Here is a 113,982-nt window from a genome sequence, read left to right on the forward strand (position 1 = left end):
TCTTCGTGGAGCCTTCCGCTTTCACGAGGAATTGAATTCGCGGTCGCCGTCGAACTGCTCAACAAGGGGCTGGTCGACGTCAAGCCGCTGATATCGGCAACCCTGTCGTACCGCGATTCGGCCCGCGCCTTTGCGCTGGCGGCCGATCGTACGCRGGCGATGAAAGTGCTGCTGAACTTCGAGTGAACGCATCCCCTCGCGCCATTCTCGAGCTTCGATCCCATCCGCCAGCACTTTGCGCTCGAGCATCACCTGTTGCGCCCACCGCTCTATCGCAAGCAACTGGCTGCGCGCTTCGACGCCTGGCGTCTTTTCACGGGCCTCACCCAAAATCCGCTTGCCGCCTTCTGAATCGCAACGCCGCCTGCCGATGTTGCGACCATTCACCTTCAACGTGACAAGGCCCTTCACGTCAGTCGAGGGTCGCCCGCGCCAGAAAGGGGGCCAGCTGTTCGCGCGCCATTTCAGGCGTCACCACATCCGCGGGGTCGAGCTTTTCGTAGCTATAGCTCTCCGGGTCATCGTAGATGCGCTCCGCAATGAGCTTCGGCTGCGGGTCGTTGGTGTACGAGAAGATCTGGAACAGATGGTGGTTCATGAGGTAGTAGGCACCGGGATCGGCATCGATGTCGTGGTCCCCGAGGCAGCTGCCGGGCACCACGTGGGTCCAGACGGCCTCCGTGGTGACGCCATAGTCCTCCGCGCCCATGTTCATGGTGCGCGCACCCATGACGTTCTGCCGGGTCTCGAACGCTTCCCTGTAGAACCCTTCGACGGCTACCTTTCCCGATAACACTCGCATCTCCCTGCGATCTCCCACGCGGTACATGGGCTCGTCAATCGTGAGTTCGGGCACGATGATCTGATCCCAATAACCGGCAACCTCCAGCAGAAGGTGACGGAAATAGTTCTTGAGGATTGCCCGGTGCAAGGGCTTCTGTGTCTGCTCCAGAAAGCGTTCGACCTGTCGCGGCCACTCGGTGACGTCGAACTTCGGCGGAATGCGCATGAGGGTGAGCGCGTCGGTTGTATTGAGCGCTGGGCTGCGCCCGGACAGATTTGCGGTTGTCATCTTCTCTACTCCTGGTGAATTCCCGATCGGCGATAGCGGGCTCGCCGCTGCCGAATCAGGAGGTGATTCCGTGTCCAGCCTGGGCTAGAAATTCACGGCGTCTCGCCCTTTCAGGCGAAGCATCTGCCTGGCCTCATCGGGCGTGGCGACATCGAGCGAAAGCGCCTCGATGGCTGTCCTGATGCGGCGGACCTGATCGGCATTGGAGCGAGCGAGACGACCCGGACCGTCCCACAACGAGTCTTCCAGTCCCACGCGCACATGGCCGCCGACAGCAACTCCCAGGGTCGCCATGGGGATCTGATTGCGCCCCGCACCCAGCACCGACCACACGTATGCATCCCCGAACAGGCGCTCAGCCGTTCGGCGCATGTGCATCAGGTCTTCCACGTGCGCGCCGATGCCGCCGCGCAGGCCGAACACGGACTGAATCAGGAGCGGCCCCTTGACGAGACCGCGATCCAGAAAATGCGCAGCGGTGTAGAGGTGGCCGATGTCATAGCACTCGATCTCGAAGCGCGTTCCATTGGCCGAGCATGACCTCAGGATGTATTCGATGTCCCTGAAACTGTTGCGGAAGACGAGATCGTCGCTGTTCTGCAGGTACGGTCGCTCCCAGTCGTGCTTGAACTCCTTGAAGCGATTCAGCATCTCGTAGAGTCCGAAATTCATCGAACCAATGTTGAGCGACGCGACCTCGGGCGCGAACTGGGCCGACCGTCTGACGGGTCACGTGCGTGAAGGTGCACGATGGCCGCGCCCGCGCTGGCTGCATCCAGGGCAGCCTGCGCGATCTCGGCTGCCGTCACTGGCAGGTAGGGCGACATCGAGGGCGTGTGGATCGCGCCCCTGATGGCGCAGGTGACGATGACCTTGCGCGGATCGGACATTGGTTTTCCTCAGTCGCCGTCGATGACGGGGTTCGAGAGCAATCCGACGCCTTCGATCTCCACTTCGCAGACGTCACCTGCCTTCATGAAGATCGGTGGATTTCGAGCTGCGCCGACGCCCGAAGGCGTGCCTGCGATGATGATGTCGCCGGGCTCCAGCGCAAAGGGCTCAGAGCAGACGGCGACGAGGCGTTCGACGTCGAAAATCATGTCGCGCGTATTGGCATCCTGCAGGATCCGACCGTTGAGGCGGGTTTGCAGGCGCAGCCCCACCGCGCCGCGAGGCAGTTCATCGGCAGTGACGAATTCAGGCCCGAAGGACCCAGACCGGTCGAAGTTCTTTCCCATCATCCATTGAGCGGACTTCGTCTGGTAGTCCCGAACGGAGCCGTCGTTGAATATGGAATAGCCAGCCACATGCTCCAGTGCACGCGCCTTGTCGATGTAGCGGCCCGCCTTCCCGATCACTACGACCAGCTCTCCTTCGTAGTCGAACTGGGTAGACACGTGCGGCCGCTCCAGCGGCATGCCATGCCCCACCCATGAACTCGGGTAGCGATGGAAAAGCACAGGGTACTTTGGCGGCTCGAAGCGGCTCTCCGCCACGTGGTCCACGAAATTCAGCCCCACGGCGATAGCCTTCGCGGGCGCGGCAACAGGAGGCAGCCATGCGATCTCCGACGCATGCAATCGGCTGCGCGCGGTCTCTCCGGCGTGCCTGGCTGCTTCCATGCCGGCGGACCCGGCGCGAAGCAGTTGATCCAGCGTGGAAGGCAAACCTTCGGCAGTAAGGTTGACGATCTCCTGATCGATACGCAGGCCGAGTGCAGGTTTGCCGTTGCTGTTGAATGCTAGAAGTCGCATGGTGTGATTCCTGTTGCTAGATCACGGAAAGCAAGCCACCGTCGACCAGAAGCGCGATGCCGCTGACGTAGCTCGACATGTCGGAGCCGAGCCACGCGACCGCATCGGCAATCTCCGATGGCTTGCCGAGGCGCCGCAACGGCGTGCGCTGCCTGAAGCCGTCGGATACGGCGGCAATCGCGGGATTGGTGCGCAGAAGATGCGTGTCGATGATTCCTGGGGCGACTGAATTGACGCGAATGCCTTCAGGTCCCAGCGCGTCGGCAAGGGCCTTTGCCATCAGCACGACACCGCCTTTGCTCGTCGAGTACGCCACGGTCATGCCAGCACCGGCGATCCCGCCCATGCTGGCCATCAGGATGATGCTGCCCGCCCTGCCGCGCGCCTTCATCTGCCGCGCCGCTGCCTGAGCACTGAACAGAACGCCATCGAGATTCACAGCCATCAGCCGGCGGTAGTCTTCTTCGGCTACATCGGCACCGTCCGAACGCAGCGTGATGCCGGCATTGCACACCATCACATCCACTCCGCCGAACTCCGAAGCCGTATCGAGCAGTGCGTCGACCTGCGAACGCTTGCTCACGTCCGTGCGATGAAAACGAACGGCGACGCCAAGCACCTCGATTTCCGAGACGGTCGTGCTGCCGCCTTCATTGGAAGTCTCGGTGATGTCCGAGACGATGACGGCCTTTGCACCATGCTGGGCAGCACCGATCGCGATGGCCCGTCCAATGCCGCTGGCCGCGCCGGTGACGAGGACGACCTTGCCTTCGAGAATGTTGCTCATGTCAATCCTGCCCCTGCATGGCTGGCGGCCAGGCGCCGAGTTGCCGCAGCAAGGAGAAGAGATTCGCTACGCCCCAGTGCTCTGTGATCTTTCCGTTCTGAACGCGCATGGCATCGACGGTTTCGAAGTGGATCTTTCGTCCAGTGGGCGCAATACCGAACATGGCGCCCTGGTGCGTGCCGTGATAGGTCTTGAACGTCGTCACGACGTCACCCTCGACACGCTGCCAATGGATGTCCGCGTGAAAGTCCGGAAACGCGGTGCGCAGCGTCTTGTAGAGGCCCAGGGCGCCAGCCTTGTCCGGCGTGCAATTGGGCTGCGGCGTGTGGTCGAGGAAGTCATCGGCAAAGAGCTCATCGAAGAGCGCGTAGTTGCCACCACCCTGGACCTCTTCGGTATTGCGGCGGATGAGGGCCTTTGCCGCTTCGCCCGCAGCGTTCGTGGTGCTCATGATGTTCTCCGGGAAGGGTCAAGACTCAACCGAACAGCTTGGCTGCCGTCTTTGCAATCAGCTCGCCCTGGTGCCGCGCACCCGCGAGATCGATCTGCGTCGGCTGACGCGATCCATCGCCTCCGGCGACGGTGGTCGCCCCGTAGGGAGCACCTCCGACGATCTCGTCGACGCTCATCTGGCCCTGGTGGCTGTATGGGAGCCCGACGATGGTCATTCCAAAGTGCAGCAGGTTGGTGATGATCGAGAACAGCGTCGTCTCCTGGCCGCCATGCTGCGTGGCAGATGAGCTGAATGCGCCTCCGACCTTGCCGTGGAGAGCACCACGCATCCAAAGCCCACCGGCCTGGTCGAGGAATGCAGCCATCTGCGATGACATGCGACCGAAGCGCGTGCCCGTACCCACGACGATCGCGTCGTAGCTCTCGAGGTCCGCAATCGCCGCGATGGACGCCGTCTGGTCGAGCTTGAAGTGCGCGGCCTTCGCGACCTCCAGGGGCACTGTTTCGGGTACGCGCTTGATGTCCACCTGCGCCCCCACGCTTCGCGCGCCCTCGGCCACCGCTTCGGCCAACTTCTCGATGTGGCCATAGGACGAGTAATACAGGACAAGAACTTTGCTCATGATGATCTCCAGGGTTGCTGGTGCGGCCGAACGCAGCGGCCGCGAGCCGACGTCATTACCGGGGTCCTGTCGTAGCGGACTCCGGCGTGCTGCGATGACATGCCTGAAGACTAGGAGCTCGTCATTTCTCCCGGAAGCCTGTTTGTCTCGATGGCATCCATCGTCGGAGCCGATGGCAGCCGATTTCCCGCGGACCTCGCTAGCCGCAGCTTCCAATGTGGCCGCACGCCGTGCAGAAGTCGCAACCGTCCTTCTGGATCATCGTGGCGTTGCCGCATTCGGGACACGCGGCGCCGAGCATGGGCAGCGGCTGGTCGGCCATGGTCACGGGGGCTTGCAGGATGCCCATCGCCCGCAGCGGATATCCCTCGGCGTCGAGCACGCCCAGCATGGCATAGCGATGGATGATCAGCCGCGCCACATAAGCAACGGTCGAAGGCCAGACCTGCTGACGCTGGCTGCCCGCCGGTAACCCCGGCACAAACGCCATGAAGTGGCCCAGGGGCTCGGCGTAGTTGAGCAGCTTGCGCAGCTTCATGCCGATCCATGCCGGGTCGAGCACGCGCATGTCCAGCGACAGAATTCGCACCAGCCCGTCCAAAGCCCTCGGGTAGTTGCCCGAGAGTCCCAGCGCGCACGGCCGGGCAACCTTGCCGCCCTGCCCGTCCGGCAGCAGGACTTCCTTGAGCATCAAGGTAAAGGTCTCGTCGCTTGCCGGGTTGTGCACGTCCACGGCCCAGGCGAGCGTTCCGTTGGGCCCGGTCTGCGGCTCCTCGCGACTGAACAGCGCGTCGATGACCGGCGTGGCCGCGCCCTCTGCGCCCTTCTCGCCCTCGTCGCCCTGCCAGAGCCCCAACTGCTCGCATCGCCAACGGATCACCGCCGCGGTGGCCGCCACGACGCCAGGAAAACGCCGCATCTCTCCGTTCGGCGGAAACGGCATCTCGAACGAACGCTCTTCCTGCACGGTGGTCAGCACATCGAGCTTCAGGCGCATCCACGTGGCGTCCTTGGCGCGAAGATCCATCGACAGTGTCTTCGCCAGCGCACCCAGGCCACGCGGCTGCTCGGCGCCGTTGATCCACACTTCGAAGGGCGCTTGCTTGCCATCTTCTGGCAGTTCGCCGATGAAGAGAGCGAACTCGCCGTAGGGATGACGAACCATGTACGACCACGCGGCGTTCCCCGCCGGCAGGTCCGGGCGGCCCGGCCAGCGCAGTGACGCGAGCACCGGCTGCGGCATGCGTTCGAGCAGCAACCGTTCGTTCAGCGGGCCGGCATCGATCGTCATGGGTTGCTGCGCACCGGCCGAAGATGGCGTGCTCAGCACGGCGCCCAGCACGGCATTGGGCCGATAGGTGGCCATGCCCTTCAGGCCGGACTTCCAGGCACGCAGATACAGGTCCTTGAAATCCGAATAGGGATAGTCGGCGGGCACATTCACCGTCTTCGAGATGCCCGTGTCCACATGCGGCGCCACGGCCGCGACCATTTCCTCGTGCGCCTGCGCGCTCATTTGCAGCGCAGTCACGAAAGCCTCCGTGAGCGGCGCAGCCTCTCCCTTCAGATGCCGGTACAGCCGCCATGCGTGGTCTTCGACCGCATGCTCTTCAAAGTCGCCTTCGGGCGTGCGCTTGCGGCGCGTGTAGGTCCACGAGAAGGCAGGCTCGATGCCGTTGCTGACGTTGTCCGCGAAGGCGAGGCTGATGGTGCCCGTGGGCGCGATCGAAAGCAGATGCGAGTTGCGCAGGCCCGTCGCACGGATGCGCTCCTTGAGGGACGCGGGCAGCCGCGAGGCGAAGGTGTCGCGCCTGAGATAGAGGTCGGCGTTGAACAGCGGAAAGGCGCCCCTCTCCGCCGCGAGTTCAATCGATGCTCCGTATGCGGCATCGCGCAGGACCTCCGCAATGCGCCGGGCGGCATCGCGCGCCGCGGCGCTGTCGTAGCGCAGGTTCAGCATCACCAACGCATCGCCGAGCCCGGTAAAGCCCAGGCCGATGCGGCGCTTGTTGCGCGCCTCTTCACTCTGGCGCTCCAGGGGCCACACGGAGATGTCCAGCACGTTGTCGAGCATGCGCACCGCCACGGCCGCGAGCCGCGCGAAGGCCCCCTCGTCGAAAACAGCATCCGCTTCGAAAGGATGGCGCACGAACCGTGTCAGGTCGATGGAGCCCAGGCAGCAGCAGCCGTATGGCGGCAGCGGCTGCTCGCCGCAGGGGTTCGTGGCCGCGATGCTCTCGCAGTACGAGAGGTTGTTGTCGCGGTTGATCCTGTCCAGGAACAGAACGCCAGGCTCCGCATGGTCGTAGGTCGATCGCATGATCTGGTCCCACAGCGTGCGCGCCGACACCGACCGATAGACCCACAGGCCGTCTTCGCGCTGGCGTTCACCGCCGCCTTTCCAGCGCGGTCCCGGTGCGGCGCGGTGCACCAGTTCGAAAGGCTTGTCTTCCTGCACCGCATTCATGAACGCATCCGTCAACCCGACCGAGATATTGAAATTGCTCAGGTCGCCCTCGTCCTTGGCATGGATGAATTCCTCGATGTCCGGATGGTCGCAACGCAAGACGCCCATCTGGGCGCCCCGGCGCGAACCCGCGGACTCGACCGTCTCGCATGAACGATCGAAGACGCGCATGTAGGACACCGGCCCGGATGCGCTCGACCGCGTGCTTTCAACCCAGGCGCCGCGCGGGCGAATGCGCGAAAAGTCGTAACCGACGCCCCCGCCACGGCGCATGGTCTCGGCCGCTTCGGTCAGCGCGACGTAGATACCAGGATAGCCTTCGTCGTCGGCCGCAATGGAGTCGCCCACCGGCTGCACGAAGCAATTGATCAGCGTTGCGGACAAGGCCGTGCCGGCCGCCGACTGGATGCGCCCCGCAGGCAGGAAGCCATCTTCCAGAGCACGCAGGAAGCGCGACTCCCATTGCGCGCGCAACTCAGGCTTCTCGGCTTGAGCGACCGCGCGGGCCACGCGCCGACAGACGTCGGCGATGCTGCGCTCGTCGTCCTTGGCGTACTTCTCGAGCAGCACCTCGCGGCTGATCGGCTGCACAGGCAGCGTCTCGCGCGTGGGCGTAGGCGAAGTCTTCAGGGCATCGGTATCCGTCGACATGGCGCACCCTCTCGGATGAAGCACAGGCGTACATGATGCGATGCCAACGGGTCTTTCGTCCAGCCCGGGGCCGGCGCCGCCGTTTTTGCTTCTTGAACCATGTCGCGGTAGGCTCGTGGCTCCCGCGCCCGAAGCGCAGCCGAGCCCATGGAAAAGCACTACCTCGCACCCCTGTTTTCCCCTGCCTCCGTCATCGTCTTTGCCGGAGCACGCGGTGAAACGGGCGGCCCGTCCGTGCCGGTGCTCGTCGAAGCACTGCAGGAGGCCCTGCGCGCGCAGCGCTTTGCCGGCACGCTCCACTTCCTCGACATCCACACAAGTGGAACGCTCGGCGATCTCGCCCAGGCCCGCGCGGATCTCGCCGTCATTGCGCTGCCGCCTCAGGAGATCGCCGCCGCGCTGGAGCTGGCGGGGCGCATCCGCTGCCGGGCCGCGTTGGTGATATCGAACGGCATCGACAACGGGCAAGCCGCGGCCCTCAAGAAGATCGCCCAGCGCGAGGACATGCATCTGCTGGGGCCCAACTCGCTGGGATTCCAGCGCCCGCATCTGCAACTCAACGCCAGCGTCGCGGGGCCGCTGGCCAAGCCGGGCTCGCTGGCGCTGGTGTCGCAGTCAGGCGCGCTCACTGCGTCCATGCTGGATTGGGGGCGCAAGAACATGGTGGGCTTCTCGGCGGTCGTGTCGGTCGGCCCGCACAGCAGTCTCGACATTGCCGAAGTGCTCGACTTCCTGGCGCACGACTCGCAGACGCAGAGCATCATCGTGTACTTCGAAGGCATCAACAACGCGCGCCACTTCATGAGCGCGCTGCGTTCCGCAGCCAACGCCAAGCCGGTGGTCGTACTGAAGGCCGGACGCAAGCCTGCCGGCAACGAAGCCGCGCAAACGCACAGCAGCACCATCGTCGGCAGCGACGATGTGTTCGATGCCGCACTTCGCCGCGCGGGGGCCGTGCGGGTGCGCTCTTTCGTGGAGCTTTTCTCCGCCGCCAAGTGCCTGGCCTCGCGCTACCGGCCCGTGGGACGGCGGCTTGCCATCATCACCAACGGGGGCGGCCCCGGTGTGCTCGCGGCGGATTGGGTCAACGAAATCTCGCTCGACCTCGCCAAGCTGTCGCCCGCGTCGGTCGCTGCACTGGCGCCCCAGTTGCCCGCATTCGCGTCGCTGTCCGACCTGATCGACCTGTCTGAAGACGCCACCCCAGTCAACCTGGAGGCGGCCATCGCGGCGGCCGGCAAGGACCCGGCCGTCGATGGCCTTCTCGCCATCTATTCGCCCAAGATCGGCACCGATGCATCGGCCATGGCGCGCGCRCTCGTCAGCGCGCACCGGTCCATCAGCAAGCCGCTGCTGTCGTGCTGGATGGGCGATGCGTCGGTGGGCGAGGCGCGGGCGATCATCAACGAGGCGGGCATCCCCACCTTTCGCACGCCCGAAGCCGCCGTGGGTGCCTTCGGCAACATCGCGGCTTTCTACCAGAACCAGCAACTGCTGCAGCAGATCCCGCCGCCCTTGTCGACGATGGCCAAGCCGGACATCGAAGGGGCCAGGCTGGTGATCGAAAGCGTGCTGGCGGAGCGGCGCAAGGTGCTGACCGAGATGGAGTCCAAGACCTTGCTCTCGGCCTTTCACATCCCGATCACGAGGACCCTGCTGGCGCGCACAGCGCACGAGGCCATGATGATCGCGACGCAACTCGGCTTTCCGGTAGCCCTCAAGATCGATTCACCCGACATCAGCCACAAGTCCGACGTGGACGGGGTGGCGCTCAACATCATGAACGGCGCCAGCGCGCGGGACACCTACCTCGACATGGTGGAGCGCGTGAGGCGCCTGATGCCCGATGCGCGCATCAACGGCGTGACGGTGCAGAAGATGGCCCGGGCGCGTCGTGGGCGCGAGATTCACGTCGGCCTGGTGACGGACAAGCCTTTCGGCCCGGTGATCGTCTTCGGCGCGGGCGGCACCATGATCGAACTCATCAACGACCGCTCGATGGAGCTGCCGCCGCTCAATACCTTCCTCGCGCGCCAGCTGATTGCGCGCTCGCGGGTGGCGGAAACGCTGGGAGAGTGGCGCGGCGCCAGCGCGGTCGACATGGAGGCGCTCGAGCAACTGCTGTTGCGTGTCTCCGAGATGGTGTGCGAGCTGCCCGAGCTGCGCGAGATGGACATCAATCCGATCATCATCGACGCTTCGGGCGCAGTGGCGGTGGATGCCCGCATCCTGATCGACAGTGCGTCGCGGCCAGCCAGTGGCCGCTCGAACGACTATCACCACCTGTCGATACTCCCCTACCCCGCCAGGCACGAGCGCGAATGGCCGATGCCCGGCGGCGGCATGTACACCGTGCGGCCCATTCACCCCGGCGATGCACAGATGCTGCAGGAACTGGTGCAGCACTTGTCGCCGCAGAGCCGCTACTTCCGCTTCGTGTCGTGGTTCCAGGAACTGCCGGCGACCATGCTGTCGCGCTTCACGCTGATCGACTACGACCGCGAAATGGCGATCGTGGCGGTGTTCTCCGAGCGTTCCACCGATGCGTCGGGCGCCAGCCACGAGACGGAACGCATCGTCGGCGTGTCGCGCTACATCACCAACCCCGACCAGCGAAGCTGCGAATTCTCACTGTTGGTCGCGGATGAATTCAGCGGCAAGGGCATCGGTTCTAGACTGATGGAAAGCATCATCGAAGCGGCGCGCGAGAAGGGCCTCTCGGAAATCGATGGGCTCGTCCTGACAAGCAATTCGGAGATGTTGAAGCTGATGCGAAAACTGGGCTTTTCGGTCAAGCGTTTCGACGAGGATCCCGATTTCCGGCTGGTGACTTTCAACCTCTGAACCGCGCGACGATGTTGCCGTCTCGCAGGAGGTCAAAATCCGCAGATGCAACAAGCCAGATCTATATTGCCTCGATTTCCTCGCATCGCCTCCTTGATGTTGACCGCGACGGCCGCGCTCCTTGCGGGATGYGCCTCCGGGCCGCCCGCTGGGACGTCATCGCCTGCCGTTGCCGCTGGGAGTGCACAACCCACGGCGAAGCCTCGTGCAACAGCAACGCCAGTAGCGCCAACAGCCCCAGCAGTGCCGCCCGCCGACGACGCAGCGTTGCAGCAAAAATTCGCTGCGTGGGTCGCAGACTTCCGCACATCCGCGCGCGCGTCGGGCATCAGCGAAGCAACGCTGCACAGCGCCTTTGATGGTGTTCAATTCCTGCCGCGCGTCATCGAACTCGATCGCGCCCAACCCGAATTCACGCGCTCCGTCTGGGACTACCTGGACAACACCGTGACAGCTCAACGCGTCGCGCTCGGCCAGGACAAGCTGCTTCAAGTGCGCACCGAAGCCGACGCAGCCGCACGCCGCTATGGCGTTCCGCCCAGCATCGTGGTCGCGATCTGGGGCATGGAAAGCAATTTCGGCGGCAACTATGGCAGCACACCCACCATCGACGCATTGGCAACGCTCGGCTTCGAAGGGCGCCGCGAAGATTGGGCAAAACGCGAATTGCTGTCGGCACTGAAGATCCTCGACAACGGCGACATCGTTCGCGAACGCATGATCGGCTCCTGGGCCGGGGCCATGGGCCAGACGCAATTTTTGCCGTCGAACTTCCTGGCCTACGCAGTGGATGCGGATGGCGACGGACGGCGCGACATCTGGGGCAGCATGGCCGACGTCACTGCCTCCACCGCCAATTTCCTGGCCCGTTCAGGTTGGCAAACAGGGCAGCCTTGGGGCGTCGAGGTTCGCTTACCGGAGGGCTTCGAGTACGCCCGCGCGGACATGGCCGTGCGCCAGTCCTCCGCCCAATGGTCGGCCGAAGGAATCAAGAGCATCGACGGCAACGCACTGCCGGATTTCAGCGACGGCTCGATCCTGCTGCCCGCCGGCTCGCGCGGACCGGCCTTCCTGGTCGGACCGAATTTCCGCGCGATTCTTCGCTACAACAACTCCACCAGCTACGCGCTGGCGGTCGGGCTTCTCGCGCAACGGCTGGATGGCGGCCCGGGCGTGCAGGCGGCCTGGCCGCGCGACTTGGGCACTCTTTCGCGCAGCCAGTTGATCGAACTGCAGACTGCGCTCAATCAACTTGGCTTTGCAACGGGCGCACCCGACGGTGTCATGGGGCCGGCCACGCGCGATGGAGTGCGCCGCTACCAGCGCAGCATCGGAATGCCCGCAGACGGTTATCCCAGTGCGCAATTGCTTCAGCGTTTGCAGCAGCCGTAGCCGAAGCCTCCATCAACGAACAAAGGACGCGAGCGGTGGCAGCTTGAACCATGGCAAGGCTGCGTCTACATTGGGCGCGTTTGCACGGCGGTCTTTTTTTCTTCTTTCTTGAAAGTCCAAAGGGATTCCCATGTCCAGGCTACGTGTTCAATGCTTTTCCGTTTCACTCGATGGCTTCGGCGCCGGGCCGAATCAGAATCTCCAAAATCCGCTCGGCGTTCGAGGGCCCGAGTTGATGGAATGGTTCTTTCCCACGCGCGTGTGGCGAAAGATGCAGGGCCTCGAAGGCGGCGAAACCGGCATCGACAACGACATGGCAGAACGAGCCTTCGAAGGCATTGGCGCGTGGATTCTGGGTCGAAACATGTTCGGTCCCGTGAGGGGCCCATGGCCAGACGATCGTTGGAAGGGCTGGTGGGGCGATGAGCCGCCATATCACACGCCAGTCTTCGTGCTGACGCAGTATCCCCGCGCTCCGCTCGCAATGGCTGGCGGCACCGAGTTCCGCTTCGTCACCGAAGGCATCCACGTCGCCTTGGCACAGGCACAAGCCGCTGCGGGTGGGCAAGACATTCGCCTGGGAGGCGGCGTATCGACAGTCAGGCAATACCTTCAGGAAGGACTCATCGACGATCTGCATCTCGCCTTCAGGCCCGTGCTGCTGGGGTCCGGCGAGCATCTCTTTCGCGACATCGACTTGCATGCACTGGGTTATGAATGTGCTGATTCAGTCGCGGGTGAACGCGCAACGCATGTCTTTCTCAAGAAGCGCTGACACACCGCGGAAACTGAATTGCCGAACCTGAAACTTCCAGTCAGGTTGACGCTCTATGATTGACTCACATATTGACTCACATTTGGAAGCGATTAATTAATGACTCAAAGCTACAGCCAGATCCAGAAGCAGATTCAGGCCCTGCAACTCAAGGCCGAGAAACTGCGCGACAAGGAGATCGAGGGAGTGGTGGCGCGCATTCGGGTCGCCATTGAACATTACCGACTGACGCCTGAACAACTGTTCGCCAGACTCCCCGCCGAACAAAAGACTCGCCGGCCGGGCAAATCGGGTGCCCGCGTCGCACGCTATGCCGACGGAACGGGAAACACCTGGGGTGGCATCGGCAAGCGACCTGACTGGCTGCGCGAAGCTCTCGCCGCCGGGCGAGCACTCGAAGAGTTCGCGACCGGCGCCGCGGCAAAGCCCAATGGGCGCGCCAACGGCGTAAAGCCGAAGAAGTCGCGCGTTCTGTACCGCGACGATGCCGGCCACACCTGGAGCGGCATGGGGCCACGTCCGCGCTGGCTGAAAGAAGCACTCGAAGGCGGCAAGACATTGGAAGAAATGTCCGCCTGACCGCCTGATCTTCCGGCCACTCGGTCTTTCGGCCGAGCCCACTCCACCTTCTTGCGGATGGACAGCGGCGGGTTCGCTGTGCTGAACTCGCACACGCCGCAATAGCGCGGAGGCCAGGCGAGGGACCCCGCAATGGATGACGAACAACAACGCGCGACGGCATGGCTGTCGTGCGACCTGGCCGAGTTGGCTGACGAGTTGCGGCTTTACGAGCCGACTCATTCCAGAGCCGAACCTGACTTCGACGTCGTGATCGTCGGCAGCGGGTATGGCGGCGCCATGGCATTGAGCGAGCTTGCGGGCCATGGCATCAATGGAAGGCCCCTGCGCATCGCCATGCTCGAGCGCGGCAAGGAATATCTGGCCGGCGCTTTTCCTTCCCGAATGGCCGACTTGGCGGGCCATGTGCGTTTCAGCAGGGCCGGCACCGGTGCGGTGCATGGAGAGACTCCCGGGCTCTTCGACCTGCGCATAGGCGGCGACGTGAATGTGGTGTTGGCCAACGGGTTGGGGGGCGGCTCCCTGATCAATGCGGGCGTGATGGCCGCGCCGCTGCCGGAGGTCCTGCAGCATCCGCGTTGGCCCGATGGCATCCGTCAAGACGCGGCACTGCTCGCCGCGATGGCCGAAGTCAGCGAGCAACTGGAGTCGACTTCGAGCCAGGCATTTGCTGGTCGCGGTGCCTTGATGAGCCAACTCGGCGGCGGAGTGGCGCACCCGGTCGATGTCACGGTGGCGCAGCATGACGACACCACAAGAGGCATCCGGCACTGCACGGGCTGCCGTGCCTGCGCCACGGGCTGCAACGAACGCGCGAAGTTGTCGCTCGACGTCACATTGATGGCCGACGCCTGTGCGCGGCATCCGGCGCCACTTCGCATCGTGACCGGCGCGACAGTGACCACCTTCGCAAAGCTGGGCGATCACGACTGGAAAATTTCGGTGACGCACACGGACACCGGCTTGCGCCGCCACATTCGCGAACCCTACGCATTGCGCACCCGGTGCCTCATCGTTGCGGCAGGCGCGCTCGGTTCCACCGAGCTGCTCATGCGTTCCCGCAACAACAAGCTCGCGGTATCGGCCGTCCTGGGGGAGCGCTTTTCCACCAACGGGGACAACCTGAGCACCATCTATCGACACGCGGGCGCCACACCTTCGGCGGTCGATCAGGACGGACCGACCATCACGCGGATGATCGATCTGCGCGAAGAGCACAACCGGCTCAAGAAGGACGACAAGCCCGTCGTGATCCAGGACTTGGCGATTCCGGCCGCGCTGCGTCGACTGCTCGAGGAAACCGCCACCACGGTCGCCACCATCCGCTCGCTGACCAAGGCCGACTCGACCCGTTATGCAGGCACGCCGGACGAACCCGACAGCGCCGGCATCGACAAGGATGCGATCGACAACAGCCTGGTGGTTGCCGTCATCGGGCACGACAGCGCGAGCGGGCGCCTCTCGCTCCCTCCCGATGCGGCCGAAGGCACGAAGGGCAACAAGGGCACACCGAAGGGGACTCAAGGCACGCTTGGCGTGGTCTGGCCGGGAGTGCGCAAGGACCCGAGCTTCGAGCACCATCAGGACATCCTCGAACGTCTGGTGCACCAGCAACTGCCGGGCGCGGCGGTTCTGCCGAACCCGGCGTGGCGTCCGCTTCCGGACATGCTGGAGCAGCTTTTCGGCCCGGCTCGCGGACCGGTGTTGACGGTGCATCCGCTCGGAGGCTGCGCGATGGGCGAGTCTTCCGCGACGGGTGTGGTCGACGAACACGGCCGCGTCTTCGAATGCGATGCGAAGGGCGGCGTCCACAAGGGACTGGTCGTGCTGGACGGCTCGATCATGCCGACTTCGCTCGGCATCAATCCATCGTTGACCATTGCGACCTTGGCGCGTCGAGCCATCCGCCATCTGCGCACCGAATGGGGCTTTGTTGCATTGGATGCCGCAGTGGAGCCGCCGAAACCGCCGAAAGCGCCATCGACATGGAATCCGCTGCGGCCGGTGTTTACCTATCCGACCCCGCCGAAGCCGGCGCAGCCGACGTGCATCGAGATGACAGAGCAGATGAAGGGACGCGTGACCATCGACTGCAAGGGAAAGCCGGTGCCGCTGGACATGGAACTGACGCTCTGGTTCGAGCCGGCGGCGATTCCCGATCTCATCGCCGCGCGCTCCAAGCGGCAGATGATCGTCGACCCCACGCGCAGCCGCGTGCGGCTCTTCACGCCTTCGCCGATCCTGCCTGCGGTCATTGAACTGGGTGCGCCGGCCAGGCAAGGCTCTCCAGCCAAAGACATGGTCCTCGAAGCGCCAGTTCAGGGCGAGCTGACCATGATGCGCCACTCGCCGTCGGGCCGGCTCTCCCGCACGCTGTCCGGACTGTGGTCGTGGTTTCGCAATCGCGGATTCCGCGACGCTTCGCAATCGGTGATCGACTGGTTTCGCGGGCGCCCGTCCAAGGGTCGCGCGAGCATCTGGACGCTGGTCAAGTCGGTCTTCAACCTGGCCTCTCGCGCAGCGGACACCCGTTTGCTCGAATATGACCTGCGGCTTCTCGAGCCAGCCCACGTTGCCAAATCGCTTGGCGACGCGAAATGGGAGGACGGACGCGTTCGCGCAGTCAAGCGCCTGACCTACGAGCGTGCCGCGAATCCCGCCAATCAATGGATGTATGCGGATCTGGTCGACTTTCCTCATCGGCATCGCTCGGACGAGCGCAAGCCGATCAGCGTCGATCTGCCCTACTTCGCGAGCGTCAACGTGCCGTTGGCGCGGGTCGTGTCGCAATCCGATCAGGCAAGCGCATTGGTCGACGTCGCATCGCTCTTGCTGTATGTGTCGCGCGTCATGCTGCCGCTGCACGCATGGTCGCTTCGTCTTCCGGATCGGCCGGAGCCGCGTGAAGCCAAGCGGCTGCCGGGCGCCATCGAAGGGTTGCCGCTGCCAGACATCGTGGAGCTTGCCGTCGATCGGCTCAGGGACGACACCCCGGTCCACCTGCGCCTGACGCGCTACGGGCCGGGCGCGAAGCACGGGGCCAACCCCGTGATCCTCATCCACGGCTACAGCGCCAGCGGCACGACCTTCGCCCATCCGCTGCTTCCGGCGGGCGGGCTTGCCGGCGCGCTGTTCCGCGACGGTCGCGATGTGTGGGTGCTCGATCTGCGCAGCAGCGCCGGCATGCCGACGGCACGCGAGCCGTGGTTCTTCGAGCAGATGGGTTGCCAGGACATTCCCCTGGCAGTCGACCATATCTGCCGCTGCACCGGTGCGCAGCGCGTGGACGTCGTCGCGCATTGCATGGGCGCGGCGATGCTGGCGCTGGGCCTCTTCGCGGACAAGCTGGAGTCCGGCGTCGACCGCTTTCCGAAACTGCGCGCGGCGCTGCACCAGCGTCTGGGCTGGCTCGTGCTGTCGCAGGTCGGCCCCGCGCTGGTCATGTCGCCGGCCAACATGGCTCGTGCCTATGTCATGCAGTGGCTGCGACAGTTCGTGAATCTGGGACGCTTCGAGTTCACGCCCGAGAAGCCAGGTACGGCAGACGACATGGCCGACCGCCTGCTCGCGGCCGTGCCCTACCCGCAGGCAGATTTCTTTCGCGAGAACCCGATGTGGCCCCCGGGCGCACGCACCACCTGGGTGGCGGCACGGCACCGCATGGACGCCCTGTATGGCGTGACCTTCAAGCTGGACGGCATGTCGGATGCAGTGCTCGAAGCCATCGACGATTTCTTCGGGCCGATGAACTTGCAGACGGTTGCGCAAGTCATTGCCTTCGCGCGCTACGGCATCGTCACCGACCGCCGCGGCGATGGCGCCTGCATGGTGCCGAGCCGGATCGCGGAGGTCTGGCGGACCAGGGACTCCACACACCGGACGCTGTGCCTGCACAGCACCGAGAACGGGCTCCTGGACATCGCGACACGCGAGAGGATGATCGACCTGCTCAATGACGCGCATTGCGCGGGGCAGTCGATCGAGTTCCGCGACATGGGCCACCAAGACAGCCTGATCGGTCGCCGTGCGCCGGCCGTCTATCGCGCCATCTGCCAATTCTTGTCCAAGGAATCGAGCTATGACGACCAACCCCGCGTTGACCCCTCGGCGGCTGCTGCGCAAGATGCTGGCGCCGAGGTCCTTCGCTGCGCCGCCAATTCTTGAGAGCGACGGCAAGCTCACATTCCGGGCGAGCTTCGACCAGCGCAATGGGGTGCCGACGTCGGCGGTCCTCATGCCGGTAGTGGTGCACCAGGATCAATGGAAGATCCTGAAGGAAGGACAGCCCGTCGACCTGCGCGACATCCGGCGAATCGGCGCCGAAGCGGTCATGGCGGACGTTCTTGCCGACGGCGCAACCGTGACCACGACCCTCTCCTGGCCTTCCGGCACCGATCGTGCCGTGCTCCTGCTGATTCATCCGCAGACGAAGGTCGACGTGGAGATCGCGAGCGATCAGGACTTCGACGAGATCGTCGATCACAAGGAAGCCATTTCGCTCGAAAGCGGCGTCATCACACGCCGGGGATCGGGAGCGGACGTGCCCAACACGCATGCAGCATTCGCCGTCAGCAGCTGCCAGTACCCTGCCGGCATGCTCGACGGCAGCGTGAGAGTGCGCAGCCGCGCACTGGACGATCGCTACATCGGACCCGCAGAGCGCTCGCTGTGGCGGCTGGGCGAGCGCCTGGAGAACGACGAGTCGATCCGCTTCACCGTGCTGACGGGCGATCAGGTGTACGTCGACCGCACGGCAGGCTTGTTCGATCCGAGCAAGCTGCTCGAACGGCTTGCCTTTGCATACGAAGCCTTCATGCTCAACGCCGGGCTGCAGCGCGTACTGCGCGTTGCCGGCGCCGAGATCTTTCCCATGCTCGACGACCACGAGGTCTCGGACAACTGGGAGCCCCGGCCGCGGGGCTTCGGGCACGACGAGATCCAGGACGAGATCAAGCAGAGCCGCCAGGCGTATGTCGCGCGCCAACGGAGCATGTGGCCGAAGTCGACCCACGACGAGTCGCCCAGCAAGGACCAGCTGTGGGTCAGCAGGCAGGTGCATGGCTACGCGTTCTTCTTTGCCGACGCGCGCACGCAGCGAACGGGCCGGACCATCGAAAACCTGAAGGACGCCACCATCCTCGGCACAGGCCAATCCGACAACCTGCACACGTGGATCAAAGGCCAGCGCGCCTCGGACGGACCCAGCTTCGTGGTCTCTTCATCGATCCTGCTGCCGCGCTACCTGTCGATGCAGAAGTGCGGAGTCACGAGCGCATGCCACGCTGTCGCCCTGCAGACGGATTCGTGGGCGGGATACCCCAAGTCGTTGCACGATCTTCTGGCATGCGTGTATGACGCCGAAGCGCATCGGATCGTCTTCCTGTCGGGCGACGAGCATCTGTCTTGCCTCGCCACGATCAAGATCGAACGCCTCGACGTGCCGGGCAAGTGCGTGACCGTTCATTCCATTCACAGCTCGGCGCTGTATGCGCCTTATGCGTTTGCCAATTCAAAGGTGGAAGATTTCGCGTCGCCTGACTGCTTCGAGTTCGAACAGGATGATCAGGATGACCACAGCGGCAAGCGGCGGCGATTCCGGTGCAGCGTCGAAACCTTCTTTCCGCGCACCGGTGACGGCTTCGCAATCGTCAGGCCTTGCCCGACGGGTGCCTCGTCCTGGCGGCTCGATGTGGATTTCGATGGTGCGGACGGGCAGGTGCGGCGGTCGATCCACCTTTGATCGCTCAGTGCGCGACCGATTCGACGGCGCGGCCCATGGCCTGGATTAACTGTACGCCATCGACGGGCTTGTAGAGCACCGTGATCCCGGCTTTTCGCGCATCGGCAATGCGCCGCGGTTCGGTCTCGCCGGTGATCATCAAGCCCGGCGCATCGCAGCCACGGCGCTTCAATGCCTCCCATGCGTCAAGGCCCGATGCGTTGTCGCGCAAGCGAAAGTCGATGAGCAGCACGTCGGGCGAGAAGCCCCCTGCGTGAATCTGCTCGGCTTCCTGTTGATCGCTGGCCGAACGCACTTCCCAGCCGAGCGTGTCCAGCAACGTGCTCAACGATTCCCGAATCTCGGGCTCGTCGTCGATGAAAAGAACCCGTCTGCGAACGCTGGTCGGGTCGAATGCCGAATCGGCCCGAGTGACTTCGGGGCCGACCCGCGCGGGTGACGGTATGCGCGGCAGCGAAATCTCGAAGACCGCGCCCTGGCCCGGCGCACTGTTCATCGTGACGCTGACTCCCAGCAGGTCGGAGATGCGCCGCACGATGGCGAGCCCGAGCCCCAAACCGCGGCTGCGATTGCGTTCCGGATTGCCGCCCTGGTAGAACTCCTCGAAAACATGCGCCTGCGCCTCGAGCGGAATGCCCGGCCCGGTGTCGGACACGCGGATGCAAACTCTTTCCTCGGGCGCGCCGTCCGCGAATGCCTCGATCGATACATGGCCTTCGCGCGTGAACTTGATGGCGTTGCCCACCAGGTTCTGCACGATGCGGCGCAGCAACGCGACATCGGTCCGCACCCAGAGGCCCTTGTGATGCCCGCCGAGGCATCGAAGGTCGAGGCCGGCGGCATTCGCCACCGGCGTGAACGTTTCGCCCGTGTGGGCCAGCAGCTGCATTACGTCGACTTCCTGCGACTCGGCACGCACCGCACCGGCGTCGAGCTTGGAGACTTCAAGCAGGCTGTCGAGCAGCGAACTGCTTTCCGACAGGGCGCGGCGAATGCCCTGCCCTACTTTGTCCAGCATCTCGTCGCCGCTCAGCCGTGCGAGTTCCTGCACTGTCGCCGCGTTGTACGACAGCGCCGTCAAGGGCTGACGCAGGTCGTGGCTGGCCGCGGCAAAAAACCGGGTCTTGGCTTCGCTCGCTTTTTCAGCCCGGTCGCGCTCGCGCCGAAGCGACTCGGACAGCGTGACGAGAGTCACCAGCGTTCGCCCCTCATCGCGCACATAAAAGGTGAGCACCGTGAACAGAAGCAGCAGCAGCGTCGCAATGGCCGTGCCGTCGATGGTGCCGCGCGTCAGCCATGCGATCGACAAGGTGCCCCCGATGATCGCCGCCCATCCGACATAGGTGCGCAAATGCCCGGTCACAGGCGAGATCGCGCCGACCGCGCTGCCGACGAAGATCATCGTCAGGATGTAGTGCAGTTCACTCACGGGTCGCGCAAAGATCATCAACACCACCGAGGCGCGGACTACGGCCAGTCCCACCATGGCGGCGGCCGAGCGCGAGAGCCATTGCGCCGGCGTCACGCGGCCCGGCTGCCCAAGCCACAGCAAATAGATGACCCGCGCCACGTGCGCCGCCGCCATGACGGCGAACCAGATCCATGCATAGACGCCGAGCCCCGCTTGCAGGGCCACCCACGTGACGAAGGCGTCCGCGATGATGAGCGGCCCCAGAAGGCGGCGCAACTGCTGCATCGACAGGCGCGCCTGCTCCGCTTCGACGAGCGGCCTGAGTTCCGCGGCCGGAAGGCCGACGCTCGCGTCAGTGATCACCTGCACCCCTGACGCGAGCCTCGTGCGCCGCTTCTCCTCGCTTGTGTACGCCCACGATCTGAAGAATGGCTCGCACGTGCGTCTTCACCGTGGTGTCCGATATGTCGAGATCCCGCGCGATCTGCTTGTCCGAGGTGCCCCGCATCAGCGCACGAAAGACCTCCGCCTGGCGGGGGGTCAACTCCGGGTAGAGCGCCTCGACATCGATCGGATGCACGACGCCGCTGGGCGGCCCTTCTCCTGCGCGGCCCGGGTGGCGCTGCGGACGGCTGATGCCGCCTCGCAAGGCGACACGCACTGCGTCGAGCAGCGCCGCGGGGTCAGCTCCCTTGGAGACGTAGCCGGCCGCTCCGAGGGCGAGCGCCCGGTCCATGACGACGTCGCGGTCGTCGCCCGAGACGACGATGATGGGCGTATGGCTGTTCGTCTCGCGCAGCGCACGGATGGAGCGCTCGCCGTCGTGCGTGCCGAGCCACCAGTCGAGCAGGACGAGTTCATAGGGAAAGGTTTCGATCAGCCGCTTGGCGCTGTCGAGATCGCGCGCCTTGTCCAGGGACGCGTCCGGCATGATCAATTGAAGCAGAAGCTCGAAGGAGTCGCCGACGAGTTGATGGTCTTCAATCCAGAGCGCGCGCATTTCAGATGTCTCCAGGGCTGCCTGCAACGCCGGCCAAATGTCCCAGAAGCCGCGGCAGCCGGAACGCAGCCTGGGAATCGCGCCAGACTACCACTTTGCAAATGCCGCCGGGGTCCTTCTTTTGGAGGAGCGGGCCCCTTGCGCGGAGAGGTGCGCTTCAGGTGATCAGGTCGTGCGAGCGCGCGAAATCCAGCAGTTCGCCGGGCGTGGAGATGCCGAGCTTCTCGAACAGGCGGGCCTTGAAGGTGCTGACGGTCTTGTGGCTGATGACGAGCGCATCGCCGATTTCGCGGTGGCTCATTCCGCGCGCCAATTGCTGCAGCACGGTGAGTTCGCGGTCGGTCAAGCTCGACAGGGGCAACCCACCGCTTTTCCGGAGCGCCAGGATGGCGGAATGCGGAAATACGCTGTAGCCCTCCATGAGCGATTTGGCGGCGTTGCCTACCATTCGCATGTCCTCGCTCTTGCTGAGGAAGGCGCCGGCACCCGCGCGCAATGCATGCCTTGCCAAAATGCCTTCATGCTGTGCCGTGAGCACCAGGATCTTGATGCCGGGATGCTCGCTCCGGATGTGCCCGATGAGAGCGAGGCCGCTCATTTCCGGGGAGAGGTCCAGATCGAGGATGACCAGATCCGGCATCTTCTCTTGAATCATCGGCAGAGCGGCCGGTCCGGAATGCGGGGTGCCGATGACTTCGAATTCACCATCAGATTCGATCGTCGCCTTGACCGCAAAGCAATCGCGGGATGGGCATCGACCACCACAACTGAGTACATGTCGCTTCCTTGGGCTCGCGCCGTTCAACGGTCGATGACTTGTGCGCCGCAAAATGCTTCGCACTGCCGCCTCCACGTCCTGTGAGGCGCCCTGGATTTTTTCACGACCCGAACTTCGAGATGCGTCTTCGCCGCTATGGAAACTGCCTTATTCCAATCAGAATTTTCTGATTCTCTCGGCCGCCATCAAGGTTTGCCGCGGCGATTCAAGGGCACACCCGGTGCCGTCGGTGCGTCGGCGTCGGCCTTCCCTTGGCCGATATTCACCAGCAGGCCTTGCATGGTCAGCATGCGCAGCGCCTCGACCTGCGTGAACTCCTGGTCCGTTGCGATGAACCGCATCTCGTAGCCGCCCAGGCGAATGGCGTCGCCGTGCGCGAGGACCTGGCTCTCGATCCGAATGTCGTTCACGTACGTACCGTTTCGGCTGCCGAGGTCGGTGATGGTGACGAAGGCCTGTTCCACCGCGATCACCGCATGGTCGCGGCTCGCCTGCGCGGAGTCGATGACCACGTCGTTGGCGAGGCCGCGGCCGATCTTGTTGTCGAGCGGAACGAGCTGCACCTGCCGGCTCTCGCCGGTCGCGGTCATCATGAGGAGCATCGGCATGGCGTCGACCTCAACAGAAGCGGGTTCCGCAGTCAGCAGGAACGAAAGCGAAGGTGTTCATGAGCCCTTGAGAATGTTGCGTCGACCAGACTATCGGCAGCCAAAGCCAATGCTGAAGGCCCGCACCGCGCAGGACGTGCTCCATTTGTGGAACTCGGCCTACGCCGAATCGGCCTGTCCTGGATGATTTTCGCGCAGGCTCGCCTCGTAGTTTCGCCCCATGACGGACGTTCGCAAAGGCCAGGCACCGGGGCAGCTCGAGCGCGAAGAGTTCCACGAGCGCTTCATGGATTCGTACCGTGATCCCGCATTCAACGCCGAAGCCGAGGCGCTGGGGCGCCTTGAAGCCATCGCCTGGAAGGCTTACGCGGAGGGGCGCAAGAGCCCAGTCACCCGCAAGGCGGGCGCTGGATTTGCAGACCCCGAGTACGAGCTTTCAGTCGAATGGCTGGCGGCAAGCGAGCGCATCCAAAAGGCGCAGGCTGAATGGGGCAATCCGGCGACGCCTTCGCGCGTCCTGCTCGTCAACGGCTCGCCGCGAAACGACGGCACCTGTCCCGGTGAGATGTCGAAAACGCATCGACTTCTGCAGTTCGCGCGCGAAGTGCTCGAAGGCCAGCAGATTCACACGGACGTGCTCGACCTGAGCATGCTTACATCCGAGTACGGGCGGAAGATCCACCCCTGCAAAGGCTGCGTGGCGACGGCCATGCCGCTGTGCCACTGGCCTTGCAGCTGCTACCCGAATCATTCGCTGCGGCAGACGGGCGACTGGATGAACGAGATCTTCGAACGCTGGGTTGCGGCGCACGGCGTGATCCTCTTCACGCCGACCCACTGGTATCAGGCCACCAGCGCGCTCAAGCTCATGATCGATCGCCTGGTGTGTGCGGACGGCGGCAATCCCGATCCCACATCCACGCACGGCAAGAAGCCCGAAGAAGCCAAGGAACTGGAGCTCAAGGGATGGAACTACCCCAAGCATCTGAAAGGCCGCGCCTATGGCGTGGTCGTGCATGGGGACGTGGCCGGCATTGAAAGCCTGCGGCGCAATCTCAGTGACTGGCTCGACTGGATGGGCCTGGTCGATGCCGGCGCCGTAGCACGGCTCGATCGGTACGTCGGCTACTACGAACCCTATGCAACCAGCCACCAGGCGCTGGACCGAGACCACGGCTTGCACGAGGAAGTCCGGAACGTCGCGCGTGCAGTGGCTCGCACCGTCGAGCAGCTGCGAACGGGGCAGTTGAAACCCCCAGGTTCGGGGCTCCGGGACCCGCGGCCCAAGTGAAAACAGGGCGGATTTCACGAACCCGCGCGGTAGGCGAATTCACCTTCCAGTTACATGGCGTTACCATCGCCGCATCCTGAACAGAGTTAGTTGCCCCGCGCGTCGTTTGTTCAGCCGATTGGACTGAGCAAGAACTGCGAGCGGACGCTTGAAGAAGAAGAAGAGATCCCTGAGCCGGTGCGGACTGACCGCCACCTTGGCGTTTGCAGCGGCCACGGCCGTCGCCCCATCCGCCGCCGCACATGCAGGCTCCGCAGAAGTGCAATTCGACATCACGCGCTTCCAGGTCGAAGGCAATACGTTGCTTCGGGCTTCGGAAATCGACAGGCGCGTCGTTCCACTCCAGGGCCCGGGCCGCACGTATGGCGACGTGCAACTGGCCGTCGAGGCACTGCAAGACGCCTACCGACAGGCGGGCTACAGCACCGTCGCCGTGGGGTTGCCCGAACAGGAACTGACGGGCGGCGTAGTTCGCATCAAGGTGACCGAAAGCGTGATCGCGTCGGTCACCGTCGTCGGCAACCAGCATTTTGGCGCCGACAACATCCGCGCCAGCATCACGCCGCTGCAAGTGGGGCAGCCGCCGAGGCTGCGCGCGATTTCGGAATCGCTCCAGCTTGCCAACGACAACCCGGCCAAACAGATCGGCGTGACGCTGGCGGAGGGCGCCACGCCCGGCACCATCGATGCGAAGGTTGCCGTCAACGACTACCGCCCGCTTCGCGTGATCGCGACGGTCGACAACACGGGAGTGCCATCGACCGGCACATGGCGCACCGGCATCGCTCTCCAGCACGCCAATCTTTTCGACCGGGACCAGGTCGGAACGCTCGCCTATACCACCTCGCCCGACAAGCCCGAGGGCGTGCGGATGGACCTCTACTCATTGGGCTATCGCATTCCGTTTTACGGAGCGGGCGACAGCCTGGATTTCATCTACGGCAAGTCGAACACCAATTCGCCGGCCGCTTCGCCGACGCTCGGCGGCGTGCTTGGCTTCACCGGCAAGGGCAACGTGTACGGCATGGGCTGGAACCATTTTCTCGGCCGTGACGGTGAAAGCTCCGCCAAGCTGGTGCTCAGCCTGAACCACAAGAACATCGACTCGCGCTGCAACATCGGCGGCGAGGAGATCAGCATCGAAGGGCCAACCCCGCCTATCGCCTCTTGCGTGCCTTATCAGACGACGCCGCTGAGCCTGAGCTATGTCGGCCAGCGCGACGGGATCGACCAGAGCCTGAGCTACACGGCTGGCGTGTGGCGCAACATCCCGACCGGCAGCCGCTACACCAACGTCGACGGGCGGGTCGACCGCTATTCGTATCTCACCTCCGGCAACCGCGACACCATCGACGGCTTCATGGCCGTCAACGGAGCGGTCGCCTTCAACAGGGCATTGGCGGGCGGCTGGCAGATGCGCCTGGCGGCAACGGGGCAGTACACCTCTTCGCCCTTGGTGAGCAGCGAACAGTTTTCGCTGACCGGCGCGACGCTGGTGCGCGGCTTCGAGGAGCGCGCGGTGGTGGCCGACAGCGGCCTCGTCGTCAACGCGGAAATCTACACGCCGGAACTGGCAGGGTGGGCCGGCATCACGGGCCAATGGCGGATGCTCGCGTTTCTCGACGCCGGGCACGGCAGCAACAACCGCGCGGATGGCGTCTCCGTGCCGAGCACGGTCAATGTGTCGAGCGTCGGCATCGGCACGCGCTATGCCTGGACGCGCGACTTCAATTTGCGACTGGACGTGGCTCGCGTGCTCGACCCAGGCACTGCGCCGAACGAGAAGCGCGGCGACTGGCGTGCACAGTTTCTCGCGGTGCTGGCGTACTGAAGACAACAAGTCGACAAGAAGAAAAAGGAAAGATCCCAATGCGCTGCTTCAGACTCCGTCATCTGCCGTTCGTCATCGCCACGCTCTGCGCCGCAACCAGCCCGCCGCTGTGGGCGCAGGTGCAACCCGGCGCGCTGCCGACGGGCTGGAACGTCACCTCCGGCAACGCCACCATCTCGCGAAACGGCACCACGCTCAACATCAACCAGACGAGTTCGCGAGCGCTGGTGAACTTCCAGACCTTCAACGTGGGCTCGGGTGCCGTTGTCGACATTCGCCAGCCGGGCGCGCAATCCGCGCTGCTGGCGCGTACGACCGGCGGCAACGCTTCGCAGATCGACGGGCAGATCAAGGCCAACGGCGCTCTGTGGCTCATCAATCCCGCCGGCATCATGGTGGGCGCAGGTGCGCGCATCGATGTGGGCACCTTCGTCGCCAGCACGCTGGGCGTGAGCGACAGCGACTTTCTCGCAGGCCGGCTCACCTTCAAGAGCGGCGCCATGGCGGGCGAGGTGCGCAATGCGGGCACCATCAACGCGGCCAGGGGCGGCAGCATCTACCTGGTGGCGCCGAGCGTGGTCAACACGGGCGCGCTGAACGCGCCGAATGGCGAAGTGCTGCTGGCCGCCGGGCAAAACGTGCAACTGATGGACACCGGAACGCCCGGCGTTTCCGTCGAGATCACCGGCACTCCGGGAGAGGTGAAGAATCTCGGACGCATCGTTGCCGAAGCGGGACGCATCGGCCTTGCGGCCGGCCTGGTGACCAACAGCGGAGAGATCCATGCCGACAGTGCGGTGAGCGAGGGCGGGCGCGTTTTTCTTCGCGCATCGGGCGACGTGAAAACATCGGCTGCATCGGACATCAGCGCCAACGGCACCACGGGTGGGCGCGTGGAATTGATCGCCGACGGCGCCGCATCGATCGACGGCAGGGTCGCAGCCACGGGCAGCGCAGGCAAGGGAGGCTACATCGACACTTCGGGCCATCGCTCCCTGGACGTCGTCAACGCGCCGGTGGTGGGCCGGGGCGGAGAGTGGCACATCGATCCGTTCAACATCGACATCGTGGAGTCCGGCCCGACGTCAGGCATGGACGGCGCGCTCGTTTCCAACGAGTCCGGCGCGCGGATCAGTGCCGGCACCATCGCGGCGCAGCTCGATCAGGGCGCCAACGTGAGCATCACCACGGGCACGGGAGATCCGAGCGTCGATTTGACGCACGGCGACATCACAGTCTCGGCCGCCATCACGAAGACGGGCAGTGCCTCTTCGGCACTCACGCTCAACGCCAGCAACAACATCACCATCAATGCGCCGATCACCAGCGTCAACAGTGCGCTCGGGCTGAACCTCAACAGCAACTACCAGGCCAACTATCCCGCTGACGATCATGCGGTGAAGCTCAACGCAAACCTGGATCTGCACGGAGGCGTGCTCAACGTGTCGGAAGGCTTGGGCGGCAATGGCAACGGCACGCTCGACATCGGCGCCGGAACGACTTCCCTGGGCATGGTGACGTCCTCGATCAACGCAGCCACTGTCAACGTGCTGCCGAACGCCACCTTGGCGATCTACCGCACCGGGTCCGCGCTGACAGGGAGCTTGAACAACGGCGGCACGGTGGTGGTCGCCTCCCCCGGACCGGCGGCTCTAGACCACGGCGGGGCGCACACGGGCGAGTTCTACGTCGCGCCGGGAGCGGGGCTGTCGATGTCGGGCGGCCAGACTTTCAACCCCGGGTCCGTCTTCACTGGCAGCGGTACTGTGGAGTGGGCCGGCGAGGTCGCGATCGGCACTTCCCTGCTCTTCGTCAGCGGCGGTAATGCGCTCGTATTGCACGACACCGACATATGGGGCCTTGGCTCCAGCATGCTGTCGACGCGGGGCGCAGGCGTGGTGGTCGATGGCCGCGTTGCGCTGCACGGCTCGGCCGCCTGGACCAACGGCGCGAGCGTGGCGGTCGTGGGCAACGGCGCAATTTCATCGTCCGACGAAGGCACGCGCTTTCAGAACGACGGGATCATCACCACTTCCGGGACCGAGACCTATGTCTTGCGCGGCGCCGGAGGGGCGATTTCCAACTTCGTCAACAACGGCAGCCTGGTCAAGACGAGTGCGGTGGATCAGGTCTACACGGGCTTTGGCAGCACCGCAAGCAGCGTGGTGCGCTCGGAGGCCGGTTCGCTCAGCGTGACGAGTGCGCAATTCGATGGGCAAGTCCAGGTCGCGGGCGGCGCGCAAGTCACGCTCGACAACGTAGCGCTGAACAGCCATGCCTCCTTTTTCGGCGCAGGCACGATGGTGTGGCAAAACTACATCACGCTGACGGGCGCCGTGGACGTCGGCGCCGGCGCACCCGAGCTGTCGCTGGGGCCGAACACGGTGATCAATGGGCAGGGCAATGTGCTCACCACGCGCAATCTGGTGCATGCGGACGGGGCGCAGGTCACCTTGCTCGATCAATCGGTCTGGAACAACCTCGGAACCCTGAGCGTCGGTCCGGCAAGCACATCGGCGTTAATCCTGCAGGACGGGGGCAGCTTCAACAACCAGGCCGGCGGGAAGGTGCTCATCAACCAGGGGTTGCTCGATGCGACCTTCGACGAGGCGCACATCAACAATGGCGCCATCGTGCTCCAGGGCGGCGGTACGCTGCGCACGGGCGGCACGGACATCTACAACAACGGCAGCATCAGTGGCAGCGGCACGCTTGCGATGGGCGGCGCCAACGGCGGCACGCTGTTCAACAACGGCATCGTGGCGCCAGGCACGAGTGCCGCGGTCGGCACGCTGTCCGTGCAGGGCAACTATCGTCAGGGCAGCAGCGGCGTGCTCGACGTGAAGCTGGGCGGACTGGGCGCCGGCGAGTTCGACTTGCTCGACGTCGACGGCTCTGCGCGCCTCGGGGGCACGCTGCAGGTCCATGCCCTCGGGACTTTTGCGCCGGCGAACTCGGGGTCTGCGGACTTCGTGGTCGCGCGCGGCGGCAACAATACCGGCGCCTTCGATCAAGTGGTGGCGTCGGCCGTCTCATACCCTGCCGGTGTGGCGACGCTGGCGGTCAGCTATCCCGCACAAGGCACCGCCGCGGCGCGCGTGACGGCGACCGTCGTCCCGTCTTTGAATGCGTGCATCGCCAATCCGTCCGCCGCCGGTTGTGCGAGCGTCCTGCCGTCGTTGCCGACCTGCATCGCAGCACCGGAGACGGTGGGTTGTTCGGCAGTGTTGCCGTCGGTGGCCCTCTGTACGGTAAGTCCCGGATTGGCGGGCTGCCAGGTGGTTCTCCCGCCGACAACACCGACACCGACACCGACACCGACGCCTACGCCTACGCCTACAGAGCCAGCAGCGCCAACAACGACAACGACAGCACCCTCGCCTGACATCTGCACCATCGCGCCGGATTCAGCGCTCTGTCAGGTGCTGGCACCGCCGATCGCATCCGCATCCGCGAAGCCGGCCGTGCAGGCGTCCAATCAAGTCATCAATACGATCAACACAATATTGGCGCCGCCCTCGTCCAGCAGTACGAGCGACAACGGCAAGAGCCCGGACAAGGCCACGACCAAGGCAGCGGACAAGAGCGACACCAAAGAGCTTGCCTCCGCGGACAAGTCCGGCACCAAGAACGAGCCCGTCAAAAAGATGTACTGCAATTAAGGAGCAACGCATGAATCCAAACAGCCTTCTTCGCTTGCCTCTTGCTGCCCTGTTGTTCTCGGCCCACGCTGTGTTCGCTCAGGCAGTCGGTACGGTCACCGACCTGTCGGGCATGCTGGTTTCGAGAGCGTCCGACGGCACGAGCAGGGTGCTTGCCGTGAACTCGCAAGTACGCGAGGGTGACACGCTCTCGACCCAGCGCGACAGCTACGCCCGGGTCGTCTTCAAGGACGACGCCGAAGTGCTGCTGGAGCCCGATTCGATGCTGGTCGTCACCCGCTACACCTACGACGCCGACAAGCCGCAGCAAGACAAGGTCGAACTCGGTCTGGCGCAAGGCGGCGCTCGCACTTCCGCCGGCAAGCTCGCGCGCCGCAGCACCGACGCGACCGTGATCAACACGCCCATGGGAGTGCTCCAGGGGAGCGCCAGCATGGTCGTGTCCCTGACTCCGCCCCGTCCCTGATTGCCGAGAGAGAAAACCCATGAACAAGTTGCTGATCGTCCTGGTGTTCGGATGGCAGTGGGCAGCGGCCTCGGCCCAGGTGGTGCCCCCGTCTGCACCGCGTGCTCCGGGGCTCTACGTGCAAGTCCTTGACGGCCTGATCCATGTCACCAATCCGGCCGGCACGACAAGCTTCGCGGCGGGGCAGTTCGGCTTCACGCCATCTCAGGTGAAGCCCCCGGTCGTCTTGCCAGTCAATCCTGGCATTCGTTTCACGCCTCCGCCTTCTTTCGTTCCGGTGTCAGGAAATCCATCAACCTCGCCCGCAAAGTCCAACACGGTGGATTGCGAAGTGCGATAGCGATAGAGGCAGAGATAGGCGCCTCCCGCGCGCACAATGCGCCAGGAGGCTGAACCCATGAGTCCCATCCTGGTCGGGCTGATCGTGCTTGCCTGCACCTTTTGCGGTGCGCTCGCGGGCATGGTGCTCCACCGGAAGCTGCCAGCGCACCACAAGGCAGAGAACTCCAGAGATGTCATCAAACTGGTCCTGGGCTTGATCGCGACCATCTCCGCGCTCGTCATGAGCCTGCTCATCGCGACGGCGCATTCGGCTTACGTCACGCAAGAGTCAGAAGTGCAGGCGCTCGGAATTCACATCGTCCAGCTCGACCGCGTGTTTGCGGGCTATGGGCCCGGTGCGGCGCAAGCGCGAAACATGTTTCGCGGACTGGTCGCGGCCAGGCTCGAACAGACATGGCCGAATCGTGGAGAAGCCAAGGCGAGTCCCGAAGCCTCCCGCGCCACGCGCGAACAGAACGAGGCGCTCATCGAGCATGTGGTCAACATGCAACCATCGACGGACAGCCAACTCTTTGCAAAGACCCGTGCCCTGCAGCTCCTCACCGAAATAGGCGATGAGCGGCAGCTGCTGCACGAACAGGCCGGCGGCTCCATTTCATGGCCGTTCCTCGTGGTGCTGGTGTTCTGGCTGGTGGTCCTGTTCGTGGGCTTCGGCTTTCTCAGCCGCAGCAACGGGACTGTGCTGGTCGCGCTCTTCGTTGGATCGCTTTCCGTGGCGGGCGCGATTTTCCTGGTGCTGGACATGAACCAACCCTTCAGCGGACTGATGCATATCTCCAATGCGCCGCTTCGCCTTGCGCTGGAGACGATCGGCCGGTAGGCCTCTGATACAGCGGCCCGCAGTCAGTCGCCTTCACAGACCACCCGCGCTTCGTGAACCAGATGGTCGCGCACCAGCGCCAAGCCTTCGTCATCCTCGCTCACGCCGCGCAGCGCCTGCACCATGTCGGCGTAGTCCAGCGCCAGCAGCATGCGGATCCCGTAGCACTGGGATTGGGAGAACTGGCCTTGTGCAGTCAGCGCCTCGAGCTTTCGGGTCGCCTCGTTGGGCGCCAAGAGGTTCACTTCGACAAGCTCGAGCACATGGCTGATCTGCTCGGCGTTCAGGATCTGCGAATCGGACGGCATGAGGGTTCCTTTCGGGGTGTCGCCTCAGTCTCAGCCGCACAACTTAAGCGGCGCTGAAAACGCCTGCGTCATCGCTCAGCGCGCGTGGGCCTCCGCCCATCGCACGATGTCGGCGGCGCCCATGGCGCCCGCCTGCCGGGCAACTTCGCGCCCGCCCTTGAAGAGCGCCAGTGTGGGAATGCTGCGAATCCCGAAGCGCGCGCCCAGGGCCGGCACCGCCTCCGTGTCGACTTTCGCCAGGCGGATGTTCGGCTCCAGCCGCGCGGCCGCCTGCTCGAAGCCAGGGGCCATCTGGCGGCATGGCCCGCACCACGGCGCCCAGAAATCGACGAGCACCGGAATCTCGTTGCGCGCGATGTGGCGGTCGAACGCCGCTTCGTCGAGCGCCGTCGAGCGCCCCTCGAAAAGCGGCCGGTGGCAATTTCCGCAATCGGGCGCGCTGCCGAGTTGTTCGCGCTTGACCCGGTTCGTGGTGTTGCAGTGCGGGCAGACGATGTGCAGCGATTCATTCATGGCAGTTCCTTCGGCATGGCCTCGATCCGGTTGACCTGAGGGCTTCCGCGCCGTTTTGCAAGGTCTGAAGGGTCACTCGATCCGTGGCAGCATGACGCTTCCCCGTTCCGAGAGGAGCAGCACCGCAATGCGAAGTCGAAGCCACCTGAATGCCGCGATCTTCTGCGCCGCTTGCGTGGCCAGTGCGACCGCGTCCGCCCAGCAGCCACCCGATGCCGCCAACGCCCAGCAGCGCTATGAGCGAGCCATCGCCTATTGCAACAACTCGAATTTGCCGCGTCCGGAGCGCGACGCCTGCGTGCGGGATGCCGGAAGGGCCTTCGATCGCGCTCGCGGCGGCGGCCCGGCGCCCAACTCGCCGCCCCCGCAGACGAACGACAACACCATCACTTCACCCGATGGCCGATCGACGATCGTGCTGCCCGCCGGAGGCTCCAAGCCTGTGCAGCAATGAGCCTTGCTACGACGCACGGGTAGCTTTCGGCACGTTTCGGGCAACCATGTCTTCCTCCTTGAGCGCGCCCATGCGCTCGAATATCAGGTCGTGCAGCGCCTGCGCGGCGAGCGAAAGACTGCCTTCTCGCCGTTGCACAAGATGAATCGTGCGACTCAGTCCCCTGGCGGAGATCGGCCGGGTCAACAGCGACTCGCGCTGAAAGTGAAAGAGCGTCAGCGTCGGCACGACACTGATCCCGATGCCTGCTTCGATCAGGCCCGTCACGGTCGCCAGGTGTTCGACTTCGAAGACGGTGTTCAGTCGCAACGGATGAAGCGCTGCGTCGAGCGCCTGGCGCACGCTGCTGTTCCGGGTCATCTGGATGAACGGAAAAGGCGCGAGTTGCCGGGGCAACAGGCGTGCGACCTTGGCCAGGGGATGATCGCTCCGGCACACGAGATGAAACCGGTCGCTGCATAGCCTGGCGCTGCGCAGATCGGCTGCCGGCGCCGAATGCATGCTGCCGGCCGAAAGCGCGAAATCGGCTCGATGATCGCGAACATGTGCAATGCACGCATCCGAAAGTGCATCGTGCAACTCGACGGCGATGCCCGGCCACGCCTGCATGAACTCCGCGAGGATGGCAGGCAACCAGCCGGCCGCGAGCGACGGCAAAGCCGCAACACTCACGCGGCCCTTTTTAAGCGCCACCCGATCGCTCAAGTCGCTGATCAGGTCCTGCATGTCTTCGAGCAATCGCCTTGCCGAGCCCTCGAACTGGCGCCCTTCGGGCGTCAATTGCACGCTGCGGGTGTCGCGGTCGAAAAGCCGCGCGCCGACCGCGTCCTCCAACGTGCGAATGAGCGCGCTGAAGGCCGGCTGCGACAGATGGCAACGCTGAGCGGCCCGTGTGAAATTGCGCTGCTCCGCCAGCGCCGTGAACGCGCGGAGTTGGCGAGTCGATAAATCGGCGGGCCGCATGATTATTTGAAACTCCAATGAACTGATTCGAACTTTCGATTTTGCAGATAACCGGCGTAGCCGTAAATTGCGGGCACCAGAGACAACCGCCCGAACATGAATGCGTCAACTGTTCCATTGCTGATTGGCTGCGCAGCCGGCTTCTCCGGCGACCGCACCGATGCGGCAGGGCCGGTGGTCGACACCTTGATCGCGTCACTCGCGAACGGCCCCGCGGGGCAACGCGCCTTCCTCATCTTCGAAACGCTGGCAGAGCGCACACTGGCGCTCGCGCAATTGCGTCGCCGCGCCGATCCGGACACCGGGTACGAACCCTTGCTCGACGAGATGCTGCGCCCGGTGCTCAAGCGCTGCCTGGACAACGGCATTCGCATCGTCAGCAATTTCGGCGCCGCCAATCCGCGCGCGGCGGCGCGGCACATCGCTCGCATCGCCGTGGAACTCGGCGCGCCCGCGCCGCGCATCGCCGTGGTCGAGGGCGACGATCTTTCGGCGCCGGAACAGCGTGCGCTGTTGCGCGAACAACTTGGCGAAGGCCTCGACAAGCTGCGCATCGTGAGCGCCAACGCCTACATCGGCGCCGAGCCCATCGCAGCCGCACTCGACGCAGGTGCCCAGGTCGTCGTATGCGGACGGGTCGCCGATCCGTCACTCGCCGTCGGTCCTGCGATGTCGCACTTCGGCTGGCGTCCTGACGATTGGGAAAAACTCGGCCGCGCGACCATGGCGGGCCATCTGCTGGAATGCGGCGCGCAAGTCTGCGGCGGCTATTTCGCCGACCCCGGCTTCAAGGAAGTACCCGGGCTCGACAATGTCGGCTTTCCCATTGCAGAGATCCAGCCCGATGGCAGTTGCACCATCGGCAAGTCCGCCGGAACCGGTGGACTGGTGACCGAGGCGACGGTCAAGGAGCAACTGCTCTATGAGGTGCATGACCCGGCGGCCTACCTCACGCCCGACGTCACTGCCGACATCAGCGAAGCCCAGGTCAACGCCGTCGGAGCCAATCGCATCAAGCTGACCGGTGTGCGCGGCCATCCTCGCCCAACGCACTACAAGGTGAATGTCTGCCACGAAGGCGGTTGGCTGGCAGAAGGCGAGATTTCATATGCCGGACCGAGAGCGGAAGCTCGCGCGCGACTGGCGGCCGAAGTGCTGCGAAGCCGCCTGAATCGGCTCACCCTTCGCGTCGACCTGATCGGCGCCCTCAGCATCCTCGCCGACGACGGCGGCCGCATGCTCGAGGCCACGCCCGACCGCGGGGCCCGCGACGTGCGCCTGCGAGTCGCCGCCACGCACGATGAGCGCGCCGAAGCCGAACGCCTGATCCGCGAAGTGACGGCGCTCTACACCTGCGGCCCGGCAGGCGGCGGCGGAGTCCGCGGAACGCTCACGCCACGGCTCAACACGATTTCATGCCTGCTGCCGCGAGAAGCGGTGCCGGCCCGCTTCGAAATGGTGTCGCCATGAGTTCGACCCTGGTTCCCCTCTATCGCGCAGCGCACGGGCGCACCGGCGACAAAGGCGATCGCTCCAACATCAGCGTCATTGCCTGGCATCCGGACTTGTTCCCATTGCTCGTCGAACAGATCACAGCCGACGCAGTCGCCGCGCAGTTTCGCCATCGAGCGCCGAGCCGCGTGCAGCGCTTTGTATTGCCGAAGCTGCACGCCATGAATTTCGTGCTCGACGCAGTGCTCGACGGCGGCGTCAACGATGCCCTGAACCTCGACACACATGGCAAGTCGCTGTCGTTCCTGTTGCTCGACATGCCCATCGAAGTGCCCGAGACGCTTCGGCACCTGCTCGTGAGCAAGACGGACCACTGAATGCCGATCACTGATATTCCTTTTCGAACTCAACTCAACCACCATCCGGAGACAACAAGACATGACCCGCATTCACTCGATCGCACTCGCTGCCGCGATCACTGCCCTTGGCCTCGCGCCTGTGCTGGCGCAGGCCGATGGGTTTCCTGAAAAGAGCATCACCTTCATCGTGCCCTTCGCTGCCGGCACCGCGACCGACCAGATCGCGCGGGCCATCGGCAACGCGGTCGCGGCTGAAACCAAGCAGGCCGTGGTCATCGACAACCGGGCTGGCGCCAACGGCTTCATCGCCGCTCAGAACGTGGCCAAGGCGGCGCCGGACGGCTACACCGTGCTCATCACCACCAACACCACGCACGCAGCCAACGAGCACCTCTTCAAGAAGCTGCCCTATGACCCCGTGAAGGACTTTGCGCCGATCACCGCGCTGGGCAAGGGCGGACAGATCATGGTGGTCAACCCCTCATTCCCTGCGAAGACGGTCGCCGAATTCATCGCGCTTGCGAAGAAGGAACCCGGCAAGTACAGCTTCGGCAGCGGCAGTTCGTCCAGCCGCATGGCGGGCGAACTGCTGCAGCAGATGGCCGACATCAAGCTGCTGCATGTGCCATACAAGAGCAACACGCTGGCGGTGACGGATCTGCTCGGCGGCCAGATCAATATGATGATCACCGACACCGCGACCGGACTGCCGCAGGTCAAGTCCGGCAAGCTGCGCGCGTTGGGCATGTCCAGCAGCAAGCGCTCGCCCCTTGCGCCGGATGTTCCAACCATCGCCGAGGCGGGGGTGAAGGGCTACGAAATGGGCTACTGGTTTGCCGCATACGCGCCGGCGAAGACGCCACCCGCCGTGGTCAAGCGGCTGAACGAACTGCTGGTCAAGGCCGCCCATACCGAAGCCGCGAAGACGGCCTTCTATGAGCCGACCGGCACCGAGGTGTTCACCAGCTCGCCCGAAGAAATGGCGAAGTTCCAGGCGGCCGAATCGAAGAAGTGGGGAAGCATCGTCAAGGCGGCGGGGATCGAGGCTGAGTAAAAGGTAAAGGCGGGAGCGCGGACCGGATTGGCAGCTTGCAGGCGCTAAGCTTTGCCGGATGAACTTTCGATCCGACGCGGTACGCGCGTCTGCCGCGCTGATACTCCTGCTTGCTTTCGGCCTGACCGGCATCGCCGTTTCACCAGCCCGCGCCGAACCGGCCTCCAGCCCCAGCTGGGGCGCGATTGCAGCCATGTCAGGCTGGTACGGCTTCTCCTATAACCATGCATCCCGCGAAGAAGCCGAGCGCACGGCACGCGCCCAATGCGACCGCGCGGCGGGACGTCCGGGCACTTGCGTGGTCCGCGCGTACTTCGATCGGACTTGCGGCGCACTGGCGACCGGCAACTATGGCGAATGGGGCACCGCGCTTGCTCGTACCGCGAGCGATGCCGGCGTGGCGGCCGTCAGGGAGTGCGACAACCACCTTCCCACGGAGCCCTGCAAGCTGGTCGTCAGCGTGTGTTCGCCGCGCTGAGCCAATGAAGGCTCTCAGGTCTTCGACTCACGCAGTAGGCAACTTGTAATCGCGGAACTGCTCGCGCAGCTTCGTCTTGAGAAGCTTGCCGGTGGCAGTGTGCGGGAGTTCATCGACGAACACCACATCGTCTGGCAACCACCATTTGGCAATGCGTCCGGCGAGGAAATCCAGCACTGCTTCCTTGCTGACATCGGCGCCCTGACGCTTGACGATCAGCAGCAGTGGACGCTCCCCCCATTTGGGATGCGCGATGCCGATGATGGCCGCCTCCGCCACCCCCGGGCAACCTACGGCGGCGTTCTCGACGTCGATGGATGAAATCCATTCGCCGCCCGACTTGATCACGTCCTTCGCGCGATCGACCAGTTGCAGGAATCCATCCGGGTCGATGGTTGCAATGTCGCCGGTGCTGAAGAAGCCTTCATCGTCGATCACCACGCCGCCTTCTGCCCTGTAGTAGCCGCTGGCGATCCAGGGCCCGCGCACGCGCAGATGTCCGAAGGCTTGGCCATCCCAGGGCAGCGGCATGCCGGCGTCGTCGACGATCTTCAGGCCGACGCCCCACACGCCTCTTCCCTGCTTGAGCTTGACCTTGACCAGTTCTTCGCCGGAAAGCGCCTGATGCTTTGGCAACAGCTTGCTGATGACGCCGATCGGGCTGGTCTCCGTCATGCCCCAGCCCTGCACGACCTCTGCGCCGAACTGGCCTTCGAAGCGCTCCAGCATTGCGCGCGGCACGGCCGCACCCCCAATACCGACGCGCTTGAGCGACAACCCTGAGATGTCGACATCGGGGTTGGCATCGACGTATTGAAAAAACATGAGCCAGACGGTAGGCACGCCTTGCGAGAAAGTCACCTTCTCGTCGCGCATCAACTCGAAGACGCTTTTGCCATCCAGGAACTGGCCCGGTAGCACGAGCTTGGCGCCGACCAATGCCGCGCCATACGGCGTGCCCCAGCCATTGGCATGGAACATCGGCACGATCAGCATCAAGCTCTCACTGGAGTTGAGGCCGAAAGTGTCCGGCGCGAGTTCCATCAACGCGTGCAGCACCGTCGAGCGATGCGAATACAGCACGCCCTTGGGATTGCCCGTCGTGCCAGAGGTGTAGCAGAGCGACGAAGCCGTGCGCTCGTCGAACTCGGGCCAGTCATAGTCCGTGCTCTGCGCAGCCACCAGTTCATCGAAGCTGCGCAGGTTCGGCAGCGAAGTCTTCGGCAAGTGTTCGCGCCCGCAGAGGGCGATGAAGTGCTTGATGGTCGTGAATCGAGGCGCGAGCTTTTCGACAAGCGGCGCGAAGCAGGCGTCGAAGAAGAGCACTTCATCCTCGGCGTGATTCACGATGTAGTCGATCTGATCCGGAAAAAGCCGCGGATTGACGGTGTGCAAAACGGCGCCAGACCCCGACACGCCGTAGTAAAGCGCCAGGTGACGATCGGAGTTCCAGGCCAGCGTGGCGACCCGGTCCCCCTGCCGGACGCCCAGTTCGCGCAACAAACCAGCGACCTGACACGCCTGATTGCGAATGCCGAGCCAGGTGGTGCGGTGCGTTCCACCCTCGGGTCTGCGAGAAACGATCTCGGTCGAAGGATGAAAGGTGGCCGCGTGCTCCACCAGCGAGGAGATCAGCAAAGGCCGATCCTGCATCAGTCCCAACATGGCGTTGTCTCCTTGCTTGGCGGCTTGTGGCCTGTGGCTTTGTGGCTTTTGGATGGCTTTGTACTATGGAAACGCCGTTCCGCATCTCAGTTGATTCGCCAACTTCGCAAGCCCGCCGAATCGTGAGTCAAGGCTCCACGGGCGCCCATCGCCCCGTTTGCGGACACACACGCAAGCGCTTGCCGCCCCGGCGAACTTGCTCTTCGTCCATTTGCAACGAGGTGGCGGGATCGACGTCGAAGGTCACGCCGAGCATGCGCGCGACGTGCGCATCCTCGATCGGCAGTTCCCAAGTCAGAAACACCTGCGTGCAATCGAGAGACGCGAAATCGACGGGGTCGAAGCTCTCCCCGCCTCGTTGAACGACGCCGTGCGGCTGGCACGTGTCAAAGATGATGGCCGTGCCTCGTCTCAGTGGGATTCGATCGCCGCTGGCGAAGAAATGCACGTCCAGCCCCATGTCCTCGCTCAGGAAGAGATTGCAGAACGCCGCGCTTCCATACTGCTCGCCGTCATGGTGATATCTCGCGCCGCGGCAGGCCATGAGCGCCATGTCCGATTCGGCGAGTGCTTCATGCAGACCCAGCGAGCGCGCCCATTCGGATGTGGACTGCACGGTTCGCCTGAAGTCCGGCCAGCGCGCACGTGCTCTCGCCAGGGACAAGGCTTCGACGTCCCCAGGTTCCAGGCCCAGTCGCAAGACCTCCCTCTCCCAATCCGCCGTGAGCCTTGCCGCAGGGGAAGGTATGTCGACCAGGCCCGAAAGCACAAGGTCGCTGACGCTTCGGCTGCGGATGGCATCGCCGCTCCAGAAATGGGAGGTGAGGACGTCTTGCACCGTTTGCGGTTGACGAGGGTTTCTCATCGGGACCAGTGTAGGGCAGGTGAAAGCGCGGTTCGGCGATTCCGGGGCTGCTCCACCGGAACTGCCGCATCAGCCGCCGCCTTGCGCCTTTGGCTGCATCTGAACGAATTGGCGTCGCCCCATTTAAATGGGGTTTTGTTTCATCAGAAACATTCTTTTTCATGACTGTCTCTTTAATGAATTAAATTCAAAAAATAAAGGCCATGAGGAACTAAAAAATCCGTAGTGAGAGTGCAATAGTTCACATCCGCTACGCGACCACGATTCATAACCGTCTCAAGCGGCTTAGAGACTTTTCCGGATTCTGGAACCTTTTTTCCTCAATTTCATTGGCACCGAGACACTTCTTAAGACGAATAGCGCTCTTGCCATCGCGCGGAACTCGCCCAAAAGACCTCCACCGTGCGTCCAATCTCCCTCTCAACACCGGCCGAGCGCGCAATACGCCCTCGACCGTCGCTCATGGGATCCGGTCTCCCCTCGGGCCACTCGAAGAGCGGCTTCACTACGCGGTGAACAGGCTTTCAGTCGAAAACTGTCGAACGATTCGTCAAGAGAATTAGGAACATTCCCAATTCCCATTGACGCATTTGAGAAAACTCTGATTTTTAAATCGCGATGAATACCTCGAAATAGCGGTGCTATCCTTCGGCCGCCCTGTACAGGCAACAACCTTTTCAAGCCCTTAATTCATCGGAATCAAATGCAAAAGACTAAATTCGTTCAAATCGCCGCCTTGGCCTTCGCTGGCGTTCTGTCGCAGGGCGCTTTTGCCGCCGACGGCACGATCAACTTCACTGGTGAGATCGTCGACGCGCCTTGCTCCATTTCGCCCGTCAGCCAAAACATGACCGTGCCGCTGGGCAACGTCTCGCGCACGGCGCTCGACGGCGCAGTCGGCAAGAAGGCACCGCAGCCTGCCAAGTTCACCATCGACCTCCTGGCCTGCGGCGCCACCGCCAAGGGCGCCACTGTGTCCTTCGAAGGCGTGCCTGACAGCGACGACAACACCGCACTGACCATCGTCAATGCAGGGGCGGTCGGCGCTGCACGAGCCACCGGCGTGGCGGTTGAGCTCGGCGATTCGAACGGCACCAAGATTGCCCTGGGCTCGGAATCGCTGGAATACATCCTCGGCGAAGGCGACAACGCCCTGAAGTTCCAAGCTGTGTACGTGGCAACCCGCCCCGTCGTGACCGTCGGCCCCGCCGATGCCGTTGCGCAGTTCACTGTCAACTACAAGTAAGTCGACAAGCAAGTCCGCGGTTCCCGCGGCACGCGCGGCCGGCTGAGCCCTGCAGGGCTTCAAGCCGCCGCGCACCCGCCTGACGCCTGCGATAGGTCCTGCACCTTCGCACTGCGCAGGCCCCTCGTTTTCCTGAATGTTTCCCGACGGAGCGTCGACACAGACGCGCCGCTGTGCTTTTGCCTGCGTCTCGTGCCTTGTGTCCGACGCGTACGAAGGAATGTGTATGTACGTTAAAAATCGCTGTCAGTGGGCCATCGGCCTGCTGCTGATGCTCGGTCTCCAGTGGTCCGCCAGTGCGGGCGTGATGCTCTCAGGCACGCGTGTCATCCTCGGAGAGAAAAACCGCGAAGCTTCCATTCCAGTCAAGAACACCGGCACGTCCCCGTATGTCGTTCAGGCCTGGATCGACGCCGGAGAGGGCAGGGGCAAGACGCCGCTGCTCGTCACACCACCGCTGTCGCGCCTCGACCCCGGTATGGAAAACATTCTGCGGATCATGCGCGTCGGGGGCTCGCTGCCGGTCGACCGGGAATCGATTTTCTGGCTCAACGTCAAGGAGATCCCGGAGAAGTCGAACGAAGAGAACGTCCTTCAGATTGCCGTGCGCACGCGCATCAAGCTCTTCTATCGGCCATCGAATCTCGCCGGCAAACCTGGCGAGGCACGGACAAAGCTCAAGTGGGCGGTCAGCGCAAACGACAACAAGCAGGGAGCCGTGCTCAAGGTCGCCAACGAGTCGGCCTACCACGTGACCTTCACGAGTCTGAAGGTCAACGACGGCCAGCAGCAGATCAACGCCGACCTCGTGCCGCCTTTCGGCGAAGTCTCGTATCCGCTGAGCGCCGTCGAGGCGCCGGAGTCCCTACGCGTTTCCTACACCACCATCAACGACTACGGAGGCGAAACGCCTGAAGAGCGCGTGCAGGTGCCTGTGGGTGCCACGCCCGTCGCCGTCAAGACCGAGTTGGTCGAAAAGCCGGCAGACGCCGCGAAGCCCTGAGGACGGCCCATGCACGAAAGATCCAGCCCCTCCTCCATCCCGTCCCCGGCACCCTTCCGGCTGACCATTTGCGCGGCGTTGCTTGCCGCAATGGGAACTCCGGGCCATGCGCAACAGCAAGTGGCCGCCTCGACATTCAATCAGGAGTTCCTCGGCATCGGCGGCGATCAGGCGCATGCCGACCTGTCGCTGTTCTCCTTCGGCAACCGCGTCACCGCCGGAACCTACACCGTTGACGTATCGCTCAACGCACGCAGCGCCGGGCAAAGCACGATTCATTTTGTCCAGCAGGACGGCAAGGCCGACGCCGTCCCGTGCCTGACGCGCACCCTTCTGGACGAATGGGGCGTCAACACGGCGGTGTTTCCGGCGCTGGCTGCAGCATCGACGGATGCCTGTGTGGACTTGGGCGCGGTCATTCCCGAATCGACCGTCACCTACGATGCCGGCAAGCAGCGCCTGTACGTGAGCATTCCGCAAGCCGCGCTGAATCGTTCGGCCCGTGGAGCGGTCGACCCCGCAAGATGGGACAAGGGCATCACCGCGGGCATGCTCGACTACCAAGTCAACTTCGCGCGCAACAGCGGCAGCGACTACGGCAGGAACACCCCTGTCTTCAGTGGCAACACTTCGTTCGGGCCCGACGGAGGAAATCGCCTCGAGCGCGACACACTTTTTGCCGGCGTGCGCGCCGGCTTCAATGTCGGCGACTGGCGCTTTCGTCACTTCTCGACTTTCAGCCGCGGCATCGATGGCCGCAGCAATTGGCAAGGCATCAACACCTTCATTCAACGCGACCTTCCGTCCATCCGCGGCCGGGTGCTGGTCGGCGATGGCGCCACGCCGGGGGACTTGTTCGAGAGCACCCAATTCCGGGGCGTGCAGATTTCGTCCGACGACGCGATGCTGCCCGACAGCCTGCAGGGCTATGCGCCAACGATCCGCGGCGTCGCGCAAACCAACGCGCGCGTCACTGTTCGACAGAACGGCTTCATCGTCTACAGCACCTTCGTCGCTCCAGGCCCCTTTGTTCTGGACGACCTCTACCCCACGGCTGCGAGCGGCGACCTCGAGGTGACGGTGACCGAGGCAGATGGTCGAGAGACGCGCTTCGTCCAGGCCTTCTCGGCGGTTCCGACGCTCCTGCGAGAAGGCGCATGGCGCTACTCGGTCACTGGCGGCGAATACCGCAATGGCTACAGCACTGCCTCCTATGGCGGGCAGTCCGATCGAGGGACACCCTTCTTCCTGCAAGGCACGCTGGCGCGCGGCCTCGGAAACGAATACACGCTCTACGGCGGCATGACGCTGTCCACGACGCACGTGTACCAATCCGTGCTGGCCGGGGTCGGCAAGAACATGCGGGGCTTCGGCGCGGTGTCCGTCGACCTTTCGGCGGCGAGCTCGACCGACCGCGATAGCGCGGGCTACAGCGGGCAATCGCTGCGCTTTCTCTATGCCAAGTCGTTCACAGGCTCTGGCACCAACTTCCGCATTGCCGGCTATCGCTATTCGACCAGCGGCTATCGCACCTTCCAGGAAGCCGTGCAGATGCGAGACCCCGTGTGGTCGTCGCCAATCAACAGCCGGCGCAACGAGCTGCGTTTCGACATGTCGCAGCAGATCGCCGACAAGGGTGCCGTCTTCGTGTCGGCTCGACAGCAGTCCTATTGGGGAACGAGCTCAACGGATCGGCTCGTGCAGGTGGGCTATTCGGGCAACTACAAGCAGTTTGGCTACAGCCTCTTCTACAACTATGCAACCAACCTGAACGGACCTGTCTCCCGCCAGATCATGGCGACCTTGAGCATCCCCCTGGACGGCACGCGCGCCAGCGCACAGTACTCGGTCACCAGCGAGCGAGGCGGCCGCGTGAATCATCAAGCCAGCATCTACGGCACCGCATTCGACGACAGCCGACTCAGCTACAACGTGACAGCCGGCCATTCCAATCAGCAAGGCGGCAGCAACAATGGCAGCGCGAGCGCCAGCTATCTCTCGCCCGTGGGGCGTCTGGACGTCGGTCGTTCGCAAGGGAGCGGTTTCGGCCAGACCACCTTGGGTGTGGCCGGCGGCGTTCTGGTGCATGGCGATGGCGCGACGCTCTCGCAGTCTCTCGGAGAGACCATCGCGCTGGTGCAGGCGCCGAAAGCGAACGATGTCGGCTTTGAATCGCAGCGCGGCATCGCGACGGACGGTGCAGGCAACGCGGTGATCCCCAACCTGAGCCCCTACCGCGTCAATCGGGTCGCCATCCTCACCGGCGACCTCGGCGACACCGTGGAGGTGAAGAACGCGGCGATGGAGGTGGTGCCGACGCGTGGCGCCGTCGTGGTGGCGAAGTTCGAGACATCGGTGGGCTACCGCCTGTTGATGACCTTGGTGGGTGAATTCGGCCAGCCTCTGCCGCTCGGTTCGAAGATCGAGAACGAAGCGGGCCAGGAAGTCGGGATCGTCGGACCCGACGGGCAAGCTTTCGTCACCGGTGCCGCCAACTCGGGCCACCTGAAGGTGATCTGGGGCCATGGCGAAAACGACCAGTGCATCGTGCCCTACAGCTTGGCGGACGAAGAGAACCCGCCGCCGATCCGCGAACTTGACGGACAGTGCACCGGGCCCGGCGCCAATGTTGCGTCACGGGAAACCCCACAAGATGCCAATGCAAAGGAATGAAATGAGCAGCACTCGATCTTCAACGACGAAGGGCCTGCGGCGCGGTCGAGCGCGCGCAGCCTTGCTGGCCTTGTGCCTACTGTTCGGCGCGCCCGGCGCCTGGGCGGCATGCACGCGCTTGCCTGGAATCACAGACCGCAATATCGACATGGATATGGGGAACGTCCTTATCTCCCCGACCATCCCGCTGGGCGGCCTCATTGCGTCGCAGCTGTTCTCGATTCCGACCAAGGGGTCAGCGGAAATCACCACCCGCTGCGACACCAACGGCGGCACTGTGAACGGAACCATGGAGCAGGGCACGCCTGACCCGAATTTCCCCAACGTCTATTCAACCAACGTACCGGGCGTGGGCATTCGGCTGTCGCGCAAAATCTCGTCGACCCAGACGGTCTACTATCCGCACACGCTGCGATTCTCGAGCGCCTACCAGTTCTATTTCGAGGTCGGCACGCAGTTCCAAGTGGAACTGATCAAGACGGCTCGGATCACCGGTAATGGCCCGCTCGCCGGCGGCATCTACACCCGCTACTACGGCGACGACGGGCTCTCGGTACTGACCACTCGACTCCTGGGCTTCGGCACCACGATCATCACACCTTCGTGCATCGTGGACGCGGGCTCGCGCAACATCCCGGTGCGGTTTGGCAAGGTGCCGCTCACCAGCTTCAGCGCCAGGGGCTCCCCCGCCGCCAACTACGACCAGAACTTCAACATCACGTTGAACTGCGGCGCTGGCGCGAACATGCGGAACACGGTCTATCTGCGCATGGATGCAACAAAGGACCCGTCGAACGAGCCGGGGGTACTGCAGATCACGCAAGGCGGTACGAACGTTGCCAACGGCGTCGGGATTCAGATCCTTGACAACAACGCCGCCACCCCAGTGACGTTCGGCGACGACGCGCTCGTGGGCCAATCGAAGGATGGCGCCTATGTACTCCCGTACACCGCGCGCTATTTCCAGACGGGCAGCCAGGTGACGCCGGGTCGCGCCGACGGCACCGCGACATTCACGCTCAACTATAAGTAGTCATCCAATGCGCGATTCCTGATCACGCGCGTGCGTGCCATCCAATTCAACCGAATAGATCAGATCGAAATCAATTCGTCATAAAGATCCGAAACGAGAAGAAATGCACAAATAAAACAAGTCTCTCAAGCGATTTCCCCGATGTGCCGGGAATCGAAATATCATTTGCGTGCACTCAATCAATGAGTGCATTATCTGAAACTCTAGTGTTGTATAAAATGCATAAAATTGACAGGGATGAACTCGCAAAATCGTTGATCGCAGGAGGCGCCGCAAAATGCTGTAAGACAGCTTGCCCACCAGCACAAGCAATACCGGCACCGCCGGCTAACTATCCAGGTATCCCGACCATTCCTTATTCAGCGTCCTAAAAAAGCGTAAACGGATCGAAAGGTCCGTTTACTCTTCAGTGAAAACGAAAAAGTTTTGCTTTACTTTGCGACACTGGACCACGCGCACAAAATACAAAATCCAGATTGAACTGATAGGCCGCATTCCATTGGCCGTATGTGGCCGACGGATAGTGGTTTGGTTTTTCGTTGCCAGTTTCTTCAGTCGTCGCACTCGCACCGATGGCGTGATACGCGCTGAAATGGGTCGCGAAATGTTCCAGTTGACGCCAGCGCTTGCGCGCCGCGCAAGCGCTGGCTCCTTGCTGGAAAGTCTGATTGATCGGCGGATTTATTTCGGGAGGCGCCGGCGAGCTGATGAAGCCTGGCCAGACCTGCAAACTGTGGCTGCGGCACTGGCCGACGAGATTGCTCGGCTGAAGGACCAGACTCCGGAGCGTCCCGTCGTCGTTTCGCCATTCCACTACGTCTCTCAATACGCGAACATCTATGTCATAGATCAATTGCAAAAACTTTTGGGCGTTGAATCAATTTCTGTTGTCTCTGGTGTTCCCAGACATATCTATGGGAACGACGATGCGCAAATTCCGGGCATCAAGGTCTTGTACACCTACGGAGATGAAAACCGCAATGGATTAGGCGTGCGTGTTGCACGGGCGCTGAGGCGCAACGGCATTGTTGCCATGTTCACCGACGCGCCGCCATTTGCAATGCACCAATATCCGATGCAGACGGTCGATGTTTCGATATTCAATCGAAATGCGCGCATTCACAATGGCGTGTTTCGGCTTGGCGCATCTCATGATGCCGTACTTTTGGCGTTTTATCTGCGCTTCGACCAAGGGCGATTCAGTGCCAAGCTATTCGAGCCCATCGCGCTCGCCGACGCCGCTGCACCGCAACAACTCGCTCATTGCATCGAAACTGCATTGATCGACAATTATCCGAACTGGCTTCTCGGAGGTCACCCCTCCATGTACGCCTTCTCCCCAGCCAAATAAAGCGAACACGCTGCACGATGCAGACAGCGTTCATATGGATTCGACCCATCTTCCTCATTTTCGCGATATTTCCTGGCGATGGATTTGCTATGCGACATCGACATTCCTTGTGGCCGCAATTGCGTTTTCCTTCTTTCATGAGATCGAACTGAAGCAGGACGTCAAGGGTGAAATCGTTTCTCCCGCGGACTTCAAAATCCAGGGCCTGACCGGGCTCGTCTCTGTGGTCCACGTTCAGGCGAACGAACACGTCGCGCAAGGCACGCCCCTGTTCGTTCTCGAGAAGGATCTCTCACTGTCGAGCGACGGCCGCCAGCGCCCCCTGTTCGATGAACAGGTGCGCGACGAGCAGGTTCGAACGATCGCAATGCAATACAGCCAACGCAAAAGCAACCTGAAGGCGCAGTTGGACGCTTCCCTGCTCACGCAGACCAGCCGGCGGGCAGAAGCTGCGGCACTCGACGATCAACTCGTTCACAACCGCCGGTTGGTGTACCAGTTCGAAAAGAAGGTCACGCGGCTGCAATCCGTCTCCGACTACGTGATGGTCGACCGGATCGAGCAGGCCACGGCGGAGATGCACCAGGCGAAAGCCGTCGTCGCACAGGGCGCGGCGCGGCGCCAGCAGTTGCAGGGCGAGCTGGCCATGCTGCGAAGCACGCAAACCGATGTAGAGACGCAGCTCGCGTCGCTCGACGCGCAGCATGCGCGCGAACTCCAGGACCTGAGCGTGCGCTTCGAAGAGGCGCGGCAGAACATGACAATCTCCGCGCCGAAGGCGGGGGTCGTGTCCTTTTCCAATCTGGTCGCCGGCCAGTCGCTGGAACCGGAAGATGTCGCGTTGGTCATCGACACGGCCGAGAGCGGGCCCTTGCGCGCCGCGCTGCACATTCCATCGCGGCGGCGCGGCTTCGTGCGCGAGGGTCAGACGGTTCGGCTCAAGTTCGACGCGTTCCCCTACGAGCGATTCGGCAGCTACGAAGCCCGGATCGATTCGATTTCGGGGACGACCATGCGGGCCTCCGCTCCGACGGAAGGCACGCCCAACCCGTCGGCGGCGGAAGGCGGCGGCGACTACATGGCATGGGCGACGCTGCGCGGCGACACCTTCGAATTCGAGCGCCAGCAATTCAAGATCCTTTCCGGCATGCGTGCGACGGCCAGCATCGTCGTCGAGCGCAGAACGATCGCAGAGTGGGTTCTCGCTCCCCTGTTTCGCGTGCTGAGGGGCTGACGTGCGCACGATCTATCAGAACGAAGTCGCCGAATGCGGCTATGCGTGCCTGGCCATGGTCCTGTCGCACCTCGGCCGTGCCACTGAAGTGCGCGAGCTGTCGGCTTATCGCCCGATCTCCGCCAACGGCCTGACGCTCATGGATTTGTACGACGTTGCCGTGGATTTCGGCCTGTCGGTGCAGCCGTATCGATTCGACCCCGCGAATTTGTCAGAGCTTTCGCGCGGATCGATCGTCCACTTCGGCGGGGCGCATTTCGTGGTGTTCGAGAAGGTTGTCCGCGGCTACGTGCACCTCATCGATCCGGCCTCCGGTCGCCGGCGCGTGACCAGGGAAACTTTCACGACGAATGTCTCCGGCTACTTGCTCGAGTGCACGGCGACACCGCAGATGCAGCGCATCCGGGCCAAGTCCGGCGTGCCAGCAGCGTTGGCTCGCGTGCGCTCATGCAATCCGCAACTCGGCGCGCAAATCGCAAAGGTGATGTTCGTCGCGCTGGGCGGTCAGTTCGCCATCCTGGCGATGCCCTACCTCGGCAATCTCGTACTCGACCAGGTCGTGGCCACTGACAACCTGAACCTGTTGAACGTGTTGGCCTTAACCTTCGCCAGCATCTTTGTCATTGGCGCGCTGAGCCAGTTCGTCCAGAGCTACCTCGTCGAACTGTTGTACGGTTTGGCGCAGATCAACATGACAGCAGGGTTGCTCGGGCATCTCTTGCGCAATCCCATCCCTTGGTTCGAGAAGCGCAACGTGGGCGATTTGTTCGCCCGGATTAAGGCGCAGGATGAGATCAGCGCGTATGCAACGCGAACTCGCATCTCGCTGTACATCGACTTGGCGGCAGCCGCGCTCGCGCTGGTGCTGATGCTTGTCCAGAGTTGGCAGCTGACGATCGTAGCGCTCCTGATCTTCGCGCTCTACGTGGCCGTCTCCTTCGCGCTCTTCTTGCCCATGCGCGATGCGCACGCGCTCGTGATGGAGAACTCCGCGCGCTGCGATGACGCGCTGTTCGAAACGATCCGCGCGGCGACCCTCATCAAGCTGGCGCAAGGCGAGACACGGCGCACGGCAATTTACATGGCGAAGTACAAGGCATACATCGCGGCGGTCCTGCAAGGCAGCCGGCTGGGGAGCATGCGCGATGGCGTGCTCAAGCTGCTCGACTACGGAGACATGATCGTCATCACTTGGCTGGCGGCGAATTTCATGCTCAGTGGCGTTGTCTCCGTAGGCGTCTTCTATTCGTTCCTGATCTACAAGTCACTGATGTCGGAGCGGCTCGCACGCTCCATCAATGCCGCGTTCGGTTATTTCATGCTGAGCGTGCCGGTCGCGCGGGTGGATGACATCGTCAAGTGCGACCCGGAGCGCTACACGCCATTGAGCGACAGCCGCAAGAGCGTGGAAGTGCGCGAGTTTCAACGCATCGAGATGCGCGATGTGACCTTTCGCTACGGCGTGTCGGACCGCCCTGCGCTCGAGGAGGCGAACATCGACATCCGCAAGGGCGACAAGATCGCCATCACCGGACCATCCGGTAGCGGAAAGTCAACGATCTTCAAGCTGCTTGCGGCCGCGGAGCCGCTCAGCGAAGGGCACATCGCCCTGAATGGCATCGCGTGGCCCAACCTCGCGGTCGACGAGATTCGACGTCACGCGGTTCACATGCGGCAGGGCGACATCATTCTGCACGGTACCATTGCCGACAACGTGTCCTCGTTCGAAGGAAACGCCGACGAGGCGCGCATTCATTCGCTGCTCGAAGATGTCGGCTTGCTCGATGACATCATGCGGTTGCCGATGCGCACGCGCACGATCATCAGCGACACGATGGCAAACGTCTCCGCAGGGCAGCGCCAACGCCTCCTCCTGGCCCGCGCGCTCTACCAGATGCAGCAGCGCGAATTGCTGCTGCTCGATGAGCCGACGTCCAACCTGGACCCGGCCTCGGTGCGGCGCATCGCCGCGCTGCTGCAAAGGCTGGACTGCACCGTGGTCGTCATCACCCATGACATGCACCTGGCATCCGCCTTCGAGACGCGTTACGAACTGGTCGAAGGTCGGCTCGTGCGCGACCGGCGGACAGGAGCGCTGGTATGAAGCTGAGGGTGCTCTTGCTGGCCTTGTCTGCCCAGGCAGTTGGTGCGAACGCTGCCAACCTCATGACGGTGATCGACTCGGCCATCCAGCACGACGCGGATCTTGCCCAGGCTCGCGCAGGCTATGAGGCAGCGCGACAAGCGGTTCCCAAGGCGCGCGCCGCTCTGTTGCCGAAGCTCAGCGCAGGCTGGGGACGCGCCTACAACCGAACCGCCACCGATGGACTTCCGACGGCAGACTATTGGCAGAACGGCTGGACCGTCGGCCTGTCGCAACCCCTGTTCGACTGGACGAGCTGGACCAGCTACAAGCAGGCGGATCTCATCGTGGCGCGTGGCGCGGTCGATCTCGCCGACGCGCACCAGGCAACGATCCTGCGTGCGGCGCGCAACTACTTCGAGGCGCTTTCCGCCGAGGACGAGCTCAAGAGAGCGACGGATTACGCGGCAGCGGTCGCTTCGCATCTCGAGGTGCTTCGCCGCCAGCAGGCCGCAGGCGAAGCCACGGTGATCGATCTGGACGAAGCCGAATCCGTCGGCCAGCAGGCGATCCTGCAGCAGATGGATGCGCAGAACGAACTACGCCTGAAATATCGCGCGGTCGAGCAGGCGACCGGCGTGCCCGTCACGTTCCTGTCGGCTTTGCCGGACACCGCGATACGCCCAACGCTGGAGCCACAGGACGCGGAACGCTGGGTCACACAGGCGCGATCGCAGAACTATGCTGTGCAACGCTAACAGATCCAGCTGCGCATTGCGGAACTCGAAGTGGGCAAGTTGAGATCCGAGCACTATCCGGTGATCGGCCTGACGGCAAACCATACGCCGGCCGGCGCGGCAGCGGGCTATTCGCAGCCCGCGTCGACGACGACAGCGATGCTGACGATCACCGTCCCCCTCTTCAACGGCGGAGAAACGCATGCGCGCCATAAGGAAGCCGTCGCGCTCGAACACAAGGCACAAGCTGAACTCCTGTCGGCGTCCCGGCAAGCGGAAGCTGCCACGCGGGATCACTTCTCGCGCTTCCGAAGGAGCCTCGCACGGACCGACCGGCTGGCGCAACTCGTGGCGACCTCCCACAAGGCGCTCGAATCCACTCGGATCGGGTTCAAGGTGTCCGGCAGGACAAGCGGCGACGTGCTTCGCGCCGTCGAACAACTCTATGCCAACCAACAGAGCCTCATGCGCGCGCGATACGAATCGCTGATGTCGCTGCTGGAGCTCAAGGCCGAAACGGGCACGCTGGACCTCAATGAAGTCGCGCAAGTCGATGCGCTTCTGACGCCCGGTGGGCCTGTTTCGCAATAGTCACAAGGCTCCCGCCAGCGCTGCCGCCAGCGCCATATCAGGCCTTCAGCGTGTTCTTGTGGATCTTGCCGTCTTTCATGATGACGAGAAGGCTGGCGTCGGGATTGGCGAGCAGCGCGATGTTGTCCAGCGGGTTGCCGTCGACCAGCAGCATGTCCGCGTAGGCGCCTTCTTCGAGCACACCGAGCTTGCCCGGGTACGGGTTGCGCGGGCCGGACAGGCCGAGCAATTGCGCATTGACCGAAGTCGCCATGGCGAGGATTTCGCTGGTGGAATACCACTGCGTCAGGTGCGTGAGCATCGTGCCCTGGCGCGTCGCCAGGGCCGGCGCAAACAGCATGTCCGACCCGAATGCCGTCTTGATCTTGTGCTTCTTGGCCAGCTTGTAGGCGCTGTCCGTGCCTGCGAAGACCTGCAGCGCCGCGACTCGGTTGGGGCCGCTCATGGGGCCGGTATCTTCCTCCGAGAGGAAGGGCTGGATGCTCAGCCAGACGCCCTTGTCGGCCATCATCCTGGCCGTGGTCTCGTCCATGAGATGCGCATGCTCGATGCACTGAACGCCTGCGTTGATGGCGCGCTGCACGGTCGTCGGCGCGTAGGCGTGCGCGGCGACGTAGGTGTTCCAGTCGCGCGCGACTTCGACACCCGCGCGCAGTTCGGCCTCGCTCAGCGTGGTCAGATCCAGCGGGCTGCGCGGTGAAGAGACACCGCCGCCAGCAACCAGCTTGACCTGCGATGCACCTTGCGTGAGCTGCTCTCTCACGCGCAGTCGGATCTCGTCGGGGCCGTCGACGATCGCCGCCGCGCCCGTTCTCTCGACGGCGCTCGGCGTACCCGGGCTGCGAGGAAGCTCGCCCAGCGGACGCAGGTCGCCATGGCCTCCGCTGCCGGTGATCATGGCGCCGCAGGGATAGATGCGCGGCCCCACGACCAGGCCTTCGTCGATCGCCTGCTTGAATGCAAAGGCAGGGCCACCGAGGTCGCGCACAGTCGTGAAGCCGCGCATGAGCGTCCGCTCGGCTTCTCCGGCGGCGGCGAGATGGATGTAGCCGATGTTGCCCTGCAGCAGGACAGGCAAGGGCAAGGCCGCAAACAGGGAGTGCCAATGCGCGTCGATCAAGCCCGGCATGAGCACACGGCCGCCTGCGTTGACCACCTGTGCGCCCTCCGGTGCAGCCGGCGTGCCTGGACCGATGCCCTTGATGCGATTGCCCTCGACCAGGAGGTACATGCCGTCACGCACCGAAGCGGACTTGCCGTCGAAGAGCCGCACATTGGTGAACAGCACCGCCCTGGGCGCCGCAGGCGAAGCCGACTGCGCGCCAGCCCGAAACGGAAGGCCCAGCGATGCGATGGAAGCGGCCATTCCGACGACGAAGCCGCGGCGCGACAGGTCGGCGTTGATGCGGTTAGTAAGCGTCTGGATTTCCGGGCGGTGGCAAAGACATACGGCGCGGCGCACCACGGCGTCGTCTGTCAGGGATGCGCAGGCGTACATGAGTCAAATTTCTCCGTTGCAATCGATCGAGTCCACGCGACAGGCAGGCGCGTTCATGGCGCCTGTCCGCGCGGCCCCGTCATCCTAGGCGGAGGAGGCGATCCCGCCAAGGCAAGCGCATGCCGTTGACAATTTCTCGCCTTTGTCGCTGGGGCTGGCTCGCTGACTGCTGGCTCGCTGACTCTCCGGTTCGATCTTCACTCGAAGGCGACCGTGTTGGCGATCAAAACGCCATCGATCACCTGCGTGCCCTGCACGTTCACCTTGACGCCGTTGGCCAGATTGGCCGCCGTGCCGTTGGAGAACACGACCCCCGGCCCGCCCGCATTCACGGGTTGTCCCTTGACGCGGAAGTCAGAAGGCGACTTGAAGGCGCCCACCGGCCCAATGAGATTGAACGACGCCGGTCCGCCGGTGCCCGGCACGTTACGGATCTTGAGCTTGGTCGCCCGCAACACGCCGTTCGACACTGTGCCTCCGACGACCACCTTCACACCATTGCCAAGACCCCTGGCTGGTCCGCCCGTGATCTGCGCGGCGCTGGCGTCAATCGGGAAGCCGAGCAGGTGGAACGCACCCAATCCTGCATAGTCCGTGATGACGCCCTCCAAATGGGCGGTCGTTGCATTCGCCATCGGCACCGGATACCACCATTGCACCAGCGTGGCGCCGAGGCGTCCCGGTGAAGCGATGTTGGCCCGCACGCGAACGATGGTGCCGTTCGCAAGCGGCTGGTTGTTCAGGCTGCCGCTGAGAACCGCGCTGCCATAGTCGATCACGAGGCCGCTGAGCGTGAAGGTATGGGCCGCCGCGTCCAGGTTCTGAACGGGTCCCGACAGAATGGCTGTCGAGGAATCATGCTGCTCGATGCGCGTCGCGCGAACCACCCCAGGTCCGGACGGCAAGCCCCAGATTTGCAAGGTCTTGCCGACGGGGATCGCGGAAAGCCCGGACGCGTCGGCCCAGACGGTGGCGTCGTCGGTCGTCACCCGCGTGCCGAGGATGACGAAGCTGCCCTTTGACAGATCGAGCGATTCGACCGGRCCGCGCAAGTCCGCAGCGGAGTCCACCTGGCGGGCAATGCCGCCCGTGAATTCCGCGTCGACCGGCCCGGTCACCTTCGCCGTCATTCCCAGCTGAATTCCATTCGGAGCGTCCTCGACGTGGCCTACCGTGGCGCTGGTGTCGTAGCGAAGTCCGTTGACGATGATGCTTCCCGCGCCGTCGACTGCGCCGACGCCGACCGCATCCGCGGTGGTCACGCCGGTGCCGCCGGAGCCCACGCCCGATCCGTCGTCGCCTCCCGAAGCCGTCGTGGTGCCGCCGTTCGTGTTGCCGTCGATACCGCCGAGACCATTGCCCCCGGAACTCGCGTCGCCGCTCGTACCCGGACCCACGCCCGACCCCGAATCCGGAGCGCCACCGGGACCGCCGACGGGGCTCGTCGCGGTTGCGCCGGGGTTCCCAGGCGCCGAAACCCCGAGGACCAGGCCTGCTCCGCCGCCCCCTCCACCGCCACCTCCCCCGCATGACAGCAGCAAGGCGGCGAACAACGACAGCAGGCCGTGGCGCAGAAGGAATTTCGTCATGCTTTTACTTTCGGTGGTTTGGACGGGCCGGCCTTTGCCGCAGCGGGCTCAGCCTCGACGTCTTCGTAGAAGGTGTAAATGCCGACTCGAATGCGCCCCCTCTGCTGCTTGTTCGCAGCTTCGAAGGCGCGTCGCATTTCCTGGGTCAACTCGTGGTGAAGGCCTCCCCAGCGTTCACGCGCAAGTTGATGAATCCGCTCGCAGTCGGCCAGCGAAATGCCGGCCGCGAAAACCGATCGCTCGAGCATCGGCGGCTTTCCGCCCACGGTATTCGATACGCCGGCCAACAAGTGATCGCGTGCGTTGTCGCCAAGGAAGGCGAGCATGGCCTTCAGGTCGCCGACGGGCACGAAGGCGGCAACCGCCAACTCTGCCGTCTCCTCATGTTCGATGACCATGTTGAGCCGCGCGAGCTCATCCAGGATAGCGCGGTGATGAACATTGCCACGGCTCGCACGGCGCGCGAGCGCCTCGAACGATGGTTCGTCTGCTTCCTGCGATGCAATCGGGAGCAACCGCGCGGCAGGATCGTTCGCGAACATCTCGAGCCACAACGTCAAGGTCTTGGCTTCGACCGACATCTCGGTTTGCGGCAAGGAGGCGTCAGCCTCTCGCACCCTGCTGGTCACGACTCTTCGGTTCAAGCCGGTCGTGACCGACAACTGGCTGATGTTGGCTTCGGTGCCTTTGGCGGACCATGCGCGACGCGCCTCGTCGACCAGGACATCGCGCAGCAATTCCTCGAGGTGCGCGTGCTTCACGCCAAACGAGAGCGCGAGCCTCACCAGGGGACGCAGCACTCGCGCGCACGCCTCGAGCACCCAGCCGAGCTGGCCTTCGCGGGCTTGAACCATCGGCTGGCGCAGCAGCCGCGGAGCCTTTTCGTGCGTGGCGTTGTTCGATGCAGTCCGTTTCATGGCCATGGCATTCAGGCCGAGTGCCGTAGATAGCGATGTTCCTGGGTCCGGACCCGTGAAGTTAACCGGCAGTTACGCATAGGACAGTGACATCAGGCGCTGTCTGACATCAGCACGGGATTCACTATAGGACAAGAGCATTACATCTGTGAAGTTTTCACATTTTTAGCAACTGAGGAACCCATGCCGAACCCCGCCACGCAACGAATGAGATTGATGAGTCGACGAGCGAGGCACTTTGTGCTGGATGCACGCAGCAGAACCTTGACCGCGCGTGAACTCCTGGCGGTCCGCGCCATGAGTTCGCGCAGGACCTGGGTCATCGCGATGCGAGCAAGGGAAGCCATTCATGAGCGGATCGTGCTCGCGTTTGCCCAACGGATCGAAGGGCGCGGCCCGGGGCCGACGGACCTCGATTTGCGACTGTTCGCGCGGCTCGCGGTTACGGAACAGCGACTGAAGCGCGCTTTCGGGAAAGCCAGGGCCCAGCGTTCGTGTGCCGCAGGGCCGGCTCGATGAATCCGGATGAACTTCACACGAGGAGAACCTTCATGACAACTGCCGCCATTGTTCCTGTCGAGTCTTCACGCCGGCCCTCCGACATCGCCTTCGGAAGCATCGTGGATCTTGCGCGAATGCAAATCTGGAGGCCATCCGCAGAGGTGTGCGATGCGTGCAACACCATCAACACGCGCTCGGCGCAACTGTGCAAGTGCTGCTCGCACAAATTGCCCGCCTTCTATGCCGCGGGAGACCACGCAAGGCCCACGCACCTCATGGCTTCCATCTGGCCCACCGCTGCCGCGCCGGAGCGCGCGTGGGCCGTGGATTTCCTGGCCTTCTCGGTGGTGATCGGTTCGCTGATCGTGATCACTGCCTTCATATCGATTCCTTGAATTGCCGGGGCCTGGCGGAGTGGCGCAATGACAAAGTTCTGCGAAGCGTGTCACACACCGAACAGGGATCGCGCCAAGTACTGCCGGGGCTGTGCGGGAAAGTTCTCCGGCGTCCGCACTCTGGCGAATGCCTTCGGTCCGACAGAGCCCTCCGTGCCCTTGACGACTGGGGCGCACTTGCCGCACTTGCCCCTGGCGGTTCATGGCCAATCCCTGACCGCCGCCCCGGACTCCTGGCAGATCGCGCCCAGGCCCCGGCGCGATGTGCAGGCTCATTTTCCAAAGAGCGTGGATGCATCCGTCCTCCTGATGTTGATCGCCATCGTCATCGCGAGCGCAGCCTTCGTTCTCTGGTACTTGAATCTGAAGCACGCAGCGGAGTACAGCCCTGTACCGAAGCCGTCCGCATCGGCCCAGTTGCAATTGCCAGCGACCAAGCCGGCGCCAGAACCACCGCCCGCAAGCGCTCCGGCCGTTGCGGCGGAACCTCCTGCCGCGACCCCTGCCGCATCGAACGAAGTACCGGCGGTGCCGCCCGAGCCAAGCGTCGCCGCGCCGGATCCGCCGCAGCCACAAGTTGCCGCTGTTGATGAGGCGACGACGGGGGCACAAACGCACGAGCAACCGCAATCTCAATCGCAATCGCAATCGCAATCGCAAGTACGTACGGTCACCGCAGCGCCTCGGCACGTGCGAACGTCGCGTCGGGACGATGAAACTGTGCACGCCGCAGCGCGCACTTCCGAAAGCGAGCGTCGGGAGGTCGTGCCTCTCGCGGCGCCCTCCGAGCCGAGGCCATTTGCACCTGTCGAACCGCCGAGCGCCAACAGGACCCCAAAGGCGCCTCCTGTGCGCCCTCCGGTCCAAACGGCGGCGCGAACTGCTCCGGGCCAGGGCGGCTCGGCACATTGCGATCCGTACAACCCATTTGGCGAAGCGTTGTGTGTGAACGCAGCTCAGGCCTCAGGCCGGGCGCCGCAGTCCGGGTCGGGCGTGAATGCAGCATCTACTGGACGGGGAGCAACAGGAACTGCGATGTCGAAGGGTCTTGGCGCCATAGGAGGCTTCGCCGCTGCCATAGCCCCTGAGGCCGGCGCAGCCGCGGGAGGGGCCTCGGGCGGCGGCGGACCCGGAGCGGGAAGTGGATCAGGTGGTGCCAGTGGTAGCGGCCCGGGCGGTGGCGCCGGTGCCGGAGGTCCTGGCGCTGGTGCCGGAGGTGGTGGTCCTGGCGCTGGTGCCGGAGGTGGTGGCGCTGGCGCTGGTGCCGGAGGTGGTGGTGCTGGCGCTGGTGCCGGAGGTGGTGGTGCTGGCGCTGGTGCCGGAGGTGGTGGCGCAGGTGCTGGTGCCGGAGGTGGCGGCGCTGGTGCTGGTGCCGGAGGTGGTGGCGCTGGCGCTGGTGCCGGAGGTGGTGGCGCAGGCGCAGGTGGCGGCGGAGGTCCCGGTGGCGGAGGCGGTGGGCCCGGCGGTGGCGGTCCCGGTGGCGGAGGCGGTGGACCCGGCGGAGGCGGTGGACCCGGCGGAGGCGGTGGACCCGGCGGAGGCGGTGGACCCGGCGGAGGCGGTGGACCCGGCGGTGGCGGTGGACCCGGCGGTGGCGGTGGCCCAGGCGGTGGCGGTCCCGGCGGTGGCGGTGGCGGTCCCGGCGGCGGCCCGGGAGGCGGTGGTCCCGGCGGCGGACCAGGCCGTTGACCGTTGAACACTGCCCGAGGCAGCCCTTCAACCCCTCGATCTCACGACCCCGCTTTCAGGCAAGCCACTGCACCTCAAAAACATGACAGCCCCATCCCGCCACATCAAGAAACAGCCCCCGGTCGAGCAAATCATCCCCGGGCCGGTCATACACAGCCTGCCCGAGCAGATCCTTCAACCTCCACATACGACCAGCAAGCTGCGAAAAGGGAAGGCTCACGAAGCACTGGCACTGCTGAGGCGAGTAGTTCACCACGCCCACCAACCACTCGCCCGATGAGGGGTTCCAGCGAAAGGCGATGAAGCTGTCCCACGTCGGATTCCCGGCCCACGTCGGAACGCATTCCAGCAAGCTCCAGTTGCCATCCCGAAGAAGCGGCCGACGCAGTATCTCGAGCAGCCGGGCGTAGAACTGCGCGATGTCTTCGTCCACCGCCTCGACCGGCGCGCGGACCAGATGCGGCGAAATGCGTGCGCGCCGCCCCTCCAATTGCCCTTGGTGAAAGAACCTCATCCCGGGCGACATGAAGGTCACCACTGCCGCAGCCTTGTGAACTTCAGGCGCAAAGGCCGAGGCCGCGCGAGGCTCGTCATGGTTCTCCAGAAAGCGCGCCAGCTTGTCCTGATAGTCCAGCCCCGCCAGCAGATGCTCACGCACCGGCTGCGCATGCTGCTCGCGCAAACGGTCGTACAGGCGCTTGTCATAGGTGTCGTCGAATCCCTCCTGCTGCAGCGTCCACTCCATATCCCAATAAGCTTCCGCGATGAAGAGAAACGCAGGACTTCGAGCGCGCACCGAATCGATCGCCTTTCGCCAGAACGGCGCGGCGCGAATGCCCCAGGTGCGCTCGAAGACCTCCGGCAGCACGAGCATCGCCATATCGCAGCGCACGCCGTCGCATTGACTCGAGATTCGCTCCAGCTCGATGACCATTGAGGCCTGCAACTCCGCGTTGCCATAGTTCAGCTGCAGCGTGTCAGGCCATCCATCGAAGTACGGATCGCGGCCATAGGCGAATACCGCCTCCCCGCTCTTCGTGGTCAAGCGGCAGTAGTTCTGCGGAGAGCGCGCCAGATCGACTTCGCTGCCATGGACAAAGTAATCGGGATGTTCATCCACCCACGGGTGGTCCGGTGCCATGTGATTGGGCACGAAGTCAAGCATCAGGCGCAATCCTCGCTGGCGCATGCGCGCGCGCAATCTCGCGAGTGCGGCATCACCCCCGAGGCCCTGGTGCACGGTATAGCCGGTGATGGCAAAGCCAGAGCCTGCGATGTCTTCCTCGCGAAGGTCGGGCAAGGTCTGCTCGAACTCGCGTCGCCATTGCGGGTTGCTCCGCGAGATGCGTTGAGCGGCAGCGCCCGTCTGCCAGACGCTCAACAGCCAGATCCAGTCGAACCCCATCTGCGCCCAGCGATCGAGTTCGGCGTCCGCGATATCGTCCAGCGTCGCCGCGCGCCCCAAAGAGGCGGACAACCCCGTCAGCGTGACGCGCGTGTTGATCTGATAGAGGGCCGGGTAGCGAGGGTTGGCCACCGCATCACCGCGCTGAATTCTCTGGCCCCGCCTTGCCTCGAAGCGCCCGCGCCGCCGCGGCTTCAGCACCGGGCATCAGCAGCAGGTCTTTCGTCAGCACGGCGTTCGTCTGAATGATGCGCGCAACACAACCCGTCCAGCCGGTCTGGTGACTTGCACCGATGCCCGCTCCCGTGTCTCCATGAAAGTATTCGTAGAACAGCACCAGATCGCGCCAATGCGGATCGTCGCGGAACCTCTGGGCGCTGCCGTGCGCAGGCCGCTCGCCTTCGCTGTCTCGCACGAAGATCCGGCTCAGGCGCTCGCCCAGTTCCTTGGCGACTTCGAGCAGCGTCATCATCCGCCCCGAGCCCGTAGGGCACTCGACTTTGAAGTCTTCGCCGAAATAGGCATACAGGCGCAGCAACGATGTGTAGAGCAGGAAGTTGATGGGCATCCATACCGGGCCGCGCCAGTTCGAATTGCCGCCGAACATTCCCGAGTCGGAATCCCCCGGCACATACGCGACCCGATACGACTGCCCCGAGTGCTCGAAGACATAAGGGTGATCGCGATGGACCCGCGAGAGCGCGCGAATGCCGTAGGGGCTGAAGAATTCGTCCTCGTCCAGCATGCGAGCGAGGATGCGGCGAAGCTTCTCTTCATTGACGATCGACAACATCCGGCGATTTGCGACGCCGGGCTCCTGCGGCAGATGCACATTGGCCGCAAGCTCTGGATGGCGCATCAGGAACGTGCGGGCACGTTCGCGAAACCTCGGCATCTTCTCGACGATGTTCTCCTCGAACACCGCCACCGCTGCCAGCGGCAACAGACCGACGATGGAGCGCACCTTCAGGCGCGTGGCGCTGCCGTCGGGCATTCGCAGCACGTCATAGAAGAAGCCATCCTCTTCGTCCCACATCTCGTCCTGGCGGTCTCCCACCCTGTCCATCGCTCCGGCAATGAAGAGTGTGTGCTGAAAGAACTTCTCGACGAACTCCTCGTAAAGAGGCTCGCTGAGTGCCAGTTCGACGGAGATGCGAAGCATCTGCTGGCTGAAGAACACCATCCATGCGGTGCCGTCTGCCTGATCGAGATAACCGCCCGTGGGCAGCGGCGCCGAGCGATCGAAAACGCCGATGTTGTCCAGCCCCAGAAAACCGCCTTCGAACACATTGGCGCCGGTGCGGTCCTTTCTGTTGACCCACCAGGTGAAGTTGGCCAGCAGCTTGGAGAAGGCGTACTTCAGGAACTCGATGTCACCGCTGTCTCCGCGGCGTTCCTTGTCGACCAGAAAGAGCTGCATCGTCGCCCACGCATGCACCGGCGGATTGACGTCGCCGAAGTTCCATTCATAGGCCGGAAGCTGGCCATTCGGATGCAGGTAGTCGTTGCGCAGCATCAAGTCGAGCTGCTGCTTGGCAAAGTCCGGATCGACCATTCCGAGCGGAATCATGTGGAAAGCCAAGTCCCAGGCGGCATACCACGGGTACTCCCACTTGTCCGGCATCGAGATGATGTCGTCGTTGAACATGTGCGACCAATCGATGTTGCGCACCTTGCGGCGCTCCGATTGCGGCAGCTGGCTGCCGGCGCCGTGCTCGTCCAGCCAGAGATCGAGGTCGTAATAGAAGTACTGTTTGGTCCACAGCATGCCGGCCAGCGCCTGCCGCATGACGCTCGCCCGGTCAGGATCATCCTGAACGGTGGGAGGCGTCAGCGACGCGTAGAAATCGTCCGCTTCCTTCAGCCGATTCGCAAAGATGACGTCGAAGTCGCCGAAGGGCGCGGGCAACGCCTCGGGCCCTCGCGTGGTCAACCGCAGCCGGACCGACTTCGATTGGCCCGCAGCCACGTTGAGTTTGTAGTGGGACGCGACCTTGGTCCCCTGCCCTGCCGGGTTGACTGCATCCGAGTCTGCGTTGATGACGAAACGGTGAAAGGCGTCTTTCACATAGGCCGAGGCATTGGTTCCGCCGAAGAGGCGGGCGTTGTTGGTTTCGTTCTCGGTAAAGAGCAGCGGGACTTCGGCGTTGCGATCACCATCGCCATCACCATCACAATAGAGGTAGTACTCGTCCAGCGATTCAAGAAAGAGCGGATCGGTATGGCGCGCATGAACCGTCGCAATCCTGCTTGAGGCAACACGCTCCAGGACCGGTTTGGAGCCGCCACCCGACTGCGTCCACGTGTTGCGGAACCACAGTGTCGGCAAGAGATGAAGGGGCGCCGCTTCAGGTCCGCGATTGAACGCAGTGATGCGCACCAGGACATCGTCGGGCGCCGCCTTCGCATATTCGACGAAGACATCGAAATAGCGGTTGTCATCGAACACGCCTGTATCCAGCAGTTCGTATTCAGCCTCCTGCTTGCCGCGCCCACGGTTGGTGGAGACCAGATCGTTGTATGGGTAGGCCGCCTGCGGGTACTTGTACAAGTACTTCATGTACGAGTGCGTCGGCGTCGAGTCGAGATAGAAGTAGTACTCCTTGACGTCTTCGCCATGGTTGCCCTCGCTGTTGGCAAGTCCGAAGGCTCGCTCCTTCAGGATCGGATCGCGCCCGTTCCACAACGCCAGCGCAAAGCACAGGATCTGATGGTCGTCGCTGATGCCGCCCAGGCCGTCTTCACCCCAGCGGTAGGCGCGCGAGCGGGCCTGGTCATGGGTGAAGTAGTTCCAGGCGTCGCCGTTGTCGCTGTAGTCCTCGCGCACCGTTCCCCATTGCCGCTCGCTGAGATAGGGACCCCACTTCTTCCAGGGCGCACGCTTGGCATGCGCGTCATCGAGCCGTCGCTTTTCCGCAGGTTCAGTGCTCATGGGAGGTCTCCTGGAGGAACGACCACGATTGGGCCTCATCCCCGCATGTTTGATCAAGACAAACATGGAAGCACCGGAACAAGGTGAAACAAGCGAAGTCGGGTTTATCCCGTAGGCGCGCCCGTGTAGTGGCTTTTACCGTTGCCAGCCAACCTGGAGGAGACAAGCCCATGATGCGCAATGCGATACGTAGTGCCTGCTTTGTAGCCGCGTGTGCCGCGCTTCTCGCGCAGACGCCGTCCTGGGGTCGGGACGACCACGACGATCGCAGCGATCACGGCAATCGCCCGGACCGTGCCGACATTGCCCGGCGCACCCACTTCGGCAAGATCGTTGGCGTGGACGACTCCAGCAACACCGGGACGCTCGCATGGAAGGGCGTGCCCTTTGCCAAGCCGCCAGTGGGCGACCTGCGCTGGAAGGCTCCGGTCGATCCCGATCCATGGAAGAAGCCCAAGGCGACCCAGCAGTTTGCCAATGCGTGCGCGCAATACGGCCGCATCTACGGCCCGGGCGTCAACAACCGCTACGACGCGACCATCGGCACCACGCTGAACCAGGCCGTGGGCAACGAGGATTGCCTCTACCTCAACATCTGGCGTCCGGCGAATGACCGGGACGACTTGCCCGTCATCGTCTTCGTCCACGGCGGAAGCGACGTGTCGGGCTATACGGCCGACCCGGTCTACGACGGCGCTGCGCTCGCCAAGGCGGCGCAGGCGGTCGTCGTCACGGTGAACTACCGGCTCGGCATCTTCGGCTTCCTCGACGTGCCGCAACTCAAGTCGGGCACCCAGCCGGAGGAAGACTCTGGCAACTTCGCCTTGCTCGACATCGTCAAGGCGCTTGAATTCATTCGAAGCGACATCGATGAGTTCGGCGGTGATCCACGCAACGTCACATTGATGGGACAGTCAGCGGGGGCCATCAACGTCTATGCGCTCCTGGCTTCGCCCGTGGTCACGAACGCGCGCCACAAGCTCTTCCACCGCGCGGTGCCGCTCAGCGGCGGACTGTCGCTTGCCACGGACCTGCCTCCCGGCAGTATCCCGACACTGAGCCCAGAGCCGGTGTATCTCGCCCAGGGCAATGCCCTGCTCACGAACCAGCTCATTGCCGACGGGCTCGCCAGCGACGCCGCCTCCGCCGCCGCCTATGTGGCCAGCCAACCGCCCGCGCAGATCGCAGCCTATCTGCGCTCCAAGAGCCCCGCGACGCTGTTCGGCACGCTGCTCACCAAGCTCGCGCCGCTCGGGCTCGCAGGCTCCGGCCCCATCCCCGACGGCGCCGTCCTGCCCGTCGACCCCATCGCCGCCATTCGCGCCGGAAACTATCTGCGGGTGCCCGTGCTCGCGGGCAACACACGCGACGAGGCGAAGCTGTTCCCGACCTTCCTTGCGCTGTCCCCCGCGCTCGGCGGCGTCAGCGGCCGGCTCGTGAGCGATGCAACCTTGTTCTCGACCCAGTTCAACTACCACCCAGACGCGCCGCCCACGGTGAGCATCGAACAGTGGATTCCGGCGCAATACCTCCCGGTGACGACGCCCGTCACGGGCTTCAACGCAAAGACGGATCTGCTGAACCAGATCTTCTTCATCGCGAGCCGCGACAACATGCTCAACACGCTGAAAGCGCAGCAGCACGAGGTCTGGTATTACCGCTTCGACTGGGACCAGGAGCCGGCGCCCTGGAACGACATCTATGGCGCGGCGCACGCTTTTGACTTGCCGTTCATCTTCGGCACTTTCGGGCCCTCGCTCTTCTCGAACATCGCGAACTCGACCGCGAACAAACCGGGGCGGCTGCAACTGTCCGAAGCAATGATGAAAAGCCTGGGCGCCTTCGCCCGGCGAGGCGATCCGAACGCGCAGGTGCTGGGCGTCACCTGGCAACCGTGGCCTTCGATGCTTCTCTTCGACGCGACGGCGACCAGCAAGGCCATTTCCGTCCAATAGCCCAGGGTCCATTGAACCGTTTCCTCGTGGGCTGGAATGAACCGTTCCAACCCACGAGAAGCGCATGGGCCCACGAACACGTCCCACGAAGGCAGGCTGCCCCGTCCCGGAGCACGAGGAGTACAGTGCGCTGGAGCCCCTCTCTCATGAGCTTCCGATGCCGAGCATGCCCCTCGATGCCATCCGCACGCAGGCCGAGGAAGCGTCCTTGGCCGAGCGCGCGGAGGTGGGCTTGCTTGCCCGAACCACCAGGGGCGACTTGCAGGCTTTCGAGCAGCTTTATCGCGCCTATCACCCGCGCCTCACGCGCTTTCTCGATCGCCTGACGCGCCGCCCCGGCCTCGTCGAAGAAGTCCTCAACGACACGATGCTGGTGGTCTGGAACCGCGCCGCGACCTACAACGGCCGCAGCAAGGTGTCGACCTGGATCTTTGCGATCGGCTATCGCAAGGCCATGAAAGCGTTGAGCCGGCTGGATGAGCCCGTTTCGGAAGAAGGCGACGACGATCAGCCGGCGCCGGCGGAGGCCAATCCCGAGTACCGCGCCGCGCAGTCGCAGATTCGCGAAGTGCTGGCACAGGCCATGGACCAGCTCTCGTTCGAGCAGCGCGCGGTCGTCCACCTGACCTACTTCCACGGCATCGGTTGCCGCGAAATCAGCGAGATCGTCGACTGCCCCGTGGACACCGTGAAGACGCGCATGTTCCATGCCCGTCGCAGATTGAAGAACCTGCTCGTCGGTCGATTGGAGGATTGGCTGTGAGCGGGCGCGTCGTTCCCCTCGGCACGGACGTGCATCAGAAGGTGCAGGCGCTGCTGCCGTGGTATGTCCGCACCGGCGCAAGCCCCGGCGAAGAAGATCGACAAGCCAGGGACGAACGCGCCTGCGTCGAAGCGCACGTCGCCGAATGCGCGCGCTGCCAGGCCGAACTGGCCTGGGAAAGGGAGATTCAGGCCGCCTGCGCCAGTTCGGAACCTCCGCCCATCGGCAACGCCGACCACGGATTCGCGCTATTGCGCGAGCGCATCGCCGCCGATGCATCGCCACCACGACGCCAGGGACTGCTGGCGCGCCTGAAGGCGCACTGGCGGGACACTCCCGTGTGGACTCGTTGGGCGCTTGCCGGTCAATGCGCGCTTGTCGCGACGTTGAGCGGCGTGCTCGTGACGGCCGTGATCCCGGAACAGCGCTTCCGGGCGCTCGGCGGAGCCGCGCCGCCTGGCGCCGCCACTCATGGCAACCTGATCGTGCGCTTCCGACCGGAGGCGACGGAGCAGCAAATGCGACGCGTGCTGCGCGAAAGCGAAGCCCGGCTGGTCTATGGGCCGACCGCCACCGATGCCTACCTGCTGGCGGTGCCGGCCGGCCTCGAAACAGCGGCGGTCAACCGTATGCGCAAGGAAAGCACGGTGATGCTCGTCGAGTCGCTCGATGGCCGGGCACCGCCATGAAGCGCCTTCTCGTGGTGCTGGCATCGCTGCTTTCCCTCGCTGCAGTCCAGCCACTCGCAGGGGCCGCGCCAGCGGAGCCGACCGTCACGACGTCCGCTCTTGATCAGCAGGTGTTGCTGCTGTTGCGCCTTCCGCCGGAGCACTATCGGCCCGAGAGCGCCTATTCAGGTGGCTACGGCGACGGCCCGGCGCACGGTGCGCGGCGCCGCGTGGCTGCAGCGCTCGCACGCGAACATGGCCTGACACTGATCACCGACTGGGCGATGCCGCTGCTGGGCGTGGACTGCTTCGTGATCGCCGTGCCGGACGGCCAATCGCCCGAACGCGTCGCGCAGGACTTGTCGCGCGATCCACGCGTGGCCTGGGCGCAGCCGATGAACGTCTTCCAGGCGCAGGCACAGGCGGGCCACGACGACCCGCTCTACCCGCTTCAGCCCGTGGCGCAAGCCTGGCACCTTCAAGACCTGCACGAGATCTCCACCGGCCGCCAAGCGCGCGTCGCCGTGGTCGACAGCGGCGTCGACGAACTGCACCCCGACCTGGTCGGCCAGGTGGTGCTCAGAGAGAACTTCGTCGTCGGCCGCCGTGACGTCGCCGAGGACCATGGAACGGCGGTGGCGGGCATCATCGCCGCGCGCGCAGACAACGGCGTCGGCATCGTCGGCATCGCGCCGAACGCACGTCTGCTTGCCTTGCGCGCATGCTGGCAGCAAAGCAGCGACAGCACCTTGTGTACGAGCCTGAGCCTCGCGATGGCGCTTCACTTCGCCATCACGCACGATGCCTCGGTCATCAACCTGAGCCTCAGCGGGCCGCGCGATCGCCTGCTCGACAGGCTGCTCGATGTCGCGCTCTCGCGCAGCATCAGCGTGATCGGCGCCTTCGACCGGAAGTTGCCCGACGGCGGATTTCCGGCATCGCACGCGGGCGTCGTGGCAGTCGCCGAGGACACCGGCGAGCCTGCACTGCGCGGCACGCTGGTCGCCCCCGGTCGCGACGTGCCAACCACCCTGCCGGGTGGCCGCTGGAATCTCGTGTCCGGTTCATCGTATGCCGCAGCCCACGTGACGGGCTTGTTCGCCCTGATGCGCGAACGATCGCCGGCACCGGCAGCGGCGCCTTCCTTCGCCAGCGTCGTCGCCTTCCCCGGCGGAGACATCGACGCTTGTGCCACACTGGCACGCGTCGCAGGCGATGCTGCCTGCGTCCGCACCGTGACGCGATCCACGACACCCTTCAACATGCGTCAGTGACATGCCGACCGCCGGTCTGCGTGCCGCGCTCTGCCCCTCGCTCTTCCTCGCCTGCGGCGTCGCTTTCGCACAGGTCGGTGCAAGCGTCGCGCTCCTCTCCGACTATCGCTATCGCGGCATTTCGCTCAGCGACGAGCGGCCGACCCTTCTCCTGAGCGCCGCCTATGACCATCCGGGCGGCTGGTTCGGCGGCGGGTCGCTGACTGAAGTGATGCTGTATCGGCCGCGCTGGCAAGTGCAGGCGCTCGGCTATGCGGGGTACGCGAGCCGGCTTTCGGATCGCTTCGGCTGGGAAGCGGGTGTGACCGGCGTTCACTTCGGCACCGACTCGCGCTACGACTACTACGAGGTGTTCGCTGGCCTGAATGGCGAGAGATGGAACATGCGGGCGCACTACTCGCCCGACTATTTCGGCAGCGGCGCGCGTACGGTGTACGGCGAATTCAACGTGGGCGTGCCTCTTTCAGCCCTGATGCGCGCAACGGCGCACGTCGGCGCGCTGATGCGAGTCGGCGGCACCCGCACCGAAGACGCCAACGCGAGCTTCGATGCAAGCCTGGGGGCCGCCGTCGCGCGCGACGCGTGGGAAGTGCAGCTCGCCTGGGTGGCGGGCGGCCGCAGCGCCGTCTACCCGACTGCCTATGGACGCGCATCGCGCGGTGCGCTGGTGCTGAGCGCTTCGCTCGCCTTTTGAACGATGGCGGCATGAACCTTTCGGCGCCGGCCCGGAATACACCGAGCCCCGTCCCAAAGGAGATGCGCAATGAGAGCCAATCGCCTGAAGTTGTACGGTCTCGCCTGTGCGAGCGCGTTCCTGCTGGCCGCCTGCGGAGGCGGTGGTGGCTACTCTGGCAGCCCGTTCGTGCCAGGCGCCGGATCAGGGATGGGCACCGGCACCGCTACCGGCATGGGCCCAACCACCGGCATGAGCTATGCCGCGACCAACCTCGTGTCCGATCTCTCCGCGGCCAACAACCTGTACGGCAGTTCGAGCAGCGATGCACGCCTTGTCAACGCATGGGGCGTGGCCTTCAACCCCAAGGGATTCGCCTGGGTCGCGAACAATGGCTCATCGACCTCCACCCTCTACGACGGCAACGGCGTTGCGCAATCGCTGGTCGTATCGATACCGCCAGGCGCTGCCGGCAATGCGATGCCGACCGGCATTGTCTTCAACGGCCATCAGGACTTCATGGTCACGCAAAACGGTGTCACCGGCGCGAGCGCCTTTATCTTCGCGGGACAAGGCGGCACCTTGTCGGGCTGGTCGCCCAGTGTCGATATGACTCACGCGGTCACGGTTTTCGACAGCGGACCCGCGGGCGCGGTCTACACGGGCCTGGCCATCGCCAGCCAAGGCTCCGCGGACTTTCTGTACGCAGCGGATTTCCGCCACGCGAGAGTCGACATGTTCGATTCGACCTTCAAGCAGACCCGCGTCGCGGGCCCCTTCGTCGACCCGGCATTGCCGGCCGGTTACGCGCCATTCGGCGTCCAGGCGATCAATAGCCTGATCTATGTGAGCTATGCCATGCAGGACGCGCAAGCGGCCAACCCCATCGCGGGAGCCGGTCTTGGAGCCATCGACGTCTTCGACACTGCCGGCCGGCTCGTCAGCCGCCTCGTTCCGCCGGGCGGCCCGGTCAACGCGCCATGGGGCATGGCGATGGCGCCGGCCGACTTCGGTCCCTTCAGCAACGCTTTGCTCGTTGCCAATGCCGGTGACGGGACGATCAATGCGTTCAACGCGACCAACGGTGCGTTCATGGGGACGCTCTCGACAGCGGCAGGAAGCCCTGTCGTCGTTGATGGCTTGAAAGGCATTGCCTTCGGCAATGGCATCGACAACCAGCCCACGAACACACTATTCTTTGCCGCAGGCCCCGGCGGAGGAAGCCATGGCGTCTATGGCCGCATCGACAACCGTTGAATCTCGTGTTGTGAAGGAGAAACTCACCATGAAACATGCAGTCGTGATGTTGATTTCCAGCCTGTCCTTGGCCTTCAGCCTTTCCGCGCTGGCGGCCGGTGGTGGTGGCGGCGGCGGAGGAGGCGGTGGTGGTGGGGGCAGCGAAGCCGTCAACGTCAACCCGGACCCGGACTTCCGTGCAGGAATGGCGGCGGTCGGCAAGGAGGACTGGCAGCAGGTCCAGACCCACATGACCGCCTACGTCGCGCGCAGTCCCGGCGACGCCGACGCGTGGAACGAGCTGGGCCATGCGCAACGCAAGCTGGGCAATACCGAGGCCGCGCTGAGTTCCTACGACAAGGCGCTGAAGATCAATCCGAAGCACAGGGGCGCGCACGAATACCTCGGCGAGGCCTATCTTCAGATGGGTGACCTCGCACGAGCCGAGCAGGAACTCAAGGTGCTCGACAAGCTCTGCTTTCTCCCGTGCGAAGAGTTCACTGACCTGAAGGGCGAGATCGCGAAGTACCGGAGCCAGCGCGCGGCGAAGACCGGGACGTGATGCTTCCACTGCTCACGGCGACAGTCGGGGTACCGACGGACAAGACCGCAAACTTGCCGGTGCCGAGGACCTCGTGCAGTCGCTGCGGCGGCGTTCATCGCGTCCTGCATGCCGGTGTTCATGCCTTGACCACCGGCCGGACTGTGCACATGCAACGACGCGAAAGCGACCATGTCCGATCGGGAAGAACACCAGCGGGCTGCCCCGCGCCGATGATGAGGACCTGAGGGTTCATTGCATGTACTTGCTTGAGGCGCAGACAGCTTGCTCGGCTTGAGGGTTTACCCCAGCCATCCGCAACCCCGGCACTCGTTCGGGCTAGCTTCGGGTTAGCGAGAGCATCCTGTCACGCAGGCGAAGGCGTATCGTCCGTGGCAGGATTAAATTTGCAGCCAACGACACGAGTGAGGAGGCGGCGACGCGGAAACCGGAGAACAGGGCCGGGCGCGATCGCCACAGACAGTGAATAAGCTTCGAATCACTGGCCCTGGAGGGGCTCGGTACTGCCTGGGCGACCCGATTCTGGTCCTGGACGGGGAGGTCCTGGTTTGCACTGTCGACCCGGTGCCAGTCAGTTCGTCCGGCAACGAGATATGGGTCGAGCATTTCACGCCGCCCTTGTTCAGCCTGGAAGAAAGCCGGCATCTCAGCCGGCTCATCTTTCTCGAAATCTGCGCCTTCGTCGCCGAACAGGTCCAGCAGGTGCAGGCGGTGTCTTTTGCGTTCTCGCGCCCGGCGGGGCTTCTGTCGAACCCTTCGGCGGATCGCGTGGAGACCATGCACCGCATCGGCATCGAGAACGTTCAGGTCTCGCCGAAGCCATGTGCCATCCCTGGGCACTTCGTGGTCAGCGGCACCTGGCACTACAGCGAGCGCAACCTGGCGGCCCTGAACGAGGTACTTGCGGAGCTGCGTCGGCTGTACCGCGATCGGCCGATCGGCACCGATCCGGAGGGCAGCGCGCGCGCGATCAAGCGCCTCGTCGCGCGCTGGCGCAAGCAGTAGCGGCCCCGCCCGCTAGCGGCGCCCGCGCATCAGCGACAGCAATAGCGCCGTGAGGACCGCGCTGCCGGCTGCGGCATAGACCACGGCCTTCATCGGCTCGTCGGAGGCGAACTGCATGCCGCGCTGTTTCAGGTCGACCGCCTGCCCCTTCATGCTGTCGATCTTCTTGCCTGCCGCGTTGACGGCGTCCTTCGCATAGGCCTTGCCGGCTTGAGCTGCCGCGCTCGCCTTGGCCTGGGCATCTTGCAAGTAGCCCTGAGCCGCGTCCGCGGCCTTGCGGCCCATGCTGTCGGCGTCTTCCGTTGCCCGGCGAACGGGGTCCTCTTGAGTACCGGCTGCGCCCGTGGTCCCCATGGTCTCTGAGCGCGTGTTCGATGAATTGCTTTCCATGATGTCGTCCTGGTTGTGAGTGTGTGAGCGGCGGTCGTGCACGGTTGTGTATCGCTTCGTTAGCGCCGCTGATTGATCAGCCGTCATGCCCTGCCCGTGTAGGCGCCGGCTCGCTTGGATGTGCATGGGCCGGCCTCCGCGCACGGCGCGCGAGGCGCCTACGCCGATGCGGGTCGGGGGCTCACGCCCGTTGGCGGCTCGATGCGCTATTGCTGTTGAAAAGTGTTGCAATCCAATGGGAGAGCACCGTGATGACCATCAGCCTCGCACTTCAAAAACATCTTCAAAACCAGAACGGACTGGCGTTCGCGCCATTGTTCTTCGCCATGACGCTGGCGTTCGCCCAGCAACCGCCCGCGCCGGGAGCGCCGTCGCAGCCCGCCGAGATCTCGAAGGAATCGCCTGCTCCGGCCCCGCAGCGGGCCAAGGATGCAGCGGCGCCAAAGGCGCCGGCATTGGAAACCCATCCGAGTCCGGCAGCAGCAGCCAACGCGCAACGTGCCGCGCGCCAACCGTACGATCCGGCCCATGCCGAGCCCAAGGAACCCGGCCCCTCCGACCCTGAACCGATCACGCATCCGGACAAGGCGCCTTCGCCAACGCCGCCGCGCTGACAACGACCTACTGTGAGGGCGCAATGCCTTGCATCAGCAGTGACAGCGCCTTCTGCACGCCCTGCGAAGACAGCGCTTCGCCCTTGTCGTAGCCCAGCCGCACGACCACGAGGTCATGCGAGGGAACGATGATCACCACCTGCCCGCCTGCTCCGAGCATGTAGTAGGCCGACGCGGGCACGGGCCACTGCCCCATTCCGTTGATCCAGAAGAAGCCGCCGTAGATGGGCCGCTTGTCGGCCGCCCACGCCGGCGCGACGGTGCTCACGAACTTGACGAATCCTTCGGGCAGGATGCGCTCGCCGTTCCACACGCCGTCCTGCAAATACAGGTTGCCCAGGCGCGCCCAATCGCGTGCGGACATGAAGTCGTGGCCCTGCGTGAGGAAGTTGCCGTAGGGGTCGGGTTCGATGGTCATCGAGCGCACGCCGATCTTGTCGAAGAGCGCGCGTTGCGGAAATGACAGGTAGTCCTCGCCGCGCGCTTCGACGGCGAGCCGGATCAGGTAGTTGGCCAGCACAGGATCGGTGTTGCGATAGCGGCCGATGGTGTTGGGCGGCCATTGCTGCGGTCGAGTTGCCGCGTAGTTGAACGCGTCGATGCGGCCCGTGTAGAAATAGATGTGATCGGGGTAGGTGCCGTTCGGGTCGAAGTCCGGATCGTCGGGCGCCTTGATGCGCAGGCCGCTCGACATGTGCAGCAGGTCCGAGATGCGGATCTGCTGGCGCTTGTCGCCGGGGGCTTGCCATTCGGGAATGGGCGCGGGCTGGTCCAGCGTATAGACCCCCTGCTTAATGAGAATGCCCATCAGCGTGGCCGTGACGCTCTTGCCCATCGACCAGGATTCGAGCGGCGTCGTCGCAGTCGCGCCGTTCGCGTAGCGCTCGCCGATGATGCGTCCCTTGTAGGTCACGACGAAAGCGGTGGTGTATGCGCCCGACGCCTCGAAGGGCGCGGCCATCGCCTGATCGACCTTCGCCGTGTCGATGCCCGTGGCGCGGTCGGTCGGCAGCACGTCGCCCATCGGCCACGGCTGCGTGGCGGGATCGGGCAGCGCGCTGGTCACGGTCTCGGGCTTGAAGGACACCTCCGTCGCCCCCGGTGCCAGCGTGACGCATCCCTGCGAGCCGTAATACCTGGCGGTCAGCGTCGTGCCGTTCGGCATGGTGATGCGCACTTCCTTGTTGGCGTGGTCGACCACCGGCTTTCCCACCTTGCTGCGCTGCGCATAAGGCCCGGTGAAATACCCGGTGGCTTCGGCGGCCACATCCGGATCCATGCCGGTGATGAAGACGTTGGAACACACCGTCTTGGCGAACCCGGCGGTGTTGTGCTCCAGCGGATCGCCCGGCGGCGGAACGTAGGGCGTGTCGATCTCGAAACTCCGGGCGCGTGCGATCAACGCGTCGCGCGCGGGCAGTTGGGAAGCGGTCGCTCCTGACCCGGCGGATCCCGCGCCAGCGAGCCCGCCGCCTCCTCCTCCACCACCACCTCCGCACGAAACCAACGCCAGCGCCATCAGCGCCCCTGCCATCGCCGCGAGTGCGATGCGCACCGGCCTTTTCATGAGCTTCTCCTTTTTGTTTCGACCGTGAGTCTCCACGACAACCGGGACATTGCTTCAGCGGAGGACTCAGGGTTTGCCCTCGCGGGCAGGGCCCTTGAGCAACACGCCCGCACCGGGGCTCGTTCAGCGCCTTCTGAGACGGGGGCGTGTCATCGTGCTTACATCGCGGCGTCACGGTCCGCGCCTAGTCTTGGCACGCCCAAGTTATGGAGTACCCCACTATGAACCCGTGGTTTGTCCTGCGCGCGCCTGTCGCGCTTTCGATCCTGGCGTGCGCCCTGACCGCTTGTGGCGGCGATGGCGGCGGCAGCGCCCTTGGCGGAGCAACCGCTGCGACCGGCACCACCGCCAGCAGCAGCACGCCGAGCAAGACCGATTCCGCCGCTTCCTCATCCGACACCAGCCAGCCGAACGTCAGCTACGCCCCCTGACCCTCGCGCCATCACTCCCAAAGAAATCCAAGTCAAACACATGACGACACGACGCAAGTTCCTCCAAAGCACCACTGGCACCGGCATTGCCGCCGCTACCTTGGCGACCTTTCCGCCCAGCATCCGCCGCGCGTTGGCCATCCCTGCACACCACGAGACGGGCACCGTCAAGGATGTGAAGCACGTCGTGCTGCTGATGCAGGAGAACCGGTCCTTCGACAGCTACTTCGGCACCTTCAAGGGCGTGCGCGGCTTCGGCGACCGCTTTGCAGTCCCGTCGCCCAACGGCAAGAACGTCTTTTCGCAGACCTATACGAAGACGACGCCGCCCAGCACCTTCGTGCCCTATCACCTCGATGCGAGCAAAGGCAATGCACAGCGCGCCGGCAGCACGCCGCACTCCTGGTCCGACTCGCAGGCGGCATGGGACCACGGCCGCATGTACAAGTGGCCCGATGCCAAGGGCCAACTGGCCATGGGCTACTACGAGACTGCGGAAGTCCCCTTCCAGCGTGCGCTGGCGGATGCCTTCACGCTGTGCGACCACTACCACTGCGGCATGCACACCGGCACGATCGCGAACCGGCTCTTCTACTGGAGCGGCACCAATGGCCCCAACGGCATCAGCCCAATCGATGGCAGCAAGGTCCGCGTCGCCGGGTTGAACAACCAGTTCAACGGTGGCAACGACATCGGCGCCTCGACGGCCGGCTGGACGTGGACCACCTATGCCGATCGCCTGGAGAAGGCCGGCGTGAGCTGGAAGGTCTACCAGAGCCTGATCGACAACTACGGCTGCAACGAGATGATGGGCTTTCGCCATTGGCGCGCCGCCATCGAGCAGATGCCGCCGGCGCGCCGTCCGGTTTACGTCGCGGCAACGGACATCACGCAGCCCGTCACCGCGGCCGGCCCGTTTTACGACCCGGTGGTCGACGACGCGCTCAGCCCGCTCGCCAAGGGTTTCGGCAACACCATGCCGTATGGCTTTCTCGAAACCTTTCGCGAAGACATCAAGAACGGCACGCTGCCGGCGGTGTCCTGGATCATTTCACCTTCCGCCTACAGCGAACATCCCGGACCGTCGAGTCCGGCAAAGGGCGGCTGGTACGTGCAGCAAGTGCTGGACGCGCTGACTGCCAATCCGGAGGTCTGGAGCAAGACCGTGCTGCTGGTCAACTTCGACGAGAACGACGGCTTCTTCGACCACCTGCCCTCGCCTGCGGTGCCCTCGCGCAATGCCGATGGTTCCTTGTCCGGCGCGCACACGTTCGCGGAGGCGGACGTGGCGGTCGAATATCACGACTTCGCGCCAGCGACCACGAGCCAGCCCGCAGCCGACGGACGGCCCTACGGTCCAGGGCCGCGCGTGCCGATGTGGGTGGTCTCGCCCTGGAGCCGCGGCGGCTGGGTCAACTCGCAAGTCTCGGATCACACTTCGACGCTGCTCTTTCTCGAGAAGTGCTTCGGCGTGGTCGAGCCGCAGATCAGCAACTATCGCCGCGCGATCTGCGGCGATCTCACCAGCGCCTTCAACTTCGAACGGCCCAACGACGAGCCGCTGCCCACGCTCGCCGGACGCAAGACCAAGGAAGAAGCCGATGCGCTGACTGCCGAACAGCAAGCACTGCCGAAGATCGTGCCACCGGCCGATCCCACGTTGCCGGTGCAGGCCAGCGGCGTGCGTCCTTCGCGTGCGCTGCCCTATGAGCTGCACACCAGCGCGCGCAGCGATTCGGCCAACGGCCGCATCCAATTGCTCTTTGCCAACAGCGGGCGTGCCGCCGCCGTCTTCCATGTGTACGACAAGCTGCACCTGTCGGACCGCCTGCCGCGCCGCTACGCCGTCGAAGCCGGCAAGCAACTCAACGACTACTGGAGCGCAATGACCGACAACGCGGGCCTGTACGACCTGTGGGTGCTCGGCCCCAACGGTTTCCATCGCGAGTTCAAGGGCGACTTGAATGCACTGCGCGCGGCAGGCGCGCCGGCGCCCGAGATCCGCGTGGGCTACGACACGCGAAGCGGCAACATCCACCTGCAGCTGCGCAATGATGGCCGGCGCGATTGCCGCTTTACCGTCAAGCCGAACAAGGCCTATGCCCGGCCACAGGTCCTGGGCCCCGGCGGCGGCAGGGACGACCGCGGCGACCGTCACGACAACAAGGGCCACGGGCACAACAATCATGACGACCACGACGACCACGACGATCACGGTAACCACGGCGGAATCGGCACCAACCCCGACGGTTCATGGAGCGTTCGAGTCAAGGGCGGCGATGACGCCGGCATGCGCTGGAGCCTGGACGACAGCGGCCAGTGGTATGACTTCGTGGTGACCTGCGATGCGGACGCCAGCTTCTACCGGCGCTTCGCGGGTCGCGTCGAAACCGGGCGCCACCTGGTGAGCGATCCGGCCATGGGGCTCGCAGACCGCTTCTGAGCGGCGATGCCGCTACGCCCCTCGTGGTTGCAGCTCAGCGTGCCCGAATGACGTCGGAGACGACGCCGTTCTCGTTGACGGTGCAATTCACGTTGGGCTTGCCAGGGCCGATGCCGAGCGTCACGACGTAGAACCCATCGTTCATGGTCTGTGCATCGGTGATGGGTGTCACGCTTTCCTTGGGCACCTTGTACTCGCGGGACACGGCGTCGATGCAACTCGTGCGTGACACCAAGGGCGACATGAAGCCGCCGACGAGAGGCGGCAGGGGTTTGTAGTTGGCGCAACCGCTCGCAACTGTGATGAAGGCGATGACCGCCAGTGATGAACGACTGCGAACCCACATGCTGACTCCTTGGTATGCCGGCCGCTCCGGCGGGATGGTTTATCGATGGCTCACGGGAAGGTGAAGTCGACGGCCTTGGGTGCGCCGCCGATCGCCACGCGCTGCGTCTTGGTCTTGCCCAGCGCTTGTCCCTCGACGGTGTACCTGCCCTCCGGCAGCTTGACCAGGCAGATGGGGCCGGTCGAAGGAACACTCAGGACGCTGGCACCCTTGGCATCCTTGATCGTCAGGTTGACGGAAGCCATGTATTCGCCACTGGACGATGCAAAAAGCAGCGACAGCGGGTAGTCCTTCCGCGCAGCAAGCATCGCCTTGGAAGATCCCAATCCGATGCCGCCACATGTGAAGCTCGCCGTGCCTTGTGTTTGGAGGGGCGGTATTGCAGGCGCATCCTGCGCCGGCACGGTGACTGACGCACAGGTCAAGACAACAGCGGCAATGGGAAGGGTCAAGAACGAAAGACGCATGCCAGTCTCCTTGAATTGAGGTGGGGTGTCGGACCGCTGCGTAGATTCTCAAAAAGCGGGGCCAGTTGCGCCATCCCGGCGCCCACCTAGCCGCACGTACGTGGCAATCACCCGAGGCCCACATAGACGCCGCGAACCAGCAACGCCGCCATGGCGGCCATGGTCAGGCCGACGAGCGCGTCCAGCACTTGCCATGCCTTGGCTCGCGTGAACAGCGGAGCCAGCCAGCGCGCCCCGTAGCCCAGGAGCCCGAACCACGACAGACTGGCCACGCTCGCGCCGGCCACAAACCAGCCGCGCATCGATGCCGGCTGCTGGGCTCCGATGCTGCCCACCAGCAGCATCGTGTCCAGGTAGACGTGTGGGTTCAGCAACGTGAATGCGGCCGCCTGCGCCATCGCGGCAGCCCGCCCGAGGCGCACGCCCCCTTCGGATGGCAACAACGCGTGCGCGTGTCGCGCGCGGCGCAATGCCTGCAGGCCGTAAACGGCAAGGAAGGCGGCGCCGGCCAATGCCAGTGCCCGAGTCAGCCCGGGGTGGTCACCCAGCGCGCGCGCCATGCCCGAAACCCCGGCGACGATCAGTACGCCGTCGGCCAATGCACAGAACAACACGATGCTGCCCACATGCTCGCGCCGCAGTCCCTGGCGCAAGACGAAAGCGTTTTGCGCGCCGATGGCAACGATGAGTCCCAGGCTCAGGAAGAGACCTTGCGCGAAAGCCGAGGACGCAAGCGAAGCGGAGTCGGAAATGTTCAACATCAGGGAATCTTGCCTCCATGCATCAATGAAGACAAACTATCTTTACTAACGTCAATTTAGGATTGCTAATTTCATGCTGGACTATTCAGCGCTTTCGGGACTCGCTGCCGTCGTACGCGAAGGCAGCTTCGAACGCGCGGCCCGCGCGCTGCACGTGACGCCATCGGCCGTGTCGCAACGCATCCGGCTGCTGGAAGAGCGCGTCGGTTGCGCCCTGGTGGTGCGCGATCAGCCCTGCCGCGCCACGGAAACGGGTCGGCGCCTGTGCCAGCACGTCGATCGCGTCCGCCTGATGGAGCAGGAACTCGAAGGCGCCGTCGCGGCACTGGCGCCGGAGGGAGTCGCGCGGGTGCCGCTGCCGGTGGCGGTGAATGCCGACAGCCTGGCCACCTGGTTCGCTCCTGCCGTGGCCGCCTTCGCCGCCGAAGCGCCGGTGCTCATGGAAATCGCCATCGATGACCAGGAACACACGGCCGAATGGCTGCGCAGCGGTGCCGTGCTGGCAGCCGTGACCGGCACCGCGCGCCCTGCGGTCGGCTGCGACAGCCGTCCATTGGGATCGATGCGGTACGTGGCTGCCGCCACCCCTGCCTTTATGGGTCGCCATTTCGCGGATGGCGTGGGAGCCGGCAGCCTCGCGCGCGCGCCCAGCCTGGTGTTCAATGCCAAGGACGAACTGCAAGCACAGTGGGCGCGCCGCCTTTGTCATCGCCATGTCGAACTGCCCCGTCATACCTTGCCGTCGACGCAGGCTTTCGTGACCGCGACGCTGGGCGGCATGGGTTGGGGCCTGCACCCTCGGGCGCTGATTGCGCCGCAGCTCAAGAACGGCTCGCTCGTGGAGCTCGTCCCCAAAACCCCGCTCGACGTCCCCTTGCACTGGCAGCAGGCCCGCGCAGCGTCCGCCCTTCTCGATGGACTCACGCGCCAACTGGTCGCGGCCGCGCAGCGCGCCCTCTTGCCGCACCAGTGAGCGAGTCTCCGGCGGGAGTCATGCGACATACTTCGGCTCGCATTTTTCGCTTTCGCCCATGTCACTCGCGCTGCTGCTCCTGCAACTCACCGTCATCCTGATCGTCGCCCGCGGATGCGGCCTCTTGCTCCGTGCCTTCGGGCAGCCGATGGTCATCGGCGAAATGACGGCGGGCGTGCTTCTGGGGCCGGTGGTGCTGGGTGCGCTCTTTCCGCAATGGCATGCGCAGCTGTTTCCGCCCGCCTCGCTGCAGGGTTTGTCTTCCCTGGCATCGCTGGGTGTCGTGCTTTTCATGTTCGTGGTCGGTGTGGAGCTTCGCGCGCCAGTCGGCGTCGCCGCGCAAGTGAAGGCGGCGGGGTGGGTCGGCCTCTGCAGCATGCTGTTGCCCATGGTCCTGGGCTTGTCGATCGCCCCCGTGCTGCATCCTTCACTGGCGCCGAGCGGGTTGCCTTTCTGGCCGTTCGCGCTTTTCCTTGGGGTGTCGCTGTCGATCACGGCATTTCCGGTGCTGGCGCGCATCCTGAAAGACCGGAACATGACCCAGACCCGGATCGGGCAATTGGCACTGGGTGCGGCGGCCGTGGTCGACTCCCTGGCCTGGGTGCTGTTGGCGCTCGTGGTCGCTTTTGCGAGTTCGCACAGCGGTTTGGAGGGCTTCGTCCGGATCAGCCTTGGCCTCGTCGCGCTGGTCCTGGCGATGTTCGTCGTCGTCAAACCCCTGCTGGCGAGGGCACTGCGCCTGCATGCGCCCGAAGGCGAGCCGTCTCCGATGATGCTGGCGATCCTCATGATCGGGCTGTTCATCTGCGCGATGGTCACGGAGTGGCTGCACCTTCACGCGGTGTTCGGCGCTTTCCTGTTCGGCGTGAGCCTTCCACGCGACGATCGTCTGCTGAAGCATCTGGTCGACCGGCTCGAGCCTCTGTCGATCGTCGTGCTGATGCCCATCTTCTTCGCGCTGGCGGGCTTGGGGACCACCCAGGGCGCGTTCGCCGGCGCGGCCCTGGGAGCGCTGGCGCTGATCCTGCTGGCGGCGATGTCCGGCAAGATTGCAGGGGGCGCGGCCGGCGCTAAAGTGTGCGGCTATGGCTGGCGCGAAAGCCTCGCGACCGGCACGCTGATGAACTCTCGCGGGCTGATGGAGCTGATCGTCATCAAGGTCGGCCTGGACGCAGGCTTGATCGGCCCCGAGCTTTTCACCATGCTGCTGGTGATGGCGCTGGTGACGACCGCCGCGACCGGTCCCTTGCTCACGCTCATTGCCAGACGCAGCCACGCCCCCGTGGGCACCACGAATTGAAAGAGAAAAGAGAAGGAGACTTCGCTCATGCAGGCAAACCAGGAACAGGAACGCACTCAGGACTGCGATGTTCTCGTCATCGGCGGAGGACCAGGGGGTTCGACCATCGCCGCACTTCTCGCGCGCGAAGGACGGCGCGTGGTGCTGCTGGAGAAGGAGCATCACCCGCGTTTCCACATCGGCGAATCGCTGTTGCCGGGCAACGTCGACCTGTTCGACAAGCTGGGCGTGCGCGCCGAGGTAGAGAAGATCGGCATGCCCAAGTTCGGCATTGAATTCGTGTCGCCGGACCTCGACTACTGCAGCTACGTCGATTTTTCCGAAGGCTGGGACCCGTCCAAGGATTCGGCATGGCAGGTCCGCCGTTCGGAGCTCGACGAGTTGCTCTTCCGCAATGCCGCCAAGGAAGGCGCGCTGACGATGGAAGGCGCCAGGGTGCGCGAAGTGGATTTCGACGACAGCGGCGCGACCGTACAGGCAGTGCTCGACGACGGCGGAAAGCGCACCTGGCGCGCACGCTTCGTCGTCGATGCCAGCGGCCGCGACACGGTGCTGGCCAACAAGTTCAAGTCCAAGAAAAAGAATCCCAAGCACAACAGCACGGCGCTCTTCGGGCACTTTCGCAATGCACGGCGGCTCGAGGGCAAGCGCGAAGGCAACATCAGCATCTGCTGGTTCGATCACGGCTGGTTCTGGTTCATTCCACTGGCCGATGGCACCACGAGTGTCGGCGCAGTGTGCTGGGCCTACTACCTGAAGGCGCGCAACAAGCCGCTGAAGGACTACTTCTTCGACACCATCGCCATGTGCCCTGAACTGCACGACCGCCTGAAGGACGCGACGCTCGTGGACGACCAGGTTCACGCGACGGGCAACTTCTCGTACTCGAGCACGCATGCCGCCGGCGACCGCTACCTGATGGTGGGGGACGCCTTCACCTTCATCGACCCGATGTTCTCGTCGGGTGTTTTCCTGGCGATGCAAAGCGCCTTCGACGGCGCCCAACTGGTGCAGACAGCGCTCGACAGGCCGGCGAATCTACCGAGGGCGCGCGAGGAGATGGAGAAACGGATGCGCGTCGGCCCGAGCGATTACTCGTGGTTCATCTATCGCGCCACGAACCCGACCATTCGCGACATGTTCATGCACCCGCGAAACATGTTCAACGTCAAGCAGGGGCTCATGTCGCTGCTCGCCGCGGACATTCATCAGGGGCGTGGCTACCGTCGTTCGTTGTGGATGTTCAGGGCGGTCTATTACTTCGTCTCTCTGATCAACTGGCGCCGGACGTACGAAGGATGGAAGCGGCACCACTTCAATGTCCGCGACCTGGGGCTCCTGCGCGAGGAGACCATCCAGAAGGCGGACTGAACGGCGGATCAGGACTGCCCCGAGATCCTGGCCCACACTGCGCGCAGCCGCCTGGCCCGGTCTTCGAAGAGGAACGAGCCGGCGAGCGTGATCAGTCCCGAGATGACGCCCGTCACGATCGCCTCGGCAAAGGGAATGTCGTAGTGATTGGCGTGCGAGTAGGCATCGCCCAGCATCGTGAGGCAGCCGACCACCACCGCATTGCCGTACCGGTTCGAATAAAGCCTGGCCGCCGGCGTGAACGTCAACAGCAAGGCGAGTATTCCAGTGGCCAAGCCGGTCTGYAGCGCGGTCGCCCAATGCGCGAGGCTCATCAGGTTGCCCCAACTGCCCGGCATGCAGGTCATGCAGGCGCTGGTCGGCTGCCAGAAGCGCTGGACGAACAACCTGAGGCGCAGCTTCCAGTTGACGGACATCATTCGTCTCCGGTCGCTTGGGTCACTACTTCTTCTCCCGCGCCTTGCGCTCGAACTTGCGCCAATACTGGAATTCGTCTTCATGGACTTCGATGTCCAGTTCGGAGATCCTCGCCTGCAGGCGCTCCTGAACGTCGGCCACGGCCCGGTTGTAGATGACCGGGCCGACTTCTTCAAGAAAGAAGCCCAGGAGAGCACCGGCGGCGATGTTGCCGATGGGTTCTTCCATGTTTTCGCGGAAGTACCTCTCGATGGAGACGATGGCTTCCTTGCGGGCTTCCTTGTCCAGCTCGATGGTCATGATGGTTTTTCCTACTGCAGATGCGCAAGATCGCGCACGTCCGAACGCATCGCCGCCGCGTCGGCGCCATGCAGCGGAAGGCTGACCAGCAATTCGAGGCGTCGGCGCAGGGCGTGCAGCATCTGGATGGCCGCGTGCGCGGCTTCTTCGGCGTTGTCCAGCGCCGCAATGTCCGGAAATGCCCACAAGGCGGCGGCCGGCTGCCCCGGCCAGCGCGGCTGATAGGCGAGCGTCGCCTCATCGAGCGTGATCACGAAATCGGCCCGGTGCGAGCTCGCCCGCGCCAGTTCGTCCCAACCGCGAGGGTGAACCGGCGGGACCGGCATCCCCGCGCTGGCGAGGGCCCCGAGCGCGGCCGGATGCAGCTCTCTGCTCACCTGGCCCGGCTGGCCGCAGGACAGCGCCGTGAAGCGATCACCACCCAGCTGCATGAGGCACGCTTGCGCCAGGATGCTCCGCAACGAATTGCGGCGCGACACGAATATCACCTCAAAGCGCTTTGCGATCATTGAAACCCTGTGCGACCACGACAGCACGTAGCGTAGAGCCGACGATGCACTCAGCGCAAGGGCGCTGCATGCCGCCCCTTGCATTGGCGTGTCACTCGCCACAAAGCCCTCCTCCACTTCGAGATGTCGCACGGGATCGGCCTTCGCGACACCATTTCGTAATCAGCCTCCGGTCTGCGTCACTATTTCTGCCCCGACGCTCTTGGGTTGGCATGACGGCCGATAACGAGAGGCAGCGGCTGCTTTGGCGCGCCAAGTTCTCGGTGGCCGCCCCATCTCCGCTTACAGGGACCAGGTTGCTTGCAGGGAGGGCCGCTTCGAGTGCTCGGCGTACCAACTCGCGACGACAGGATGGCGATCGCGCCAGCCAACGTCACCGAAGCGAAGGTCCAGGTACCACAGGGCGCAGGCCACCGTCAGGGTACCGATGTCCACGCGTTGCGGCGCGATGAGCGTGGGGTTGGCCGACAGGTGGGCCAATGAGGTCTCGGCCTTGTCAAGCTGGGCGGCGCGCCATTCGCGCCAGCGTAGAGGCTCAGGTCGGGCTACGTCCTCATAGCGGGCGATCAATGCGCCGTCAAGGATGCCATCGCCTAGGGCCTGCAGCGTGAGCGCGTTCCAACGCGCATCGCCACTGCGCGGAAACAGCGCGCCGTTGCCAAGCGTGTCAAGGTATTCGCAGATCACTCGGCTGTCATAGAGCACGGCACCGTCGTCGGTGATGAAGGTCGGCACCTTTCCCAGCGGGTTCTTCGCGATGATGTCTTGATCGCGCGCGACCGGATTGGCGTTCGACGGAAGCAATTGCACGCGGTCGGCAAGGCCCAGTTCATGTGCCACGACCAGGCACTTGCGCACGTAGGGGGAGAAGGGGGAGAAGTAGAGTTGCATGAATTTCACCTATTCATAGTTTGTTGGCTTATGCATGCGCCAGTTGGCGCCCGGCGATCCAGCCGAAAGTCAGAGCCGGGCCGAGCGTGATGCCGGGTGCCGGGTATTCGCCGCCCATCACCGAGTGCATGTCGTTGCCCGCCATGTACAGGCCCGGGATCGGCCGGCCGGCCGCATCGAGCGCCTGGGCGTGTTCGTTGCAGGCGATGCCCATCGCGGTGCCGATGTCGCCAGCCACCACCTTGACCGCGTAGAACGGCCCTTGGCGCAGCGGCCCTAGGCAGGGATTCGGCTTGTGCTCGCCATCGCCGAGGTAGCGGTTGTACTCGGTGCTGCCCTTGCCGAAGTCGTCGTCCCGGCCCTTTTCGGCAAGCGCGTTGAAGCGCGCGGCCGTTGCCTCGAGCGCCGCACCGTCGAGGCCCAACGATTCGCCCAGTGCACGCAGCGTCTGCCCCTTATGCAGGTAGCCAGCCTTCACCAGGTGTTCGCGCGGGCGGCCACCCGGCAGGGCCAAGCCCATTCCCCACTTCTCCATGAAGTCGTGATCGCACACCAGGTACGCGGGCACCGTCGGCACGGTCTCGTGCGAGCGGTACATGGCTCGTACGAACTCGTGATACGACGTCGATTCGTTCACGAAGCGCTGCGCGGCGCCGTTCACCGCCATCAGGCCTGGCTTGGCGCGGTCCCACACTAGGTGCGGGTAGCGGGTCACACTGCCGTCCGCCCGCTGCAGCACGGACACGGGCGCCCAGAAAGCCGGGTTGGTGTGGCCGTGACCGAGCACGGCGCCGGCATCCCGGGCCACAGCGATGCCTTCGCCGCGGTTGTCCTGGGGCGACATTGACCAGGGGCCGCTCGGCTTCGGGTAGTGCGTCCCGCGCAGCGCTTCGCCCCACGGGAACCCGCCGGTCGCGACGACGACGCCATGTCGTGCCCTGATCCGCGTGGGTCGGCCCTCGCGCACCACCGTGACGCCGTTGACAGCGCCGTCGGTGAGTTCGAGCTTCTGCAGCGGAGTGCTGAGCCAATAGTCGATCTTGCGGTCGAGCACGCTCTTGAAGAGCCGCGCCGCCAAGGCGTTGCCCAGCACGAGACGGGTGCCGCGGTGGTAGCCGCGCAGCCGGTCGGAACCAAAACGCAGCACAAGCTTCATGCCCTCGCGCCAAGAGGTGAACGACCGCGTGACCGCCAGCAGGTGATTGGCGTCCGTCATGTTGATCATCATGCCGCCGAGCACCATGAACTCGGGCAGCGGGTCGCGGAGTTCCTTGAACTTCGAGCCGAGTTCGCGGCCGTCGAACATCGCGGGGTCCAGCGAGCGGCCACCCATGGCGGCGCCATCGCGGTCGGGGTAGTAATCGGGCGAGAAACTGCGCGCGACCAGGCGCACGGCCGTGTGCTTCTCGAAGTAGTCCACCATACCGGCGCACTCGCGCACGAAGGCCTGCTGCAGCGCGGCCGGGGCGGCGTCGCCCACCGTGTTGCGCATGTACGTCCACACCTTCTCGAAGGTGTCGGGGTGACCAACTTTGGCCGATTGGGCGTTGAGCGGCGCCCAGACCGCTCCACCTGATACAGCGGTTGAGCCACCGACCTTGTCGGTCTTTTCAACCAGCAAAACGCTGCAGCCCTCGATCTTCGCGGTGAGCGCGGCGGCCATGCCCCCGGCACCTGCGCCGATCACGACCACGTCGTACTCGGCGTCCCAGGCAGAACTCGTCATGAACCCGAGCCTCCCAGCGATTTGCCACCGTCAACAAAGAGCACCTGCCCGGTGATGAAGCCCGTCTGCGGCGACACGAGGAAGGAAACTGCCTGGGCAATGTCCTGCGGCCGACCAGCCTTGCCGGTGGGCTGCAGCGCCAACTGCGCCGCCAAGCGTTCGGGTGTCAGCGCGCGCAAGATCGGCGTGTCGATGAGACCTGGTGCAATGGCGTTGACGAGGATGCCCCGGTACGCAAGTTCCATCGCGCTGGCGCGCGTGTAGCCCACCACCGCCGCCTTGGAAGCGACATAGTGTGGGTGGTTCTTCGCGCCAAGGTAGGCGCGCGAGGCGATGTTCACGATTCGGCCGCCGTCCGGCATCGTCTTGGCTACCTCCTGCGTGAGCGTTGCTACGGCGATCAGATTGACCTCGTAGGCGCGCCGAAAGTCGGCATTGGTGACATCCATGAACTTGCGTTCGTCGAAGATGCCTGCGTTGTTGACCAGCGCGCTCACAGGCGGAAGCGACTGCACCAGACCGCGCACGGCGACTTCGTCGGTGAGGTCGAGCACGCGGCACTGCACGTCAAGGCCCAGGGCTTTCAGGCGTTCGGTCTCACGCGTGGCCAGCGCTTCGTCGCGGTCCACCATCACCACCGCGTAGCCGTCGCGCGCGAGGCGTTCTACGGTGGCCAGGCCCATGCCGCCGGCACCGCCGGTGACGAGCGCGATCGGTTTGCTGTTGTCGGTCATTTTTCCGAAGCTCCAATCAGGCCGAGAGGAAGCCGCCATCGACCGGCAGCACGACACCATTCACATAGCTCGCCATGGGCGAGCAGAGAAAGACCACGGGCCCGACGATCTCCTCGACCTCGCCGCCACGCGCCATCGGTGCGCGCTTCATGTACCAATCGGTGCCGCCGGCCACGGCCAGTTGAGGGGCGATCATTTCGGTCAAGATCAGGCCGGGCGCGATGGCATTGGTACGCACCCCGAAGGCCGCGAGGTCGCGGGCCAGCACCTGGGTGAGCGAGCGCACGGCCCCCTTTGATGCCACATAGCCTGCCGACGAGATGCCGCTCACGAAGGCCACGATCGACGACAGGTTGACGATGCAGCCGCGGGTCTTCTTCAACGCCGGCACGAAAGCGTGCGTGACATTGAACAGGCCCTGCAGGTTGACCTCGATCAGGCGGTCCCAGACCTCGGTCGCCTGCGGATCGTCGATGCGGGCGCGGCCCGAGATGCCGGCGTTGTTGATGAGGATGTCGATCGGTCCCAGTCGGCCTTCGAGCTCAGCCGCGCAGGCCTGCACCGCGGCGCGATCGCACACGTCCAGCGCAACGCTCCAGGCCTCGCCGCCTGCGGCGGTGATCTTCGCCACAGTGGCTTCGGCGCGCTCCGCATCCACATCGGCCACGACCACGCGTGCGCCTTCTCTCGAGAAACCCAGCGAGATGGCGGAACCCAGCCCGCCGCCTGCGCCGGTCACCAGCGCGAGCTTGTCCTTCAACAGATCCATTCGAATACTCCTGACTAGGAAATGGGGCGCCTTCTAGACGCCGAGGTAGGCCCGGCGAACGGCCGGGTCGTTCATGAGTCGGGCCGATGCGCCCTGCAGCGTGAGTTCGCCGTTTTCCAGGATGTAGGCGTGGCTGGCCACCGTGAGCGCCAGACGTACGTCCTGCTCCACCAGCAGGATCGTCAGACCCTGTTCGCGGTTCAGGCGCTGGATCGCCTCGAAAATCTGCTCGACCAGCAAGGGCGAGAGCCCCATCGACGGCTCATCGAACATGATCAGCCGCGGGCGCGACATCAGCGCGCGGCCGATGGCCAGCATCTGCTGCTCGCCCCCGGACAGTGTGGCGGCACGCTGCTCTGAGCGCTCCTTCAGACGCGGGAACATGATGTAGACCTTGTCCAGGTCTTCGGCCATCGCGGCGCGGTCACGCCGCAGGAAGGCACCAAGTTCCAGGTTCTCCCGCACGCTCATCTCCTTGAAGACCTCACGGCCTTCAGGCACCTGTACCAGGCCGCGGCGAACGATCTCGTCGGAGGGCAGGCGGTGGATGGTCTCGCCCGCGAAACGCACCTCACCGGCCGTGGGGTTGATGAGGTGCGAGATCGCGTTCAGCGTGCTGCTCTTGCCCGCGCCGTTGCTGCCCAGCAGCGCAACGATGGCGCCCTCCGGCACGGACAGGCTTACATCCGACAGCGCCTGGATCGCGCCGTACGACGCGCTGATGCCGCGCACTTCGAGCAAGGGGCTTTTCGTCTGTTCAGGCATGCGCGGCTCCCTTGCCCAGATAGGCTTCAATCACCATGGGGTTCTCACTGATCTCCTTCGGGGTTCCCTCGGCGATCTTCTGGCCGAAGGACATGACGGTGATGCGGTCGGAGATCGACATCACCAGCTGCATCACGTGCTCGACCAGCAACACCGTGATGCCGTCCTTCTCAGCCAACTCGGTCAGCAGACGATCGAGGTTTTCGATGTCTCGGTTGCGAAGGCCCGCGGCTGGCTCGTCGAGCAGCAGCAGGCGCGGCTTGAGGGCCAGGGCGCGGGCGATCTCGAGCAACTTCTGGTGGCCGAAGTCGAGCTCCTTGGCACGAGTTTCTCGTTCGTGGGTCAGGCCTACGCGCTCGATGAGGCTGTCGGCCAGATCGCGGATCTCGCCGCTCGGGCGGCGCATCAGGCGACCCAGCGTGTTGGCGCTGTGCGAATGGCAGCCCAGGAGTACGTTCTCGTACACGCTGAGGTCGCCGAAGAGCTCCAGGTTCTGGAAGGTGCGCGCGATGCCCATGCCGGCCATGCGTGTGGGCGCATGGTGCGTCACGTCCTCACCGTCGACCACAATGCGGCCGGCGGTCGGCTGGTAGTAGCGTGAGATGCAGTTGAAGGTGGTGGACTTGCCGGCGCCGTTGGGTCCGATGAGCGCGTGGATGGAACCACGCGCGACCTCGAACGAGAGGCTGTTGACGGCCACCAGTCCGCCGAAGCGCACTGTGATGCCGGAGACCTCCAGGAAGGGACGTGCATCGTTCATGCCTGCATCTCCTTGTGCAGCACTTCGCGCGCCACTCGGCGGTTGCGGTCGGCGAACAGTCCCTTCGGCTTGAACATCATGAAGCCCATGAGGATCACGCCGTAGATGATTTCCTGCACCGACATGAGCTGGCGCAGCAACTCCGAAATGAGGCCGAAGGCGATGGCGCCTGCCACAGCGCCTCGCACCGAGCCTATGCCGCCCACCACGACCATCGTGAGCACGAGAATGGTGGTCTGGAAGCCGAGGCTTTCGGGGTGGATGAAGGACGTGAACAGCGTGTACATGCCGCCCGCGATGCCGGCGAACGCCGCCGAGATCGCGAAGGCACTTTGCTTCGTGGCCTTGACATTGATGCCCATGGCCATGGCCGCCACGTCGCTCTCGCGCACGGCCCGCATGGACGAGCCGTACTGCGAACGCGCCAGGGCCACCGTGAGCCACAGCATCAGGCCGGTCAGCACGATCACGAAGGGGTATGCCTGCAAGTCGTTGGTGAGCTTGTAGCCAAAGAGTTCGGCCGGGTCCATCTTCATGCCGTTGGAGCCGCCGGTGACCTTTTCCCAGCTCAGGAAGCCCCATTGCATCGCCTCGCCGAAGGCGAAGGTGGCCAGGGCCAGGTAGATGTCGCGCATGCGTAGTGCGAGGTAGCCGATGAGGTAGCCCAGCACCGCCGACAGGAAGCCCCCCGCAATGATCGAGATGAAGAAGGGCGGGTGCCAGGCCGTGTTAATGATGCCGGCCGTGTAGATGCCGATGCCGAAGAAGGCAGCGTGTGCGAGGGCGAACTGCCCTGACTCACCGATCACCACGTGCATGCCCAAGGCCAGCACGACGAAGACCATCAGCAGGTTGACCACGTACAGCACGTAGCCCGACACCGTGAACGGCAGGATCAGCAAAAGGACGGCAGCGGCCACCAGGGCCCAGTGGTCGCGGGTCATGGTTTTCATACTTTCTTGACTTGAGGCTTGCCGCCCAGGATGCCCTGCGGCCGCAGAATCAGCGTGACGAGGATCGCGAGGAAGGGCGCGACCACGATGGCGTTGGTCGAGATGAACAGGCCCACGAGGTTCTCCACGATGCCGATGATCAGCCCCCCCAGCACGGCGCCGGGCAGGCTCGTGAAGCCGCCGACGATCGCAGCGGCGTAGGCCAAGATCGCGATGTGCGCTATGTCGGGCGTGATGAGGATCTTGGGCGTGATGAGCAGGGCAGCGAGCGCGGAGATCACGCCGGCCATGGCCCACACCATCATCCGGATGCGCGACAGGCGGATGCCAACGATCTGCGCCGCACGCGGGTTCATGCCCACGGCGCGCATTGCCTTGCCGATGCGCGTGTGGCTGAACATCAGGTAGATGAGGACCATCGCGACGAGCGACGCGGCGAAGATCGCCACGTCCAGCCGCGTGAGGAAGGCGTCGCCGATGATCACGGGGTCGTTGGACACGAGCGACGGCAGCGAGCGCGGCGTGTCGCCCAGGCCCGTCTGGCGCACCAGCCCCTTGAGCGTATAGGCCAGACCCAAGGTCGCGATCACGAGCTGCGGCCCGACGCCCTTGGAGTGCGTCACGCGCTCCATCACCACGCGCTGAAAGAGTGCCGCGCCTACGGCCACGGCGACCACGGTGACTGGAATCACCAGGGCGTACGACCAGCCGGCGATCAGCAGCAGGGACAACGCCACATAGCCGGCGATCATGAAGATCTCGCCCTGCGCGAAATTCGGCACGTCGGTGGTTTTGAAGATGGCCACGATGGCGATGGCCAGAAGCGCATAGACGCTGCCGGTCACCAGCCCCGAAAGAAGGCCCTGCTGCAGAAACAGCCAGATGTCACTAGTGTTCATAGCGTTGCCGGGAGCGCTCGCTCTCGCGGGCCGTCCTCTCGTCCTCGTTGGTTACTTGGGCTGGTACGTCCAGAGGCTGCGGTAGGCGCCGGGCACTGCGGCCATGTCGGTGCCATCGAACTTCAAGTAGATGGCCGACTTCTGGCCGGCGTGGTCTGTGGGGGTCAGCTCGATCGGGCCTGCCATCACGGTCGAGTCAAACTTGGTCTGCGACAGGGCGGTGAGGAACTTTTCACGCGTGAGCTGTGGGCCTGCAGCCTTCAGTGCGTTGACCACGGTCATCGCTGAAGGGATGCCGTAGGGCATGTAGGTCTGGGGGTAGCCAGGCTTGGCGGCCAGTTCGGGGTAGTAGCTCTTGTACATGTCGTACACCCACTTGAGCTTGGGGCCCCCCGCCACGTCGGCCATGACTTCCTGCAGGTACACATTCTTGAATGCATCCTTGCTGCCCACGTTCTCGACCAGTTGCTTCAAGTCGGCCGTGCCGTTGACGGCGATGACGATCGGCTTGTTCCAGCCCAACTCCTGAGCCTTCTTGACCAGCAAACTCACAGGACGGGCGTAGGTCGTGATCAAAAGCACGTCGGGGTTGGCCGCGCGGATCTTGAGCATTGGTGCGGTGACGTCGGTCAGATTCGGTGCCACCGATTGCACTTGCAGGTCCACGCCGAGCTTCTTAGCCTGAAACTCGGCCGCTTCGAGGTTCCAGCCGCCGTAGGCATCGTCGTGGTTGATGTAGCCGATCTTCTTAGCCTTGAGGTGTTCGGCCGCGAACTGCACCATCGAGCCGCCGACTGCGCGCTGCGAGATGGAGAACGCCCCGTAGATGTACTTGGACGGCGGGTAGAGCGCGCCGTCGCCCGAGGCGTTGAGCATCACCAGCGGAATTTGCGAGCGCTCGACGTATTCACGCGCGCCGACCACGGCGGCCGAGCACGAGCCTCCGTTGAGGGCGAACACCTTGTCCTGCTCGGTGAGCTTCTTCACCGCAGCAAGAAGATCGTTGGCGTTGCAGCGGTCGTCTTCGACCACCAACTCGATCTTGCGTCCGTGGATGCCGCCTTCCTTGTTGATCTTGTCGTAGTACATCTTCGCCGCGTTCATCACGTCGAAGCCGTAGGCCATCGAGTTGCCCGACAGCGGGCCAAACAAGCCGAGCTTGATAGTTTTGTCGGTCAGACCGGGATCGCTCTGCGCGTGCGCGCATAGAGTAGACAGAGCGGCCGTAACGGCCACGAGAAAGGACTTGACGGGTTTCAAGGGAGTCTCCTTTTGAATTGCGGGTGGGTACGGGGGGAACGGTTCAGGACACTGGCTGGGCAGCCGCGTCGCTCTTCTCGAAGCCGGGACGAGGGATAAGGCTGAGCCAGGCTTGTGTCAGGCCGCCGTCGACGAGGATTTCCTGGCCGCTGATATAGCTGGCACGATCGCTGGCCAGGAACAGGATGGCACCCACGATGTCCGACGGCGTGCTGATGCGGCCCGCTGGCACGATCTGTTCGCGGCGGCGGCGCACAGCTGGGTCTTGGTAGATGCCTTCGCTCATCGGCGTGCGGATCATGGCGGGGCTGACGACGTTGCTGCGCACGCCGTGCTCGCCCAACTCCACAGCCAGCAGTTGCGACAGCATCTTCACGCCTGCCTTGCTCACGCTGTAGGCGCCGCTGTAAGGCTGGGGAATGGTGGCGGAGATCGAGGCGATGTGAACCATCGAGCCGCCGCCAGCGGCGATCATCTGACGGCCGAAGGCCTGCGCGCACACCAGGTAGCCCGTGAGGTTGACCGAGAGCAGCAGGTTCCACTTGTCGACCGCAATGTCCATCAGCGCGTCGGCGTACAGAGAAGCCGCGTTGTTGACCAGCAGCGCGGCTGCCCCCCAAGCTCGCTCGACCTGCGTTGCAGCGGCCTGCACATTTTCTGCACGGGTCACATCGCAGGTGATCGTCAGGACCCGGCCTGTGTATTCGACCAAGCCAGCGGCCAACTCCGCTAGTCGATGCGCATCCCGGTCAAGCAACGCCACGCGGGCGCCTGCGCCCAGGAGTTGCAACGCCAGTTCCGAGCCGATGCCGCCGCCGGCGCCCGTGACAACGCAGACCTGATTTGTCAAACCCAGCCAGCTACCACCTGCCTCTTGATGCGCCTTTGCCATTGCACACTCTGCCTTTCTTGAAATGGACCGCTATCTCGTGAGCAGCGAGTATGTATACATGAATGGCAAAAAGACTTGGTGAATACCCTGATACTGGTCATTTTAGGTCCGCTATGTATACTTGCTACACGGCACAGGAGACACGAACATGAGAACGTTGGCGCAAGACGTGACTGAAACTCTTCGCAACTGGATCCTTCAGGGACAGATGCACGCAGGAGAGCGCCTGGAAGAAATTCCATTGGCGGAGAAGTTGGGTGTGTCGCGAACGCCGGTACGGAGTGCACTAAGCACGTTGACCGGCGAAGGTTTGATCGACCACCAACCTAAGCGCGGCTATCAGGTTCGGGGCTTCGACATGGAGGAGATCGCGGCCGCGTACGACGTTCGAGCCGTACTGGAGGGTCTAGCCTGCCGCAACGCAGCCAGTCACGGCTTGAACGATGAGCAATCGAAGCGATTACTCAGCGCTCTGGCGGACGGCGATCGCATCTTGGCGTGCGGCGAACTTCGTCCGGAAGACCATGAGCCCTATCAACAAATGAATGTGACCATCCACGATACGTTAGTTGAGGCGGCCGGCAATCCTTGGGTCACCCGCTTCGCAGAGCAAGCGCAAAACATTCCGTTCGCCTCGGATCGGATCATTCTCTGGGATGACCATGCGATCATCCTGCGTTCTCATGTTGATCACCATCGCATCGTTGAGGCGATCATGGCTCGTGATTCGGTTCGTGCCGAGCAGTTGATGCGCGAGCATGTTTACTACGCCGGGCTGATCCTGCGGCGCAACTATGAGAAATTGCTGAGCCAAGGCGCCGATGCACCCGGAGCGAAGCCACCCAGGCGCAGTGAAGCTTGAAAATCATCCGCGGCGATCACGAGCAAAGACTTTCCGGTATCAACAGCCTAAAGGCAGGTAGGAGTTGCAGATTGAGCGATTCCAAGTTTCGAACTTCGCGGCACGCAGTTCGGTTCACCCGGGTCCGGCCGCGGGCTCGCCGACATTTGATGACAAGGTCGGAACAACCGCGATCAGTCTCAAAGTTGCCTCTCAGCGCCTCGCCTTCAACGACCGCACATCGCCGAACTGTGCCACACGACGCAATGCCCAAGACAGCGCCCCGAACCTCCTACGCTGACACCGCGAGTGCGGCAACGACTGCGGAGCCCAAGGCCTCGTCGGAATCAACGTAGCGACTGCGTCGTTGCTCGTGTCGACCTCCACACATTTGGCCGACTTCACGAACGTGCCCCAGGAATTGACGGCTGCAAGTTCAAGCACCGGTTCGAAGAAGTTCGGACTGCCACGATGATCAGGCCGAATAGCCGCCGTCCACACTGACACTGGTGCCCGTCACGAAGGCCCGAAACTGGACCCTTCGCAATGGCGATGCGCACGAGGGCCTGGCCGAGACACGTCCGCGCTTGGTCCTCAATGACCCCGAGGCCATGTGTCAGGCCGCGGAGATGGCGCTGGGCGTTGCGCTGAAGGCGACTTCCGCTTCTCAAGCCGTGAATACCGGTTGAGTGCTCGTCTTGAACGACGGCTTCTGGACCGCGAGCACCAGTTCGTCGGCCGTGCCTGGGAGGCGACCTTCGGCGTGATCGCCCGGTTGGCCAAGGCCTGCTATCGGCGAGTTTGGCGAACAGGCAGTCCCGGCCAACTCCCGTCGGTCGCGCGTCTTGCCGTGATGGCCGGTCGCGAGATCCCAAGCGGACATTGACTGACGCGTCATCGCTTCCGATGACGCGTCGGCCACGCGACACACCTAATCTCATGCAGCAGCTCAGTCTGCGCGAGGAGCCCCTATGGAAGAGCGCACCGTCCGATGGCAAGTCTCGCTGAACCACCTGTCCGCCACGAAGGAATCGACCATGCTTGCCAACCTGGATCTCATCGACTGCACGGAACCGCCGAACATCACGGTGCCGCGTGGAGGAATGATCTGCCTCGACAACGTGCGCGGCATGAATCTGCGGGTCATGCGCGGACTGGTGTGGGTCACTCAAGATGGTGGCGGCGAAGACGTCAGTCTGAGCGCCGGCGAGTCGTTCTGCATCACTCGCAGCGGCCGGACGCTGGTGAACGCATGCCAATACACTCCGTTGACGCTGGTGATGCTTGAGCCGTCGGTCGCCATCGAGCCGAAGCTGATTGAGCGCCTGCGCCGGCTCTTCGCACCCATGAATGCAAACCACCGCGGCCGCCATCAAGGCCAACGCGGTGAAGTCGGGCAGCGCGAGCACCGGCCACAACCCGTTCGACTGTAGCTCTGGGAGATCGCCATGAAGTCAATCAGCGCAACTCGCGCGGGATGTTTGTCTGCATTGCGTTCGCCGCGTCCGACCCGGGGCCAACGCCGTTCGGGGACTGAAACGAGGCGTGCGGCGCGGAGCGAGACATGAACTGGTTGGGGGCAGCCCTGTTGCTGGCCGGCGTCGTGATTGTCGGTCCGGCCCGAGCCGATGGCGAGTGCCGCCCGCTCAAGCAGGTCGTCAAGGAAAGCTCGGAAGCCGGCTACGCCCGCTTTCTCTATGCGAACGAGATTGCCAACGAGGACAGATCCTCCAACGGGATCGCGACGCGCAGCGCAGGCGCGTCGCGTGTCCGGAAGGAGCTCGAGCGGATGGTTGAGGTCTCGCTCGACGCCGGGACGTTCGCCGAACAGGCGGTTGCCAACGGCGTCATCGATTCCGGCGGTGAGGAGCAATTCGTCGCCCAGGCTCGGCAACGGCTGTATGCGAGTCTGAAGCGCAACTACGCGGATGCGGCCTGGCTCGTGCTGATGGTCAACCCATCGACGAAAAAGGGCATCGTGCTGGTGCGGAAATATGAGTTTCCGCGTCAAGGGCTCGCTGGCGTCATGAATGGCGCCGACCAGGTCTGCATACGAGGCCGGCTCGATCAAGTGACTCGCTGGTCGGCCGAGCAGCCCGCGACGACGCTGATGCTGCTCGGCGGCCGCGAGCAGCCCGACTGCGGATTCGCTGCCGGTGTAGGCGTGAGCTGCTCAGGCCTCGGCAGCCAACTCGAGTTGGCTGCGTTGGACGGCGAATCGGTGTTCGCGACGGCAAGAAGCAGATCGGTGCTGTGGGTCTACACGCTCAATCCGCGGACCGGAAAAGGCCGGGCGCTACATGTGAACCCCAACGACGGCACAGCACTCCTGGACACCTGGCTATTCAATATCGACGCGCCACCGCCTTGATGCGCCGCCGGACGAATCGGTGCATCGCCTGCTTCAATGCACCTGGGTGTCCGCTCGAATTGGTGGCGTCGAGCGATGCAGGAGACTCAGCAGCTCGGCCTGCTTTGACGTTCCGGTCTTGGAGAAGATGCGCTGCAGGTGGGTGCGAATGGTCGGCTCGCTGATGCCAAGCATCTCTGCCGACTCGATCCCGCCCAGCCCTTGCGAAAGCGCCAGCAACACGCGCAGCTCGCCGCCGGTCAGCCCGTGCAGCCTGGCAAAGGCCTCGCCCGGCATGAGTGATACCTGGACGGGGTCCTGCATGAACACGGCGACCGAGGCGGCGAAGGGTGCAAGGATGCCGCCGCGCTGACCGTTCTCGATCGGCAGCAAGGTCGCAACGTAGCCGCCTCCGACACCATCCGGAATTGCCACGGAGTGTTCGCTCCAGGGTGGCCCGGCGTCGTCGCGCGTCGCTGCGTCGATGTTCCTCGCGAGTGCCGCCCGGGCTGCGGGGTCGACGGCAAAAAGCCGGTTGTGGACGAGGCGAATCGAATGGCCGGCCCTGACGTGACGTTCGGCTGCAGCATTCATGTAGACGACGTGACCATCACGGGCTGTGAGGAAGACACCGGTGGCAAGTCCGTCCAGTGTCTTCTCGAGCATCTCCGACCTCAGGGCTCGGATGTCGAGCACATCGGAGATCGCGAGCGCCCGGCACACATGCGGAGATAGAAGCTTGAACAGCCGCACGTCATGCTGCTGGTAGTGCGGCCCCTTCTCGCTACGCGAGGCATGCAGGGAGGCCATGCGGCCGCCGGTTCGCAGCGCCGGAAACCAGATCATGTCCACCAGTCCGAACGGCTCCAGCACGTCGCGATAGAACCGGCTTTCAAGCAATTGTTGGGACTCGGTCGAGAGGGCGCTGACATCGCCGACATTCGAGACGATGTCTGCGACCGCCATCGGGCTTTCAGAGAACTGGCTGCCCAGCTTCTCCAGGAATTCAGGCTGGTATCCGAACACGAACAACTGGTCGTTCTGCACCTGCTTTAGATCATGAACGCAGATTCCGCCCGCCGTGCTTGCGCAGAGGTCCGCGATGCTTCGGCAGGTGGCCGGCCAGCGCTCAGGGTCAAGCGCGCAGTCGTAGATCGCGCCGATCAGGTCGGAAAGTTGTTGAGCGGGGATGCCCTCCAGGCCGATCACTTCGAATTCCTGTCCATGAGAAGGCCGCTTTATCGTGTGAAAGAGCCTGGACGGTATCAGCACAAGGCAATGTCCGCCAGAGATGGCAAGCCCTTTCATCATCTCTTCAGATGACGCCGCGTCGAGGGCAAACGCCTAGTCTCGCGCACCGGATTGTCCCGAAGGAAGGTGTCACCGATGTTCGACCGCACTGTCCGATGGCTGTACGCAGGCGCAAAGACAGCGTCCGTGCGCTTTTACGTGACGCTGATCGCCTGCATTCTTCTGGCGTTCATCTGGAACAGTCCCGCCGGGCATGTCCAGGCGGCAATGAAGCCTGCGCCGGCGAGAGGGACCGCCGCATCCACTCCCGCAGACCCCTCGAGATTCCATTCCCTGCGCAACGAAGCGGCGAGCGGAGACGAGCGCTCCAACCGCAAACTCGCCGGCGCCTTGCTGGACAGGTACGACCTGACTGGCAACTCGGATGACCTCTACGAGGCCATGGTTTGGGTCGATCGGCGGTGGGACAACTCCGGCGAGGCGGAGTTGGCTGCGCGCGTTATCGCGCAATACTGCGGGCAGCGCGTCGTTCGTTGGCACCGGATCTGTGCTTTTGGGGAATGATCGCGCCCCTGCGCCGCATCCCGCTGTCTAAGCGCTTGGCGGCGCTTCCGCCCAGGGCACTTCTGGTGTCGGTGTTGACAACGGGAATCGCAGCGTGCTCGCTGCCGAATGAGGACCCGATGACCTACGACAACGTGATGGATACGGTCCACTCGATCACTTACGAGCCGGATCAGCTGGCCGACCTGCTCGGACACCGGGTGGTGCTCGATCTCAGGCGGTTCGGTACGACCGCCGGCTACTACGTCGACGAGGCGCATGAGATCAGCTTCGGATGCCGCGACGAGGAATTTCGGACTGGACGCCATGTGACCGCCAAGGTCGTCGACTTCAACGCCTTGCCAAGCGGCTTCACGACGATCACTCTCGACAAGTGCTCAGCGGACAAGGGCTAGTCGCCGCGCATGAAGAAATCAGCGGGCCGCGGGCTGGACCAAGCTCAGCATTTTTCTGGCAACAACCGGGACTCGTCTGTCCCAGCGGCTGAAAGCCTCCTTCTCGATCGCCATCATCCCGTCGCCTTCGTGTTCGACGTAGACCTTCACAACCTGCGAGCCTTCGCGCTAGCCGGTCGATGCTTTGAACCTCAAAGCCATCGCTACTTTGAAGTGCCTATTCAAGTGAACATTTGGGCTTCATCCTGGAATGGCCGGTCCTGGGCCGGAGGCGGCTGTCTGCCCATTGTGGTCTAGCGAGTGATCAGTGCTGCCCCGTGCCTGACCGAGGCGCCCTGCTCTGCCCTGCCCGCCCTGCTCTTTTTGGTGACTTCGGGGCCATGCTCGAGGAACTCGGTGGAGCCGAATCAACAACTTGCGCGCGCCGTCGTCAAAGTTAGGCCTTAAATTTGATGGAAATCCGGCCTAACTTTGAACGAACTCATTGAGTCCTCCAAGGTTGTCGCACTTGGTTACCCAGGAAAATCAACAGGTTGTGAGCGCCCCTTTCAAAGTTGTGCGGCCCGCTTTTTCAAAGTTTTTGGCCGTTGGGATCTGACATTCAACGACGGCTTCCGGTCAGGTTCGACGTCCGCTGTAAGCCCGCAATGGGCCCATACCGGCTGTACGCCCCTGCTCCAAAGCGGTCAGTCATCGAGCTTGGTTTTGTCTTTCGCGGTGCCGAAGAGGTCGCGGTTGCTAACCCACACCGCAAAGGGGAAAAGAAGCAGCATTGCCATCCAGCTGATGGGTGACCTCGGCACAGCGCCGGACGTATAGAGCCAAATCGAACCGACCAGAACTAGCCACAAAGAGATGCTGGCGATGACGAGTGACAGCCACGATTTCTTCCGAGGGAACGGCCTCGCGCGTCTCTTGTCCGTCATGTCTCTCGCCCTTTCTTGTTGGCTACGGGGGTCCGGTTGTGGCCGCATCCTGCCGACCGCCGGGTCACTCTGGTTGTCACGGCGTGGTCACCTTGACTTGCACCTGTGCGCCGTCCGGAAGGTCGCGCAGCTGCTTGTGCATCGAACCGGTCAGACAGTAGTGTTCGCGCGCCGGGACAGGGTTAAGGTTCTCGACCTCGTACTTTCCTTCGCGGAAGATTGGCAAGGTGACGAACGTGTAGCACTCGCCTGGTCCGGGCACCTTGCCGGCGGCGTGAAGGTTCCCGACCAGGTTCGGCAGGAACCATTCGTCTGCCAGTTCCGAGCCTAGAAGGCTTTCGAAATGCGCGACTGAGTCGGCGACCCGCGTCAGCTCGGCTGTACCGGTGTTCAGCCACCAGACGCCACCCGAATCCGGCTCGATGAACACGTCGCCGAGCGACGAGAAGAGCACTGGCGTGAACGGCTCGCGAAGGAGCCAGCCCCACGACGCACCGAGTTCTTGGAGAGCCTCAGGCGGAGGAGCAAAGGTGAGCGAAGACCAAGCGACCGACATGCGAAACGTATCCTGTCAAATGACTGCTTGCGGGCAAATGTACCCGGTCCGTTGTCGAGGGAGGCAAGGCTTTCAGCGTTCAACTGGACAGGCACGCGCTAGGTCCGCTCCTGGCCGTCAGAAGGCAGTGGCAATGCGGGCCTCGCTTGAACTACAAAGCATTCTGCGACAGGCAACGCGCTGCGGATGGGCCACGGATAGCTGCGCACGCTCAACTCCGTGACCAGCCATCGCGGCACTCGTCCTTGCCATTTCGGTAACGGTCTTTGCGGTCAGGGCCTTCCGCCTTGAGATAGACCTCCACGCGTCCTGCCCACGGGAAATATGGTTGAGTCGCCCCCTTGGCCTCGCTAACAGCGCGACCTTCTGGAACCCCAAGTTGGCGCAGTAGCTGCCGCACATAAGCAGCGCGAGCTTCTGAGAGCTCAAGCCGCGCTCGGGAAGAGTCTCCTTCGGATGGGTCCGCATGACCGGTGACAAAGGCAAACTCAAAGCCGCACCAGGAACGGGCCAGGTCGACGGCGGCCGCGAGTCGGCTTCGAGACTCAGCATCCAGAGCAACTGCGTGCCGTTCGAAATCGAGTTGAAGTGTGCTGTCCGCGTAGGTTGACATTGATGCGCACGTCAAGTGGTGTGCTGCAAGAAAGATGGCAATTGCGGCCCATCGGCCGCCTTGTCGGCGCGGCGCATTGAGCACCATGGCCCGGCCCGTTGTCGACGGTATGGGCACACACTTTGTCGAGCATGGACGGCTTTCGGCTGACACGTCGTAATCCCGGTGAAACCTAGGCAGGCAGGTTAATTTCATTCGCGCTGAGCGTAGATGGGAAGGTCCGCGATTGGTTGCGGATTGTTGACCGCCGGTCGGTCAGTGCGCACACGCTCACGATGGCTTCGTTGTGAGCCGACGACGAAGGTCTGCTCCTGGCCGGCTAAGGCAGTTGGCCGACTTTATCTGGCCAGGGCCATGACGGTCATTCGGGGTGTGCCTCGGACGCGGTGTTTGAGTCTTTCTTGGCACAACAGCGCTTCATGCCTCATTTGCCGAGAGGCGGTATCGGAATCATCCCTGGGAAGACATACGCCTGCAACATGGCGATCACCCCGATCACCGCGGCCCCGGCAATCGAATGCCAGAGCACAGTCCGGAAGATCGGGCCCAGTGCGTACGACCGCTCCTTCGGGTCGTCATAGCAGGCGGCGCACGCCACCATGATGGATTGAGCGTCGATCATCTTGCCCATCACGCCGCCGGTCGAGTTCGTGGCCACGATCAGGATCGGATTGAGGTTGAGTTGCTGCGCGGTGATGCGCTGCAAGCTGCCGAACAGCGCGTTGGACGCCGTGTCAGAGCCCGTCAGGAAGACACCGAGCCAGCCCAGGTACGCGGCGAAGAATGGGTAGAAGAATCCGGCGCCGGTGAACGCGAGGCCGAGGACCGCGTCGGTGCCTGAGTAGCGGGTCAAGAAGCCGAGGCCCAGCACCTGGGCGATGACCAGCACCGGGATCTTCATCCGGTGCATGGTCTGCAGGAAGGCGTCCTTCCACTGGGTTGCATTCAGCTTGAGGACGAGCCCGGAAAGGAGTGCCGCCACGAAAACGCCCGTGCCTGCGGCGGACAGCCAGTTGATCGTGAATCGCGCTGCTTCGGGTTTCGCGTTGACCGGCGCCACCGGCGGCATCCGCTGGACCAGATTGTGCAGCGAGGGCATGTCCCAGACGGGCAGCGACAGGGTACCGCCGAACGTCGAGCCGAGCAGCGTCGTGGTGAATGTGATCCCGGAGAACAGGTTATTGAGGAACGTCTTGAACTCCGGTATGCCCCACAGCGCGCAACAGGCGATCAGGATCACCCACGGCAGCCACGCATAGGCGGTTTCGGCGGCCGTGTACTTGTATTTCCATTCGGTGCTGTCCGTCGTCGCAGTCGCGATGTTCTTGCCGGCCTGGGCCAGCGCCTCGCGCTCGGATCTGAGCAGGAAGCGCGTCTTCGGGTGCCAGACGAAGCGCAGGAACAGCGCTGTGCAGATCACCGAGAACACGCCCGACACCACGTCGGTCATCAGGTGCAGCGCGTTGGTCCCGGATGCGTAGAACTGCATCAGCGCGAACGATCCGCCGGCGCACAACGTCGCCGGCCAGACTTCGAAGACTTCCCTCCAGGTCCCGCCTTCCATCTTCACGAACGTCGCGACCAGCCAGAAGGGCACCAGGACCGAGACGAATGGCAGCTGGTGGCCCGCCATCGAGGACAGTGTGAGCTGATCGAGGCCACTCACGGCCGCCAGCGTGATGATCGGCGTGCCGATCGCGCCCCATGCGACCGGCGCGGTATTGGCGAGCAGGTTCAGCACGGCGGACTGGAACGGCTTGAAGCCCAGGCCCACCATCACGGCGCCGGCGATTGCTACCGGCGTCCCAAATCCGGAGGTGCCCTCGATGATCGCGCCGAACGAGAAGGCGATCAGCACGCACTGCAGCCGCCGGTCGAACGAGATGTGGACGATCGATTCCTTCACGATTTCAAATTGGCCGGCAACGACGCTCATCGTGTACAGGAACATCGCGGCCAGAACGATCCAGATGATTCCCAGGAACCCCGAGAGGGAGCCGAGCGCGAAGGCCGATACGGCCGACGTGACCGGCATCCTGAAGACCAGGCAGGACACAAGGAACGCGGCGATGACGCCAAAAAATGCCGCGTAGGGCGCGGAGATGCCCAGGTGCACATTGCCCTGCGCATCGCGGTGGCGGTGCAAGGCAATGAAGTAGAGCAGCGTCAGGATCGGGACGGCCGCTACGACTGTGGAAAGGAACGCATTTCCCAATGGGTCATAGGTCTGCTGGAACATGGCTTCCCCTCTTCTCTCAGGCGCTCCGTGAAGGTGTTTGAGCTTCGGACGTCGGAACAGGCGCCGACGAGGCCCTAGATATCGACAAAGTCAGAACCGCCGTTGAGGCGTTTCGTGCGCCAGGTCAATGAAAGCGCGTGAGCGGCCGGAAAGCGATGCGATTGCGCTCCCACCGTCCTCGTGCTCCCCGCTCAGGGCGATCCGGCATTTGTGATCGCCCTTCCACCGAAGATCCGCGTGCCCCGAGATGACCCCGTCAAGAGTCGAACCGTTGAGCTCAACCAAGACATTCCAGCCGTCGTACTCGAACCGATGCACTGCAGAGTTGGTCATCGCCAGGGTCCTCCAAGTAGTGCTACCGCTCCCTCGATAAAAACTAGCCCGCGTACTCCCGGCCAACAAGCCCACGACCAATCCACAGTACGCCACGATGGGCCCGTCGAGCGCCCTCAGGCGACCGTCCTTGCGGCAATCCACCGTGATGAATTCGCCGTGGACAGCCGCAAGCACGCCAATGGCTTCAAGGACATAGGCACTTCGCAAATAGGCACGGTTTTCCCTGACACGATCAAACACGCAGACGGGACGCAGCCTGCGATTGACGATCGCATGCATGGCCGTGTACCGGAACTGCGTTCGATCGTTCAGAAGTTCGAGCGCCGCCGAAAGACCCCGCTGTGCCAGGCACGCCGTGAACACCAACAACTGCTCCTCGAAAGGGAGGTCGACGGATGACACGCTGGGCCTCGAATTGTTCTGATTGTCCAGAGGGGCGAGACTTTCAGTATAGATAGGCAATCTATCAAAATGCTACTTTTTTCTGCACGCCATCAATTCGTCGCGCGCGTGTTCCGACGGCGCCGGTTCGAAGCTGACCAGTGACTGACGGCGCCAGCCGGCGGCCCTCTCCCATCACGTCAGTGGTGCATTTTCCGATTCGCAATTCCGGCGATCATGGCCTGCAGATTGAAAGGGAAGCATGCCCGGCCGGGCGCTACCTACGCGGAGTTGCGTGGCGGCCAAGCTGCGAACTTCGGTTGCCGGTCCTCAACTGGACGGCGCGGTTCAATGACCGGTTCTGGCGCATTCTGCCCGCCGACCCGAGGTGCAAATGGCTCGTCGATGTCGAGTCGCTCTGCCATCAGCAGTGCGAACAAGCGTTCAAACGAGCCGCCCTCTCTGTCTGCGACCGACATCATCGATGGCGGGATATTGAGTCCGAGCCGCGTTGGAAACAAGCTGCCCAAGACGCTGATCCGGAAAGCGTTTCCAGAGCTCGCCAAGCAATTCGAGCATTTCAGGGATTCGAGCGGGGTCGCGCATGAAACGTCCTACGGAACAAACGCGGCCGGAGCGGTGAGCTCGGCAGAGAGTTTCTTCTTCGGATCTTTTGCCCTTGTGTAGTTAAACGGCGGATATTCAAAATGGTTTTCGTAGTACCACCAGAGCAGTTGATTTTCTGCCTCGAGCAACGTTTTTCCGAAGACTGAGTAGTCATTACAAACGGAGAGGCGAATGGGTCCATACAGTTCGATCGCGTGGGCGTTGCGTTTGATGGTGGCGTGCTTCCCAGCCCACTGTTCATAACGACGCTGGAAAGTTGTACCCGTTTGACCAATGTAGAGAATGTCGCTCTCCTTGACCAACCGGTTTACCTTCTTCGCGGACCGAAAGAGGTAGACGACCTTTTTTTGTTTTGCCGCTGCGGAGCAGGTGAAGGCTCGCCGAAAGGCTTCCTCCTTACATTCGGCGATTTGCACGCTGCGCACCGAGCCGCTGCGCGTCTCGGCCCCTCGGGCTCCGTTGCTGACGCCTCTGCGCGCCTGCGGCGCTGCACTCCTGGTTGCCTGCCGGGGGGACGGCCTTTCAAGCCCTCCCCCGCCGCGCGGCAGTTTCGGTTGCGCGTGGCCGATACCAGAACATGCGTCGAGGTAACAACGGGCCAAGCTGGTCATCCTGCGAGCAGCAGGCTTCACGCGTTACATGGAACTACTGTGTCGCACGACAGGCGGGGCCGGCGTGATGGCTTAGCGTCACTGCCAATGGCGGGCAGTTGTACTGCGAGAGACAATCCGCACATGACTTCGACCGCAGCGGACAGCACCTCCACCTTCACCATCGAGCGTTTCGACGTTTTCGTGTTCCGGGCACCAGCCGACCCGCCGGTGCAGACCTCTTTTGGAGTGATGCGCGATCGTCCCGCGGTGCTGGTGCGCCTGACCGACACCGAGGGCGCCGAGGGCTGGGGTGAGATCTGGTGCAACTTTCCGACCGTGGGCGCGGAGCATCGGGCGCGCATGGCGCTCGCGTATTGCCGCCCGGCAGTGATGGGCCGCGCGTGGTCGCATCCGCGCGAATGCTTCGACGAACTGACGCGCCGCTTCGCCGTACTGGCATTGCAGACCGGCGAACACGGCACGCTCAACCAGATCGTCGCGGGCGTCGACACCGCGCTGTGGGACCTCTACGCACGCCGCAGGGGCAGACCGCTGTGGCAGGTGCTCGGCGGCGTCGAGCCCCAGCCGGTGCAGGTCTATGCCTCCGGCCTCAATCCCACCGATCCCGAATTGCTCGCTCTGCAGAAGCGCGAAGAAGGCTATCGGGCATTCAAGCTCAAGGTCGGATTTGGCGCCGAGCGCGATCTCGCCAACCTGCGCACGCTGCGGGACGCGCTGGGCGACGATGCGACGCTGATGGTCGATGCCAATCAGGCGTGGGATTTCGACGAAGCGTGCAAGGCCGGCGAGCGCATGGAAGATTTCGACCTGCTGTGGCTCGAAGAGCCGCTGCGTGCCGACCAGCCCGCCCATCGCTGGAAAGAGCTGGCCGAGCGCCAGTCGCTCACCCTGGCGGGCGGCGAGAACCTCGCCGGCTTCGCGCAGTTCCGCGAATTCATCGCGGCCGAAGGCATGGCGATCATCCAGCCCGATCTGGGCAAATGGGGCGGCTTCAGCGGCTGCCTCGAAGTGGCGAGGCTCACTCTCGCTGCCGAGAAGTGGTACTGCCCGCACTGGCTGGGCGGCGGCATCGGGCTTGTCGCGTCGATGCATCTGAAGACTGCTGTCGGCGGGCCAGGCTATGTCGAAGTCGATTCGAATCCGAACCCGCTGCGGGAACTGCTCGCGGTCCCCAACTTCACGGTCAACGACGGCTGGGTGCAACTGTCGAACGAACCCGGGCTGGGCGTCGTGCCGGACCTCGGGGCATGCAGGGGCTTCTTGGTCGAACTGCCGCTCGTCGGTTTGTAGGGTCGTCGGGTTTGAGTCGGGTTTGAGAATGGGACGGCTGCCGGGCCATCAATAGATCGGAGGCTCCGGCGTCGGTGCGTTGCCTTCGAGACTCAGGAAGTCGCAACCCAGGTGCGCCTGCGTCACCTCGTGCTGGAAGATCTTCGTGTAGCCGCGCACATAGGCTGGCGCGGGCGGCTTCCATTGCATGCGCCGCTCGGCCAATTCTTCATCGGACACCAGCATGTCGAGGCTGCGGGCACCGATGTCCAGACGCACCATGTCGCCGGTCTTCAGCAAAGCCAGCGGCCCGCCGATCGCGGACTCGGGCGACACATGCAGCACGCAAGTGCCGTAGTGCGTACCGCTCATGCGCGAATCCGAGATTCGCACCATGTCGCGCACGCCTTCGCGAAGCAGCTTCTTCGGGATCGGCAGGTTGCCCCACTCGGGCATGCCTGGGCCGCCCACCGGACCGCCATTGCGCAGCACGAGCACGGTCGACGCATCGGCGTCGATGTTCTCGTCGGCCATCGCCGCCAGCATCTCGGCGTTGGAGTCGAACACCAGCGCGCGACCCGTGTGCCGCAGCAACTCGGGCGTCGCGGCAGAAGGCTTGATGACCGCGCCATCGGGGCACAGGTTGCCACGAAGCACGGCAAGTGTGATGCCGGCTTCGGGGCACTCGGGCGTGCCCTGCTTGAGGGGCATTGCCGGATCGAGGATGGTTCCATCGTCGTTCGAAGGCCAACCGGCGATGTCTTCCCCGAGCGTGCGGCCGGTGACGGTGCGCGCCGAAAGATCGAGATGCGCCGCGATCTTGTTGAGCACCGCGGGCAGACCGCCTGCGTAATGAAAGTCTTCCATCAGCTTTTCGCCCGACGGATAGAGGTTGGCAATGACCGGAACGCGCCGCGCGATGGCGTCTAGTTCGTCGATGCCCAGGTGGATGCCCGCGCGCCCCGCCATCGCCGGCAGATGCACCGCGGCGTTGGTCGACCCGCCGAGTGCCATGTAGGCCGCCACTGCATTGAGGAACGAAGCCTTGCTCACGATGCGCGAAGGCTTGAGGTCTTCCCATACCATGGCGACGATGCGCTCTCCGCAACGCCACGACATGCGGCTGTGCTCCGAATCGACGGCCGGGATGCTCATTGCACCCGGCAAGGTCAGGCCCAAGGCTTCGGCGATGGCGGTCATGGTGCTGGCCGTGCCCATGGTGTTGCAGGTGCCCGGCGTGCGCGTCATGCGCGCTTCCAGGTTCACCCACTCTTCCTTGCCAACGTTGCCGATGGTGTATTCAGCCCAGAACTTCTTGGTATGGGTGCCCGCACCCACCGCCTGGCCCTTGTAGCGGTCGTTCATCATCGGCCCGGCGGGCAGGAAAATGGCGGGGATATCCATCGACAGCGCACCCATGATGAGCCCCGGCGTGGTCTTGTCGCAGCCGCCCATGAGCACCGCGCCATCGATCGGCAAGCTGCGCAGCAGCTCTTCGCACTCGATGGCAAGCAGGTTGCGATAGATCATCGTGGTCGGCTTGACCATCACTTCGCCCAGGCTCAAGGCCGGCAGCTCGAGCGGATAGCCGCCGGCCTGCAACACGCCGCGCTTGACGGCCTCGGCACGCTCGCGCAAGTGCGCATGGCATGGCGAGAGTTCGCTCCAGGTGTTGATGATGCCGATGACCGGCCGCCCCATGAACTCCTCGCGCGCGAGCCCTTGCTGCTGCATGCGCTGGCGGTGTGCGAATCCGCGAATATCGTCGCTCGCGAACCAGCGTTGGCTGCGCAGGTCCTGGAGGGTCTTCGCGCGGGTGGCTTCGGTCGACATGCGTTGTGTTCTCTGGGGGTTGCTTCAGTAGGTTGCGGGCGCTGGCGCGGCATTCGGTGCGCTGCGCTGGTTGAATCGCGCCGCCACGTCGTCGGCGCTCTTGCGAAGCAGCACCTGGTCGTTGGCGACGGCCACGAACAGTGCGCCTAAATTGAGCAACTCCTGCGCGCGCGGCTCGTCGTTCATGAGAATGCCCGGCGCCTTTCCGCACGCCAGGATGCGCGCGATGGCCTTGTCGATGGCTGCGCGCACAGTCGGGTGGTTGACCTGCCCCGCGACGCCCATGCTCGCCGACAGGTCGCCCGGGCCGATGAACACGCCATCGACACCATCGACATTCGCAATGTCTTCCAGATGCTCGAGTGCTTCGGCGGTCTCGACTTGCACCAGCACGCAAAGCTCGCTCGCGGCATTGGCGACGTAGCCGGTGTCGCGGCCAAACTTCGACGCGCGCACCGTGCCGCCCATGCCGCGGATGCCGTTGGGCGGATAGCGCGTGGCGGCCACAGCCGCCTCGGCTTCGGCGCGGTTCTGCACGAAAGGAAGCAGCAGCGTCTGCGCGCCGATGTCGAGGTATTGCTTGATCAGGACCGGGTCATTCCACGGCGGCCGCACGACCGCCGAAGTCGGCCGGTCGCGCTCGGCCTGCACTGCCTGCAACTGCCGCAGCATGGTCGTCGGATCACCGGGCGTGTGTTCGGCGTCCAGCAGGATCCAATCGAAGCCGGCGCCCGCGAGCAGTTCGGAGATGTAGGGGTCCGGCAGCGTCGACCAGATGCCGATCTGAGGGATGTTCGCCGCAAGGGCGTGCTTGAATGCGTTGCGTGTGGGCATGGACTTCAATTCGGGTTGTTCATTGGCTGCCGCGCCAGAAGGCGATCTGCGCGGCGACCTGGTGATCGATCATGGGCTTGCCGCCGACGACTTGCAGCCCGCGCGCACTGCATGCGGCCATGAGTTCGGTGTCGCGCGCGGCGATGATGTCGAACAGCGCCGCATCCGCGGGCAGCAGCGTCGGGTCGAACGGCATCGGGTCGCCCGCATGCAGGCCCAGAGAGGTCGCGTTGACTGCAAGGCCCGCGCTGCTCAGGCTCTCGGCACGTGTGTCGATGCGGACATCCGGAAAGGCCTTGCGCACTTCGGAAGCGAGATGCTCCGCGCGCTCGGGCTCTCGATTGATCACATGCAGTTCTCGCACACCGGCTGCCGCCAATGCAAATGCAATGGCCGTCCCGGCACCGCCCGCGCCGACCAGCACCACGGGCCGATCCGTCCACAGGATGCCGTTGGCACGCGCGGCCTCGACGAAGCCGACGCCGTCGAAACTCTCGCCCGACCATTGGCCGTCGGCGTCGATCCGCATGGTGTTGACCACGCCCGTGCGCCGGGCCTCCGGCCCGTGCCGTACGCACAATGCATGCGCTGCGGCCTTGTGCGGAATCGTGAGATTGAGCCCCTGGAGATTGCCGACGCGCGCAAGTTGCGCCACCGTGGCTGCGAAGTCATCCGGATGCACGCCCATYGGCACGAGGCACCAATCGAGCCCCGCCGCCGCAAAGGCCGGGTTGTAGATGCGCGGTGCGCGCACATGGTCGACCGGATGCGCAAGGATCGGAACGAGGCGCGTCGCGCCGCTGAGCGATGCGGGAACCATGGCGTCAACCCTTCACAGCGCCGGCGGTCAAGCCGCTCACGAGATAGCGCCGCACCAGCATCGAGAAGACGAGCACAGGCGCCATGACCAGCGACCCGCCTGCCGCGATCTTTCCCCACTCCCATCCTTCGTAGTTCATGAAGTTCACGACCGCGACGGGCGCGGTGCGCGCATCGGTTCGCGTGAGGATGAGCGCGAAGAAGAAGTCGTTCCATGCATACAGGAAGCACAGGATCGCCGTGGCCGCGATGCCGGCCGTTGCCATCGGCATCACGATTTCGAGGAACACGGTGCCGAAGCCCGCGCCGTCCATCAACGCGGCCTCTTCGAGCGATGCAGGCACGGCATCGAAGAAGGGTTGCATCATCCAGATGACCAGCGGCAGGTTGAAGGTCATGTAGATCATGATCAGCCCCGTGCGCGTGTCCAGCAGCCCCAACCAGCGATAGGCAAGGAAGAACGGAATCGTGAAAGCGATCGGCGGCGCCATGCGCGTGAGCAGGATGCCCAGCCCGAGCCCGAAGCGTCCGCGCCCGGTCCAGCGAGAGAGCGCATAGGCCGCCGGTATGCCGAAGATCAGCGCAAGCAGTGTCGACACGATGCTCGTGATCAGGCTGTTGACGAAAGATTCCGGAAATCCCGCCTGCCAGAGTCCCACGTAGTGTTCGAGCGTCGGCATGAAGATCACGCGCGGCGGAAACTCCAGGATCATCGGCGTCGGCTTGAACGACATCTGCAGCAGCCACAGGAAAGGCAGCAGCATGACAAACAGGATCAGCGGCACGGCCCAGCGCGCGACGGGCCAGCGTTTGCGCCAGGGCGATTTGTGCAATGAAGTCGTCGTCATTCCGCCGCCCCCGCATTGCGGCTCAGGCGCATCGCACCCCAGCTGATCAGCACCGTCGCGGCCAGCAGCACCACGGTGATGGCACTCGAATACCCGAGTTCGCCAAAATTGAATGCCACGAGATACGCGTAGTAGTTGGTCACCTCGGTCACCGAGCCCGGTCCGCCGCCGGTCAACAGAAAGATCAGGGGAAACGCCTTGATGCTGTCGATGAGCCGGAAGAGCGTGCACACCAGCAGCACCGGCGCGATGTAGGGCAATACGATGTGGCCGAACACCCGCCAGGCGTCGGCGCCATCCATGCGCGCCGCTTCGACGTATTCAGCGGGCAGCGTCTGCAGTGCGGCCAGCACCATCAGGAAGGTAAAGGGCGCCCATTCCCATGTGTCGGCAATGACGATCGACCAAAGCGCGAAGTCGACGTGCGTGGTGAGCGCGGGCAAGGCGATGCCGAGCGCGTGCGCGGCTTGATAGATCGGGCTGATGTCGGGCGTGTAGACCAGCTTCCAGATCACCGCCACCACGATCGGCGGCAGCACCATCGGGATCACGAAAAGATGCCGCAGCGATTTCCAGCGTTCCTGGCCCGAATGCACCAGCAGTGCGAGCCCGGTGCCCAGCAGCACCTGCAGCACCACCGTGTAGAGCGACAGCCGCGCCTGCACGGCCAGCGAGCCGACAAAGCGCTCGTCGCCGCCCAGCAGCTTGTAGTTGCGCAGCGGGTCCGAGAAATCGCCCAGCGAGCCGGGATTGACCAGCGCGCCCGGCGTGAGACTCGTGACGAGCAGGAACAGCGTCGGCAGCCCCGCCACGATCAGCAGGAAGATGAGGCTCGGCGCAATCGCCATCCGCGTGAAGCGGCGGCGCTGCAGGTCGTAAGACTGCCCACTCATGTGATCAAGCCGGCGTTCACACCTTCGCGCCCGAGCGACGCAGCGCCGAGACGGCGGATTCCTGCGCCGCCTTCATCGAGTCGGCCGCACTCTGCTGCCCCGAGACCACGCGTTCGACCGCCTTGTTGACCACATCGCCGACGAGCGGGAATTCCTTGACCGTGCGATAGGCCATGTAGTTGTGCGTCTTGCCCGGCTGCTCCAGCACTTCGAGATAGAGCTTGCCGAGGTCTTGCCCGTTGATGGTGTTGATGCGCTTGTACTCCGCGCTCTCGATGATCGAGCGGCGGCAGACGGAAGGATGGCCGGTGTCCTTCACGATGCGGGCGGTGAGCTCGGGGCTCAACGTCCACTTGATGAACTCCCAGGCGGCTTCCTTGTTCTTCGCGTTCTTCGGAATGCCGAGGCCCTGGCTGTTCGATGCGGGGTAGTCGCCCTTGGGGCCGGCGGGCATGCGCATGACGCGCGCCGTGTCCTTCACCTTGCTTTCGGGCGCAGTCAGCATCGCGCTCACCCATGAACTCGAATGGATGAAGATGTTCGAGCGCCCGCTGATCAGCGCCGCACGCGCTTGGTCTTCGGTGTAGCCGAGCACGCCCTGCGGACTGTATTTGGACAGCAGCTTCGAATAGAACTCCGTCGCCTGGATGGAGGCGGCCGAGTCGAGCGCCGGCGTGATGTCGGTTGGTGGTTTCACGAAAAGGTCGCCGCCGTAGCCCTGGATGTACGGCGGCAGGAACCAGTGATGCAGATTCGAGCTGACGAAGCCTGTGACGCCGTCCTGACCGTTGATGGCTTCGGCCACCTTCATGAGTTCGTCGAAAGTGCGAGGTGCTTCCACGCCGCGCTTCTTCATGAGGTCGGTGCGGCTGACGCCCATCAGCATCGCCCCGCCCTCCCACGCGAAACCGTAGGCCTTGCCGGCCTTGTCGAGATACGGCAGCTGCGCGCCTTTCACGAAGTCGTCAGGGTTCCAGTTCGCCGGCGTGTGCTTGGGGTCCGTGGCGAAGTCGCTCAGGTTGGCGAGCAGGCCCGCGGCAACCCAGCGTGCGGCCAGGATGAAGGTGACGTTGCAGAAATCCCAGGCGCTGCCGCCCGACGACAGCTCCAGGTCGGCCTGCTGGTTGTAGACCGGGAAGGCCGACAACTGCAGATCGACCGTCATGCCCGTCTGCTGCTCGAATTCGGGGATGTACTTGCGCAGGATGTTGAAGAAGCCGTGCTGGTAGGCCGCACCGCGCAGCTTGACGCCGGCAAAGGGCTTGGCCTGCGCGATGGCCGGAAACGCCAGCAGGCTGCCTGCGCCGACCGCCGCACTGGCGGCCGCGGCCTTCAGGAGGCTGCGGCGTTTCGGGTCGATGTCGAGAGAGTGCGGGAGGCTCATGGTCGTTTCTCTTTCTTCCGGGTCATCCGTGTGTCGGCTGTGTGGTCGGCTGATGGAGAATATGACAGACAAATAAATTGATCTTTCTCATGGTAAACCCGGCAGTTAGGGCTGTTTCAGGTCGGATAACCTTATTTTTGAAAACAATATGTCCGACGATAAACAAAAACATGAAGCGCCGAGCGCTGCCCTGCGGCGCGGCCCGATGGCTGTGACCGAGACCCTCGCGAGTCGCGTCATCGCCGGCGAATGGGGAGATGGATCACCGCTGCCGACCGAGATGGAGCTGGCCGATGAGCTCGGCGTCGCGCGCACGTCGGTACGCGAGGCGCTCACCCGTCTCAAGGCCAAGGGCCTGATCGCGTCGCGCCAGAAGGCCGGCACGCGCGTGCTGCCGCGCACGCAATGGAACATGCTCGATGAAGACGTGCTGCGCTGGGCGTGGTCCGGCAACGACCGCGTGCAGATGGCGCAGCACCTGATGCAACTGCGGCGCATCGTCGAGCCGGCGGCCTGCGAGATCGCAGCGGCATCGGCGCCCGATTCGGCCATTGCCGCCATAGAGCGCGCCTACCGCATGATGGACGCGGCCGGCATGGACGCGGTCGCCTATGCCGGCCCAGACCTCGAGTTTCATCACGCGATCCTGGCGGCGACTGGCAATCCGTTCCTCGTCGCCTTCGGTGCAACCATCCAGGCCGCGCTGCGAACCTCGTTCGAGCTCTCCACACGCCAGCCCGGCGCGCCTCGCAAGAGCTTGCCGCTGCATCGCGAGGTGCTCGACCAGATCTGGGCGCGCAAGCCGGCCGCCGCCCGCCGCGCGATGGAAGAGCTGCTCGGTCTCACTGAAACGAACATCCAGCGCGGCGTGGCGAAATCCGCCGCCGCGCCATCGACCTGACTTCCGATCTCCAATCTCCAATCTTTGACCTCCGACCTCCAGGGACGCCCCACATGGCAGACATTCAACTGAAATCCATCAGCAAGCGCTTCGGCGACGTCGAAGTCATTCCGGGCCTCGATCTCACGATGCCCGACGGGCAGGTGACGGTGCTTCTCGGCCCATCGGGCTGCGGCAAGTCCACGTTGCTGCGGATGATCGCGGGGCTCGAAACACCCAGCGGCGGCGAGGTAATCATTGGCGGTCGCGTGATGAACGACGTGCCGCCCGCCGAACGCGGCTGCGCGCTGGTGTTCCAGAACTACGCGCTCTATCCGCACAAGACGGTGCGACAGAACCTTGCGTTTCCGTTGCGCATGGCCAAGGTCGACGCCGCGCGGCAGCAGCAGAGCGTCGATGAAATCGCCCGCACGCTCGAACTCACGGCGCTGCTCGACCGCTACCCGCGCCAACTGTCCGGCGGCCAGCGCCAGCGTGTCGCCATGGGCCGCGCGATGATCCGCCAGCCCGAAGTCTTTCTCTACGACGAGCCGCTGTCGAACCTCGACCTCGAATTGCGCGTGAAACTGCGGCTGGAGATTGCGCGCATGCAGCGCTCGCTCAAAGCCACCGCGGTGTATGTGACGCACGACCAGACGGAAGCGATGACGCTCGCCGACCAGATCGTGGTGCTGCGCAAGGGCCACATCGAACAGGTGGGCTCTCCGCTTGCGCTCTATCGCTCGCCGGCCAATCTCTTCGTGGCGGGCTTCATTGGCACGCCGCGCATGAATCTCTTCAACGTCGATGCAACGGAGACCGACAGCGAAGGCACGCGCCTGCGGATCGGCGACATGACCCTTCGCGTCCCGCAGCGGCTTCAGGGCGACGTCAGCACGTTCGGCTTCAGGGCCGAGCAGGTGCGCATCGGTACGCCGCTGCCTGGCCAGGTCGCGCTCGAACTCGCTGATTGCGAAACACTGGCGGTGGAACAACTGGGCGATCGCGCCTTCTGCTACTTGCGGTCGCCGATCGGCGAACTCGTGCTACTGACGCCCGGAGCCGATACCGAACTGCCCCGCACGCTGCATCTCGCGCTCGCGCCGGAAGCGCTGCATTTCTTCGATGCGAACGAAGCCGCACTGAAGCGTGCCGCACCGGCAATGGCCATGGCCTGAACGCCACTCAAGCCGGCGCGCTTTCGCCGTGCAGCCGGACGATCAGCGACCGCAGCCATGTGATGGCTGGGTCCTTGTGATAACGGCCATGCCAGAACAAGCTGATCGCGATCTCCGGCAGCTTGGCCGGATTGCGCACGTATGACAGGCCGAAGGGCTCCACCAGCGCCTGCGCGAGGCGTTCGGGCACCGTCGCAACCAGGTCGGAGTCATGCAGGATGTGCCCGACCGCGACGTAATGCGGCACCGTGAGCACGACCTTGCGTGCGATGTTCCTGCGCCTCAGGAGTTCGTCGGCCTGTCCATGGCCCGTCCCTTCCGAGATCACGACGACATGATCGGC

104 protein-coding genes and 4 pseudogenes (1 of these 108 only partly in view) are annotated in these 113,982 nt (G+C 64.0%); 53 read left to right on the forward strand and 55 right to left on the reverse strand.

Going from position 1 to position 113,982, the window contains the following annotated elements; genetic code table 11:
* Positions 1-186 (forward strand): annotated as a pseudogene (locus AC1DMA_RS04310) (L-idonate 5-dehydrogenase); the annotation flags it as partial.
* A 21-nt stretch (positions 187-207) separates the two neighbouring features.
* Positions 208-351: pseudogene (locus tag AC1DMA_RS04315) on the forward strand (IS6 family transposase); the annotation flags it as partial.
* Between the two features lie 61 nt (positions 352-412).
* On the opposite strand, the gene AC1DMA_RS04320 reads toward AC1DMA_RS04315, so the two are convergent.
* From AC1DMA_RS04320 to AC1DMA_RS04350, 7 genes and pseudogenes are all read right to left on the reverse strand, one after another.
* Positions 413-1,072: a hypothetical protein gene (locus AC1DMA_RS04320; protein WP_478143358.1), complete on the reverse strand. Its 660-nt coding sequence runs from the start codon at positions 1,070-1,072 to the stop codon at positions 413-415.
* A gap of 84 nt (positions 1,073-1,156) precedes the next feature.
* Positions 1,157-1,962, reverse strand: a pseudogene (locus tag AC1DMA_RS04325) (beta-keto acid cleavage family enzyme).
* Between the two features lie 9 nt (positions 1,963-1,971).
* Entirely contained in the window at positions 1,972-2,826 is an 855-nt protein-coding gene (locus AC1DMA_RS04330; RefSeq protein WP_478127645.1) for a fumarylacetoacetate hydrolase family protein, read from the reverse strand.
* A gap of 16 nt (positions 2,827-2,842) precedes the next feature.
* Positions 2,843-3,613, reverse strand: coding sequence for an SDR family NAD(P)-dependent oxidoreductase (locus tag AC1DMA_RS04335; protein WP_478143359.1), 771 nt, complete (start codon positions 3,611-3,613; stop codon positions 2,843-2,845).
* A 1-nt stretch (position 3,614) separates the two neighbouring features.
* A complete protein-coding gene (locus AC1DMA_RS04340; protein WP_478143360.1) occupies positions 3,615-4,064 on the reverse strand; it encodes an ester cyclase in 450 nt (149 codons plus the stop codon).
* Between the two features lie 25 nt (positions 4,065-4,089).
* Positions 4,090-4,689, reverse strand: a complete 600-nt coding sequence (gene wrbA, locus AC1DMA_RS04345) for an NAD(P)H:quinone oxidoreductase (RefSeq protein ID WP_478143361.1) — start codon at positions 4,687-4,689, stop codon at positions 4,090-4,092.
* 199 nt (positions 4,690-4,888) lie between these two features.
* A complete protein-coding gene (locus AC1DMA_RS04350; protein ID WP_478143362.1) occupies positions 4,889-7,807 on the reverse strand; it encodes an adenosylcobalamin-dependent ribonucleoside-diphosphate reductase in 2,919 nt (972 codons plus the stop codon).
* Between the two features lie 147 nt (positions 7,808-7,954).
* On the opposite strand from AC1DMA_RS04350, the gene AC1DMA_RS04355 reads away from it, so the two are divergent.
* The 6 genes from AC1DMA_RS04355 (at position 7,955) to AC1DMA_RS04380 (ending at position 19,137) form a co-directional block, all read left to right on the forward strand.
* Positions 7,955-10,651: a bifunctional acetate--CoA ligase family protein/GNAT family N-acetyltransferase gene (locus AC1DMA_RS04355; RefSeq protein WP_478143363.1), complete on the forward strand. Its 2,697-nt coding sequence runs from the start codon at positions 7,955-7,957 to the stop codon at positions 10,649-10,651.
* A 96-nt stretch (positions 10,652-10,747) separates the two neighbouring features.
* Positions 10,748-12,043 (forward strand): lytic murein transglycosylase, encoded by a 1,296-nt coding sequence (locus AC1DMA_RS04360; RefSeq protein ID WP_478143364.1) that lies wholly within the window; start codon positions 10,748-10,750, stop codon positions 12,041-12,043.
* A gap of 130 nt (positions 12,044-12,173) precedes the next feature.
* Positions 12,174-12,818 carry a dihydrofolate reductase family protein gene (locus AC1DMA_RS04365; protein WP_478143365.1) on the forward strand — a complete coding sequence of 215 codons (645 nt, stop codon included), beginning with the start codon at positions 12,174-12,176 and terminating at the stop codon, positions 12,816-12,818.
* Between the two features lie 99 nt (positions 12,819-12,917).
* Positions 12,918-13,397 carry an H-NS family nucleoid-associated regulatory protein gene (locus AC1DMA_RS04370; RefSeq protein ID WP_478143366.1) on the forward strand — a complete coding sequence of 160 codons (480 nt, stop codon included), beginning with the start codon at positions 12,918-12,920 and terminating at the stop codon, positions 13,395-13,397.
* Between the two features lie 132 nt (positions 13,398-13,529).
* Entirely contained in the window at positions 13,530-17,561 is a 4,032-nt protein-coding gene (locus AC1DMA_RS04375) for a GMC oxidoreductase (protein ID WP_478143367.1), read from the forward strand.
* Positions 17,476-19,137 carry an alkaline phosphatase D family protein gene (locus tag AC1DMA_RS04380; RefSeq protein ID WP_478143368.1) on the forward strand — a complete coding sequence of 554 codons (1,662 nt, stop codon included), beginning with the start codon at positions 17,476-17,478 and terminating at the stop codon, positions 19,135-19,137. Before AC1DMA_RS04375 ends, AC1DMA_RS04380 begins: the two co-directional genes overlap by 86 nt.
* A 4-nt stretch (positions 19,138-19,141) precedes the next feature.
* Here the strand turns inward: AC1DMA_RS04380 and AC1DMA_RS04385 are convergent, their stop codons facing one another.
* From AC1DMA_RS04385 to AC1DMA_RS04400, 4 genes are all read right to left on the reverse strand, one after another.
* Positions 19,142-20,911 carry a sensor histidine kinase gene (locus tag AC1DMA_RS04385; RefSeq protein WP_478143369.1) on the reverse strand — a complete coding sequence of 590 codons (1,770 nt, stop codon included), beginning with the start codon at positions 20,909-20,911 and terminating at the stop codon, positions 19,142-19,144.
* Positions 20,901-21,548, reverse strand: a complete 648-nt coding sequence (locus AC1DMA_RS04390; RefSeq protein ID WP_478127655.1) for a response regulator — start codon at positions 21,546-21,548, stop codon at positions 20,901-20,903. Before AC1DMA_RS04390 ends, AC1DMA_RS04385 begins: the two co-directional genes overlap by 11 nt.
* Before the next feature lie 157 nt (positions 21,549-21,705).
* On the reverse strand, positions 21,706-22,401 hold the full coding sequence (locus AC1DMA_RS04395; protein ID WP_478143370.1) for a response regulator: 696 nt from the start codon (positions 22,399-22,401) through the stop codon (positions 21,706-21,708).
* A 110-nt stretch (positions 22,402-22,511) separates the two neighbouring features.
* A complete protein-coding gene (locus AC1DMA_RS04400) occupies positions 22,512-22,934 on the reverse strand; it encodes an FHA domain-containing protein (RefSeq protein WP_478127657.1) in 423 nt (140 codons plus the stop codon).
* A 220-nt stretch (positions 22,935-23,154) separates the two neighbouring features.
* Here AC1DMA_RS04400 and AC1DMA_RS04405 point away from each other — a divergent pair, with 220 nt between their 5' ends.
* The 6 genes from AC1DMA_RS04405 (at position 23,155) to AC1DMA_RS04430 (ending at position 31,346) form a co-directional block, all read left to right on the forward strand.
* A complete protein-coding gene (locus AC1DMA_RS04405) occupies positions 23,155-24,225 on the forward strand; it encodes a flavodoxin family protein (RefSeq protein ID WP_478143371.1) in 1,071 nt (356 codons plus the stop codon).
* Between the two features lie 148 nt (positions 24,226-24,373).
* Positions 24,374-26,056, forward strand: a complete 1,683-nt coding sequence (locus AC1DMA_RS04410; protein ID WP_478143372.1) for a ShlB/FhaC/HecB family hemolysin secretion/activation protein — start codon at positions 24,374-24,376, stop codon at positions 26,054-26,056.
* 38 nt (positions 26,057-26,094) lie between these two features.
* Positions 26,095-29,718 carry a two-partner secretion domain-containing protein gene (locus tag AC1DMA_RS04415; RefSeq protein ID WP_478143373.1) on the forward strand — a complete coding sequence of 1,208 codons (3,624 nt, stop codon included), beginning with the start codon at positions 26,095-26,097 and terminating at the stop codon, positions 29,716-29,718.
* A gap of 10 nt (positions 29,719-29,728) precedes the next feature.
* Positions 29,729-30,184, forward strand: a complete 456-nt coding sequence (locus AC1DMA_RS04420) for a FecR domain-containing protein (RefSeq protein WP_478143374.1) — start codon at positions 29,729-29,731, stop codon at positions 30,182-30,184.
* A gap of 19 nt (positions 30,185-30,203) precedes the next feature.
* Complete coding sequence (locus tag AC1DMA_RS04425) at positions 30,204-30,524, forward strand: hypothetical protein (protein WP_478143375.1); 321 nt, start codon at positions 30,204-30,206, stop codon at positions 30,522-30,524.
* A 57-nt stretch (positions 30,525-30,581) separates the two neighbouring features.
* Entirely contained in the window at positions 30,582-31,346 is a 765-nt protein-coding gene (locus AC1DMA_RS04430) for a bestrophin-like domain (RefSeq protein WP_478143376.1), read from the forward strand.
* Between the two features lie 23 nt (positions 31,347-31,369).
* On the opposite strand, the gene AC1DMA_RS04435 is transcribed toward AC1DMA_RS04430, so the two are convergent.
* Both AC1DMA_RS04435 and trxC read right to left on the reverse strand, forming a co-directional pair.
* Complete coding sequence (locus AC1DMA_RS04435; protein ID WP_478143377.1) at positions 31,370-31,654, reverse strand: hypothetical protein; 285 nt, start codon at positions 31,652-31,654, stop codon at positions 31,370-31,372.
* Positions 31,655-31,729: 75 nt separating this feature from the next.
* Positions 31,730-32,167: a thioredoxin TrxC gene (gene trxC / locus AC1DMA_RS04440; RefSeq protein ID WP_478127665.1), complete on the reverse strand. Its 438-nt coding sequence runs from the start codon at positions 32,165-32,167 to the stop codon at positions 31,730-31,732.
* Positions 32,168-32,294: 127 nt separating this feature from the next.
* Between trxC and AC1DMA_RS04445 the strand changes: the two genes are divergently transcribed.
* On the forward strand, positions 32,295-32,621 hold the full coding sequence (locus AC1DMA_RS04445) for a hypothetical protein (protein WP_478127666.1): 327 nt from the start codon (positions 32,295-32,297) through the stop codon (positions 32,619-32,621).
* 6 nt (positions 32,622-32,627) lie between these two features.
* Here the strand turns inward: AC1DMA_RS04445 and AC1DMA_RS04450 are convergent, their stop codons facing one another.
* Positions 32,628-33,584 carry a LysR family transcriptional regulator gene (locus tag AC1DMA_RS04450; protein ID WP_478143378.1) on the reverse strand — a complete coding sequence of 319 codons (957 nt, stop codon included), beginning with the start codon at positions 33,582-33,584 and terminating at the stop codon, positions 32,628-32,630.
* Positions 33,585-33,680: 96 nt separating this feature from the next.
* Here AC1DMA_RS04450 and AC1DMA_RS04455 point away from each other — a divergent pair, with 96 nt between their 5' ends.
* From AC1DMA_RS04455 to AC1DMA_RS04470, 4 genes are all read left to right on the forward strand, one after another.
* Positions 33,681-35,054: an acyclic terpene utilization AtuA family protein gene (locus AC1DMA_RS04455; protein ID WP_478143379.1), complete on the forward strand. Its 1,374-nt coding sequence runs from the start codon at positions 33,681-33,683 to the stop codon at positions 35,052-35,054.
* Positions 35,051-35,413 carry an AtuA-related protein gene (locus tag AC1DMA_RS04460; protein ID WP_478143380.1) on the forward strand — a complete coding sequence of 121 codons (363 nt, stop codon included), beginning with the start codon at positions 35,051-35,053 and terminating at the stop codon, positions 35,411-35,413. Before AC1DMA_RS04455 ends, AC1DMA_RS04460 begins: the two co-directional genes overlap by 4 nt.
* Positions 35,414-35,474: 61 nt before the next feature.
* The gene (locus tag AC1DMA_RS04465) at positions 35,475-36,449 is read left to right on the forward strand and encodes a Bug family tripartite tricarboxylate transporter substrate binding protein (RefSeq protein WP_478143381.1); all 975 of its coding nucleotides are present in this window, start codon (positions 35,475-35,477) and stop codon (positions 36,447-36,449) included.
* A gap of 58 nt (positions 36,450-36,507) precedes the next feature.
* Positions 36,508-36,927: a DUF4189 domain-containing protein gene (locus AC1DMA_RS04470; protein WP_478143382.1), complete on the forward strand. Its 420-nt coding sequence runs from the start codon at positions 36,508-36,510 to the stop codon at positions 36,925-36,927.
* A gap of 27 nt (positions 36,928-36,954) precedes the next feature.
* Here AC1DMA_RS04470 and AC1DMA_RS04475 read toward each other — a convergent pair whose 3' ends face one another.
* Together AC1DMA_RS04475 and AC1DMA_RS04480 are read right to left on the reverse strand one after the other, a co-directional pair.
* Positions 36,955-38,592, reverse strand: a complete 1,638-nt coding sequence (locus AC1DMA_RS04475; protein ID WP_478143383.1) for a long-chain-fatty-acid--CoA ligase — start codon at positions 38,590-38,592, stop codon at positions 36,955-36,957.
* 127 nt (positions 38,593-38,719) lie between these two features.
* The gene (locus tag AC1DMA_RS04480; protein WP_478127673.1) at positions 38,720-39,457 is read right to left on the reverse strand and encodes a hypothetical protein; all 738 of its coding nucleotides are present in this window, start codon (positions 39,455-39,457) and stop codon (positions 38,720-38,722) included.
* A gap of 703 nt (positions 39,458-40,160) precedes the next feature.
* Here AC1DMA_RS04480 and AC1DMA_RS04485 point away from each other — a divergent pair.
* The 9 genes from AC1DMA_RS04485 (at position 40,161) to AC1DMA_RS04525 (ending at position 51,408) form a co-directional block, all read left to right on the forward strand.
* The gene (locus tag AC1DMA_RS04485; RefSeq protein WP_478127674.1) at positions 40,161-40,703 is read left to right on the forward strand and encodes a fimbrial protein; all 543 of its coding nucleotides are present in this window, start codon (positions 40,161-40,163) and stop codon (positions 40,701-40,703) included.
* 226 nt (positions 40,704-40,929) lie between these two features.
* Positions 40,930-41,706, forward strand: coding sequence for a fimbrial biogenesis chaperone (locus tag AC1DMA_RS04490; protein WP_478143384.1), 777 nt, complete (start codon positions 40,930-40,932; stop codon positions 41,704-41,706).
* A 9-nt stretch (positions 41,707-41,715) separates the two neighbouring features.
* Positions 41,716-44,379, forward strand: coding sequence for a fimbria/pilus outer membrane usher protein (locus AC1DMA_RS04495; protein ID WP_478143385.1), 2,664 nt, complete (start codon positions 41,716-41,718; stop codon positions 44,377-44,379).
* A 1-nt stretch (position 44,380) separates the two neighbouring features.
* Positions 44,381-45,412: a fimbrial protein gene (locus AC1DMA_RS04500; protein ID WP_478143386.1), complete on the forward strand. Its 1,032-nt coding sequence runs from the start codon at positions 44,381-44,383 to the stop codon at positions 45,410-45,412.
* A 409-nt stretch (positions 45,413-45,821) separates the two neighbouring features.
* Positions 45,822-46,763, forward strand: coding sequence for a lysophospholipid acyltransferase family protein (locus AC1DMA_RS04505; protein ID WP_478143387.1), 942 nt, complete (start codon positions 45,822-45,824; stop codon positions 46,761-46,763).
* 109 nt (positions 46,764-46,872) lie between these two features.
* Entirely contained in the window at positions 46,873-47,997 is a 1,125-nt protein-coding gene (locus AC1DMA_RS04510; protein WP_478143388.1) for an HlyD family secretion protein, read from the forward strand.
* A gap of 1 nt (position 47,998) precedes the next feature.
* Positions 47,999-50,101: a peptidase domain-containing ABC transporter gene (locus AC1DMA_RS04515; protein ID WP_478143389.1), complete on the forward strand. Its 2,103-nt coding sequence runs from the start codon at positions 47,999-48,001 to the stop codon at positions 50,099-50,101.
* A complete protein-coding gene (locus AC1DMA_RS04520; RefSeq protein WP_478143390.1) occupies positions 50,098-50,838 on the forward strand; it encodes a TolC family protein in 741 nt (246 codons plus the stop codon). The genes AC1DMA_RS04515 and AC1DMA_RS04520 overlap by 4 nt, the downstream gene beginning before the upstream one ends.
* A 15-nt stretch (positions 50,839-50,853) precedes the next feature.
* Positions 50,854-51,408 carry a TolC family protein gene (locus AC1DMA_RS04525; RefSeq protein ID WP_478143959.1) on the forward strand — a complete coding sequence of 185 codons (555 nt, stop codon included), beginning with the start codon at positions 50,854-50,856 and terminating at the stop codon, positions 51,406-51,408.
* Between the two features lie 37 nt (positions 51,409-51,445).
* Here the strand turns inward: AC1DMA_RS04525 and AC1DMA_RS04530 are convergent, their stop codons facing one another.
* The 3 genes from AC1DMA_RS04530 to AC1DMA_RS04540 all read right to left on the reverse strand — a co-directional run bounded on the left by AC1DMA_RS04530 (position 51,446) and on the right by AC1DMA_RS04540 (position 55,412).
* Positions 51,446-52,906, reverse strand: a complete 1,461-nt coding sequence (locus tag AC1DMA_RS04530; RefSeq protein ID WP_478143391.1) for a metal-dependent hydrolase family protein — start codon at positions 52,904-52,906, stop codon at positions 51,446-51,448.
* A 197-nt stretch (positions 52,907-53,103) separates the two neighbouring features.
* Positions 53,104-54,495 (reverse strand): DUF5666 domain-containing protein, encoded by a 1,392-nt coding sequence (locus AC1DMA_RS04535; protein ID WP_478143392.1) that lies wholly within the window; start codon positions 54,493-54,495, stop codon positions 53,104-53,106.
* Positions 54,492-55,412: a DUF6502 family protein gene (locus AC1DMA_RS04540; protein ID WP_478143393.1), complete on the reverse strand. Its 921-nt coding sequence runs from the start codon at positions 55,410-55,412 to the stop codon at positions 54,492-54,494. Before AC1DMA_RS04540 ends, AC1DMA_RS04535 begins: the two co-directional genes overlap by 4 nt.
* A gap of 551 nt (positions 55,413-55,963) precedes the next feature.
* On the opposite strand from AC1DMA_RS04540, the gene AC1DMA_RS04545 reads away from it, so the two are divergent.
* Positions 55,964-56,308 (forward strand): hypothetical protein, encoded by a 345-nt coding sequence (locus AC1DMA_RS04545; RefSeq protein WP_478143394.1) that lies wholly within the window; start codon positions 55,964-55,966, stop codon positions 56,306-56,308.
* Between the two features lie 1,141 nt (positions 56,309-57,449).
* Positions 57,450-58,004, forward strand: coding sequence for a hypothetical protein (locus tag AC1DMA_RS04550; protein ID WP_478143395.1), 555 nt, complete (start codon positions 57,450-57,452; stop codon positions 58,002-58,004).
* 48 nt (positions 58,005-58,052) lie between these two features.
* Here AC1DMA_RS04550 and AC1DMA_RS04555 read toward each other — a convergent pair whose 3' ends face one another.
* On the reverse strand, positions 58,053-59,534 hold the full coding sequence (locus AC1DMA_RS04555; RefSeq protein WP_478143396.1) for an alpha-amylase family glycosyl hydrolase: 1,482 nt from the start codon (positions 59,532-59,534) through the stop codon (positions 58,053-58,055).
* A 4-nt stretch (positions 59,535-59,538) separates the two neighbouring features.
* On the reverse strand, positions 59,539-62,334 hold the full coding sequence (locus tag AC1DMA_RS04560; RefSeq protein ID WP_478143397.1) for an MGH1-like glycoside hydrolase domain-containing protein: 2,796 nt from the start codon (positions 62,332-62,334) through the stop codon (positions 59,539-59,541).
* Positions 62,335-62,504: 170 nt separating this feature from the next.
* Between AC1DMA_RS04560 and AC1DMA_RS04565 the strand changes: the two genes are divergently transcribed.
* The 7 genes from AC1DMA_RS04565 (at position 62,505) to AC1DMA_RS04595 (ending at position 69,465) form a co-directional block, all read left to right on the forward strand.
* Positions 62,505-64,289: a carboxylesterase/lipase family protein gene (locus tag AC1DMA_RS04565; RefSeq protein ID WP_478143398.1), complete on the forward strand. Its 1,785-nt coding sequence runs from the start codon at positions 62,505-62,507 to the stop codon at positions 64,287-64,289.
* A gap of 157 nt (positions 64,290-64,446) precedes the next feature.
* A complete protein-coding gene (locus AC1DMA_RS04570; RefSeq protein WP_478143399.1) occupies positions 64,447-65,052 on the forward strand; it encodes an RNA polymerase sigma factor in 606 nt (201 codons plus the stop codon).
* A complete protein-coding gene (locus tag AC1DMA_RS04575; protein WP_478143400.1) occupies positions 65,049-65,741 on the forward strand; it encodes an anti-sigma factor in 693 nt (230 codons plus the stop codon). The genes AC1DMA_RS04570 and AC1DMA_RS04575 overlap by 4 nt, the downstream gene beginning before the upstream one ends.
* Positions 65,738-66,994, forward strand: coding sequence for a S8 family peptidase (locus AC1DMA_RS04580; RefSeq protein ID WP_478143401.1), 1,257 nt, complete (start codon positions 65,738-65,740; stop codon positions 66,992-66,994). The genes AC1DMA_RS04575 and AC1DMA_RS04580 overlap by 4 nt, the downstream gene beginning before the upstream one ends.
* A 1-nt stretch (position 66,995) precedes the next feature.
* A complete protein-coding gene (locus tag AC1DMA_RS04585) occupies positions 66,996-67,688 on the forward strand; it encodes a TorF family putative porin (RefSeq protein WP_478143402.1) in 693 nt (230 codons plus the stop codon).
* Positions 67,689-67,757: 69 nt separating this feature from the next.
* Positions 67,758-68,924: a TIGR03118 family protein gene (locus AC1DMA_RS04590; protein ID WP_478143403.1), complete on the forward strand. Its 1,167-nt coding sequence runs from the start codon at positions 67,758-67,760 to the stop codon at positions 68,922-68,924.
* Positions 68,925-68,952: 28 nt separating this feature from the next.
* The gene (locus AC1DMA_RS04595; protein WP_478143404.1) at positions 68,953-69,465 is read left to right on the forward strand and encodes a tetratricopeptide repeat protein; all 513 of its coding nucleotides are present in this window, start codon (positions 68,953-68,955) and stop codon (positions 69,463-69,465) included.
* An 83-nt stretch (positions 69,466-69,548) separates the two neighbouring features.
* On the opposite strand, the pseudogene AC1DMA_RS04600 reads toward AC1DMA_RS04595, so the two are convergent.
* A pseudogene (locus AC1DMA_RS04600) lies at positions 69,549-69,638 on the reverse strand (FAD-dependent monooxygenase); the annotation flags it as partial.
* A gap of 289 nt (positions 69,639-69,927) precedes the next feature.
* On the opposite strand from AC1DMA_RS04600, the gene AC1DMA_RS04605 reads away from it, so the two are divergent.
* The gene (locus tag AC1DMA_RS04605; protein ID WP_478143405.1) at positions 69,928-70,470 is read left to right on the forward strand and encodes a hypothetical protein; all 543 of its coding nucleotides are present in this window, start codon (positions 69,928-69,930) and stop codon (positions 70,468-70,470) included.
* A 12-nt stretch (positions 70,471-70,482) separates the two neighbouring features.
* Here AC1DMA_RS04605 and AC1DMA_RS04610 read toward each other — a convergent pair whose 3' ends face one another.
* A complete protein-coding gene (locus AC1DMA_RS04610; protein WP_478127697.1) occupies positions 70,483-70,860 on the reverse strand; it encodes a hypothetical protein in 378 nt (125 codons plus the stop codon).
* Positions 70,861-71,111: 251 nt separating this feature from the next.
* Between AC1DMA_RS04610 and AC1DMA_RS04615 the strand changes: the two genes are divergently transcribed.
* Entirely contained in the window at positions 71,112-71,474 is a 363-nt protein-coding gene (locus AC1DMA_RS04615; RefSeq protein ID WP_478143406.1) for a hypothetical protein, read from the forward strand.
* Positions 71,475-71,481: 7 nt separating this feature from the next.
* Here the strand turns inward: AC1DMA_RS04615 and AC1DMA_RS04620 are convergent, their stop codons facing one another.
* On the reverse strand, positions 71,482-73,041 hold the full coding sequence (locus AC1DMA_RS04620; RefSeq protein WP_478143407.1) for a serine hydrolase domain-containing protein: 1,560 nt from the start codon (positions 73,039-73,041) through the stop codon (positions 71,482-71,484).
* A 221-nt stretch (positions 73,042-73,262) separates the two neighbouring features.
* Between AC1DMA_RS04620 and AC1DMA_RS04625 the strand changes: the two genes are divergently transcribed.
* Positions 73,263-73,472, forward strand: coding sequence for a hypothetical protein (locus tag AC1DMA_RS04625; protein ID WP_478127700.1), 210 nt, complete (start codon positions 73,263-73,265; stop codon positions 73,470-73,472).
* 40 nt (positions 73,473-73,512) lie between these two features.
* Positions 73,513-75,915 carry a phosphocholine-specific phospholipase C gene (locus AC1DMA_RS04630; RefSeq protein ID WP_478143408.1) on the forward strand — a complete coding sequence of 801 codons (2,403 nt, stop codon included), beginning with the start codon at positions 73,513-73,515 and terminating at the stop codon, positions 75,913-75,915.
* A gap of 34 nt (positions 75,916-75,949) precedes the next feature.
* Here AC1DMA_RS04630 and AC1DMA_RS04635 read toward each other — a convergent pair whose 3' ends face one another.
* The 3 genes from AC1DMA_RS04635 to AC1DMA_RS04645 form a co-directional block, all read right to left on the reverse strand.
* The gene (locus AC1DMA_RS04635) at positions 75,950-76,261 is read right to left on the reverse strand and encodes a hypothetical protein (protein ID WP_478127702.1); all 312 of its coding nucleotides are present in this window, start codon (positions 76,259-76,261) and stop codon (positions 75,950-75,952) included.
* A 50-nt stretch (positions 76,262-76,311) separates the two neighbouring features.
* Positions 76,312-76,728, reverse strand: coding sequence for a carboxypeptidase regulatory-like domain-containing protein (locus AC1DMA_RS04640; RefSeq protein ID WP_478143409.1), 417 nt, complete (start codon positions 76,726-76,728; stop codon positions 76,312-76,314).
* A 107-nt stretch (positions 76,729-76,835) separates the two neighbouring features.
* Positions 76,836-77,489, reverse strand: coding sequence for a LysE/ArgO family amino acid transporter (locus AC1DMA_RS04645; protein ID WP_478143410.1), 654 nt, complete (start codon positions 77,487-77,489; stop codon positions 76,836-76,838).
* Positions 77,490-77,562: 73 nt separating this feature from the next.
* Between AC1DMA_RS04645 and AC1DMA_RS04650 the strand changes: the two genes are divergently transcribed.
* Genes AC1DMA_RS04650 through AC1DMA_RS04660 form a run of 3 tightly spaced genes read left to right on the forward strand, consistent with a single transcriptional unit; the run spans position 77,563 to position 81,133 of the window.
* Complete coding sequence (locus AC1DMA_RS04650; protein ID WP_478143411.1) at positions 77,563-78,462, forward strand: LysR family transcriptional regulator ArgP; 900 nt, start codon at positions 77,563-77,565, stop codon at positions 78,460-78,462.
* A 58-nt stretch (positions 78,463-78,520) separates the two neighbouring features.
* On the forward strand, positions 78,521-79,762 hold the full coding sequence (locus AC1DMA_RS04655; protein ID WP_478143412.1) for a cation:proton antiporter domain-containing protein: 1,242 nt from the start codon (positions 78,521-78,523) through the stop codon (positions 79,760-79,762).
* Positions 79,763-79,789: 27 nt separating this feature from the next.
* Positions 79,790-81,133, forward strand: a complete 1,344-nt coding sequence (locus tag AC1DMA_RS04660) for an NAD(P)/FAD-dependent oxidoreductase (RefSeq protein WP_478143413.1) — start codon at positions 79,790-79,792, stop codon at positions 81,131-81,133.
* Positions 81,134-81,141: 8 nt separating this feature from the next.
* On the opposite strand, the gene AC1DMA_RS04665 is transcribed toward AC1DMA_RS04660, so the two are convergent.
* From AC1DMA_RS04665 to AC1DMA_RS04725, 13 genes are all read right to left on the reverse strand, one after another.
* Positions 81,142-81,549 (reverse strand): hypothetical protein, encoded by a 408-nt coding sequence (locus AC1DMA_RS04665; protein WP_478143414.1) that lies wholly within the window; start codon positions 81,547-81,549, stop codon positions 81,142-81,144.
* A gap of 25 nt (positions 81,550-81,574) precedes the next feature.
* Positions 81,575-81,850, reverse strand: a complete 276-nt coding sequence (locus AC1DMA_RS04670; protein ID WP_478127708.1) for a DUF2164 domain-containing protein — start codon at positions 81,848-81,850, stop codon at positions 81,575-81,577.
* Between the two features lie 11 nt (positions 81,851-81,861).
* Positions 81,862-82,491, reverse strand: coding sequence for an arsenate reductase/protein-tyrosine-phosphatase family protein (locus AC1DMA_RS04675; RefSeq protein WP_478143415.1), 630 nt, complete (start codon positions 82,489-82,491; stop codon positions 81,862-81,864).
* Positions 82,492-82,641: 150 nt separating this feature from the next.
* On the reverse strand, positions 82,642-83,250 hold the full coding sequence (locus tag AC1DMA_RS04680) for a glutathione S-transferase family protein (protein WP_478143416.1): 609 nt from the start codon (positions 83,248-83,250) through the stop codon (positions 82,642-82,644).
* A 28-nt stretch (positions 83,251-83,278) separates the two neighbouring features.
* Entirely contained in the window at positions 83,279-84,976 is a 1,698-nt protein-coding gene (locus AC1DMA_RS04685) for an FAD-dependent oxidoreductase (protein ID WP_478127711.1), read from the reverse strand.
* On the reverse strand, positions 84,973-85,710 hold the full coding sequence (locus AC1DMA_RS04690) for an SDR family NAD(P)-dependent oxidoreductase (protein ID WP_478127712.1): 738 nt from the start codon (positions 85,708-85,710) through the stop codon (positions 84,973-84,975). Before AC1DMA_RS04690 ends, AC1DMA_RS04685 begins: the two co-directional genes overlap by 4 nt.
* A 16-nt stretch (positions 85,711-85,726) precedes the next feature.
* On the reverse strand, positions 85,727-86,479 hold the full coding sequence (locus tag AC1DMA_RS04695; RefSeq protein WP_478143417.1) for an SDR family NAD(P)-dependent oxidoreductase: 753 nt from the start codon (positions 86,477-86,479) through the stop codon (positions 85,727-85,729).
* 33 nt (positions 86,480-86,512) lie between these two features.
* Positions 86,513-87,244 carry an ABC transporter ATP-binding protein gene (locus AC1DMA_RS04700; RefSeq protein WP_478127714.1) on the reverse strand — a complete coding sequence of 244 codons (732 nt, stop codon included), beginning with the start codon at positions 87,242-87,244 and terminating at the stop codon, positions 86,513-86,515.
* Positions 87,237-88,004, reverse strand: coding sequence for an ABC transporter ATP-binding protein (locus tag AC1DMA_RS04705; protein ID WP_478143418.1), 768 nt, complete (start codon positions 88,002-88,004; stop codon positions 87,237-87,239). Before AC1DMA_RS04705 ends, AC1DMA_RS04700 begins: the two co-directional genes overlap by 8 nt.
* Positions 88,001-88,948 carry a branched-chain amino acid ABC transporter permease gene (locus AC1DMA_RS04710; protein WP_478143419.1) on the reverse strand — a complete coding sequence of 316 codons (948 nt, stop codon included), beginning with the start codon at positions 88,946-88,948 and terminating at the stop codon, positions 88,001-88,003. The genes AC1DMA_RS04705 and AC1DMA_RS04710 overlap by 4 nt, the downstream gene beginning before the upstream one ends.
* Before the next feature lie 5 nt (positions 88,949-88,953).
* A complete protein-coding gene (locus AC1DMA_RS04715; RefSeq protein ID WP_478143420.1) occupies positions 88,954-89,856 on the reverse strand; it encodes a branched-chain amino acid ABC transporter permease in 903 nt (300 codons plus the stop codon).
* A gap of 51 nt (positions 89,857-89,907) precedes the next feature.
* On the reverse strand, positions 89,908-91,116 hold the full coding sequence (locus AC1DMA_RS04720; protein ID WP_478127718.1) for an ABC transporter substrate-binding protein: 1,209 nt from the start codon (positions 91,114-91,116) through the stop codon (positions 89,908-89,910).
* A 43-nt stretch (positions 91,117-91,159) separates the two neighbouring features.
* Positions 91,160-92,008: an SDR family NAD(P)-dependent oxidoreductase gene (locus AC1DMA_RS04725; protein WP_478143421.1), complete on the reverse strand. Its 849-nt coding sequence runs from the start codon at positions 92,006-92,008 to the stop codon at positions 91,160-91,162.
* Between the two features lie 148 nt (positions 92,009-92,156).
* Between AC1DMA_RS04725 and AC1DMA_RS04730 the strand changes: the two genes are divergently transcribed.
* The 4 genes from AC1DMA_RS04730 (at position 92,157) to AC1DMA_RS04745 (ending at position 95,220) form a co-directional block, all read left to right on the forward strand.
* The gene (locus tag AC1DMA_RS04730; protein ID WP_478127720.1) at positions 92,157-92,870 is read left to right on the forward strand and encodes a GntR family transcriptional regulator; all 714 of its coding nucleotides are present in this window, start codon (positions 92,157-92,159) and stop codon (positions 92,868-92,870) included.
* A 664-nt stretch (positions 92,871-93,534) separates the two neighbouring features.
* On the forward strand, positions 93,535-93,735 hold the full coding sequence (locus AC1DMA_RS04735) for a hypothetical protein (RefSeq protein ID WP_478127721.1): 201 nt from the start codon (positions 93,535-93,537) through the stop codon (positions 93,733-93,735).
* A gap of 85 nt (positions 93,736-93,820) precedes the next feature.
* On the forward strand, positions 93,821-94,282 hold the full coding sequence (locus tag AC1DMA_RS04740) for a DUF2917 domain-containing protein (RefSeq protein WP_478143422.1): 462 nt from the start codon (positions 93,821-93,823) through the stop codon (positions 94,280-94,282).
* Positions 94,283-94,413: 131 nt separating this feature from the next.
* Entirely contained in the window at positions 94,414-95,220 is an 807-nt protein-coding gene (locus AC1DMA_RS04745) for a hypothetical protein (RefSeq protein WP_478143423.1), read from the forward strand.
* Between the two features lie 33 nt (positions 95,221-95,253).
* Here AC1DMA_RS04745 and AC1DMA_RS04750 read toward each other — a convergent pair whose 3' ends face one another.
* Positions 95,254-96,408, reverse strand: coding sequence for a helix-turn-helix transcriptional regulator (locus tag AC1DMA_RS04750; RefSeq protein WP_478143424.1), 1,155 nt, complete (start codon positions 96,406-96,408; stop codon positions 95,254-95,256).
* 177 nt (positions 96,409-96,585) lie between these two features.
* On the opposite strand from AC1DMA_RS04750, the gene AC1DMA_RS04755 reads away from it, so the two are divergent.
* Complete coding sequence (locus AC1DMA_RS04755; protein WP_478143425.1) at positions 96,586-97,014, forward strand: hypothetical protein; 429 nt, start codon at positions 96,586-96,588, stop codon at positions 97,012-97,014.
* A gap of 119 nt (positions 97,015-97,133) precedes the next feature.
* Complete coding sequence (locus tag AC1DMA_RS04760) at positions 97,134-97,409, forward strand: hypothetical protein (protein ID WP_478143426.1); 276 nt, start codon at positions 97,134-97,136, stop codon at positions 97,407-97,409.
* Between the two features lie 18 nt (positions 97,410-97,427).
* Here the strand turns inward: AC1DMA_RS04760 and AC1DMA_RS04765 are convergent, their stop codons facing one another.
* From AC1DMA_RS04765 to AC1DMA_RS04795, 7 genes are all read right to left on the reverse strand, one after another.
* On the reverse strand, positions 97,428-97,559 hold the full coding sequence (locus tag AC1DMA_RS04765; protein ID WP_478143427.1) for a hypothetical protein: 132 nt from the start codon (positions 97,557-97,559) through the stop codon (positions 97,428-97,430).
* A gap of 536 nt (positions 97,560-98,095) precedes the next feature.
* The gene (locus AC1DMA_RS04770; RefSeq protein ID WP_478143428.1) at positions 98,096-98,335 is read right to left on the reverse strand and encodes a hypothetical protein; all 240 of its coding nucleotides are present in this window, start codon (positions 98,333-98,335) and stop codon (positions 98,096-98,098) included.
* A 76-nt stretch (positions 98,336-98,411) separates the two neighbouring features.
* Complete coding sequence (locus AC1DMA_RS04775) at positions 98,412-98,891, reverse strand: T6SS immunity protein Tdi1 domain-containing protein (protein ID WP_478143429.1); 480 nt, start codon at positions 98,889-98,891, stop codon at positions 98,412-98,414.
* Positions 98,892-99,102: 211 nt separating this feature from the next.
* Positions 99,103-99,699 carry an OmpA family protein gene (locus AC1DMA_RS04780; protein WP_478127728.1) on the reverse strand — a complete coding sequence of 199 codons (597 nt, stop codon included), beginning with the start codon at positions 99,697-99,699 and terminating at the stop codon, positions 99,103-99,105.
* A 229-nt stretch (positions 99,700-99,928) separates the two neighbouring features.
* Positions 99,929-101,743, reverse strand: a complete 1,815-nt coding sequence (locus tag AC1DMA_RS04785; RefSeq protein WP_478127729.1) for an L-lactate permease — start codon at positions 101,741-101,743, stop codon at positions 99,929-99,931.
* 90 nt (positions 101,744-101,833) lie between these two features.
* On the reverse strand, positions 101,834-102,481 hold the full coding sequence (locus AC1DMA_RS04790; protein WP_478143430.1) for a hypothetical protein: 648 nt from the start codon (positions 102,479-102,481) through the stop codon (positions 101,834-101,836).
* A gap of 593 nt (positions 102,482-103,074) precedes the next feature.
* A complete protein-coding gene (locus AC1DMA_RS04795; RefSeq protein ID WP_478143431.1) occupies positions 103,075-103,689 on the reverse strand; it encodes a hypothetical protein in 615 nt (204 codons plus the stop codon).
* A 132-nt stretch (positions 103,690-103,821) separates the two neighbouring features.
* On the opposite strand from AC1DMA_RS04795, the gene AC1DMA_RS04800 reads away from it, so the two are divergent.
* Positions 103,822-104,991 (forward strand): mandelate racemase/muconate lactonizing enzyme family protein, encoded by a 1,170-nt coding sequence (locus AC1DMA_RS04800; protein ID WP_478143432.1) that lies wholly within the window; start codon positions 103,822-103,824, stop codon positions 104,989-104,991.
* A gap of 48 nt (positions 104,992-105,039) precedes the next feature.
* Here the strand turns inward: AC1DMA_RS04800 and araD are convergent, their stop codons facing one another.
* Genes araD through AC1DMA_RS04830 form a run of 6 tightly spaced genes read right to left on the reverse strand, consistent with a single transcriptional unit; the run spans position 105,040 to position 111,581 of the window.
* Positions 105,040-106,803: an L-arabinonate dehydratase gene (araD, locus tag AC1DMA_RS04805; protein WP_478143433.1), complete on the reverse strand. Its 1,764-nt coding sequence runs from the start codon at positions 106,801-106,803 to the stop codon at positions 105,040-105,042.
* 24 nt (positions 106,804-106,827) lie between these two features.
* Positions 106,828-107,637, reverse strand: coding sequence for an HpcH/HpaI aldolase family protein (locus AC1DMA_RS04810; RefSeq protein WP_478143434.1), 810 nt, complete (start codon positions 107,635-107,637; stop codon positions 106,828-106,830).
* A 19-nt stretch (positions 107,638-107,656) separates the two neighbouring features.
* Entirely contained in the window at positions 107,657-108,457 is an 801-nt protein-coding gene (locus AC1DMA_RS04815; protein ID WP_478143435.1) for a shikimate dehydrogenase family protein, read from the reverse strand.
* Between the two features lie 4 nt (positions 108,458-108,461).
* Positions 108,462-109,304, reverse strand: coding sequence for a carbohydrate ABC transporter permease (locus AC1DMA_RS04820; protein WP_478127736.1), 843 nt, complete (start codon positions 109,302-109,304; stop codon positions 108,462-108,464).
* A complete protein-coding gene (locus tag AC1DMA_RS04825; RefSeq protein WP_478143436.1) occupies positions 109,301-110,197 on the reverse strand; it encodes a carbohydrate ABC transporter permease in 897 nt (298 codons plus the stop codon). The genes AC1DMA_RS04820 and AC1DMA_RS04825 overlap by 4 nt, the downstream gene beginning before the upstream one ends.
* A gap of 16 nt (positions 110,198-110,213) precedes the next feature.
* Positions 110,214-111,581 (reverse strand): ABC transporter substrate-binding protein, encoded by a 1,368-nt coding sequence (locus tag AC1DMA_RS04830; RefSeq protein ID WP_478143437.1) that lies wholly within the window; start codon positions 111,579-111,581, stop codon positions 110,214-110,216.
* Between the two features lie 148 nt (positions 111,582-111,729).
* On the opposite strand from AC1DMA_RS04830, the gene AC1DMA_RS04835 reads away from it, so the two are divergent.
* Both AC1DMA_RS04835 and AC1DMA_RS04840 read left to right on the forward strand, forming a co-directional pair.
* Positions 111,730-112,482, forward strand: coding sequence for a FadR/GntR family transcriptional regulator (locus AC1DMA_RS04835; protein WP_478127739.1), 753 nt, complete (start codon positions 111,730-111,732; stop codon positions 112,480-112,482).
* A gap of 53 nt (positions 112,483-112,535) precedes the next feature.
* Positions 112,536-113,639, forward strand: a complete 1,104-nt coding sequence (locus AC1DMA_RS04840; protein WP_478143438.1) for an ABC transporter ATP-binding protein — start codon at positions 112,536-112,538, stop codon at positions 113,637-113,639.
* Between the two features lie 7 nt (positions 113,640-113,646).
* On the opposite strand, the gene AC1DMA_RS04845 is transcribed toward AC1DMA_RS04840, so the two are convergent.
* Positions 113,647-113,982 carry the final stretch of a LysR family transcriptional regulator gene (locus AC1DMA_RS04845; RefSeq protein WP_478143960.1) on the reverse strand. 579 nt of this gene lie beyond the right edge of the window, so only the last 336 of its 915 coding nucleotides appear in the window; its start codon lies off the right edge, out of view; it ends in the stop codon at positions 113,647-113,649.

The sequence above is a fragment of the Variovorax sp. 05N34 genome (genome assembly GCF_056397405.1).

What these genes read in the sequence shown, in the direction of transcription:
- AC1DMA_RS04320 (WP_478143358.1), bottom strand. Translation starts at nt 1,072, where the DNA reads ATGACAACCGCAAATCTGTCCGGGCGCAGCCCAGCGCTCAATACAACC.
- AC1DMA_RS04585 (WP_478143402.1), top strand. Translation starts at nt 66,996, where the DNA reads ATGCCGACCGCCGGTCTGCGTGCCGCGCTCTGCCCCTCGCTCTTCCTC.
- AC1DMA_RS04820 (WP_478127736.1), bottom strand. Translation starts at nt 109,304, where the DNA reads ATGACGACGACTTCATTGCACAAATCGCCCTGGCGCAAACGCTGGCCC.
- AC1DMA_RS04455 (WP_478143379.1), top strand. Translation starts at nt 33,681, where the DNA reads ATGAATGCGTCAACTGTTCCATTGCTGATTGGCTGCGCAGCCGGCTTC.
- AC1DMA_RS04685 (WP_478127711.1), bottom strand. Translation starts at nt 84,976, where the DNA reads ATGACGAGTTCTGCCTGGGACGCCGAGTACGACGTGGTCGTGATCGGC.
- AC1DMA_RS04365 (WP_478143365.1), top strand. Translation starts at nt 12,174, where the DNA reads ATGTCCAGGCTACGTGTTCAATGCTTTTCCGTTTCACTCGATGGCTTC.
- AC1DMA_RS04610 (WP_478127697.1), bottom strand. Translation starts at nt 70,860, where the DNA reads ATGGAAAGCAATTCATCGAACACGCGCTCAGAGACCATGGGGACCACG.
- AC1DMA_RS04435 (WP_478143377.1), bottom strand. Translation starts at nt 31,654, where the DNA reads ATGCCGTCCGATTCGCAGATCCTGAACGCCGAGCAGATCAGCCATGTG.
- AC1DMA_RS04370 (WP_478143366.1), top strand. Translation starts at nt 12,918, where the DNA reads ATGACTCAAAGCTACAGCCAGATCCAGAAGCAGATTCAGGCCCTGCAA.
- AC1DMA_RS04715 (WP_478143420.1), bottom strand. Translation starts at nt 89,856, where the DNA reads ATGAACACTAGTGACATCTGGCTGTTTCTGCAGCAGGGCCTTCTTTCG.
- AC1DMA_RS04775 (WP_478143429.1), bottom strand. Translation starts at nt 98,891, where the DNA reads ATGTCGGTCGCTTGGTCTTCGCTCACCTTTGCTCCTCCGCCTGAGGCT.
- AC1DMA_RS04625 (WP_478127700.1), top strand. Translation starts at nt 73,263, where the DNA reads ATGAACCCGTGGTTTGTCCTGCGCGCGCCTGTCGCGCTTTCGATCCTG.
- AC1DMA_RS04800 (WP_478143432.1), top strand. Translation starts at nt 103,822, where the DNA reads ATGACTTCGACCGCAGCGGACAGCACCTCCACCTTCACCATCGAGCGT.
- AC1DMA_RS04615 (WP_478143406.1), top strand. Translation starts at nt 71,112, where the DNA reads ATGACCATCAGCCTCGCACTTCAAAAACATCTTCAAAACCAGAACGGA.
- AC1DMA_RS04415 (WP_478143373.1), top strand. Translation starts at nt 26,095, where the DNA reads ATGCGCTGCTTCAGACTCCGTCATCTGCCGTTCGTCATCGCCACGCTC.
- AC1DMA_RS04500 (WP_478143386.1), top strand. Translation starts at nt 44,381, where the DNA reads ATGAGCAGCACTCGATCTTCAACGACGAAGGGCCTGCGGCGCGGTCGA.
- AC1DMA_RS04530 (WP_478143391.1), bottom strand. Translation starts at nt 52,906, where the DNA reads ATGTACGCCTGCGCATCCCTGACAGACGACGCCGTGGTGCGCCGCGCC.
- AC1DMA_RS04405 (WP_478143371.1), top strand. Translation starts at nt 23,155, where the DNA reads ATGACGGACGTTCGCAAAGGCCAGGCACCGGGGCAGCTCGAGCGCGAA.
- AC1DMA_RS04560 (WP_478143397.1), bottom strand. Translation starts at nt 62,334, where the DNA reads ATGAGCACTGAACCTGCGGAAAAGCGACGGCTCGATGACGCGCATGCC.
- AC1DMA_RS04825 (WP_478143436.1), bottom strand. Translation starts at nt 110,197, where the DNA reads ATGAGTGGGCAGTCTTACGACCTGCAGCGCCGCCGCTTCACGCGGATG.
- AC1DMA_RS04835 (WP_478127739.1), top strand. Translation starts at nt 111,730, where the DNA reads ATGTCCGACGATAAACAAAAACATGAAGCGCCGAGCGCTGCCCTGCGG.
- AC1DMA_RS04340 (WP_478143360.1), bottom strand. Translation starts at nt 4,064, where the DNA reads ATGAGCACCACGAACGCTGCGGGCGAAGCGGCAAAGGCCCTCATCCGC.
- AC1DMA_RS04330 (WP_478127645.1), bottom strand. Translation starts at nt 2,826, where the DNA reads ATGCGACTTCTAGCATTCAACAGCAACGGCAAACCTGCACTCGGCCTG.
- AC1DMA_RS04445 (WP_478127666.1), top strand. Translation starts at nt 32,295, where the DNA reads ATGCGAAGTCGAAGCCACCTGAATGCCGCGATCTTCTGCGCCGCTTGC.
- AC1DMA_RS04695 (WP_478143417.1), bottom strand. Translation starts at nt 86,479, where the DNA reads ATGGATCTGTTGAAGGACAAGCTCGCGCTGGTGACCGGCGCAGGCGGC.
- AC1DMA_RS04725 (WP_478143421.1), bottom strand. Translation starts at nt 92,008, where the DNA reads ATGGCAAAGGCGCATCAAGAGGCAGGTGGTAGCTGGCTGGGTTTGACA.
- araD (WP_478143433.1), bottom strand. Translation starts at nt 106,803, where the DNA reads ATGTCGACCGAAGCCACCCGCGCGAAGACCCTCCAGGACCTGCGCAGC.
- AC1DMA_RS04375 (WP_478143367.1), top strand. Translation starts at nt 13,530, where the DNA reads ATGGATGACGAACAACAACGCGCGACGGCATGGCTGTCGTGCGACCTG.
- AC1DMA_RS04495 (WP_478143385.1), top strand. Translation starts at nt 41,716, where the DNA reads ATGCACGAAAGATCCAGCCCCTCCTCCATCCCGTCCCCGGCACCCTTC.
- trxC (WP_478127665.1), bottom strand. Translation starts at nt 32,167, where the DNA reads ATGAATGAATCGCTGCACATCGTCTGCCCGCACTGCAACACCACGAAC.
- AC1DMA_RS04580 (WP_478143401.1), top strand. Translation starts at nt 65,738, where the DNA reads ATGAAGCGCCTTCTCGTGGTGCTGGCATCGCTGCTTTCCCTCGCTGCA.
- AC1DMA_RS04485 (WP_478127674.1), top strand. Translation starts at nt 40,161, where the DNA reads ATGCAAAAGACTAAATTCGTTCAAATCGCCGCCTTGGCCTTCGCTGGC.
- AC1DMA_RS04570 (WP_478143399.1), top strand. Translation starts at nt 64,447, where the DNA reads ATGCCGAGCATGCCCCTCGATGCCATCCGCACGCAGGCCGAGGAAGCG.
- AC1DMA_RS04400 (WP_478127657.1), bottom strand. Translation starts at nt 22,934, where the DNA reads ATGCCGATGCTCCTCATGATGACCGCGACCGGCGAGAGCCGGCAGGTG.
- AC1DMA_RS04465 (WP_478143381.1), top strand. Translation starts at nt 35,475, where the DNA reads ATGACCCGCATTCACTCGATCGCACTCGCTGCCGCGATCACTGCCCTT.
- AC1DMA_RS04450 (WP_478143378.1), bottom strand. Translation starts at nt 33,584, where the DNA reads ATGCGGCCCGCCGATTTATCGACTCGCCAACTCCGCGCGTTCACGGCG.
- AC1DMA_RS04475 (WP_478143383.1), bottom strand. Translation starts at nt 38,592, where the DNA reads ATGTTGGGACTGATGCAGGATCGGCCTTTGCTGATCTCCTCGCTGGTG.
- AC1DMA_RS04390 (WP_478127655.1), bottom strand. Translation starts at nt 21,548, where the DNA reads ATGCGCGCGCTCTGGATTGAAGACCATCAACTCGTCGGCGACTCCTTC.
- AC1DMA_RS04740 (WP_478143422.1), top strand. Translation starts at nt 93,821, where the DNA reads ATGGAAGAGCGCACCGTCCGATGGCAAGTCTCGCTGAACCACCTGTCC.
- AC1DMA_RS04770 (WP_478143428.1), bottom strand. Translation starts at nt 98,335, where the DNA reads ATGACGGACAAGAGACGCGCGAGGCCGTTCCCTCGGAAGAAATCGTGG.
- AC1DMA_RS04830 (WP_478143437.1), bottom strand. Translation starts at nt 111,581, where the DNA reads ATGAGCCTCCCGCACTCTCTCGACATCGACCCGAAACGCCGCAGCCTC.
- AC1DMA_RS04565 (WP_478143398.1), top strand. Translation starts at nt 62,505, where the DNA reads ATGATGCGCAATGCGATACGTAGTGCCTGCTTTGTAGCCGCGTGTGCC.
- AC1DMA_RS04680 (WP_478143416.1), bottom strand. Translation starts at nt 83,250, where the DNA reads ATGCAACTCTACTTCTCCCCCTTCTCCCCCTACGTGCGCAAGTGCCTG.
- AC1DMA_RS04650 (WP_478143411.1), top strand. Translation starts at nt 77,563, where the DNA reads ATGCTGGACTATTCAGCGCTTTCGGGACTCGCTGCCGTCGTACGCGAA.
- AC1DMA_RS04840 (WP_478143438.1), top strand. Translation starts at nt 112,536, where the DNA reads ATGGCAGACATTCAACTGAAATCCATCAGCAAGCGCTTCGGCGACGTC.
- AC1DMA_RS04595 (WP_478143404.1), top strand. Translation starts at nt 68,953, where the DNA reads ATGAAACATGCAGTCGTGATGTTGATTTCCAGCCTGTCCTTGGCCTTC.
- AC1DMA_RS04590 (WP_478143403.1), top strand. Translation starts at nt 67,758, where the DNA reads ATGAGAGCCAATCGCCTGAAGTTGTACGGTCTCGCCTGTGCGAGCGCG.
- AC1DMA_RS04540 (WP_478143393.1), bottom strand. Translation starts at nt 55,412, where the DNA reads ATGAAACGGACTGCATCGAACAACGCCACGCACGAAAAGGCTCCGCGG.
- AC1DMA_RS04690 (WP_478127712.1), bottom strand. Translation starts at nt 85,710, where the DNA reads ATGACCGACAACAGCAAACCGATCGCGCTCGTCACCGGCGGTGCCGGC.
- AC1DMA_RS04700 (WP_478127714.1), bottom strand. Translation starts at nt 87,244, where the DNA reads ATGCCTGAACAGACGAAAAGCCCCTTGCTCGAAGTGCGCGGCATCAGC.
- AC1DMA_RS04480 (WP_478127673.1), bottom strand. Translation starts at nt 39,457, where the DNA reads ATGAGAAACCCTCGTCAACCGCAAACGGTGCAAGACGTCCTCACCTCC.
- AC1DMA_RS04490 (WP_478143384.1), top strand. Translation starts at nt 40,930, where the DNA reads ATGTACGTTAAAAATCGCTGTCAGTGGGCCATCGGCCTGCTGCTGATG.
- wrbA (WP_478143361.1), bottom strand. Translation starts at nt 4,689, where the DNA reads ATGAGCAAAGTTCTTGTCCTGTATTACTCGTCCTATGGCCACATCGAG.
- AC1DMA_RS04350 (WP_478143362.1), bottom strand. Translation starts at nt 7,807, where the DNA reads ATGTCGACGGATACCGATGCCCTGAAGACTTCGCCTACGCCCACGCGC.
- AC1DMA_RS04660 (WP_478143413.1), top strand. Translation starts at nt 79,790, where the DNA reads ATGCAGGCAAACCAGGAACAGGAACGCACTCAGGACTGCGATGTTCTC.
- AC1DMA_RS04730 (WP_478127720.1), top strand. Translation starts at nt 92,157, where the DNA reads ATGAGAACGTTGGCGCAAGACGTGACTGAAACTCTTCGCAACTGGATC.
- AC1DMA_RS04430 (WP_478143376.1), top strand. Translation starts at nt 30,582, where the DNA reads ATGAGTCCCATCCTGGTCGGGCTGATCGTGCTTGCCTGCACCTTTTGC.
- AC1DMA_RS04640 (WP_478143409.1), bottom strand. Translation starts at nt 76,728, where the DNA reads ATGCGTCTTTCGTTCTTGACCCTTCCCATTGCCGCTGTTGTCTTGACC.
- AC1DMA_RS04520 (WP_478143390.1), top strand. Translation starts at nt 50,098, where the DNA reads ATGAAGCTGAGGGTGCTCTTGCTGGCCTTGTCTGCCCAGGCAGTTGGT.
- AC1DMA_RS04545 (WP_478143394.1), top strand. Translation starts at nt 55,964, where the DNA reads ATGACAACTGCCGCCATTGTTCCTGTCGAGTCTTCACGCCGGCCCTCC.
- AC1DMA_RS04470 (WP_478143382.1), top strand. Translation starts at nt 36,508, where the DNA reads ATGAACTTTCGATCCGACGCGGTACGCGCGTCTGCCGCGCTGATACTC.
- AC1DMA_RS04670 (WP_478127708.1), bottom strand. Translation starts at nt 81,850, where the DNA reads ATGACCATCGAGCTGGACAAGGAAGCCCGCAAGGAAGCCATCGTCTCC.
- AC1DMA_RS04785 (WP_478127729.1), bottom strand. Translation starts at nt 101,743, where the DNA reads ATGTTCCAGCAGACCTATGACCCATTGGGAAATGCGTTCCTTTCCACA.
- AC1DMA_RS04630 (WP_478143408.1), top strand. Translation starts at nt 73,513, where the DNA reads ATGACGACACGACGCAAGTTCCTCCAAAGCACCACTGGCACCGGCATT.
- AC1DMA_RS04710 (WP_478143419.1), bottom strand. Translation starts at nt 88,948, where the DNA reads ATGACCCGCGACCACTGGGCCCTGGTGGCCGCTGCCGTCCTTTTGCTG.
- AC1DMA_RS04760 (WP_478143426.1), top strand. Translation starts at nt 97,134, where the DNA reads ATGACCTACGACAACGTGATGGATACGGTCCACTCGATCACTTACGAG.
- AC1DMA_RS04810 (WP_478143434.1), bottom strand. Translation starts at nt 107,637, where the DNA reads ATGCCCACACGCAACGCATTCAAGCACGCCCTTGCGGCGAACATCCCT.
- AC1DMA_RS04645 (WP_478143410.1), bottom strand. Translation starts at nt 77,489, where the DNA reads ATGTTGAACATTTCCGACTCCGCTTCGCTTGCGTCCTCGGCTTTCGCG.
- AC1DMA_RS04635 (WP_478127702.1), bottom strand. Translation starts at nt 76,261, where the DNA reads ATGTGGGTTCGCAGTCGTTCATCACTGGCGGTCATCGCCTTCATCACA.
- AC1DMA_RS04460 (WP_478143380.1), top strand. Translation starts at nt 35,051, where the DNA reads ATGAGTTCGACCCTGGTTCCCCTCTATCGCGCAGCGCACGGGCGCACC.
- AC1DMA_RS04335 (WP_478143359.1), bottom strand. Translation starts at nt 3,613, where the DNA reads ATGAGCAACATTCTCGAAGGCAAGGTCGTCCTCGTCACCGGCGCGGCC.
- AC1DMA_RS04425 (WP_478143375.1), top strand. Translation starts at nt 30,204, where the DNA reads ATGAACAAGTTGCTGATCGTCCTGGTGTTCGGATGGCAGTGGGCAGCG.
- AC1DMA_RS04420 (WP_478143374.1), top strand. Translation starts at nt 29,729, where the DNA reads ATGAATCCAAACAGCCTTCTTCGCTTGCCTCTTGCTGCCCTGTTGTTC.
- AC1DMA_RS04655 (WP_478143412.1), top strand. Translation starts at nt 78,521, where the DNA reads ATGTCACTCGCGCTGCTGCTCCTGCAACTCACCGTCATCCTGATCGTC.
- AC1DMA_RS04380 (WP_478143368.1), top strand. Translation starts at nt 17,476, where the DNA reads ATGACGACCAACCCCGCGTTGACCCCTCGGCGGCTGCTGCGCAAGATG.
- AC1DMA_RS04705 (WP_478143418.1), bottom strand. Translation starts at nt 88,004, where the DNA reads ATGAACGATGCACGTCCCTTCCTGGAGGTCTCCGGCATCACAGTGCGC.
- AC1DMA_RS04620 (WP_478143407.1), bottom strand. Translation starts at nt 73,041, where the DNA reads ATGAAAAGGCCGGTGCGCATCGCACTCGCGGCGATGGCAGGGGCGCTG.
- AC1DMA_RS04780 (WP_478127728.1), bottom strand. Translation starts at nt 99,699, where the DNA reads ATGAAATTAACCTGCCTGCCTAGGTTTCACCGGGATTACGACGTGTCA.
- AC1DMA_RS04755 (WP_478143425.1), top strand. Translation starts at nt 96,586, where the DNA reads ATGTTCGACCGCACTGTCCGATGGCTGTACGCAGGCGCAAAGACAGCG.
- AC1DMA_RS04745 (WP_478143423.1), top strand. Translation starts at nt 94,414, where the DNA reads ATGAACTGGTTGGGGGCAGCCCTGTTGCTGGCCGGCGTCGTGATTGTC.